This window comes from Sphingomonas sp. J315, assembly GCF_024666595.1.
GTDB lineage: Bacteria > Pseudomonadota > Alphaproteobacteria > Sphingomonadales > Sphingomonadaceae > Sphingomonas.
This window is the reverse complement of the sequence record NZ_CP088296.1, coordinates 2280172-2393637: the sequence shown is the minus strand read 5'-3', so window position 1 is coordinate 2393637 and position 113466 is coordinate 2280172. Positions and strand designations below refer to the sequence as shown.

Here is a 113466-nt window from a genome sequence, read left to right as displayed (position 1 = left end):
CAGATCAGCGCCGCGATCGACCGCCCGCTGTGGAGCACCGGCATGTTCTTCCCGCCTGCCTATTCGGCCCGCCCCTGGCGGTTGTGGCAGGCCAGCCGCATCCGCCGCATCGAGGGGGCCGAGCGCCCCGTGAACTGGAATGTGATCGCCCCATGAGTGACATCGACGCCCCCCCGCCTGATCGCTGCCGCGCGTGCGGCCGCGCGCAACGCGCACGCGCCCTATTCGAACTTCGCAGTCGGCGCCGCGCTGCTGATGACCGATGGCAGCATCGTGACGGGGTGCAATTTCGAGAACGCGAGCTACGGCCTGTCGCTCTGCGCCGAGACGGTGGCGACCGCGAAGGCGAACGCCGAAGGGCGGCTGCGCGATGTGGTCGCGGTGGGGATCATCGGCGGGATGATGACCGACGGCGTGGCGCATGGCAGCGACCCGATCCGCCCGTGCGGGCGGTGCCGTCAGGTGCTGAACGAGGCGGCGCAGTTGGGGGGCCGCGACCTCGCCGTCTATTGCGCGGGCGCGGAGGGTGAGGCGTATGAAGCGCATCGGCTGAGCGACCTGTTGCCGCATGCGTTCGGGCCGGGTGATTTGGGGATCGGATGATGCGTGCCGCGATCTTTGCTCTAGCCCTAACAGCGACCGGATGCAGTGATCGCGACCCTCATCGAAGCGGTACAATTGACGGACCATTGAGCGGTTCCCATGCGATCTCCGAACGCGCATCCGGGGGCGAAACGCTCGCGGGCGTGGGGCAGGAAGGATTGCGGGTGCTCATCGCCCCGTCATTCGGTCGATATGCCTATTATCTTTCGCTCCGCAGACTTCCCAAGGGCTGTGTGACCCCTGATGATCCGCCGAAAGAGAGCAGCGTCGGGCGCATTTGCGGGCCGAGCCGCATAGATGTTCGACGGTTCGATCAGTTCGACAGGACGGTGACAACGGCCCGGTTCTTCCTACCGCCTTGGGAAACCCACCATCTGCTGGAGGAACTCGACGCTAGACTGGACGGATGGAGCGGGAGAAATTCCGGCGGTACAGATGGCACTTGGGTGAAGCTCGAGCGCGTGCGAAACGGGCAGGTCACATCCATGTCCAGCAATGATTTGCCCGATCCGGGCAACCCGGCGGCGCAACTCAGCGGCGACCTTTTGCGTATTCTCCTATCCTACGGCCCCTCTGGTTTTGCACCGCGCTCGGGCTCGTGGGACGTCCGGGCACCGGGTGAGAGCGCGGGTCCCTGCGATGTGACTGACCTCGCCACGCCGCTCGACCGCGGCTTCGGGTCCGGGAACAGCGACTGCGACGCAACGAAGCGCTGGCCCTAGCCAAGCCCCCTTGCCCCACGCGCGCATTCCGGCGATGCCGGGCGCGCACATCAGGAGCGCCCATGTCCATTCTTTCCGACATCTGGATTCGCGAACAGGCCACGCAGCACGGCATGATCGAGCCGTTCGTCGAGGCGCAGCGGCGGGAGGGGTGCATCTCCTACGGCCTGTCTTCTTATGGCTATGACGCGCGGGTGGCAGACGAGTTCAAGATCTTCACCAATATCGACAGCGCGGTGGTGGACCCGAAGGACTTTTCGTCGACCAGCTTCGTCGATCGCCAGACCGATGTCTGCATCATCCCGCCCAACAGCTTCGCGCTGGCGCGGACGGTGGAGTATTTCCGAGTGCCGCGCGACGTACTGGTCATCTGCCTCGGCAAATCGACCTATGCGCGGTGCGGGATCATCGTGAACGTGACGCCGCTGGAGCCCGAATGGGAGGGGCATGTCACGCTGGAGTTTTCCAACACCACGCCGCTGCCCGCGAAGATCTATGCGAACGAGGGTGCGTGCCAGTTCCTGTTCCTCAAGGGGAACGAGCCGTGCGAGACCAGCTATGCCGACCGCGCGGGCAAATATATGGGCCAGCGCGGCGTGACGCTGCCGCGGTTGTAAGAGCGCGCGGACTCATCACTGGAAACAAAAGCGGCGGCCGAGGCATCGAGCCTCGTCCGCCGCTGCACCCAGCCCTGGCCCCTCCCATCAGAGAGGGGAATTGGGCTGCTTATTCCCCTTATCGACCCGCCATCTGCGCAGCGTCGAGCAGGCGCATGCCGCGCTGCGCCACGACGTGCGACGCCGCGACCTGGCCATCGGCGACGTCCATCGCGACGGGCTTCGTCGCCAGCACGCGATGATACATTGCGCGCGCCTCGGCGACGCGGCCGGTCTTTGCATAGACCGCAGCGAGGTTCAGCATGATCTCGGGACGCGCGGGAAAGATGCGCTGTTCGGCGAGCAGCTGGCGCTCCGCGCTCGCATAGTCGCCGGCCGCGATCGCGAGATGGGCGTTGGGCTGTTCTGCAGTCTGGGCCTGCGCCGCCGGGATGAGCGCCAGCGGCGCGGCGACGGCAATCGCGGCGAGGAACTTACGCATTTGCAGGCTCTCCTAATGTTACAATTCAATGACACAGATGTGTCACTAATGTTGCATCGGAGCAAATGCGTTGATTGCAATCGAAATACTGCGGAGCAAGGTGCTGAGAACGAACAAAAAAAGGGCGACCCGAAGGCCGCCCCTTGATGTTTGCACTGGTCGCCGGAGCGATCAGAAGTCGTTGCGATACTGCTCGTTGCCGACGAAGCCGAGCTTCGTGACGGCCGACCGCTTGATCACCGCGAGCACCTCGTCGACGCGCTCATAGCGGGCCAGCGGGTTGGGCTGGAAGTGCAGCTCGGGCTCGGGGACAATCGTCACGCTCTGGTCGAGATACTGGCGCAGCGTGACGAGGTCGATCTCGCTGCCGTTCCAGTAGATCTTGCCATCGGGCTCGATCGTGATCTTGTTCTTTTGCGGCTCCACCGGAGGCGGAGTCTGCGGCCCCTGATTCTGGGGAAGGTCAACCTTCACCGCGTGGGTCTGGGGCGGGATGGTGACGATCAGCATAATGAGGAGCACGAGCATGACGTCGATCAACGGCGTCGTGTTCATCTCCATCATCGGCTCGCCATCATCTGTGCCGGCGCTCATTGCCATGATGTGTACTCCTGAACTTCGGGCTTACTGGGCGACGCCCAGCTGCGGCTGCGAGATGAAGCCGACCTTGACGAAGCCCGCATTCTGCATCGTGTAAACGACGCCACCGATGCACTTGTACGGCGTGTTCACGTCGCCGCGAATGTGCACTTCGGGAATGTCGTCCGGCTTGATGTTGTCCTGGCCGACGCGATCGACCACCGCCTGCAAATTGTCGCTCGCGCGCTTGAGCAGTTCGGTGCTGGTGATCGGCGTCATCTGCCAGAACACCTGACAGGTGCCGGCCTCGTCCGCGCGAACGGCGAGCAACACGTTCTCCGGCTTGGTTTCGGTCGGTTCGAACGCCACCTTGGGCAATTCGAGTTCGACCGACTGAATCGCGACGGGAATCGCGATCAGGAAGATGATGAGCAGAACCAGCATGACGTCCACGAGGGGCGTCGTGTTGATGTCCGACATCGGTTTTTCTTCGGCGGAGTCGCCGCCTACACTCATCGCCATTGGCGCAATCCTATCTTTCGCATCCTGTCCCCGGACCAATCTGGCCCGGCGGGTGACCGTGCGGCGCGGCGAGCCGCCACCGCACGGTCGTCAGCCGAAGCTTCAGGCCTTGGCAGTGGTCGCGACCGGCGGCGCCTTCGGGGCCGGCTTGACACCCTTCACGGCCGGACGGACGCGGCCGTCCGAAGCCAGGTAACCGAGCACATCGTTCGAGAAGCCGCTGAGCTGCTCGGCGATCGTCTTGTTGCGACGCTGCAGCCAGTTATAGGCAAGCACGGCCGGAACCGCGACAACCAGGCCGAGCGCGGTCATGATGAGCGCTTCACCGACCGGACCGGCGACGGTGCCGATCGACGCGTCACCCGCCGCACCGATCTTGATCAGCGCGCGGAAGATGCCGACGACGGTACCGAACAGACCGATGAACGGCGCGGTCGAACCGACGGTCGCGAGGAAGGCGAGGCCGGTGCCGAGCTGCGAATTGATCGAATCTTCCGAACGCTTGAGCGAGCCATGCAGCCAGTCATGCGCTTCGATCGGATCGGTCAGTTCCTTGTACTGGTCCTGGGCGAGCAGCGCGTCGTCGACGATCTGGCGATAGGCCGAGTTCTTCTCAAGCTTCGCGGCGCCTTCACGCAGGCTGCCGGACTGCCAGAAGGCGGCACGGACGCGCTTGTACTGGTTCAGGACCTTCTGCTGCTCGAATACCTTGGTGAACAGGATGTAGAGCGAGAAGAAGAGCATGACGGTCAGGATGATCGCGGTACCCCATGCGATCACGCCGCCTTCGTTCATGGCGTGCAGGATGTCGAAGTTCGCGGGCGGTGCGCCTGCTGCGGCTCCGGCGAGGATGGTGGTGAACATGTGCGGTTCTTTCCCTTGAGATAAAGATTGTGATGTCAGTATCGGGGTACGGCGCGCCAGGCGCGCCCGCCCATCAGTCTTCGAGACGCCAGGTGAACCTCAGCGACTTGTTTCCGCCCGAGACAGGGTTTCCGGCGGCGTCGAGTGCCGGTGAGTAGCGCGCACGGCGCGTCACCAGGCTGCACGTCGCGGCGTCAAGCGAGGACGAACCCGACGAGGAGGTTACCCGACAATTCTCGATGCGCCCCTGGGCGTTGATCGTGAACGTGATACCAACCGACCCTTCGTCACCAGCGCGGCGCGCGGCGGGAGGATAGTCGTCGGAGGTCACCCACGAGGCCGGGTTGCCGCGTGCTGCCGCAGCCTTGCTGATCGCAGGCGGAGGCGGAGGCGGCGGTGGCGCTGGCGGGGCCGGCGGCGCGGGCGGCGTCGGCGGCTGGCTCGGCGGGATCACGGCCGACACGCTCACCGGCGGCGGCGGCGCAGGCACCTGAACCAGCGGCTTCTGCACAACGACGGTGGTGGGCGGCGGCGGGACCGGCGAGTCCGGCGGCGGCGGCGGCGGAGGCACTTCCTCGGGTGGAGGCGGCGGTTCCTGGACGTCAAAGACATCCATCTCCTCGGCCTTTTCCTTGATATATTTGTAGGCGAGCCCGGTCACGAACACGTAACCGAGAACGGCGAGGATGATTGAGACGACTGCGATCGCCACAACCCGACTGCCTCCTACCTCACGATCTGCGTAGGCCATTCAGCAACTAAACTCCTTCATTCGCCGCGCCGTTGCCCGGCACCCTGGCATCATTATCGGCGTGGCTCATCCGGTCGGGCAATCGGAAGACCGACCGGTGGCGGCGCGAGTCCTATCGCGGCGGTTTGCGCGACGCAAACGCTTTGTCGGACGCAATAAACGTATAATCCCGACGTGGCAGAAATATTTCTGTATGCGTGTGGGACATTCCCGTAGAATGAACTGCATGTTTCGTATCCGTATCGTTTCGCTTTTCGCCGCATTTTGTGCGGCTTCCCCGGCGCTGTTGCCGCACGCCTCGGCACAGGTGGTCGCCGAATCAGGTGTGGTGCTTCCACCCTATGCTGCGGTCGCCGACCTGATCGTCGGTGCCCCCGCGATCGTCGATGCGCGCATCCGAAGCGCGACGCGAATCAAGGGACCGGAGGCGGCGAACGTCGCGGCGGGGCGGATGCGATTCTATGTCGAGGCCGATGTGCTGGCGCTGATTCGCGCCGACGCGCCGATGCCCGCCCGGGTCGGTTATGTCGTCGACGTTCCGCTCGATGCACGCGGTCGCGCACCCAAGCTCAACAAGCGGCGCGTGCTGCTGTTCGCCCGCCCCGTCGCGGGGCAGGCGTCGATGATCCAGCTGACCACGCTCGACGCCCAGCGCGACTGGAGTGCCGAGCTGGACACGCTGATTCGCCGGATCGCCCGCGAGGTGGCTGCCCCCGACGCGCCGCCTGCGGTCACCGGGCTCGGCAATGCCTTCCACGTCCCGGGAAGCCTGCCCGGCGAGGGCGAGACCCAGATCTTTGTGCAGACCGCGACCGGCGCGCCGATCTCGCTGTCGATCCTGCGGCGACCGGGCGAGCAGAAACGCTGGGCGGTGGCGCTGGGCGAGATCGTCGACGATGCTGCGGCCGCCCCGGCGCGCGACACATTGCTGTGGTATCGCCTTGCCTGTGGGCTCCCGCGCAGCCTTCCCGCGACCAGCCTGGCCGACGAGGATCCGGCGAACGTCGCGGCGGCGCGTGAGGATTACCGTTTCGTGCTGGACCAGCTGGGGCCGTGCAAGCGGTAGGGACCGGCTGGGCGAAACCGCAATTCGGCCTACTTCCGGTACCGCACCAGCGTGATCCCGATCCGCTCGTCAGCCTCGGCGATGGCGAGCTTGACGATCTCGACCTCAACCCGCCGGATGCGGGCGTCGCCGGTCATCAGCGTTTCAACGATATGGTCGGCGACGCCTTCGATCAGGGTGAAATGGACGCCCGGTGGCAATGCCCCGGTCGCGGCGTGCTTGAGGTCGAGATAGGATTTCGAGGCGCTGAGCGGCGTATCGGGCGCGAACGGGTCGCCCGGCAGCAAGTCGACCGTGATCGAGATGCGCAGCGGCTGGGGCAAATGCGTCTCTTCGGAATAGACGCCGGTAAGGACCTGGACCTCGAGATCGCGGACCTGAAGCTGAAGAAGATCGTGCAACGCAGCTGCCTCTGGGGAAAATGATCGCGCGCCAATAGGCCGCGCCCCCGGAAACGGCAATGGTGGTCAGGCCGCCGCGCTGGGCCGCGCGCTCGCCGTTTCATGCCAGCGACGCAGATTCGCGAGCTGCTCGGGCACTGCCAGCTTCGCCGCACGCGCGAAATCGATCGTCACCAATGCGGTGATGTCGGCGAAACTATACGCGTCCCCCGCGATCCACGGCCGGTCGGCGAGCCGCGCGTCGATCGCCTCGACGAACCCCTCCCACATGATCGCGCCGCGTGCCGCGAGTTCGGGAATTTGCGCGACGCTGAGCCCGGCATCGGGGATCGCGCGGTCCTTGAACGCGGGGGCCGTGTTGCGCAGCACATAGACCACGGCGGCATAGCCATCGCCCTCGATTCGCCGGGTCCAGCTCTCGATGCGCCCGATCTGGATGGGGGTGCGCCCGAACAGCGCCGGCTCGGGGTGCAGTGCCTCGAAATAGCGACAGATCGCTGCCGATTCGCACAGCACTTCGCCGTCATCCAGCTTGAGCGCCGGCACCGCGCCGCGCGGGTTGATACGCAGATAGGCGTCGGCGAGATGCTCGCCGGTGCGCAGGTCGATCGCCTCGCACGGCACCTCGATGCCCTTTTCGGCGAGGAAGATGCGTACCCGGCGCGGGCTGGGTGCCCAGGGCGCGTCATAGAGCTTCATCGCCGGTCTCCCATATTCCGCTATGCCGGGTTTCGTTTCGGGGCTAAAGGCGCGCGCCCCCGGCGTCCATCCCCCGGGCCGCTGGAGATTGCCCTGTTCGAGCTGGTGCCCCTGTGCGACGTCTATTCCGACGCGGTCGAACATCTGCTCGACCGGGTGTTCGGTGCCGACCGCCATGGCCGCACCGCCTATCGCCTGCGCGAAGGGGTGAGCGCCGTTCCCGACCTCAGTTTCGCGGCGGTCGAAGCGGGGACGCTGGTCGGCTCCATCCAGTGCTGGCCGGTCGAGCTGGCCGGCGACGATGGCGGCGTCACGCCCATGATCCTGGTCGGCCCGGTCGCGGTGTCGCCCGAACGACAGAATGTCGGCATCGGTCGCGGGCTGATGTGGCGCGCCATCGAGCAGGCAGGCGACGCCGTGCTGATGCTGATCGGCGACCTCGATTATTATGCGCAGTTCGGATTCGACGCGGCGCATACCGGGGCATGGCGACTGCCCGGCCCGTTCGAGCGCGACCGCCTGCTCGCGCGCGGACCCGCGCCGGATCGTGCCGGAATGATCGGGCCGCGCCGCTGACCCTTTACCGGGGCCGTCGAAAGCGCCTACGGGATTTCCAATGCCGATGACGCCTCCTCCCGACCTCGCCAGCCTGTCGCTCGCCGAGATCGCGCGGCTCGCCGACGAACAGAAGCTGCCCCCGGTGGACAGCTGGAACCCCGCGCATTGCGGGCATAGCGACATGCGCATCGCGCGCGACGGGACATGGTATCATCAGGGGTCGCAGATCGGACGGGCGGCGATGGTGCGGCTGTTCGCGTCGATCCTGCGGCGCGAGCCGGATGGCCGCCATGTGCTGGTCACCCCGGTCGAAAAGCTCGACATCGATGTCGAGGATGCCCCGTTTGTCGCGGTCGAGATGAAGGTCGAGGGCGCGGGCGAGACCGCACGAATCGCGTTCCGGCTCAATACGGGCGATCTGATCCCCGCCGGACCGGACCATCGGTTGCGGTTCGAGCAGCGTGACGACGGCCCCCACCCCTATCTCCATGTCCGGCGCGGGCTGGAGGCGCTGGTTGCACGGTCGGTCTATTATGAGCTGGCCGCACTGGCGCTGGACAATGGCTCGAACCCGCCGGGCATCTGGAGCGACGGCGAGTTCTTCGCGATGGCCCAGGCATGACGCTGGCTGAACGGTTGCGCGTGGCGCTCGACGCCGAGCATGACCATCGGCCCGAGCTGATCGTCGGCGATGTGCTCGACGAACCTGCGGCGGCGGGCGGCGTACCGGTGCCTGCTGCGGTGCTGGTCGCGGTGACCGACCGGCCCCGCCCGGGCCTGATCCTCACCCAGCGCACCGACACGCTGCGGCGGCATGCCGGGCAGGTCGCCTTTCCCGGCGGGCGGATCGACGCCGACGATGCCGATGCGACCGCTGCCGCGCTGCGCGAAGCGCGCGAGGAGATCGGGCTCGATCCACATTCGGTCGAACTGGTCGGGCTGGCCGACCGCTATCGCACCGTCACCGGGTTCGAGGTCCAGCCGATCGTCGCGGTGATCCCGCCCGATCTGGTACTGACGCCCCAGCCGGGCGAGGTCGCGGCGATCTTCGAAGCGCCACTCGACTATGTGCTCGACCCCGCCAACCAGCTGCAGTCGAGCGTCGAGTGGCAAGGGCGCGACCGGCATTTCTACGAGATTCTATGGCAGGATTTCCGGATCTGGGGGGCGACGGCGGCGATGCTGGTCAATCTGTCGCGGCGGCTGAAATGGCTAACATGAAACCGGATGGTCTGACCCTGCCCGATGCGCCGTGGCGGCACTGGCCGGGGCTCGACCGGCTGACCGCCGCGCTCGGGACCGGCAACGCCCGCGTGGTCGGCGGCGCGGTGCGCGATACGCTGCTCGGCATCCCCGTCTCCGACCTCGACATCGCGACGCCGCTCGATCCGCAAGAGGTGATGCGGCGGCTGGAACGCGCGGGGATCAAGGTGATACCCACCGGCATCGTGCATGGCACGATTACCGCAGTCAGCAGCGGGACGGTGGTCGAGGTGACGACGCTGCGTCGCGACGTGACCACCGATGGCCGCCGCGCCACCGTCGCCTTTACCGATGACTGGAAGGAAGACGCCGCGCGGCGCGACTTCACGATCAATGCGCTGTACGCCGACCCGGATACGGGCGAAGTCTTCGATTATTTCGGCGGGCGCGCCGATCTCGCGGCGCGGCACGTCCGCTTCATCGGCGATCCGCTGCGCCGCATCGCCGAGGATCATCTGCGTATCCTGCGCTTCTTCCGATTCCTCGCACGGTTCGGGGACAGCCCCGACGCGGCGTCGCTCGATGCCTGCACCGCGCGCGCCAACGACCTGATGGCCCTGTCGCGCGAACGAATCGCCGACGAGTTGCTCAAGCTGATGGTCGCGAAGGACGCGGTGCGGGTGATCGCGCTGATGCTGGAGCGCGGCATTTTTCGACCGGTGCTACCCGAAATCGCGTCGGTTGAGCGGTTCGCACGAGTGGAAGCGCTCGAATCTGAAGCGGGAATTGAGGCGGACCCGATCCGCCGCCTCGCCGCCTTGCTCCCCGCCGACGCAAGCATCGCCGAATCGGTCGGCGGGCGGCTCAAGCTCTCGAATGCCCAGCGCAAAAGGCTGATCGCTGCGACCGACGCGGACCTGTTCGGTGCTCCCCGCGCCGCCGCCTATCGCCTCGGCCGCGACGAGGCGATCGACCGACTGTTCCTGTTCGACGCCGAGGACGCGGTGGCGGCCGCGCGCGACCTGATCGACTGGGAAATTCCGCGACTCCCGCTTGCCGGCGGTGCGCTGATCCAGCGCGGGCTGACCAAGGGGCCGGACGTCGCGCGCGCGCTGCGCGCGGTCGAGAGCCAGTGGATCGAGGAAGGCTTTCCGGATGCGGCGCGCGTCGAGCAGATCGCCGACGCGGTGACGGATCAGGCGTTGCGCTCGACCAGCAGCGAATAGGCCGCGTCGATGCAGAGCGGGCGCGAATAGAGGAAGCCCTGCCCATAGTTGCATCCCAGCGCGGCGAGCGTCTGGGCAAGTTCGTTGGTCTCGATCCCCTCGGCGGTCGTCTGCATGCCGAGCGCCTGGGCGAGGCTGAGGATCGCGCGGACGATCGCCACCTTGTCGCGGTCGGCAAGCATCCCCGACACGAAGCTGCGGTCGATCTTGAGCACGTCGATCGGCAGTTTCTGGAGATAGGCGAGGTTGGAATAGCCGGTGCCGAAATCGTCCATCGCCAGCGTGGTGCCGAGATCCTTCAGCGCCTGCATCGTCTGGGCGATCCGATCGGGATCGGTGACCAGCGCGCTTTCGGTGAGTTCGAGCGTGATCTTGCTGCCATCGACGCCATTGGCCTCGAGCGCGGCCTGCACCATCGGCGCGATCTGGTCGCGCTGGAGCTGGATCGCCGAGAGATTGACCGCGACCTTGACTCCGCAGTCGCCGCCGGCGCGCGCATCCCACACCGCCATGGCGCGGGCGGCCTCATGCATCGCCCAGCGGCCGAGCGGAACGATCAGGCCCGATTCCTCGGCAACCGGGATGAATTCGACCGGGGACAGGGCGATGCCGCTCTCGGTCGTCCAGCGCGCCAGCGCCTCGAACGACACGATCTTGCCCGACGCGAGGTCGCAAATCGGCTGGAAATTGAGGGCCAGCGCGCCGTTGTCGATCGCGCGGCGCAGCTCGGTCTCGATGCTGAATTCCTGGCGAACCACGTCAAACGCCCGGGTCTGATAGATTTCGGTGCGACCCGATTTCTTGGCGCGCTTCATCGCGAACTGGGCGTGGCGGATCAGTTCTTCGGCATCGCCGCGCTCGACCTCTCCGATCGCAATGCCGATCGCACAATCGACGCGGATCTCGAAATCCGACAGGCGGAACGGGGTGGTCAGCGCGTTCTGAATGCGCTTGGCGACATGCAGCGCGTCCTGAATCCCCTCGTCCAGCTCCAGGCGAATCGCGAATTCGTCGCCGCCGGTGCGCGCCAGCACGTCATGGCCGCGCAGCGCGCCCTTTACCCGGCGCGCGACCGAGATCAGCAGTTCGTCGCCGGCAAGGCCGCCCATGCACGCATTGATCCGGCTGAACCGGTCGAGATTGATGACGAGGATGGCGAATCGATCGATCCCGCTCTGCTCGATCTCCGACTCCAGATCCTCGCCAAATCCTGCGCGGTTGGGCAGGCCGGTGAGGCTGTCGGTCAGCATTTCTCGCCGAAGACTGCGCTGGGTGCGCAGTTCGGACGTGTGATCGATCAGCGTGACCAGGCAACGGCCGTTCTGCCGCTCGGTGCTGCGGCGCGCGAACCGCACGCGGAAGAAGCGCGCATCGACCGTGTCGCCCAGCTCCCAGTCAAACTCGCAATCATTCGTGTCCGAATCGAGGAAGTTCGCGATTCGCGCGCCAAGCTGGCGAATCACCGGGGAATGGTCGGCGGTGGTGCCCAGCCCGGCGAGGCGGAAGGGGCGATTGACCGATTCTGAAGACGAGGCCGCTTGAGTTCCGCTCCACCACTGCAGCGGGAATCGGAAGCAAATTCAACGTCTGAGCGGTGCCCGATGGGCCGAGCGCGCGCGCATCCTCACCCGTCACAGGGACGGGCGCGGGGACTGGCTTGTCCTTCCGGCGGCGCGACAACAGCATCATTCAAGGGGTTAGGCGCATTTGGTTAAGCGGTGCTGAAGGGCCAGCCCCGATTCCGCGTATAGAGCGCCAATCTATTCCCGAAATTAGAAGCGGTTATCGCGCGGGAACCCGACCGGCGGCATCCGCCCGGCCGCCCCGCGCGCGGCGCGCCATGGGGCAAGGTCCGATTCGGTCCGCGTCCGCCCCTGGTCACCGCCCATCCGCCAGCTCAGGCCGTCGGCAAAGCGGAACGTGATCGCGTCCGACAGCCCGCCATCGCGATAACGTTGCAGCTGAACCCCCTGCCCGCGCGCCAGTTCGGCGAGTTCGGTCATCGGGAACACCAGCAATTTGCGATTGTCGCCGATCACCGCGACATAATCATCCTCGGCCCCGACCTGTTTGACCAGCTTGAGCATCGCACCACTGCGCGGGGTCACCACCTGCTTGCCCTTGCGCGTTTCGGCAATCACGTCCTCGGTCTTGACCAGGAAACCGCGACCGTCGGTTGCGGCGACGAGCAGCTTCGGCGCCGCGTTCGCCGGGAACAGCCCGACGATGCCGGTTCCGCCATCCAGATCGATCATCAGGCGCACGGGCTCACCGAACCCGCGCCCGCCGGGCAGCTTGTCGGCCGCCAGCGTGTAGAAGCGCCCATTCTCGGCGGCGAGCAGCAGCTTGTCCGTCGTCTGGGCGTGGAAGGCGATGAGCGGGCCGTCGCCTTCCTTGAACTTCGCAGTATCGGCGCTCGCCAGCTCGGCATGGCCCTTCATCGCGCGGATCCAGCCGCGCTGGGACAGGATCACGGTGATCGGCTCGCGCTCGATCATCGCTTCCAGCGGAATTTCGCGCGCGGGTGCCGCTTCGGCCACCAGCGTGCGCCGCGCGCCGAGCGCGGTTTCGGGACCATAGCGGTCGCGCACCCTGGTCAGGTCGCGCTTCATCCGGGTGCGCTGGCGCGCGTCGCTCGACAACAGCGCCTCAAGCTCGGCCTGTTCCTTGGCCAGCGCCTCGCGCTCCTTGCGCAGCTCCATTTCCTCCAGCTTGCGCAGCGCGCGCAGCCGCATGTTGAGGATCGCCTCGGCCTGGCGGTCGGTCAGCTCGAACTCGGCCATCATCACCGGCTTGGGCTCATCCTCGGTGCGGATGATCGCGATCACCCGGTCGAGGTTGAGGAAGGCGATGATGTACCCGTCGAGCAGCTCCATCCGGTCGGCAATCTTCTGCAGCCGGTGTTCGCTGCGGCGGCGCAGGACGATAAACTGGTGGTCGACCCAGGCGGCGATCGCCTGACGCAGGCTCATCACCCGTGGCGTGCGCGTATGGTCGAGGACGTTGAGGTTGAGCGACACGCGCACCTCAAGGTCGGACAGCCGGAACAGGCTTTCGATCAGCGTGTCGGGATCGACGGTGCGCGCGCGCGGCTCCAGCACGATGCGAATTTCGGCGTCGGATTCGTCACGGACATCGGCGAGGATCGGCAGCTTCTTGTCATTGATCAGCGCTGCGATCTGCTCGATCAGCTTGCCCTTCTGCACCCCGTACGGGATTTCGGTGACGACGATCTGCCAGGTGCCGCGCCCCTGATCTTCAAGTCCCCATTTGGCGCGCACCCGGAAGCTGCCGCGTCCGGTGGCATAGGATTCGGCGATCGCTGCCGGGGTGTCGACGACGATGCCGCCGGTCGGGAAATCGGGGCCGCGCACATGTTCCAGCACCTGCGCGTCACTCGCATTGGGCTGGTCGATCAGCAGGATCGCGGCGTCGATCAGCTCGGCGGCATTGTGCGGCGGGATGCTGGTCGCCATGCCGACCGCGATTCCGCTGGCGCCATTGGCGAGCAGGTTCGGGAACAGGCCGGGAAACAGCTCCGGCTCGTGATCCTCGCCATTATAGGTCGGGCGGAACTCGACAGCGTCCTCGTCCAGCCCGTCCATCAGGTCGATCGCGACCTGGGTCAGCCGCGCCTCGGTATAGCGGTACGCGGCGGCATTATCGCCATCGATATTGCCGAAATTCCCCTGCCCGTCGACCAGCGGATAGCGCAATGCAAAGGTCTGGGCGAGGCGGACCATCGCGTCATAGACCGACTGGTCGCCATGCGGGTGATATTTACCGATCACGTCGCCGACGACGCGCGCGCATTTCTTGTATGCTTCGTTCGGGTTGAGCCGCAGCCCGCGCATCGCCCAGAGCAGGCGACGGTGCACCGGCTTCAGCCCGTCGCGCACATCGGGCAGCGAGCGCGCGGTGATGGTCGACATCGCATAGACGAGGTAGCGTTCGGACAGAGCCGAATCGAAGGGGGCGTCGACGATGGCGTCAAAGGGATCGGGGTCGCTACGGGTGTCGCTCATGGCTGGACTTACTAGGTCACTGTGCCGGGGAAACAATAGCGGAACCATTGCAGCGCTGTTGATCGCGATACCGCCGATTTCCGGCACCGCGCTCGCGGCCCCGGTTCAGCGCTGGCCGCTCCCCGAAAATCTCGAATACGCCTATGGCAAGAGCGATCTCCAGGGTGCGCTTGCAATGGCCGCGGCAGAGATTGCGCGGTGCGAAGCCACTCGACCGACAGACGATCGCTGCTTCGACCTGCTTCGCGCCGGCGGCAAGATCGCCAACGATATTGCCGATTTCGCACGCGGCGAGGCGTTTTCACGCCGTGCGGTCCAGATCGCCGACCGCACCCCGCACCTGTCCGCAGAAGAGCGCGCCTCGGCCTATCGCAACCTCGCCGCAGCGCTGGACGGGCTGGGACGCTGGGACGAGGCCGAGCGTCTGCACGCGAGGATCCTGCCCCTGTACGTCCAGGTTTACGGCGCGGGATCGAACGAGCATCTCGTCGCGACGGTGCGATACGCCAATAATCTGCTGTTTCAGGATAAGGCGGTTGCTGCGCAGCAAGTGCTGATCCCGATGGAGCGGTTCCGCGCGAGCATTGCGCGATCGAACTTCTTCCTGGTCCGGCGGTTCGATCTGCTCTTGGGCGAAACGCTGCAGGCAACGGGCGATTTCGAGCGCGCGGACGCCGCCTTTCGCCGGTTTCTCGCGCGGCTGGAGCACGACCGGGAGGCACCGCGAACCGAGTTCGTCATCGCCTATTCCAGGATCGCCGGCGCGCAGTTCGGCATGGACGAGGTGAACGAGGCAATCCGCTTTCTCAACGCCGCCATCGCAGCGGAACGCGACCTGCACGCCCGCGATCAGATCGTTCTAGCCGAATTTCCGGACATCACCGATTCGGACATCATCCTCGCCCGTCTGGCGACGCGCATCGGCGACCATGCGCGCGCCGAACGCGTGCTGGTCCAACTGGCGCAGCGCCGCAGCCGTCGATTGGGGGCCACCCACCCCCGCACGCTGGCCGTGCATGGTGATCTTGCCGCCGCGCTGCTGGGCGCCGGACGCCGGGCCGATGCGCTGCGCGAAGGGCAACGCTGCATCAGCGGTCTCGAAAGCGGCGGTCGGATCGGCATCGCGAGCGCGCGGTGCCGCGCAATCGCCGCCGAAGCGGCACTGGTCGATGGCCGGGCAGGCCAGGCGCTCGAACTCGCCATGCCGATGCTCAAACCGCTCGACCTGCTGGAGGCCGCTGATCCCGCCCGGATCGATGGCCATGCGCTGATGACGCGAATCGTGAACGCCCAGCGCCCGCCACGGCTGGCGCAGTTGCGCTATCATTACCGGATCGCCGCGCGCGGGACCGTTGCGCGCATGGCGCGATACCGCGACTTCAGCCCGCTCGCACAGAATGAGCTGCGTCGCCGCAGGCCGGTGTTTACCGGTCAAGTCGGCGCGAACTGGGCATTGGGTGCGGGTCGGTAAGGCTCGGTGCGCGTGACAAGCGCCGCCCACTGTATTATATGAACAATACAGGAGGGTAAGCATGAGCTGGATCATGGCGGTCGCGCTGGCCGGACAAGGCGGGGCGGCAGCGGCGGGACCCGCACCCGACGAAACCGGACGCACCTTTCACTATCAGCGATCGAACATCGCGGGTGGCGAAGAGGAACAGATCTATGTCCACCGCGCCGCGCCCGACCGGATCGAGGTGTACAAGATGCGCGCGCGCTGCACCGGCGCGGCGTTCGTCACCGCCCATGTCGACCCGGTGACCGGCGAGGCGTCGAAGCTGATCGCCGGGCGCCTCGCGCCGGGCGCGACCAGCCGGACGATCGGGGTGATGACGCATGACGGCGCGGCAAAGCGGATCGCGATCAGCCTCGATCTCGGCGACCGGAAGCTCGAGCTGGGCATCGACGCGCCCGACCGGCCCTGGCACCTCTACGACTATGACCTGGCGACATTGGGCGCGGCGCTGGTCGCGCGCGGGCCGCAGCGGGCACCCTTTTCATTCGGCATGGCGCTGGTCTGGACCGATCCATCCAGGCCTGACGAATTCCTGCGCTGGCTGGGCAAGGCCGAAGCGACGTTCGTCAGCGCCGAACGCCATCTGGACCGCAACACGCTGCGTTTTGACGTCGCCGGCCCGGCATTCGGCGACAAGGGCGGCGGGCCGATCTGGATCGACGCGCGCGAAGGCCACATCGTCGATGTGCAATGGGGCCGCCCCAACCATGACGGCTATGCCGATTTTCGGCTCCAGCTAAAGGCCGAATTGCCGCGGGGCGATGCGGCGTGGAAGGCGCTGCTCACCCGGCATTTCGCGGGGTGTCCGAAGGAGTGACCCGACAGCTTCCCGATTCGGGACCACGCAGGATGCGCGCCCTTCCGGCCGTTTACCAAAAGCCCTATCGTCGGCGGAACGATTTCGCAGGGGGGATTCGAATGCGATTCGGTGCACTGATTGTCGCCGCGCTGGTGCTGGCCGGGTGCGAGGCCGCGCCCAAAAAGGATTCGGACAAGATCAGCAGCGAAGCCGTGGCCGCGCTGACCGCGACCGGCGGGGCGTTCGATTATCGCTATGCGTACAAGGTACCGGGCAACCATGTGAAGGCAGTGGTCGAATCGCACGCGGCCGGCTGCGACAAGCTCGGCCCGGCACGCTGCCGCATCCTGTCGCTGCGCTATCGCGTCGATGAGGCGAACCGGATCGCCGCGACGCTCACCTTCCGCATCGATCCCGCCGTCGCGCGCAATTTCGGCGAGGCCGCGACCAAGGTGGTGGTCGGTGCCAGCGGCGCGCTGGTCGAAACCGAGATCGCGGGGGCAGACGCAACCGCGACCGCGCGCTCCAACGCGCTGGTCGGGCGGCTGCGCGAACAGCTCGCCAATGCGCAGGCGAGCAACGATCCGGTCCAGCAGGAGCGTGCGCGGCGGCTGCAGACCGCGCTCGACGTGATCGCCAGAATCGGAAGCCGATAGCGGCGAGACGATGGCGACCGCGCCGGTGCTGATCACCTATGCCTCGGGCACCCCCGCCCCCGGCCTGAACGGATCGGCGGACGCCAGCTTCCGTGACGCGGGCGACAAGCTGGTTAATTCCGCCGCAGGGATTGCCCAGGTGCTGGCGTCGGTCGGCCCCTGGCTGTTGCTGATGGTGGTCGCGGTGCTGCTGCTGCGCCTGCTGATCCACGGCACCAGTGGCGCGCCCGCCCCCCGCGACCAACGAGGATGACGACCCCTATCGCGAGCAGGGCGAACCCGAGCGGCGCAACGCGATCCAGCGCTGGTTCAATCGGGACGACAATCCGGGCTGAATCGACGGCGTCAGATTGTGGCAGAAATGGGGCATTGCTCAATTCCCTCCTTCATGGTGTGATATCGCCAGCGCCGGAGTGAGGCGCCGACGTCGCTGGAGGGATGCCGATGAGCCGGATGTGGACGCGATCGCCGATGCTGCTGGGACTGGCGCTGCTCGCAGCCTGCGGACAGGCCAGTCAATCGGGTGTGGCGGAGGAGCGGATGGTTACCGCCGATGCCGCCGCCGAGCCGATGGAGGCGAAGCCGGACGCCGCCGCCTCACCCGGGGCGGCGACCGATCCGATCGCCGTCACCCTGCCCCGCATCGCCTATATCTACCGGGTCGGGTACCGCCTTCCGGGCGACGCGATCCCGGCGTTGCAACAGGCGCATGTCACGCTGTGCGACAAGATGGGGGCGGCGCGCTGTCAGGTCGGCGGGCTGCAGCGATCCGGCGGCGAGGCCGAGCGCGGCGAGGGCACGCTGAAGCTGCGCGTCGAGAGCAAGAGTGCGCGCGCCTTCCTCGATTCGCTCAACAAGGCCGCGTCGGACAAGGGCGGCCGCCCGGTCGACACCGCGATCGAGGCGGAGGACGTGTCCAAGCAAATGGTCGACGCGGAGGCGCGCATCCGCCAACGCGAATTGCTGGTCAGCCGCCTCACCGAAATCCTGCGCACACGGCAGGGCAGCGTTGCCGACCTCGTCGCCGCCGAGCGCGCGGTGGCCGAAGCGCAGGAGGAGCTGGATCAGGGCAAGGCGTGGCTCGCCGAGCTGAAAGGTCGGGTCGCCTTCTCCACTATCGAGATCGGCTACAACGCACAGGCGGCCGAAGCGGGCGGGTTCGGCGCGCAGCTTGGCGACACATTTGCGGATTCGGGAAGCCTGTTCCTGATCGGGCTACGCGGGTTGCTGACTATCGTCATCGTTCTGGCTCCATGGGTGCTGGTGTTCGGTCCGCTGATCTGGCTGGGAATGCGCTGGCGCCGACGCCGCAAACCGGTCATTCCGCCGACCAGCGATTGATTGCACGCAGGGCTGGCTTCCGATATAGGCCCGCCCCTACAGCCCCGGCGACGCGCGACCGTGCCGCCGGGGCACCGCGTTTCTGAAGGACTCCGCATGGCACGCCGCCGCCAGATCTATGAGGGCAAGGCCAAGATCCTCTATGAAGGCCCCGAACCCGGCACGCTGATCCAGTATTTCAAGGACGACGCGACCGCGTTCAACGCCCAGAAAAAGGGCACGATCAACGGCAAGGGCGTGCTCAACAACCGGATTTCCGAGCATATCTTCACGTTGCTCGGCAATATCGGCATCCCGACGCACTTCATCCGCCGCCTGAACATGCGCGAGCAGCTGATTCGGCAGGTCGAGATCGTCCCGATCGAAGTCGTGGTCCGCAACGTCGTGGCCGGATCGCTGGCCAAGAAGCTGGGGATCGAGGAGGGCACGCCGCTGCCCCGCACGATCATCGAATATTATTTCAAGGACGACGCGCTCGGCGACCCGCTGGTCACCGACGAACATATCCTGTGCTTTGGCTGGGCCGCTCAGGAAGAGCTGCACGACATGGCCGACATGGCGATCCGCGTGAACGATTTCATGTCGGGCCTGTTCGCGGGGATCGGTATCCGGCTGGTCGACTTCAAGCTCGAATTCGGGCGGATCTTCGACGAAAACGGCTATGCCCGCATCATCCTGGCCGACGAAATCAGCCCCGATGGCTGTCGTCTTTGGGACATGGCCAGCGGCGAGAAGCTCGACAAGGACCGGTTCCGCCGCGATCTGGGCGGGGAAGTCGAAGCCTATCAGGAAGTCGCGCGCCGCCTGGGACTGCTGCCCGAAGGCGCGGATTCGGCGGTGCTGGACCTCGAGACGCACCGCAAGAAGCGCGGGAAGTAAGCCTTTGCTTTGTGTTCAGCTGCGCTGAACCGGTACCGGCCCGCTCCCCCACCCGGCCACCCATTCCAGAATATCCTGCCGATGGGTGGCCGGGTGGGGGAGCGGGCCGGTACCGCCTACCAAAAAAAGGTCGCCTTACCCCTTCGCCTTCAGCCCGGCGATGATGCCGAAGATGAACGAACAGATCAGCGCGATCTGAATCTGTCCGCTCGGATCGCTCCACCCGAAATAGTCCCTGCCGAATGCCGCCAGCGCGACGAACAGGGTGATCGCCAGAAATGCCATTACGCCCTTACTCCACGCCAAGGCCCGCCCCCGCGGCGGCGACTCGGCGAGGCCGAGTGTCGCACAACGCGGTAAATGGCCGATGAAATCTTGCGGAGCCGCGCGCATCGGCCCATAGGGCGCGGCAAATCCCCCGGAGGAACACCCATGAAGCTGCGCATCGTCGTCACCCTCAAGAACGGCGTGCTGGACCCACAGGGCAAGGCGATCGAGCATGCGCTCGGCTCGCTCGGCTTTTCGGGCGTGGGCGAGGCGCGGGTCGGCAAGCTGATCGAACTCGACGTTGCCGACGATACCAGCGACGCGGACATCGACGCGATGTGCAGCAAGCTGCTCGCGAACACCGTCATCGAAAACTACCGGATCGAAAAGGCATGAAGACCGCCGTCATCGTCTTTCCCGGATCGAACTGCGACCGTGACCTGGCGGTGGCGATCGAGAGCGTGACCGGGACCAAGCCCCACATGGTGTGGCACGGCGAGAGCGACCTGCCCGACGGCCTTGGCCTGATCGCGCTGCCCGGCGGCTTTTCCTATGGCGATTACCTGCGCTGCGGCGCGATTGCGGCGCGCTCGCCAGTGGTGCGCGCGGTGGTTGATGCGGCGAATCGCGGCGTGCCGGTGATCGGTATCTGCAACGGGTTTCAGGTGCTGACCGAAACCGGTCTGCTGCCCGGCGCGCTGATGCGCAACTCCGGCCTCAACTTCGTGTGCCGCGACGTCGCGCTGACGGTCGAGAACAGCCAGTCGATCTTCACCAGCCGCTATGATGCGGGCGAGACGATCTCTATCCCCGTCGCGCATCATGACGGCAATTACTTCGCCGATGCCGAGACCCTCGACCGGATCGAAGGCGAGGGCCGCGTCGCGTTCCGCTACGCCAGCGACGTCAATGGCAGCGCACGGCAAATCGCGGGCATCGTCAACGGCGGCGGCAATGTGCTGGGCATGATGCCGCACCCCGAACGCAAGGTCGAAGCGGCGCATGGCGGCACCGACGGCCGCCGCCTGTTCGAAGGGCTGCTCGAAGCGGTGATGTAAGGGGATGAGCGGCCCGGCCCCGATCGTCTGCGACACCTGTCCGGTCGCCGATCGCGCCGTCTGCTCTGCGCTGTCGCCCGAGGATCGCGGCGAGCTTGCCCGGATCGGACACCACCGCCGTTATGCGCGCGGCGAGACGATCGTTGCGGCGGGCGACAGCGCCACGGTCTGCGCGACGCTGACCCGCGGCGCGGCGAAGATGTCGACCATCGACCGCGACGGGACCGAACGGATCGTCGCTTTGGTCCACCCCGCCGGGATGCTGGGCCAGCTGTTCGCACCGACCGCGACATTGCACGTCACCGCGCTCACCGAATGCGAGGCGTGCCTGTTCCCTGCGTCGCGGGTCGAGGCGCTAAGCGACACCCGCCCCGCGCTGGCCCGCCGCCTGCTCGCCGAAGTCAGCCGCGAGCTGAACGAGAGCCGCGCGCTGATCGACCTGATCTCCAAGCGTCAGGCCAAGGGGCGGGTCGCGGCGCTGATCCTCGCCTTTGCCCGCGCGGCCAGCCCCGCACCGTGCCATAATGCCGAGAGCTTCGACCTGCCGCTGACGCGGGGCGAGATGGCGCAGTTGCTGGGCGTGACGATCGAGACGGTGAGCCGGACGCTGACCGGACTGGAAGCTGCTGGCGTCATCATGCGACAGGGCAGCCACGGCATCGTGATCCGCGACCGCGCCGCGCTCGACGCGCTCGCTGAGGGCTGAACCGAAAAAAGCGCGGGCGAACCATCGGTTCGCCCGCTGTGAGGTGAGGGTTCGAGGTTCAGACTGCAAAGCGGAATGCAGCGACGATCAGGCCCCAGACCATCAGCATCACCGGCATGATCATGACCTGGACGATCGCGCCGCCTGCGCTGAGATGGCCGGTCCCCGTCTGCAGACCCTGCGCCATGAAATCGGCAAAGCTCGGTGCGCGCCCCTCACCCGGTGCGACGCGCGCCCACCAGGCCGGGACAATGAATGCGCCAGCAAGGAACACGGCGAAGATCGCAAAGGGGATCACCAGCCCCTTCTCCCCGAACGCCGCCCACATGATGCCGAGATAGGCGAAGAAGCCGGCGAACACCCCGATATGCAGCGCGGGATGCAGGTCGAACACATGCGCGCCCCGGGCACGGGGCAGCGCGGTCGCATCGGCGAAAGCGGTCTGGTGAAGCGGCATGTTCATCGTCGGTCTCCTTGTTGAGAGCGACGATGCGTCGGTTATCCCGCGCGCGCTTTGCGATCCGTCAAACCTTGGTGCGGAAAGGGGTAAAGTCGGTGCCCTCGTCGAACACATCCACCCCTTCGCGCTTCTTGAGGAAGCCGACTACGGCATAGGTGACCGGGGTCAGCACGACCTCCCACAACACCTTCAGCCCCCAGTTGGTGACCATCACGACCAGCACCTGTTCGGTCGTCCACACGCCCAGGAATGCGAGCGGGTAGAAGATCAGGCTGTCGACACCCTGACCGAACACGGTCGACCCGATCGTGCGCAGCCACAAATGCCGACCTTGAGTGCGCAGCTTCAGCCGTGCCAGCACATAGGAGTTGACGAATTCGCCCGCCCAGAAGGCGATCATCGATGCGCCGACGATCCGCCATACCTGGCCGAACGCGGCCTCATAGACCTCCTGCCCCTCCCAGCCGGGGGCTGGCGGCATCGCGACGATCACCCAGCACATCAGGGCGGCAAAGAAGGTCGCGGCGAATCCGGCCCAGATCACCCGGCGCGCGCGCGCATAGCCATAGATTTCGGTGAGCACGTCGCCGATCACATAGGACAAGGGGAAGAACAGGATGCCCGCGCCGAAGGTCAGGCCACCGAGCGTCGCGACCTTTGCCGCGCCCACCACGTTGGACAGGACGAGGATGACGCAGAACGCCGCCATCACATAGTCGTAGTAACGGAAATGCCCGCCCGCGACCTGACCCGCATTGATCCGTACCGGCGCCGCCCCGTCGCTCATGCCTGCCCCCCCTGATTGACCGCGCGGACTATGATGCCAGTTCCCCGCCCACGCAATCCGCGCTAACGGCAGCAACACGCGCGCCCGTAGCTCAGTTGGATAGAGCACGAGCCTTCTAAGCTTGGGGCCGCAGGTTCAGATCCTGCCGGGCGCGCCATTTCGGTTCAAAGGCACGAACGCCTAGCACCGCCGCCTCTACGCCAGAGGCGGCGGTTAGCGTTCGGAGCAGCTCGCTGCGCAGGCCGCGAATACGGACCTCTTTCCGGCTGACCACCTCGACCCGCTGGGCGACCGCCCGCACCTGATCGCGGGCGAAAGTGCCGTCGCCGTTCCGCAGCTTCTTTTTCAGGGCGGCTGCAAAGGCGCGCAGGCTCTCCGGCGTGATCGCCGGGCCGATCTTCACGATATGGGCAAGTGCGCGCTCAGAATCTCCCTTGGCCTGGTCGCGCGTCGCGGTCAGCTCGGCGATGCGATCCTTGAGCGACGGATCGCTTACGTCGATGACGCCATTCTCGATCGCGTCGTAAAGCCGCTTAAGCTTGGCTTCCGCCTCGGTCGCGCGTCGCTCAAGATCGACGACATGCTCGCGGCGCTGATTCACCCACTCGTCGCGGCGTTCGAGGATCTGATTCATCAGAGCTTCGAGCCGCGCCGGGTCGAGTAGCCGCGCTTCGAGATGATCGACCACGGCCTCATTAAGCCGATCCATAGGAACGGTGATGCCGGGACAGCCGGTGGCGCCCTGCCGCGCCTTCGTCGAACAGGTATAATAGCGATACTCGCGCCCGACGCTGCTGGTGCCGGTGCGCAGCGTCATCGCGCCGCCGCAGCACGCACAGAAGCAGATGCCGGTGAGCAGCGTCGGGCCGCCCACCGCCATCGGCGCCATCATCTTTGGGCTGCGCGCCTTGAGCGAGCGCTGGACCGCCTCAAACTCGGCTTCCGAGACGATCGCCGGCACTTCCATGACGGCGTGCTCGCTTTCCGGTTTCGGCGTCCTCGTCTTGTGATCGCGAGTGTTGAAGCGATGCTGGCCGATATAGGTCGTGCGGGTGAGCACCTGATGGACCGCGCCCAAACCCCAGCGCCCGCCGTCGCGGGTGCGGATGTTGTTCTCGTTGAGCCAGCTCGCGATGGCCTTGAGGCCCATCGGTCCCCGATTATCGACGCCGTTCAGCGCCATCCGGTAGATGCGCCGCACCGTCTCGGCCTGGATCGGGTCGATCTCCAGCTTCTTCTTGATCTTCGCGCCGCGCTCGCCGGCCGCAACCACGCGATAGCCGATCGGCGCCCGCGCGCCATTCCAGAAGCCTTGCCGGGCGTTCTCCTTCATCGCCCGCAACGTGTGCTTGCCGTTCTCCTTCGACTGATACTCGTCGAACAGCGTCATGATCTGGCGCATCATGATGCTCATCGGATCGTCGCCCAGGTCTTGCGTGATCGAGACGAGCTTCACCCCGTTCTTCGCGAGCTTGCGGACGTAGAACTCGAACTGAAACTGGTCGCGGAAGAACCGTGAGAAGCTGTGAACCACGATGACGGTGAACGTCGGCGGCTTGGTTATCGCCGCGTCGATCATGGCTTGAAAGGCAGGTCGGCGATCGTCGGTCGCGGTATTGCCCGGCTCGACGAACTCGGCCGCGACTTCCCAACCTCGCGCCAAGCAATAGCCTTCAATCTGGCGGCGTTGATCGGGAATCGACAGGTCGCTCTCGGCCTGCCGGCCGGTCGAAACGCGCAGGTAGAGCGCGGCACGGGCGGTCGCCACGACCGGCGCCTCATCCTCATCTCGTCGCGGGGCGGCGCCGGTCATCACGCTTCACTCCTCCCTTCACGGCAGCGGGCCGAACAGCTTATCCAGCTCTTGCCGCATATGGCCTTCGATCGCGCGCAGCTCGGCGTCGCCGATCGGAATCTGCTCCGGCCAGTCGTCGGTGACGACGATCGGCCCGTCATCCTCGCGCGGCCGACGCGAAGCCCGGCGCGGTGCAACGCAGTTGGTGTAGTCGTGCAGGTCATCCGGGCTTTCGGCCCAGCGACGAGGCGTGCGGCGACGGACTTTGCGAGGAAGGGCCATCTCGACACGCTGCCGCGTGTCCGCACCTCGCACAAAGGTTTCATCGCGGCGTAGCGCAGATAGGGACGTGCGGCGACGGGTGTCATGCTTCGCCCCACGGATCGACGACCGTTATCCCGCACTCGGCGAAGTCGCGCACATTGCGAGTCGCCAGTCGCGCGCCGCGTGAGCGCACGATAGCGGCGATTTGCGCGTCGATCTGACTGATCGGCTTGCCGCCCTGTTTCCGCCCGGCGGCAATCTCTGGATAGGCGCTGGCCGCGTCGGTATCAAACGGCAGCACGCGCCCGGCAAGATCGACGTCAAACATGGGGCGCGCGGCGGCTAGCAGGTCCTCGCGGCGGCGTCCCTCGGGAAGCAATGCCAGGCCGTAGAAGATTTCCGCTTGCGTCAGCGTTGTCGTGAATACGCCCGCCATCGGCTGCTCGGCGATCCACGCCATGACCCTCGGGTTAGGCTCGCGCCGCATAAGCTCGGAAATGACGTTTGTGTCGAGAACGATCATTGGCCGAAGTCCACCGCCCGGATAGGCTCGCGGGACAGTTCAGGCAGATCGACGCCGCCCAGCGCGCCGAACCTTTCATGGATGGCCTGCCCCAAATTGCGAGGCCGCGGGATTTCGGTCGAGAGCGCTGAACGCAGGATGTCCCGGGCCTCATCTTCCATCGACCGGCCGTGCATCGCAGCGCGCAGGCGCAGACGATTTTTGATCGCATCGTCGATGTTTCGGATCGTCATAACTGCCATACGCATCTCCATAAGTCATTGACTGCATATTAGGCGATGAAGCGAGAAATTGCAAGATTCAGGGGTGGCGCCTCCCTGCGGGACCGCCGCTCTATCTCCGCTGCGCTCCGACCGAGCCCCTAACGGGTCTCGTCCCTGCCGGGTGACGATCAACATGGCGGAATGGCGCTCGCGCGCCGTTCGGGCAATCCGCCGCGCGGATTGTAGTCGTTCCCGTCTGCGGAGATCGGGCCAGGGCTGCGCCGGCCCGATCGCCGTTGGTCGTTTCTCTCCCCGTCGATGGGGTGGGCGACGCTTCCCTCTAGGCCCGCCGCGCCGGGCCGCAACGCGCTGTTGGCGCGTCCTCCACTGCGTTGCGGTCCTGCGGATGCTGCCCGGCTCCGCCGGCGGGCCTGCCGGTCGCTTCTTCGCCGCCCACCCCATTCCGGGGTGAGTGTGGTTTTTAGGAGAAGTGTGATGAACGCTGTTACCGAAACCGTAGCCGCCGAGCCTGTGTCGGGCGTCGAAATCTTCGTGCCGCTCGCCAAGCTCAAGAAGTCCCCGCGCAATGCCCGCAAGGTGCCGCATGGGGAGGCCGCTATCGAGGCGCTGGCCGCTTCGATCCAGCATAAGGGGCTGATCCAGAATCTCGTCGTGGAGCCGGAAACCAAGGACGACGGGACGCCGACCGGCAATTATTTCGTTACCGCTGGCGAGGGCCGCAGGCTGGCGATGCTGCTGCGCGCCAAGCGCAAGCAGTGCAAGAAATCCGAACCGGTGCGCTGCTGGCTGGACACGCAGAACGACCCGTCGGAAATCAGCCTCGACGAAAACGTGACCCGGACCCCGATGCACCCCGCCGACCAGTTCGAGCGATTCCGCGAGCTTGCGGACGGCAAGGGCTGGGGCGCGGAAGAGATCGGCGCGCGGTTCGGCGTGTCGGCTGGCGTGGTAAAGCAGCGGCTTCGCCTTGGCGCTGTTAGCCCGAAGCTGTTGCAGGTCTATCGCGAAGATGGCCTGACCTTGGACCAGTTGATGGCCTTCGCCATTGCCGAGGACCATGCCCGGCAGGAGCAGGTGTTCGAGGGGCTGCATCACAACCGCGAGCCTTGGATCATCCGCCGCGAGATGACCGCCGCCAACGTGCCCGCCGATGATCGCCGCGCGGTGTTCGTCGGGGCCGACGCCTATGTCGAGGCGGGCGGCAACATCATCCGCGATTTGTTCAGCGAGGACCGGGGCGGGTTCTTCGAGGATGCGGGCTTGCTCGACATGCTCGCCATCGAGAAGCTGCGCGAGATCGCCGGGATCGTGCTGTCCGAGGGCTGGAAATGGGCCGAGGCGCATATCGACTATCCCCACGCCCACGGGATGCGGCGCTTTTATCCGCAGACCATCGCCCTGTCCGACGAGGACGAGGCGCGGTTGGAGGCGCTGTCCACCGAGCATGACGAGCTTGCCGAAGGCTATTCGTCCTATGACGAGATGCCCGAGGACGTGGCGGCGAAGCTGGAGGCGGTGTCCGACGAGATCGATGCTATTTCGGCCAAGCGTCATGCCTACGACGCCAACGTGATCGCGCATGGCGGCGTGTTCGTGGTGCTGAACCATGACGGCGTTCCTCGTCTCGAGCGCGGTTTCGCCCGGCCCGAAGACGAGGCGCTGGCCGATCCGCAGCCCGAGGGTGTGGGTGAAGCCATCGACCCGGAGGCCGTGGAGGACGAACAGGCCGAGGATGGCGACGAGGACGAACGGGAAATCGAGGAAGAGGACGAGGAACCGGGCAAGCCGATTTCCGACAGCCTCACCCGCGACCTGTCCGCCCACCGGACGCTGGCCTTGCGCGTTGCCCTTGGCGAGCGGCCCGATCTGGCTTTGATCGCCTTGACCCACACGCTCACGGCGCAACTTTTCTACAGCTACGCCGAGGCCGGTTGCCTTGAGGTTCGTCCGACCGTGACGCCGCTTAGCAGCCATGCGGATGGGATCGAGGATACCCCGCTTGCCGCAAAGGCGAACGAGGCCCGCGAGGTTTGGGCCGAGCGGATGCCGCGTGATGTGGCCGACCTGTGGGCCTTCATCGTCGGGCTGGACGACGAGAAGCGGCTGGCGCTGCTGGCGCATTGCGCGTCGCGCACCGTCAACGCCCTGCGTCTGCCGTGGGACCGCAAGCCCCGCTCGCTACAAACCGCGGATCGGCTGGCGACCGCGCTGGCGCTGGATGTGGCGAAGGATTGGACGCCGACCGTGGACAGCTACCTTGGCCGCGTCACCAAGGCGCATATCGTGGAGGCCGTAGCCGAAGGCGTGTCGGAGGACGCCGCCCGACGCATCGCGGACATGAAGAAGCCGGACATGGCGCAAGCCGCCGAGCAGCTTCTGGCTGGGAGCGGCTGGCTTCCCGCCATACTGCGGACGACCGAGCCGGAAGCGGAGGCCGCCGATGCCGGAGCGGAGGATGGCGAAGCGTCCTATGCCGTCGCTGCCGAATAGCGGCATTGGGCCGGGGCTGCGCAAGCGGTCCCGGCCTTTTCCTTCGACCGAAAATCGCGGCGGCGCGCTGGTTGCGCGCCGCCGCTTTTCCCATGGCGAAGCGGTCGATCAGGTAGCGGCCTGAAGTTCCAGCAGGGTGCGTGCGGCCGCCTCCAGACGGTTGGGCTGTCGGCCTTCCTTCATCATCACTTCGAAATAGCGGGTGGATCGAAGCATCGCATCGAGTGCGAAGGACAGCGCCTTGGGGATCTCCAATTCGAACGGACCCAGAATATTGGTCACGCCACCCTTGCCGTTTCTCTTCTTTAGGCCATCGAGGCTGTTGCTGGACAGATGGCCGTAGAAGGCGCTGACCAGCCGATATTCGAGATAGCCCGACCGCTTCGGCATGGTCTGGGCAATCTTCTTGACGCTGAGACTCTTCCTTTTGGCGAGCTTTGCGGCGTGATGCTCCTGACGCTTCAGCGACGCCGCGATGAGGGCGGCGTCCGTGGGATGCTCCTCGCGCAAGAGCAGCTCCCGCTGGATCGCGTTGTCGTGCTCGTCGATCTCCAGCGCTTCGAGCGCTTTAAGCGGATCGGTGGCGAGCAGGCTCAGCCAGAATCCCACTTCATAGATCGCTCGCACAGCGCCCGCCGCTTCAATGGCCATGCCGCGCTCGGCCAGCATGACAGAAGCCGCGAACGCGTTCATCGCACGCCCGTACATGCGCACCGCCGTTGGAGCCTGTGCGTTGGCCGGCCCGCCATTGCCGGCATCCTGATGTTCCTGGAAAAGCCAGGTGGCGTAACGATTGACGTCCCGCGCCAGCGCGAACCACGGCGCATAGTTCTCGATGTAGATCGTCCGCCAGTCCTCGATCAGGGGCGAGAGCAATCCTTCTTCTGCCAAGCCCTCGCGAGGGTCCCGGTCTTCCTGCTGGCTGCCGTGATTCGTCATCGCACCGGCGTAGCATCTTCGCGGGAATGATGAGCGTTGATCGCCTTTGCGCTCCGCGCCGTGTGCGACGGTCGTCGCGCCTGTCCTGCTATTCGTAGCCCGGCTGCCCAACGGCCTCTCCAATGGCTGGTCTGCCGGAGCCGCTCGCCTTCCCGCAAGGGCGGAGCGCCGCTTTTTTCCGCCGCCTGCGGCTTTGCATCGCGAAGCAAAAAAGCGGCGCTCCGCCTTCCTCCGCTTCGCTGTGGCCCTTCGGGTGCGCGGACGATCGTCCCCGGCCGACGAAACGCCATCGAGGCCGCGATGGGCGCGGTCCGAGCAAGCAGGAGATTACGAAATGGCTACCATCGGCACCTTTACCGCCAACGCCAAGGGCGAGTTCACCGGCGTCATCAAGACGCTCACCCTCAGCACCAAAGCCACCCTTCGCCCGGTTGAAAAGGACGGCGAGAAGTCCCCGGACTTCCGTATCAGCGCCGGAGCGATGGACATCGGCGCCGCCTGGAAGAAGACCAGCCGCGAAGGTCGCGACTACATCTCCGTCAAGCTGGATGATCCGAGCTTCCCGGCTCCCGTCTATGCCACTCTCTCGGAGTCCGAGACTTCCGGCGAATACGCGCTGATCTGGTCCCGTTGACGCGACGTAGCGCCCCGCTCGAACGGAGCGGGGCGCTTCTCTTGTCGCCATACCGTCACTAGCCGGGCAACGAATCGAACAGCGGCAGCGGCATCCGGCGTGGCTCGTGCAGCGCTCCAGCGTCATAAGGTGCGATCGTCACCCATTCGACCGCCCAATCCAGCGTCAGCTCGCTTGGACCGATCCGCGAGATGCCGGCTCCGTCCACCACGACCCGGAAATCGACGCGCTCTTCCTCGACTTCGAGGCGGCCTTCGATCAGCGAACCGTCACTCGCCGCTAGAAGGAAGCGCCCCTCCGCCTCGTCATATGGAACTCGCAGCGTCTTGGTGATGTCGCCAGCGACCGCGATGCGCTGGCCGGGCTGTCCTGTGATCGTGATGCTCATACCGACTCCTTGCGGCTCGTTTGGATCAAAACAAGAACAAATGGCAAGAACTGTTTGCTGGCGCCTTGGCCGGCGCGGTGCTTGGGGCGCTGCCCCCAGCGCCCTTCGGAGCGCTTCCGCCCAGCTTCCTCCACGCGCGAGCGCGTTCCGTGCAGCCGGTTCCCCGCGAAGCCGCCCACTCCGGTTGCACCCCCGGTCTCGCCGACGGGCAGGGTTTCAGCGCGGCGCTCCGCTGCGCGGAAACCCAAGCCCAAGGAGGTCAGAATGCACTATCAGCTTGCCACCCGGTTCGGCCGTAATGCCCATCAGATCAGCGGGCGGGAGCCGCTCGACAATGAGGCGCTCTATCGGCACGTCCCGTCGATCTTCGCCCGCGAGGCGCACGACAGCCGTTCGGACCGCTACGTCTATGTGCCGACCATCGACATCGTCGAGGGGCTGCGCCGGGAAGGATGGTTCCCGTTCTTCGCCGTTCAGTCGGTGCCGCGCGACGGCAGCCGCCACGGCCACGCCAAGCACATGCTGCGTCTGCGCCGGGACGAGGGCATCGGCAAGCCCGAGGCCGCCGAGGTCATCGTCGTCAACAGCCACGACGGGACCAGCGCCTATCAGATGTTCGCTGGCATGCTGCGCTTCGTCTGCACCAACAGCATGATCGCAGGCGAGCGCTTCGAGGAAGTCCGCGTGCCGCACAAGGGCAACATTCAGGACGACATCATCGAGGGCGTTTATACCGTTGCCGAGGATTTCCCCCGGCTGATCGACGCCAGCGAAGCGATGAAGGCTGTTCGGCTGTCCGAGGACGAGCGCCGGTTGCTCGGCGAGGTGAGCTTGGTTGCCCGCTATGGCGAGGACGAAAGCCCGTTGCGGCCCGAACAGATCATCGAGCCGCGCCGCCGCGAGGACGTTGGCGACAGCCTGTGGACCACGTTCAACGTCATTCAGGAGAATGTCGTTCGGGGCGGTTTGCAGGGTCGCAAGCGCAACGCCGAGGGTCGCATACGCCGCGCACAGACTCGCGCCATCAACGGCATCGACCAGAACGTGACGCTCAACCGCGCGCTCTGGACGCTGGCCGAGGGGATGCAGCGCCTCAAGGCCGCCTGACCATCCGCCACCGCAGGGCCGGAGCTCCGGCCCTGCGGCTTCGCCGTTCTGCGCCGATCTGCTGCGCCAGATCGGCAGCGGCCGCGCGTCCCAAGGTTCGCGCGGCCGCAATCGCGCTCGCCGGGCTGGCGCCCGGCTCGCGCTCGAGTTCGGCGAAGCTAGTCAGTCTCGGACGGGTCGACTTCGGCCACCAGATCGGCGGGCGTGACGCCAAGCGCCGAGGCCAGGTGAAACAAGGTGACAACAGTCGGGTTACGTCGGCCCCGCTCCAGATCGCTGACATATTGCTGCGTAAAGCCCGACGTCTCCGCAAAGCGCTCCTGGGTAAAGCCCTTATCCTTTCTCAGCCTGGCAAAGTTCAATCCCACGAGGCGGCGCATGTCCATGCGCGGCAAACTGGACGATACACCCTATGCGGTTTATCTCATATAAGGTGTATCGTCTTACGGGCGCTCACCATCGCGGCGATAGGTGCACTGAACGATGCGGGACTTGCGCATAACCGAAGGACGGATTTGGTCTAGGTTGGTTAACCGGGGGACATGACGGGGCACGCCATGAGCAGATGTCAATTCGAGGACCGCGTGCCGGAGGCGGCGCAACTCACACCATACGACGAAAGCCACCTTGCCGACTATCTGCGCCTCCTCGATGCCGATGCCGAAGGGGCGGATTGGCGTCAGGCGGCTGCGTCGGTGTTCGGCATCGACGTGACTGCCGAACCCGATCGGGCGAAGGCGATGCATGAGAGCCATCTTGCGCGCGCAAGGTGGATGACGGAGATCGGCTACGCGCATCTGCTCGGCTGCGAACAGCCGTTAAAAGGTTAGGATTTCAGCAGATTCGGCAGCAATTCATTGCTGACTCAGCCGCGCAGCCGACATGGCTGCGCGCAATGTTCGCGCTATCGCGGCGAAGCGACGCCGCTGATGCTCCATCCACCGAAATCCGCGCGGAGCGCGGTTGGGAGGATGAAATGCCGACGCCGCCTGGGCGTCGCCAGCGACGCGCCGGCGGTCTGTCCGACGCGCTCGGGCGCGCCGACATAGCCGCCGAGTTTCTTCGACGAAACCGCACCTATCGCGCCGAATATACGCAGATGCAGCAGCGCATCGCGAGCGGCGCCGTCGCGAAGAACGCCGCCGAGTCGGCGTTCGCGCGGCGCTGGGGGTTATCCTTTCGCCACGGCGCCCGATGACCTGACCGACCCCATCATCTGGCGTCCGGAACTGTCCGCCGTGACGGTCATTCTCGACGCGGCCCCGGACGGATTTGCGAGCGCTCAGCCGGTCGATCCGCACTCGCTCGGCGCGCTTCTCGCGGACCTGGCGGGGATCGACGGGCGCCACGTCATCGTCGCCGACGCAGCCGGCGAGCATCGGTTATGGCTGCGTGACCCGACCCCCGGCCGACCGCTCGCCGCTATCGTCCCGCTCGACCGGGACTTCGTTACCCGCATCGCCAGCCTGTTGCGCTTCCATCGCCGGTTGCTCGGCCGGGAGGCCGGACCGTTGCCGCGCGGCTGGCCGCTCACACCCTATCGCTTAGCCCGCCTAAACCTGATCCTCCGCGCCCTTGATTTGCGTGATGGTGGTGCAACCTATCGCCAGATCGCGGTCGAGCTGGGGCGCGAGGACGCGACCAAGCTCTCCGCGAGCGACTGGAAAATGTCAGCGTCCCGGTCGTTTGTGGTTCGGCTGGTCCGTGATGGCATCGCCATGATGAAAGGCGACTACCGCAAGCTGCTCCGCATCCGCTGAAACGCCCACCCGGGCACCCAGTTGCGGGGGTGGTCACATCCGCGCAGCCGCACATCTTCATACCCCACCCGGCCGCTTCCATTCTGACAATTACGCCTCCTGCCGCCAACGTCCGCAGGAGCCGTCACTTGTCCGATACGCCCACCAACTTACCGCCCCGCTTCCTGCGCACGCCGGAAGCCGCACGCTTCCTTGGCCTTTCTGGCCGCACGCTGGAGAAGCACCGCTACTTCGGCACCGGCCCCGCCTACCGCCGGATCGGCGGTCGCGTCGTCTATTCGGTCGATGACCTGCGGGCCTGGGCCGACATCGGCATCAAGCACTCGACCTCCGATCCGGGTCAGGACGACCTCATGCCGCGCGCGGATTCGGCCATCGCCCGGAGCCGGCGATGACCGTCCCGCCGTCACCCATGCGTCACCGCCAGCCGTCCGACGACGGCATGACTCGCGTTGAACTGACCTGGATCGAGAAGCGGATCGAGCACTGGATCAGATTCGGCCGCGTCGCCGCCGACGAGATCGTCGATCGCCGCCGCCGCATCGTCCGCTTCCGGCCTGGCGCGATCTTCGCCTTCGTCCGCTGGGCGGCGAACGACTACGGCACGGTCAGCTCGCGCATCGACATCGTGCGCGCGGTCGACGCGGACGAGCCGTTCACGACGCTTCCGTTCGTGCGACCGGGCGGAGAAATCCTGCTCAAGATCGAGGGCTGGCCCAAAGTCAGTCAGGTTCTCGCCGCGATCGACGCGGCGGAGGCCGCGGGCGTCGATCCGTGCGACGCCGCACCGGATCACTGGCGACACGTCGCCAACCGCATCGCCGCCGGACATCAGCCGCGCCCCTATACGCTGGAGCGTCATCGCGCCTGGCTCAAACGCCGGGAGATCGAAGGATGACGCGCCGTGGATGGACCATCGCGACGACAGCCGCCGCGTCGCTGTTCGCCGTGTCGTTCACCGCCGTTGCGGTGCTTGACCCGCTGCCGCGCCTCATCTGGAACGCCAGCGCCAGCGCACCGCTCGGCCTCTACCGGATAGAGCCGGAACGCGATCCACCAGTCGGCGCGCTGGTCGCCGTCACGCCGCCCGAGCGGCTCGGCCAATGGCTGGCCGAGCGCGGCTATCTCGGCGAGGACGTACCGCTCTTGAAGCACGTCTCCGCCAAGGCCGGGCAGCGCGTGTGTCGGATCGGCGTGACGGTCAGCGTTGATGGACGGGCGGTTGCCGTCGCCGTGATCCGTGACCGGATCGGCCGTCCGCTGCCCGCGTGGCAAGGTTGCCGCACGCTCGCAGCAGGCGAGCTGCTGCTGCTCAATCCCGATCATCCCGACAGCCTGGACGGGCGCTACTTCGGGCCGCTGCCGGCCTCGACCGTGCTCGGCCGCGCGATCCCGATCCTCACCCGCGACGACCCCGAAGCGCCGCTGACGTGGCGTGCCGCCCGGTCCTGACCCGCATCCAACCCGCCAAACGAAAGGACATTCCCATGCAGATCGGCAGCTTTTTCCGCACCGCCAACGGCTATGAAGGCATCATCGAGACAGCGACGCTCGACATCCGCATCTCGATCGTTCCCGCCGACCCGACCGACGCCGAAAGGGCGCCGGACTGGCGCGTCCACCGCGGCGACGGGGGTGAAGGCCCCGAGATCGGCGCCGGATGGAACGAGACCGGCGAGCGCGCTGGCGATTACGTCTCGCTGCGCATCGACGACCCCGCGTTCGCGCAACCGATCCGCGCCGCGCTGTTCCAGAGCGCGAACGACAAATCGGCCTGGTCGCTGCGCTGGAACCGCCAGCCGAAGTCGCGCGAGCAGGACTGATCCGGTGCGCTTCCCCATCATCCCTTTGTTCGCGGGAAAGCCGTCTCATCCCTCCGTCCCGCTCGGTCGCAGGCCGGCCGGAGCGCGCAGCGAAGGTCAAGGGCGGCCGAAGGCCGGCGCTTCGCGCGCACCCTTTACCGCAGCGAGCACGCTGGCAGGCTGGCGGCGAAGCGGAGTCGGATCGGCCATATTGCTTACCGCCGTCCTGCTGTCCGGGGGCGCTGCGCCGGGAGCTGGTTGGGCGCAAGAAGCGCCCGTTGCCGCCCCGGCCGCTGCACATCCCTATGCCGGTCATGTCGCCGACGCCGCGCGGCGGTTCGGGATTCCCGAAGCGTGGATATGGGCGGTCATGCGCGTCGAAAGCCGGGGCAATTCGCGCGCCGTCTCGCGGGCTGGCGCGATGGGACTGATGCAGATCATGCCCGCGACCTGGGCGGGGCTGCGCGCCCGTTACGGTCTCGGCCCGGACCCGTTTGACGTGCGTGACAACATCATGGCGGGTGCGGCTTATCTGCGCGAGATGCACGACCGCTACGGCAACGCGAGCGCGATGTTGGCGGCCTATAATGCCGGACCGGGGCGTTACGACGACTATGTATCGCGAGGCCGTCCGCTGCCCGCCGAGACGGTCAGCTACCTCGCCCAGCTTACAGCCGTAGTCCGCGCGCGGGGAGCGGCCGAAACAGCGGTGAGTGCGCCGCCGGACCGCTTCGCGTGGCGTCGTGCGGCGCTATTCGTCCGCATTACCGGCAGCGGGTCCGCGCCGTCCGCCGCGCAATCGGACGACACATCCGATGCGCCGGGATCGGTCGTGGCGCGCGCCACCGAAGCGCAAGAGAGTGCGGCTTCTTCGTCACCGGACACGCAGGCGGATACGTTGTTCGTCCCCCGCGCCCGCGCGGGCCGACAGCAATGATCGGCGCTCGCTCCCGATCGGCCGCCGGATTCGAGAAGGGAACCGGGAGGGCAGGAAACAGGGGGAAGTGCGAGGGCAAGATATAAGCCGCACCCCGTTTCGCGGAAAAGCCGGGGCTTTTCCGTGGCTTCACATGGGGGCGTCGGTCGGCGCGCGTGCCGCGCGGAAGGGAAAAGTCAGTAAAAACAGCGCGTCGAATGGCACCATAGGCCAATTTCGGCCGAAAGCGGTCTGGCCGTGAGCAAGGACAGCGATTTCCGCGTCCGGCCCGGCAAGGCCAAGCGCAGCAAGGCGCAGGGCCGCAATGCGCGCGGCCTGGTGGCCGAGGTGCTACGGGTTGCCGCGATCCATAGCGGCGGGCGGCGCAGCGGCGGCGCGTCGCGCCGGGGTGGTCAGTCCAGTTTCGGCCGGGGGCGCACGGCGTTCGCGCGCAACCGCCTGTTCGGTTCTGGCCGGCGCGTCATCGTCAAGATGCTGCCCGTCGCCACCCGAGGCCGTGGCGGGCGACGTATGGCGCCGCTGTCCGCGCACATCGCCTATCTGAAGCGCGAAGGCGTCACTCGCGACGGCTCGTCCACGCGCATGTTCGATGAACATGGCGACCGTGCCGACGATCGCGGTTTCGCCGAGCGGTGCAAGGATGACCGGCATCACTTCCGGGTCATCGTGTCGCCCGAGGACGCAGCCGAGTTGACCGACCTTCGCGAATATACCCGCGACCTCGTTCGCCAGATGGAGTCGGACCTGGGGACGCGGCTGGATTGGGTCGCGGTCGATCATTGGAACACCGACAATCCGCACGTCCATCTGCTCGTGCGCGGCGTCAACGACCAGGGCGGCGACCTCGTCATCTCCCGCGACTACATCAGCCACAACCTGCGCTCGCGCGCCGAGGAGCTGGCGTTCGCCGAGCTGGGGCCGAAGCCTGAACATGAGGTGCAACGTGCGCTGGACCGCGAGGTGACGGCCGAGCGCTGGACGCGGCTCGACGGCGAGATCGGACGCGCCGCCGACGAGCTGGGCGTGATCGACCTGCGCGCCGAGCGGCCCGGCCCGGACGACCCGCGTCTTCGCCGGCTGATGGTCGGGCGGTTGCAGCATCTGGAAACGATGGGACTCGCGGCCGAAGGGGAGCCGGGACGATGGGCGGTCGCCGAAGGCGCGGCGGCGAAGCTGCGCGACCTGGGGACGCGCGGCGACATCATCCGCACGATCGGCGCGGCGCTTAAAGAGCGCGGGCAGGATCGGCCGCTCGACAGCTATGCCGTCGTCAGCGGCGCTCCCGAGAAGCCGATCGCCGGCCGGCTCATCGACAAGGGATTGCACGACGAGCTGGCCGGCACCGCCTATGCCGTGATCGACGGCACGGATGGCCGCACCCACCATGTCCGCCTGCCCGGCATCGAGGCGCTCGAGCATAGCCCGAAGCTCGGTGGCATCGTCGAGCTTCGGGCGATCGGACGACCCGGCGAGGATAAGCCGACGCTGGTGCTCGCCACCCGCTCGGACCTCGACCTTGCCGCGCAGGTCAAGGCGCCTGGCGCGACCTGGCTGGACCATCGCTTGATCGAGCGCGGCGCCGGCGTGGTGGACGGCGGGTTCGGCGCCGAGGTGCGCCGCGCGATGGACGCGCGCACCGATCATCTCGTCAAGGAAGGGCTGGCGCGTCGCTACGGCGAACGCACCGTGTTCGAACGCGGGCTGCTCGACACGCTGCGCAAGCGCGAGCTGGATTCGGTCGGCGCGAAGATCGCCGGCGAGACCGGGCTTGCCTACCGCCCCGCCGCAGGCGGCGAGAAGATCATCGGCGTCGTCCGCCAGCGGCTTGCGCTCGCGTCCGGCCGTTTCGCCATGCTCGACGACGGCCTTGGTTTCCGGCTCGTGCCTTGGGCCAGCACCCTCGAACAGCAGCTCGGCCGGCAGGTATCCGGCGTCGTGCACGCCGGTGGCGGCATCGACTGGACGCTGGGCCGCAAGCGCGACCTCGGCCTGTAACCCCGAAAGGAAAATCCATGTCCGCGACCAAGATATTGTGGGGTCAGGTCATCACCGTGTTCCTGATCGTCCTCGCCGCCGTGTGGGGTGCAACCCAATGGACGGCCGCCGCGCTCGCATACCAGCCGGAGCTTGGCCCGCCGTGGTTCATGGCCTTCGGCTACCGCATCTATCCGCCGCCCGCTTTCTTCTGGTGGTGGTTCAGCTTCGATGCCTATGCGCCCGACATCTTCAAGACCGGCGCGTTCATCGCCGCCTCGGGCGGATTCGTGTCGATCGCCGTCGCCATTGGTATGTCGGTGTGGCGCGCGCGCGAACTGAAGAACGCCGAGACCTATGGCTCGGCGCGCTGGGCAACCGAGCGGGAGGTTCGCAGCGCTGGGCTGCTGGGGCCGAACGGCGTCGTCCTCGGCAAGCTCGCGCGCGACTATCTGCGCCATGATGGGCCTGAGCATGTGCTGTGCTTCGCCCCGACACGGAGCGGCAAGGGCGTCGGCTTGGTTGTGCCGTCGCTTTTGACCTGGCCCGCGTCGGCAATCGTCCACGACATCAAGGGCGAGAACTGGACGCTGACCGCGGGCTTTCGCGCCCGGCACGGCCGCGTGCTGCTGTTCGATCCGACCAACGCGGCGTCGGCCGCCTACAATCCGTTGCTCGAAGTGCGGCGCGGACAGTGGGAGGTGCGCGACGTGCAGAATGTCGCCGATGTGCTGGTCGATCCCGAAGGCTCGCTGGAGCGCCGAAACCATTGGGAGAAGACCTCCCATTCGCTGCTGGTCGGTGCGATCCTTCATGTCCTCTATGCCGAGCCGGATAAGACGCTGGCGGGCGTTGCGGGATTCCTGTCGGACCCATCGCGCACGATCGAGCAGACGCTGGCCGCGATGATGGCGACGCCGCACCTCGGCGAAGCCGGCGTCCATCCCGTTGTCGCCAGCGCCGCGCGCGAGCTGCTGAACAAGTCGGACAACGAACGATCCGGCGTGCTCAGCACCGCGATGTCGTTCCTCGGCCTCTATCGTGATCCCGTCGTGGCGCAGGTCACGCGCGCCTGTCATTGGCGCATATCGGATCTGGTCGAGGGCGATCGGCCGGCGACGCTCTATCTGGTCGTGCCGCCCAGCGACATATCGCGCACCAAGCCGCTCATTCGGCTCATCCTCAACCAGATCGGTCGCCGCTTGACCGAGGAGCTGACGCCGAACGGCAACCGCCATCGCGTGCTCTTGATGCTCGACGAGTTTCCGGCGCTCGGCCGCCTCGACTTCTTCGAGTCCGCTTTGGCCTTCATGGCTGGCTATGGTCTCAAGGCATTCCTGATCGCGCAGTCTCTCAACCAGATCGAGAAGGCTTACGGCCCGAACAACGCGATCCTCGACAATTGCCATGTGCGCGTGAGCTTCGCCACCAACGACGAGCGCACCGCCAAGCGCGTGTCGGATGCGCTCGGCACCGCGACCGAAATGCGGGCGATGAAGAACTACGCGGGCCACAGGCTTTCGCCCTGGCTCGGGCATCTGATGGTGTCGCGGTCAGAGACCGCGCGCCAGCTCCTCACGCCGGGCGAGGTGATGCAGCTCCCGCCCGATGACGAGATCGTCATGGTGGCGGGCGTCCATCCGATCCGGGCGAAGAAGGTCCGCTACTACCGCGACGCCCGGTTCGCCGAGCGGATCATGTCCGCACCCACCCCGGACGCCGGCCAGGTGCGGCCCGATGACTGGACGGGCCGCGCCGTCGTCGCCGATCCCGCCGCCGTGGCGCGGATCGTCCGTTCGGCAGAGGACGCGGCCAACAGTGGATTGCGCCGCGAACCCGAACTGCCGGAGCATGTCGCCATCGCGTCGGAGACTCCGCCGCCGCCCGCGCAGGAGTTTGCGATCGTGGACGACGAACCCGAAGATGCTGCGCGGCAGGCGGCCGCCGTGCGGCGCCGGATGCAGGGGCTCGCGCGGCAGGCGTCGCTCGACCCCGGCGACGGTATCGAGCTGTAGGCGGCGATCATGCGTGTCCGGCTCAATGTCTATTTTCCGCCCGCGCTCGCCAAACAAGTCGACGAGCTGGCGATACGGCGTCGAATCTCACGCTCCGCAATCGTGGAGGCGGCGGTGGCGTCCTACCTGTCGCCCGATGGTGCCGATCGTATGGAGGCGGCGTTCGCTCGCCGGCTCGACCGGCTGTCGCGCCAAGTGCAACGGTTGGAGCGGAACACCGGGCTCTCGACCGAGGCGCTGGCGCTGTTCGTCCGCTTCTGGCTGTCCGTGACGCCGCCGCTGCCCGATGAGGATCAGGCCGCAGCGCAGGTGAAGGGACGCAAGCGCTACGAAGGGTTCATCGAAACGCTCGGCCGGCGCTATGCGAGCGGTAAGAGCCTGATGGACGAAATTCCCGAGGATATATGGCCGCAGAATCAAACTGATTCGGAATAGTCGGCTCCATGCACGGCGTGGTGACAATCGGCTGATCCGCCCCACGCAAGTATATACCGCCGCCTCTACTACGCCCTCAACTAACTGTTGCAGCGGCTGAATTTCTGGCTCTCTTGATGTGCTCCTGACACCGGGCGGCGGTTCGCCCGGTCCATTGCAGGGGCCATGTCTTGACCGTCCACCCGATCCGATCCGAGGCGAGATCACGCGGCGCGCGGATGCTGCGCACGGCGCTCGGGCCGTCAATCGCGGCCTGGCTCGACGATCCCGCCGTCATCGAAGTGATGCTAAACCCGGACGGCCGATTGTGGCTCGATCGGCTCGGCGAAGGAATCAGCGACACGGGTGAGCTGCTGAGCGCCGCCGATGGCGAGCGCATCGTCCGCCTGGTCGCACACCATGTCGGCGTCGAGGTTCATGCCCGTAGCCCGCGCGTGTCGGCCGAGCTGCCGGAAGGAGGCGAGCGGTTCGAGGGGCTCTTGCCCCCGGTAGTAGCCGCGCCTGCCTTCGCGATCCGCAAACCCGCCGTCGCGGTGTTCACGCTCGATGACTATTCGGTGGCCGGCATCATGTCGGCGGCTCAATCTGAGACGCTGCGGCACGGTGTCGAAACTCGTGCCAACATTCTTGTCGCGGGAGGGACCGGGAGCGGCAAGACCACGCTGGTCAACGCGCTGTTGGCCGAAGTCGCCAAAACCGGCGACCGCATCGTCCTGATCGAAGACACGCGCGAGCTGCAATGCGCCGCGCCGAACCTCGTCGCCATGCGGACCAAGGATGGCGTCGTTTCGCTGTCCGATCTCGTCCGGTCCTCGCTGCGGCTGCGCCCCGATCGCATTCCCATCGGCGAGGTGCGCGGCGCCGAGGCGCTCGACCTCCTCAAAGCCTGGGGCACCGGACATCCCGGCGGGATCGGCACTATCCACGCCGGAACCGCGCTCGGCGCGCTGCGCCGCATGGAGCAGCTCATTCAGGAGGCCGTCGTGACGGTCCCCCGCGCGCTGCTGGCCGAGACCATCGACCTCATCGCTGTGCTGGTCCGCGACGGACACGGCCGCCGGCTCGCCGAACTGGCCCGTGTCGACGGGCTCGACCCTGCGACCGGCGACTACCGCCTCATCCCGCTTTCCCAATCCCAGCCAGGAGACCTGCCATGATCCATGCCTTCCGGCGTGGCGCACGCCGCGCCATGCTCGCCGCCACCGCCAGCGTCGTCGCGCTGACCTTCGCCGTCCCGGCCCATGCCGGCGGTTCGTCGATGCCGTGGGAAGCCCCGCTCCAGTCGATCCTCGAAAGCATCGAGGGGCCGGTGGCGAAGATCGTGGCGGTCATCATCATCATCGTGACCGGCCTAACGCTCGCGTTCGGCGACACGTCGGGCGGCTTCCGTCGGCTGATCCAGATCGTGTTCGGTCTGTCGATCGCCTTCGCCGCCAGCTCCTTCTTCCTGAGCTTCTTCAGCTTCGGCGGCGGGGCGCTGGTCTGATGCTGGACGCTGCCGAGCCGATCACGGGCTTTTACGCCCCCGTCCACCGGGCGCTGACCGAGCCGATATTGCTCGGCGGCGCACCGCGCTCGCTCGCCATCGTCAACGGGACGCTGGCGGGCGCGATCGGCCTCGGCCTGCGCCTCTGGATCGCTGGCCTGGTCATCTGGGCGATCGGCCATGCGCTGTCCGTCTGGGCCGCTCGCCGCGACCCGCAATTCGTGGACGTGGCCCGGCGCCACCTCCGTTACCCAAGCTGGATGCGGCCATGATGAACTTGCGCGAATACCGTGGGCAAGCGGCACACCTTGCCGACTTCCTGCCCTGGGCCGCGCTGGTCGGTGAAGGTGTCGTGCTCAACAAGGACGGTTCGTTCCAGCGCACCGCCCGGTTCCGCGGCCCCGATCTTGACAGCGCGACGCCGGCCGAACTGGTGGCAACGACCTCGCGGCTCAACAATTCGCTTCGCCGGCTCGGTTCGGGCTGGGCGATCTTCGTCGAAGCGCAGCGGACGCCCGCGCTCGACTATCCTGAGGACGATTTCCCCGATCCCGTGTCGGCGCTGGTCGATATGGAACGGCGGGAACAGTTCCGCGAGGAAGGCGCGCATTTCGAGAGCGCCTATTATCTGACGCTGCTGTGGATGCCGCCAGCCGCGGAAGCCGCGCGGGCTGAAGGCTGGCTCTACGAGGGCCGCTCCACCACCGGCGTCGATCCGTGGGAGCTGCTCAAAGGCTTCACCGATCGCAGCGACCGCGTGCTGAACCTGGTCGAAGGCTTCATGCCCGAGGTCCGCTGGCTCGATGACGCCGAAACGCTGACCTACCTGCACAGCACGATTTCAACACGGCTCCAGCGCGTGCGCGTGCCGGAAACCCCGATGCACCTGGATGCCTTGCTGGCGGACGAGCCGCTCACCGGCGGGCTGGAGCCGCGCCTGGGCGACCATCATCTCCGCACGCTGACGATCGTTGGATTTCCGAGCGTCACCTTTCCCGGCCTGCTCGACGAGCTGAACCGGCTCGCCTTCGAGTATCGCTGGTCCACCCGCGCGATCATGCTCGACAAGACCGACGCGACCAAGCTGCTCACGCGTATCCGCCGCCAATGGTTCGCGAAGCGCAAGTCGGTCGCGGCCATCTTGAAAGAAGTGATGACGAACGAGGCGAGCACGCTGCTCGACAGCGACGCCTCGAACAAGGCGGCCGACGCCGACACCGCCTTGCAGGAGCTGGGCGCCGACTATGCCGGCATGGCCTATGTCACCGCCAGCGTGACGGTGTGGGACCGCGATCCGGCCATCGCCGGCGAGAAGCTGCGGCTGGTCGAGAAGGTCATCCAGGGCCGCGACTTCACCGTCATTCCAGAGGGCATGAACGCGATCGAGGCATGGCTGGGGAGCCTGCCCGGCCACATCTACGCCAACGTCCGCCAGCCCCCGATTTCCACCATCAATCTCGCCCACCTGATCCCCCTGTCAGCGGTATGGGCGGGGCCGGAACGGGACGAGCATTTCGGCGCTCCCCCTTGCTTTACGGCAAGACCGAAGGCTCGACCCCGTTCCGGTTTTCCCTTCACGTCGGCGATGTCGGCCACACGCTGATCGTCGGCCCGACCGGCGCTGGCAAATCGGTGTTGCTCGCGCTGATGGCGATGCAGTTCCGCCGCTACGAGAATGCGCAGGTTTTCGCCTTCGACTTCGGCGGCAGCATCCGCGCCGCCGCGATCGGCATGGGCGGCGACTGGCAGGATCTCGGCGGGATGCTCGCCGACGAGACCGGCGACGGCGTGCAGCTCCAGCCGCTCGCACATATCGACGATCCGGCCGAGCGCGCCTGGGCGGCGGAATGGCTGGCGGCGATCCTTGGCAGCGAAGGCGTCGCGGTCGATCCGCAGGCGAAGGAGCATCTGTGGTCGGCGCTCGGGTCGCTGGCGTCGGCGCCAGTCGCGGAGCGGACCCTGACCGGGCTTGCCGTGCTGCTCCAGAGTCAGCAGCTCAAGCAGGCGCTCGCGCCATATTGCATCGGCGGGACGTGGGGCCGGCTGCTCGACGCCGAGGCCGAACGGATCGGCGAAGCCGACGTGCAGGCATTCGAGACCGAGGGCCTGGTCGGCGCAGGATCGGCGGCTGCGGTGCTGTCCTACCTGTTCCACCGTATCGGTGATCGGCTGGACGGCTCGCCGACTCTCCTCATCATCGACGAGGGCTGGCTGGTTCTGGACAGCCCGGACTTCGCGGCCCAACTCCGCGAGTGGTTGAAGACGCTGCGCAAGAAGAACGCCAGCGTTGTCTTCGCCACGCAGAGCCTCGCCGACATCGAGACGAGTGACATCGCGCCGGCCATCATCGAGAGCTGCCCGACGCGCATCTTCCTCCCCAACGAGCGCGCGGCCGAACCGCAGATCGCCGCGATCTACGAGCGGTTCGGTCTCAATGCGCGCCAGATCGAGATACTGAGCCGGGCGACGCCGAAGCGCGACTATTACTGCCAGTCGCGGCGCGGCAACCGCCTCTTCGAGCTGGGACTTGGGGAGGTCGCGCTGGCGTTCGCCGGCGCCTCCGCCAAGACCGATCAGCTCGCCATCGCCGACATCATCGAGGCGCGGGGCCAGTCCGGCTTTGCGGCCGAATGGCTGCGGCGCCGCGGCTGCGCCTGGGCGGTCGAGCTTCTTCCCGAACCCCAACCCTATCCGCTGGCCGGCCGCCGGGAAGATACCGGCCAGCTTCCCCTAGCCTTGAAGGACATCGAACCATGAAGCCCTCCATCCTGCGCCGCGCCGTGCTGGCCGGCGCCATCGCCACGTCGAGCACGATCGGCATCACCGCCGCGACACCGGCGCACGCCCAATTCGGCGGGATCGTCTATGACCCGACGAACTACGCGCAGAACGTGCTGACGGCGGCCCGGTCGCTCCAGCAGATCAACAACCAAATTCAGCAAATCCAGCAAGCAGCGACGAGCCTCACCAACGAGGCGCGCAATCTCGCCTCGCTGCCTTTCAGTTCGCTCCAGCAGCTCCAACAGCAGGTGCAGCGCACACAGCAGCTTCTCGGCGAGGCGCAGCGGATCGCTTACGACGTGCAGAACGTCCAGCAGGCGTTCAACGGCCGCTACAGGGGCGCCGCGCTCACCGGCACCCACGCGCAGATGGTCGCCAACGCCAATGCGCGCTGGAAGGATAGCGTCGGCGCGTTCGAGGACGCGCTGCGCGTTCAGGCCGGCGTCGTCGGCAATATCGACGGCACGCGCACGGCGATGAACGGCCTCGTTTCGTCGAGCCAGTCCGCGACCGGCGCCCTTCAGGCCGCGCAGGCCGGCAACCAGCTTCTCGCCCTGCAATCGCAGCAGATCGCCGATCTCACGGCCTTGGTCGCGGCGCAGGGCCGCGCGCAGGCGCTGAATGCGGCTCGCCATACGGCGGCGGAGGAGGAAGGGCGTGAGCGGCGTCGGCGCTTCCTGACGCCATCCACCGGCTATCAGCCGGGCAACGCCCGCATGTTCCGCGACTGACGCCCGTGGACAGCAAGCTCCTCGCTCGGATCGGTGCAATCGTGTTCGTCGCCATCGCAATCACGATGACGGCGATCGAAATGGCGCGCGCACCCGAGCCGATGCCCGAGGCGCCGGGGTCCGTCGCCGAAACCCCGGCGACGGACCCGCTGCTGATCGAACTGCGCCGTTGCCAGTCACTCGGACAGGCCGGCGCGAGCGATCCCGATTGCCTCCGCGCATGGGCGGAAAATCGCCGCCGCTTCCTCGCGCCTGGTGCGCGTCCCGCCGCCCGCATCGCCGATGGGGCGAACCCGCAGGAGAACTGACATGGGCGGCACCGGCGTCGTCGATCGCTTTCTGGATGTCTTCACCCGCTACATTGACAGCGGGTTCGGTCTGCTCGGCGGCGAGGTGGCGTTCATCGCCACGACGCTGATCGTCATCGACGTGACGCTTGCCGCGCTGTTTTGGACGTGGGGCGAGGGCGACGACATCCTTGCGAGGCTTATCAAAAAGACCCTGTTCGTCGGCGTCTTCGCCTACATCATCGGCAACTGGAACAGCCTGGCGCGGATCGTCTTCGAGAGCTTCGCCGGCCTTGGATTGAAAGCGTCCGGCACCGGCTTCACGGCCGCCGAGCTGCTCCAGCCGGGCCGCGTCGCTCAGGTCGGCCTTGAGGCGGGTCAGCCCATCCTCGAATCCATCTCCGACCTGATGGGTTGGATCGCCTTCTTCGAGAATTTCATCCAGATCGCGTGCCTGCTGTTCGCTTGGGTGCTGGTCATCCTCGCCTTCTTCATCCTGGCTATCCAGCTTTTCATCACGCTGATCGAGTTCAAGCTGGCGACGCTGGCCGGCTTCGTGCTGATCCCGTTCGGCCTATTCGGCAAGACCGCCTTCATGGCCGAGCGCGTGCTGGGGCTGGTCATCTCGTCGGGCGTCAAGGTGCTGGTGCTCGCCGTCATCGTCGGCATCGGCTCCACCCTGTTCGACGAGTTCCGCGCCGGCTTTGGCGGCGCGCAGCCGACCATCGAGGATGCGATGGCGGTCGCGCTTGCCTCGCTCTGTCTGCTCGGCCTTGGCATCTTCGGCCCGTCGATCGCCAACGGCATCGTCTCAGGCGGTCCCGCACTTGGCGCTGGCGCCGCGGCCGGGACCGCACTCGCCGCCGGGGGCGCGCTGGTCGGTGGCGCTGCCGCCGCTCGCCTCGGTGCCGGCGCAGTCGCCGGTGCGGTTGGCGGCGCGGCCCGTGGCGCGGCGTTCACCTCCGGCGCAGCAAACAGCGCCTACGCGCTCGGCTCTGCCGGAAAGACCGGCGCAGCCGCCGCAGCGGGTGGCGCGGCCGGCGTCGGGCGGGCGGCCGTAGGCGCCGCGCTTTCGCCGCTCAGAAAAGCCGCCGGGTCACTCAAGGACAGCTACCGCTCCGGCGGACGCGCCGCCGTCACCGCCACGGGCGGCACGATTTCTGGCGGCGGCGCAGCGCCCGCGCCGGAGGCGTCCGGTGGCCCGCCGACCTGGGCCACCGCCATGAAGCGCCGCCAAACCATGACCCACGGCGCGACGGTCGCCGCCCATACGCTGCGCTCCGGCGACGGCGGCGGCGGCGGCGCGTCGGTCGATGTCAGCCAGAAGGATTGATCCATGTTCAAACGCCCCACCCTCCGCTACGGCCAGACGCCGGAACCGACGACCCCTTACCAGCGCGCCGCGCAAGCCTGGGACGACCGGATCGGATCGTCCCGCGTGCAGGCGAAGAACTGGCGCGTCGCCTTCTTCGGCGCGTTGGCGCTTTCTGGCGGCCTGACCGCCGGCCTCATCTGGCAATCGGCGCGCGGCCATATCGTCCCCTGGGTCGTGCAGGTCGATCGGCTCGGTGAAGCGCAGGCGGTCGCGCCGGCCGAGGCCGGCTATCGCCCGACCGATCCACAAATCGCGTTCCACCTCGCGCGCTTCATCGAGCAGGTTCGCTCGATCCCGGCCGACCCCGTGATCGTCCGCCAGAACTGGCTCCGCGCTTATGACTTCACCACCGATCGCGGCGCGGCGGCGCTCAACGACTATGCGCGCGCCAACGATCCCTTCGCCAATGTCGGAAGGGTGCAGGTCGCGGTGGACGTGTCGAGCGTCATCCGGGCTTCGCCCGACAGCTTCCGCGTCGCCTGGACCGAACGCCGCTATCAAGACGGCAGCCTCGCCACGACCGAGCGCTGGTCCGCGATCCTTACCGTCGTCGTGCAGCCCCCGCGCACGCCCGACGCCCTGCGCAAGAATCCGCTCGGCGTCTTCGTCAATGCCCTCAACTGGTCAAAGGAGCTGTCGCAATGACCGTCAGTCCACATCGCCGTGCCGCATCGGCGGCGCTGCTCGTTTCCGCCACCGCGCTCGCCGGATGCGCCACCACATCGGCGCGGTCTCCAGCCATCACCTATGACGATCCCCCGGCCGAGATCGCTGCGACGCTCGCCCCGGAAGCGCCCCGCGCCGTCGAAGTGGTGACGATCCCCGAACCGCTGCCGCTTCCGGGCCAGTTGATGCCCCTGCCCGACACACGCCGCCCGCCGGAGCCGACCGATCCTCGCCAGCGCGTCGGCGCGGCGAACGCAGCCGCCCGCGTCCAGCCGGTGCGCGACGGCTTCCTTAACGCCATCCAGCAATATCCGTGGACCGACGGCGCGCTCTATCAGGTCTATACCGCGCCGGGTCAGGTGACGGACATCGCTTTGCAGGAAGGTGAGCAACTCGTAGGGCCAGGGCCGGTCGCGGCCGGTGATACCGTGCGCTGGATCATCGGCGACACCATCAGCGGCAGCGGTCTCACCGCGCGCGTCCACATCCTCGTCAAGCCAACTCGGCCTGATCTCACCACCAATCTCGTCATCAACACCGATCGGCGCACCTATCATCTGGAACTGCGCGCCACCTCCTCGACCTACATGGCGTCGGTGAGCTGGACCTATCCACAGGACGCACTGATCGCCTTGCAGGGCCGCAACGCAGCGGCCGCAGCCGCCGCGCCTGTGGCGAGCGGCATCGACCTGTCCACGCTCAATTTCCGCTATCGCATCGACGGCGATCGCGCGCCGTGGCGACCGGCGCGCGCGTTCGACGATGGACGGCAGGTGTTCATTGAATTTCCGGCCGGGATCTCGCAGGGCGAGATGCCGCCGCTGTTCGTAAGTGGCGCATCTGGCGAAGCCGAGCTGGTCAATTACCGGGTGCAGGGCCGCTACATGGTCGTGGACCGCCTGTTCGCCGCCGCCGAACTGCGGCTGGGCGACCGGCGCAGCGCGCAGCGTGTCCGGATCGTGCGCACCGATGGACGGCGGGGGCGGCCGTGAGCGAGCCCGTAGACACCCCGGCCGCCGCGCCCGCCGCGCCGCGCTCCGATCCGCAGGCCTTCCAGCTTCGCGGAGACCCACCGCGCGTCATGCGCCTGTCGCGCAAAGCGCTCGCCGTCGTTGGCGTCGCCGCCGGCCTCGGGATCGGCGGCTCGCTGATTTATGCGCTGCGGCCGCCCGGCGAGAAGACCGCGCAGGAACTCTACAACACCGACAGTAGGACCACGGCCGAGACTATCACCTCCGGGCCGAGCGACTATGCGCAGGCGCCCCGGCTCGGCCCGCCGCTCCCCGGCGACTTGGGCGGCCCTATTGTCTCCGCGCAGCAGCGCGGCGAGAATGTCCCCGTGCCGCCGGTCGGCGCGCAGCCAGGTCATCCCGATCCCCGCGCTCAGGCCGCCGAGGCCGCCCGCCAGCGCGCGCAACAAGAGCGCGACGCGGCGCGGACCAGTTCGGTCTTCCTCGGCAGCAGCGGCGGCGCGGCGTCATCAACGGCCCCGGCTTCCCTCGGCCTCGCAGCGCCGAACCCGGCACCTCCAGCGACAGCCGATGCAGCGGCGGAAAGCGACCAGGCCGCCAAGCGCGCCTTCATGGCGCAGGCACCCAACCAGCGCACGGTCAGCGTCGAGCGGCTGACGGCACCGGCATCGCCCAACATCGTGCAGGCCGGCAGCATCATCCCGGCTGCGCTCATCACCGGCATCCGCTCAGACCTGCCCGGCCAGATCACCGCCCAGGTGACGGCCAACGTCTATGACAGCCCGACCGGGCGCATCCTCGTCATTCCGCAGGGCGCACGGCTGATCGGCGAGTATGACAGCGAGATCGCCGCCGGGCAGACCCGCGTGCTGCTTGCATGGGACCGCCTTATCATGCCGGACGGGCGCTCGATCGTTCTCGAGCGCCAGCCCGGCGCCGACGGAGCTGGGTTCGCGGGGCTACAGGACCGCGTGAACCAGCATTGGGGTAATCTCCTCAAGGCGGCAGCCGTCTCGACGCTCCTCGGCGTCGGCGCCGAGCTGGGCGCGGACAGCGAGGACGACCTGACCCGCGCCCTCCGGCGCGGCTCGCAGGACACGATCAACCAGACCGGCCAGCAGATCGTGCGTCGCCAGCTCAATGTGCAGCCGACGCTGACAATCCGGCCAGGCCATCCGCTGCGCGTGGTCATCACCCGCGACCTCGTGCTCGAACCGATCGGAGCAACGCGATGACGAAGTTGAAGCTGGGGCCGCTCGCTGACGACCGGCCGGTGAAGCTGACCGTGGAGCTGCCCGCCGCCGTCCACCGCGATCTTGCAGCCTACGCGGCTGCGCTGGCAGCGGAGACCGGCGGCGACGCTGTGACGCCGGAGAAGCTGGTTGCGCCGATGCTCGCGCGGTTCATGGCGAGCGACCGTGGCTTTGCGCGCGGACGGCGTAGCGCGAACGGCTGAGCGCCGCGCGAGGATCAGTTGCCGAGGAAGTGCCTGCGGCGTTCAGCGGCATCGACCTTGATGATCGCTTCTTCGGCCGTGGCGCATTCGCCACCACGCACCGAACCATCACGGCATCCGGCCACGACCTGACGGGCCTCGTCGATATTCGCCATGAAATACTGCGTCCCACGCGCCTCGCTCGATACAGGGGCCGCGGGCGGAACGGCAGCGGCTAGGGCGGCTTGCTGCGCTGGCGCGATCACCGGCCGCAACAAAAATCCGCATGAGAACCCGATGACCAAGGTGACGAGCATGATAATGATTGTCTTGCCTTGACCCATGACAGTCACTCCAAGAACAGGCAGTTTAATTTACTGAAATATCTGGGCGAAATCAAAGGAGAGCGCGTAGCGTGCTTTGATGAATTCAAGGAAACGCCGCAGCGCCGGGTTGTCGTTGTCAGCGCGCCAGCAACCGGAATGGCCCGTTAAGGCCGGCCCCTGTTCGCCGTGTATCGCTCGATAGACGATATCGGGATAGCGCGCTCCGGTGGAGCCTTCGCAAACGATGCTGATGCCGGAGCTCCCACCGAGAACGCTCAGCACTGTCTCGCGGCTCGCCTGGAGCATTCGGATGTCAGGCTTTACGCTCGAAACCGCCAAACGGCCCAGCAACATATCCCGTATCTCCGGGCCGGGATCAGCGGCCGGAAGCAGAAACCGCTCGCCGCGAAGATCCGTCCAGTGAACCACGTCGCGTTCCGCGAGCGGATGCGAGAGTGGAAGCGCGGCCAACATCCGCTCGCTCCAAAGCGGCTCGCAGCGGAATCCGTTATGGCTGGCGGCACCCATGAGGATCGCAATGTCGATCTCCCCTGTATCAAGGCCGGCGAGCAGGATGCTGCGGTCCGCTTCGACGCATCCGACTTCGACGTCGGGGTGCGCGTCGCACCAACTCATCATTGTTGCACGTAAATTGCCGGCGGAAACCGAGCTGTTATGCCCCAGCACGAGACCACCCGCGCGGCCCTGGCCGGCTGCCCGCATCATCGCCACGAGCTTGTCGGCCGTTGCCACCATTGGTTTCGCGCCGCGAATGAAAGCGTTTCCGGCCAGCGTCGTCGTTACGCCGGCGCGCGAGCGCTCAAAGATCGGCATTCCGATCGAGCGCTCCAGCTTCAGGATAGCCCGACTGAGCGTCGATTGCTCGACATCGAGCGTACGCGCCGCTCGATAGAAGCTGCCGTGATCGGCGGCAGCGATTGCGTAGCGTAGTTGGCGGATGTCAAACGACATCATCCCGCTCGCTACTCTTGAATCGCGGCAACGGGGCGTCACGCGAGGCCTTGAACAGCACAATGCCCGCTTCGAGCCGGTCCAGAATGAAATGATCTTTGCTGGCTTTGGCGGATTTGATGTCCGCCTTGGAAAACACAGACAGGGACACCGCGCAGCGGTTTCCCAATTCACGAGCGATGATCGCCTTCGCACGGCACCACCGCGTTTCGTCAGCATAGAGCGTATGATTGACGACAACCCAGAATTCGTAATCCGAGAAATAGAGGGAGGCTTTGTCCTCGTACCAAGTGCGTCGGGCATAGGGACCAATAAGGACGATCTTCAGGATTTTGCCGGAGACCGGAGCCGCCACGCCCTCGAAGGAAGCGGCCGCGCGCAGGATGCGCGTGATACGTTCGATTTCTTGTTGCTTTCTCCGGATGAGGTGCCCGACGCGGGCCATGACCACCTCGCGCGCATAGACATCCTCGATAAACTGGTCCTCTCCGTGCACGTGCGCCCTCAATTGCCGGTTCACGATTTCCGGAAATAGACGGCACAAGGTGATTTCGGGCAATCCCGCTGAACAGAGGGGTGTTCTGATCAAGTCAGATAATTGAGGCTGACATAACCGTCCCGAGCGGCAGCAAGCACGAGCTGACTTCGGGTCTTCACGCCATAACGCCGGCGGGCGGCCTCAACGTATTCATGGATCGTGCTGGGGCTAAGACCGAGGATTTTACCCATTTCCCACTCAGTTTTTCCGGCGGCAATCAGCCGAAGACAGTCAATTTGGCGCGGGGTGAGGGGCGCGCCATGAGCTTTGACCGCGCGGCCTTTGACCAGTGCGCGTCCCGTCTCAAACGCTATTCCGCCAATCAGCTGTGCCGCAATTGCTTCGGAGTAGGTAAAAGGCCGATCTTTTGGGCGGGCTATGCTGAAGAAGGCGCCACGCTCACCAGGAATGCGAAAGGGTACCGTGTAACCCGTGGTCAGACCATGAGCTCGGCCGCGCTCAAGAACCGACAGCTGCGCCCGCGTAGGGGCGATCACCTCGGGAATGCGTTCCCAACAGAGGCCGGTGGGACTTCGGATGCTGGCGGCATGAACCGGATCATCCCTATACAGTCGCGCGCTGATGACCTCGTCTACCCAAGATGACGGGTAGTTGGTCAACATCATGCAGCCCGAACGGTGCTTGTACAGGTCGCCGTCATCGACGAGGGCAAACCAACGAAAACCAAATTGCTGGATTGCCTCGTCGATCACTTCAGAGAGTCGCGCACTATTCTCGGCCGCTTTACACGCCTTGTAGACTTCCTCGAAGTCTCTAAGCTGTGCCGAGTCCAAAGCGTTCGTCATAGATAATCTCACACGATAATGCGCTGTCCTTCAGCTGCAGCGCCTGTCTGATCGTGCCAGCCGGCTCTTGGCTACGCATCAGCCGTGCCTCAGCACGCGGTCAATATGGGCGATGGCTTTCGACATACGCTGCTCGACCGCTTTTACACTCAGACCAGTTTGGTTGGCGATATCCTTGTAAGTCATCCCGTCGCGACGATGGGCAAGAAAGATCGATCGGGTCTTTGGAGACAAACGGGCCAGCGAGGCTTGGAGCCGTTCGATTTGATCGCGCGCCTCAAGCGCGGCAATCGGATCGTGTCCTGCAAGCGGAATCTCGTCGATCGGAATATGCCGGGCCAGCGACCGACTTAGAGCGATCCTGGCCCTGTCCCGCAGCAGGTTGGAGGCGATCGTGCTGAGATAGGCTTCTGGCCGTTCGATCGCCGCGCACCGTTTGGCCCGTGCGCCGGCGAGCCGGGCGAAACTCTCCTGAACGAGATCAGCGGCGTCCTGCCGTGCGCCGTGGCGCGCGAAAAAGCGATGCAATCGCCCACAATGGATGCGATGAAGTTCTGCAAGCTCGATCGGCGGGGTCGTCGGCCTATTCCCACTCGAAAATGAGCGAGCGTCATCTCCGGGCGACGAAGCCGGCTGGCTGAGAGTGGGGACCATCATCATGCTCCAATCGCACCGCGGCGACGTCCGGCGGCAATTTGGCCGAATTAGAAGCGGTGGTAGTGGCGCGGGCAATCCCTCCGAAAGGAGGGATCGGCGCCAGGCTCGTGTATGGAGCTTCATACTGTGGCTTCGAAGTGGACGACCTGCCGATGTACGGCTGCTAGCGGTCGCACTTTCTCTCAATCCAACCGCCACGCCTGCAAATCGCGCTTGACCCTCTAGCGGGTAGAGGGTGCAAACCGCGAACGATTCTTAACAAGAGGCTCGTCGATGCGCCCCGGCTACCCTGCTGCCTCCATCACCGCACCCGTCGCCCGCCTGCCATTCCGGATGGCCTGGATTGTTTTTATGCTCGCGATCCTGCTCCTTTCGTTTCCCGCTCGGGCGCAGGGCAGCGCCGCTGAGGTGCAGACGACCTGGCGGCTGCTCGACTATATCGCGGTCGACTATTCGGGCGCGGTCTCGAACGGCAAAGTCATCAGCGACGCCGAATATGCCGAGATGATCGAGTTCGCCGGGCAAGTCGATGCGCGGATACAGGCCCTTGCGCCGACGTCCGCCAAGCCGGACCTGCTGCGCCGGACCGGGGCACTGCGCAGCGCGATCGGCGCCAAGGCGCCTCCCGCGGCGGTGGCCGAACAATCCCGGGCGCTCGCCTCGGCGCTGCTCGCGGCCTATCCGGTGCCGCTGGCGCCGACCGCACCGCCTGACCTGACCCGCGCCGCCGGGCTCTACGCGCAGAACTGCGCCAGCTGCCATGGTGCCAACGGCGACGGCCGCGGTCCCGATGCCGCCAAGCTCGATCCGCCGCCGATCGCCTTCACCGACAAGGCTCGCGCGGACCAGCGCAGTCTGTTCGGGCTTTATCAGGTAATCGATCAGGGCCTCGAAGGCACCGCGATGCAGAGCTTCGTAGCGCTGCCCGAAGCCGATCGTTGGGCATTGGCCTTCCATGTCGGCCAGCTCGCCTATCCCGAAGCGGCGGCGCGCGAGGGCGAACGGCTGTGGCGCGAGGATGCGGCAGTGCGTGCCAAATATCCCAACCTCGCGGCGCTGGTCGGCGCAACGCCTGCCGCGCTGGCGGCCGATCTCGGCGCCGAAAGGGCGACCGCGCTCACCGCCTTTCTGCGCCGCCATCCCGAGGCGGTGACCGCTCGCGTCGACGGCTCGCTCGCGCTGACCCGCGAGCGTCTCGACCAGAGCCTTGCCGCCTATCGCGCCGGCGATCGCAAAGGCGCGGCGGACCTTGCGCTCTCCGCCTATCTCGACGGCTTCGAGCCGGTCGAGCCGGTGCTCGCCGCGCGCGATGCCGCGCTGATGGGCAGGATCGAGCGCGCGATGGCCGAACTGCGCGCCGCGGTCGGCGAAGGCCGCCCGGTGGGCGAGGTCGAGGTCGCCAACCGGGCGCTCGCCAGCCTGTTCGCCGAGGCCGAAGCCGCGCTGGCGCCCGAGCGCGCGAGCGGCCTGTCGAGCTTCCTCGGCGCGTTCGGCGTGCTGCTTCGCGAAGGCCTAGAGGCGCTGCTGATCGTCATCGCGATGATCGCGTTCCTCAAGAAGACCGAGCGCGGCGAGGTGCTCGGCTTCGTCCATGGCGGCTGGATCGCGGCGCTTGTCGCCGGCGTCGCCACCTGGTTCGTCGCGACCTATTTCATCAGCGTGAGCGGCGCGTCGCGCGAGCTCACCGAAGGCTTCGGCTCGCTGTTCGCCGCGATCATCCTGCTCACCGTCGGCATCTGGATGCACGGTAAGAGCAACGCGGAGGCGTGGCAGCGCTATGTGAAGGAGAAGGTCAGCGCCGCGCTGTCGAGACGGTCGGGCTGGTTCCTGTTCCTCCTGTCCTTCATCGTGGTCTATCGCGAGGTGTTCGAGACGATCCTCTTCTATGCCGCGCTATGGGCGGAAGGGAACGGCGTCGCCATGCTGGCCGGAGCCGGCGTCGCCGCCGGTCTGCTCGCGCTGATCGCCTGGGTCATGCTGCGCTACAGTGCCCGGCTGCCGATCACCCAGTTCTTTTCGTGGAGCGCGATCCTGATCGCCATCCTCGCGGTCGTGCTCGCCGGCAAGGGCATCGCCGGCCTGCAGGAGGCGGGCATACTTGCTATCCGGCCGCTCGACAGCGTGCCGCGCGTCGAGATCCTCGGCCTGTTCCCGACCGTGCAGACCGTGCTCGCGCAGGTCGCGGCGATCGCCATCCTCGCGGCGGGCTTCTGGCTCAGCGGCCGCGGCGCGGCGGCCGCGCGCTCGCCGGCATCACCCTCCGACTAGGCGGCCGATCAGCAAAGCAAGCGCGGCGACATAGCAAGTGAGCGACGCCAGCGCAGTCGTCGCCATGCCGAAGGCGCGTGCCCCGGCACCGCCCGGATAGCCGCGGTAGAAGGCGAGCCGGCCGATCGCGAACAGGACGGCCGACGCGACGAGCAGCGCCAGCCAGCGTCCGCCGGCGGCCGAGGCCAGCGCCAGATGCGCGCCGACGCCGAGGAACGCCTGCTCGAGCGTGTTCTGCAGGAAGGCGGCCTTGACCGCGAGGGCTGGGCTCGGCGGTCCCTTGGCCGACCCGCCGATGTCGGCGGCCGAGCGGTAACGCCCGCTCGACACCAGGCGGACCGCCAGCAGGAGGATTACAAAATGGACGAGGCTGGTCTGGATCGCGAAGGCGAGCCGGGCGCCGATCTCCGACGGGAACGCGATCCAACGGGGAAGGAACAGGACGCATGCCGCAAACACGGCGGCGCACAGCAGAAAGGCCAGCGCGGACTGCTTCCGGATTTGGCTTTGCTCGGCCTTGAGGTCCATCGTGCCACCTCCCCCTGTCAGCCGGGCCGCTCCGCGACGATCAGCGCGATCGTACCCGTTATCGTGTGAATGCGCGCCGCTTCCCGCACGTTCCTGAACCCGGCCGCCGCGACGAGCCCGGGAAGCATGCCGTCGGCATTGGATTGGGTGTCGGCCACGCCGTCGAGTCGCTGGATAGTCAGGCGAAACAGCAGGCGCATCAGCCCGCGCTGGCGGCCATAGTCGGCGATCACGAGCCTGCCGCCGGGACGAAGCGCGGCATGCATCGCCGCCAGCCCTGTCTGCTTCTCGACCATCGGGACCTGGTGGAACATGAGGCTCGACACCACCGCGTCGGCGGATCGCGTGCCGACGTCACGCGCGAAGCCGCGTTCCCAGCGGATGGCGAGGCCGGCGGCGTCCGCCTTGGCCCGCGCAATCGCCAGCGCCTCCTCGTCGGGATCGATGCCGACCACCTCGACGCCCGGCTCGGCAGCCTTGAGCATCACGGCGAAGCTGCCGGTGCCGCACCCAACGTCGACGATGGTTTCGCCGGGCCGCGGCGCGAGCGCATCGACCATCGCGCGACGCCAGCGCATCTCGCGCGTCCAGCGCCGGATCGCGCGGTCGTAGTCCGCGGTATCGCCGGTTCCGAGCGGTGGGGTATAGGCCGCATCGTTCATGCCGCCGCACCACGACGATGCTCGGCCAGCTCCTTCCGCGCATCGCGGATGATGTCGTAGGCCGAATGCAGGAAAAGCAGGGCGATCACCGCGGCCACCACGAGATCCGGCCAGGCGCTCCCGGTCCAGGCGACAAGGCCGGCAGCCGCGATGACCGCGACGTTCGCCAGCGCGTCATTGCGCGAGAACAGCCAGATCGCCCGGGCATTGGCGTCGCCGCTGCCCCGGAACCGGGCGAGCACCAGTGCTGCGGTCACGTTGACGATCAGCGCGACCACGCCGATGCCGCCCATCAAATCGGCCTCCGGCGGAACGGCATTGAACGCCCGCCACCCCGCCGACGCGATCACGCCGATACCGAGTGCGGCCAGGAAACAGCCCTGCGTCAGGGCGGTGCGGCTGCGAGCGGTGGCCGACCAGGAGAGTGCCAGCAGGCCGACGAGCGTGATCGAGCCGTCGCCGAGGAAATCCAGCGAATCCGCCTTCAGCGCCTGCGATCCGGCGACGAACCCGCCGACGAGCTCGCAGACGCCGAATCCGAGGTTCAGCACCACGACGATCCAAAGGGCGCGGCGGTAGGCCGGATCGACGCCGGCCCGCTTGGTATCCGCCTCGCATCCGCAATCGCTCATCATCACCTCCACAGCGAGTCGCGCACACTTTTGCACCCTCTAGCCGCTATAGGGTCAACCCGGCTGTGAGGCGGCTGTGCTTCGGGCGATCGTGCCTGGCCCGAGCGCCTCGATGATCCGGCAATCGGAAATGGCTCCGTGGCGGCATTGCCCGATGATGTCGTCGAGCTCCCGCCGCAGCGCGTGCAGATCGGCGATCTTCTGGTCGATCTGCGCCAGATGCTCGCGAGCGACGACGTCGACCGCCTCGCATGACCGGTCCCTATCGTCCGCGAGTGCGAGCAGCTCGCGCACCTGATCAAGGGTGAATCCGAGGTCGCGGGCGCGACGGACGAAGGACAATCGCGCCAAGTGCGCAGGACCGTAGTCGCGATAATTCCCGCCGGTCCGGCTTGGCTCTGCAAGCAGCCCGATCTTCTCGTAGAAGCGGATCGTCTCGACCTTGGTGGACGTCGCCCTCGCCAACTCGCCAATCTTCATCCTCGCGTCCTTGACCCTAGAGCTACTAGAGGGTGCATATAGCGCCCGTACCGAGTCGGCCACGTCGGATCGGCAGGCGAGCGCACGCTCATTAAATCGCCCTCAGGAGCACCCGAATGCACCGCGTCGTCGCCGCTCTCCTGATGGTTCCGCTCTGCGCCCCTGCAGCAAGCGCCCAAACGCAGGCGGCGACGGAGCCGCTGACGCTCGAGCGGGCGCTGGAGCTGGGCGGCGCGAGCTCGCCGAACATGGCGGCTGCGTCGAGCGGCGTGCGTGCCGCCGAGGCGCAGCGCCGCGCCGCAGGACTGAGGCCCAACCCCGAGGTTTCGGTCGAGACCGAAAATGTAGTTGGTTCCGGACCCTATCGGAGCTTCGACGCGGCCGAGACCACCGCAATGATGTCGATGCCGCTCGAGCTCGGCGGAAAACGCTCGGCCAGGATCGCGGTCGCCGATGCGCAGACCGCTCGCGCCAATCTGGAGGTCGCGGTGGCGGGTGCCGATCTGAGGCTGCGCGTCACCCAGGCGTTCATCGAAGCCGTGGCGGCCGAACGGCGCGTCGGCGTTGCCCGCGACCAAGTAGGGATTTCGTCCGAAGCGCTGAGAGCCGCCCAGGTGCGCGTGCGGGCAGGCCGGGCCTCGCCGCTCGAGGAGCAGCGGGCCGAGGTCACCCGGATCAACGGGGCCGCGGCGGCGGAGCGTGCCGAGCGGGCAGCGGCGCTCGCACGCGCCAATCTCGGCCGGCTGATCGGCCGCGAGCCCGGAACGCTGGCGCTCGACTGGTTCGACCGGATCGGCGGCTTGGGGCCGAGGCTGCCGGCCCGGGCCGAAGGAACGCTTGCCCTCGCTGCGGCGCGGGCAGATGTCGCGACCGCCGACGCCCAGGTCCGGCTTGCGCGCAGCCAGAGAGTTCCCGACCTCACGATCTCGGCCGGCGCCCGCCGGCTCGAGGAGACCAACGACGTCGCCGCGGTGTTCGGGGTCAGCGTTCCCATTCAGCTCTTCAACAACGGGCGGGCTAACCTCGATGCGGCCCGCGCGCAGCGGGACCAGGCGGAGGCGCAGCGGCGCATCGCGCTCCTCGATGCCGACCAGGCCATCGCCACGGCCGAGACTGACTTGGCGAATGCGGAGACGAACGCCCGCACGGCGACGGGGCCGGCGCTGGCAGCGGCCCAGGAGGCGGCCCGCATTGCCCGGATCGGCTACCGCGAGGGCAAGTTCGGACAGCTCGACCTGCTCGAAGCGGAGCGGACCCTGGCCGAAACGCGCGCGACGGCGGTCGACGCAATTGCCGCCTATCACGACGCGCGGGCTCGGCTCGAGAGACTGGTCGCGCCCGCCCCCGACTTCGCGAAGGACTCACAATGAAGAACTTCCGGCGTCGGGCGCTCGCCTCCGCGCTCCTCCCGCTTGTCCTCGCCGCGTGCGGCGGCGCCCCCGAGAACAAGGCGGGCGAGGCGGCCGAGATGGAGGGGATGGAAAAGGGCGAGGCCGGCGAGAACGCCGAGAAGGACGTGGTCACGCTGACCCCACGTCAGATCGCCGATGCCGGCATCGAGGTGGCGAGCCCGACGGTTGGCGGGATTGCCGGCACGATCGAGGTGCCCGGCCTCATCGAGGGTGACCCCCAGGGCGTGCAAGTGGTCTCCGCCACGATCGGCGGGCGTGTCGTTTCGCTCACCCGAAATCTCGGGCAACCGGTCCGCCACGGGGACGCTCTGGCGATCATCGAAAGCCGGGAGGCCGCCTCGCTTCGGGCGGAGGTCGAGGCGGCCCGCGCACGCGCGGCGCTGGCGCAGTCGAATCTCAGGCGCGAGCAGCGCCTGTTCGCCGAGCGCGTTTCGCCGGAGCAGGATCTGATCGCCGCTCGCACGGCCGCCACGGAGGCGAACATCGCGCTGCGGCTTGCCCAGCAGCAACTTGCCGCAACTGGCGGCGGCGCCGGCGCGCTCAACCGGATCGCCATGCGATCGCCGATCTCAGGCCAGGTCATCGCCCGCCCTGCGGTGCTGGGACAGACCGTTGACGCCAACGCGGAGCTCTACCGGGTTGCCGACCTGTCGAGGATTACGGTCGCGATGTCGCTTCAACCTGCCGATGCGGGGCGCGTGCGTCCCGGCACCCGCGTGGAGATCACCGCAGCGGGGCGCCGACAGCAAGGAAGCGTGACGTTCGTCTCTCCGGTGCTCGACGAGACCACTCGCCTCGTGCGGGTCATCGCCACGCTCGACAACGCTCAGGGCGTCTGGCGCGTCGGAGAGCCGGTCACCGCGGCGATCATCCTGCCGTCGAACGGCGCAAGCGGCATCGCGGTGCCTTCGACGGCGATCCAGACGGTCGAGAACCGCACCGTCGTGTTCGTGCGAACGGCGAGCGGCTTCCGCGCCGTACCGGTCACGATCGGGCGCCCTGACGGCGACCAGGTCGTGGTGACGTCCGGCCTGACGGGGCGGGAGCGGATCGCCACGACGAACAGCTTCACGCTCAAGGCCGAGCTCGGCAAGGGCGGCGAAATGGACATGGACTGATGATCGGCCGCCTTGTCACCTTCTCGGTCGAGCGGCGCTGGCTCGTCCTGCTCTTCACGGCGATCGCGGCGCTGGCAGGGGTCTTCGCGCTCCAGCGGCTCCCGATCGACGCGGTTCCCGACATCACGAACAATCAGGTCCAGATCAACGTGATGGCGCCGTCGCTGTCGCCCGACCAGATCGAGCGGCAGGTGTCGTTCGCGATCGAGACGGCGCTGAAGGGCATTCCAGGCCTCGAACATACCCGCTCGCTCAACCGCAACGGCTTCGCCCAGATCACGGCGGTGTTCTCGGATTCGACCGACATCTATTTCGCGCGCCAGCAGGTCGCCGAACGGCTGCGCGCCGCCGAGGAGAGCCTGCCAGAAGGCGTCATGCCCGAGATGGGACCGATCGCCACGGGCCTCGGCGACATCTTCATGTGGACGGTGGAGTATCGGGAGCTCGACAGCGCCCGCCATCGCAACGGCGAGCCCGGGGTCCAGCGCGACGGCAGCTATATCACGCCGGAGGGGGAGCATCTCGTCTCCGAGCGCGACAAGGCAACCTATCTGCATACAGTGCAGGAATGGATCGTGGCCCCGCAGCTTCGCGGAACCGATGGCGTGGCCGGCATCGACTCGCTGGGCGGGTTCGACCGGCAATTTCTGGTGATCCCCGACGTGCAGCGGCTCGCTGCGCTCCGCCTGACGATCGACGATCTCGCCCGGGCGCTGGAACGCAGCAACACGAGCATCGGCGCCGGCACCGTCGATCGCAACGGCGCCGGGCTATTCGTGCGTTCCGATGCCCGTGTCCGGACCGCCGACGAGCTCGCCCGTTCGGTCGTCGCCACGCGCGAGGGCACCCCGGTTCTGCTGAGCCAGGTCGCGACGGTGCGCGCTGGGCAGGGCATTCGCACCGGATCGGCTTCGGAGAACGGCCAGGAGGTGGTCGTCGGAACCGCCGTGATGCGGATCGGGGAGAACAGCCGCACCGTGGCGATTGCCGTGCGCGGGCGACTGGAGGAGATCGGACGGTCGCTCCCGAGGGACATCGTGGTGAAGCCGGTTCTCGACCGCACCGACCTCGTCAACTCGACGATTTCGACGGTTGCGCGCAACCTTGCCGAGGGCGCGGTGCTGGTGATCGTCGTCCTGTTCCTGCTGCTCGGCAATTTCAGGGCGGCACTCATCGCCGCGCTGGTGATCCCGATCACCATGCTGCTGACCGCAACCGGCATGCTCCGCGCGGGCGTATCGGCCAACCTGATGAGCCTCGGCGCGCTCGACTTCGGTCTCATCGTCGACGGCGCTGTGATCATCGTCGAGAACGCGCTGCGGCGCCTCGGCGAGCGACAGCACGAGCTGGGAGGCCGCCTGTCTTTGCGCGAGCGGCTCGACATCGTCGCGGCGTCGGCCCGCGAGATGATCCGGCCATCGGTCTACGGCCAGGCGATCATCATCCTGGTCTATGTGCCGCTGCTCACCTTCTCCGGCGTCGAGGGCAAGATGTTCGAGCCGATGGCGCTCACGGTGATCATCGCGCTCGCCTTCGCCTTCGTGCTCTCGCTGACGTTCGTGCCGGCGGCGATCGCCGCCTGGCTCGGGGGTCGCGTCGAGGAGAAGGAAAGCCGGATCGTCGCCTGGCTGAAGCGGCGCTACGAGCCGGGTCTCGATGCCGCGATGCGCCGCCCGCGCCTCACGATCGGCGGCGCGGTCGCCGCAATCGCCGCATCCGCTCTCGCATTCACCGCGCTCGGGCAGGAGTTCCTGCCGCAGCTCGACGAGGGCAACATCCTCGTCCAGGCTTGGCGTCCGCCCGGCACGTCGGTCGAGCAGAGCCAGCAGATGCAGTTCGCGGTCGAGCGGATGATCTCACGCGAGCCCGAGGTGCGCTACGCCTTCTCGCGCACGGGCACGTCGGAGATCGCGTCCGATCCGATGCCGCCGAACGCCACCGACACGTTCGTGATCCTCAAGCCCCGCAGCGAATGGCCTGATCCCGATCTTTCCAAGGCGGAGCTCGTCGAGCGGATCGAGCGCAAGGTCTCGACCATCCCGGGCAATGCCTACGAGATCACGCAGCCGATCCAGATGCGCTTCAACGAGCTGATCGCCGGCGTGCGGGGCGATCTCGCCGTCAAGGTCTTCGGCGACGACTTCGCGCAGATGAACGCGACGGCCAACCGCATCGCCGCGGTCCTGCGCACGGTTGGCGGCGCAGCCGACGTTCGGGTCGAGCAGACCGAAGGGCTGCCGCTGCTCGACATCCGCCCCAACCGCGATGCGATGGCGCGCGTCGGCGTGACGGCGGGCGACGTGCAGGACGTCGTCGCGGCGACGGTCGGCGGCCGCGAGGCGGGGATGATCTTCGAGGGCGACCGGCGGTTCCCGGTCGTAATCCGGCTCGCCGAGAGCTCGCGCGCGGACCTGCAGGCGCTGGGGCAGATCCCGGTGCCGACCGCCGGCGGCTCGTTCGTGCCGCTCGCGAGCGTGGCCGAGATCGGCATCGGCGAAGGCCCCAACCAGATCAGCCGCGAGAACGGCAAGCGCCGCGTGGTGGTGCAAGCGAACGTGCGCGGCCGCGATGTCGCGAGCGTCGTCGAGGAGGCGCAGCAGGCGATCGCGGCGCAGGTCGAGCTGTCGCCCGGGACATATCTCGAATGGGGCGGCCAGTTCGAGAACCTGGCCTCTGCCCGGGCGCGGCTCGCCATCGTGGTGCCGGTCTGCTTCGCGGCCATCATGCTCCTCCTGTACGGCGCGCTGGGCAGCGTGCGCGACGCCGCGCTCGTCTTCACGGGCGTGCCCCTGGCGCTGGTGGGCGGCATCCTCGCCCTGCTGCTGCGAGGGATGCCGTTCTCGATCTCGGCCGCGGTCGGCTTCATCGCGCTGTCGGGCGTCGCGGTCCTAAACGGTCTGGTCATGCTCAGCTCGGTGCAGGAGCTGGTCCGGCAGGGGCGAACCAGGGCCGAGGCCGCGCGCGAGGGTGCGCTCCTGCGCTTCCGGCCGGTGGCGATGACCGCGCTGGTCGCATCGCTCGGCTTCGTCCCGATGGCGCTTGGACACGGCGCGGGCGCCGAGGTGCAAAAGCCGCTCGCGACGGTCGTTATCGGAGGGCTGATCTCCGCGACGCTGCTGACGCTGTTCGTACTGCCGACGCTGTATACCCGCTTTGGACAGCCGAGGACCAAAGCGGCGCACGATGAGGCTGTAAGCCAGTGATGCTCATAGAATCGAGATTCCCGCTCAAATCGCGCCTTTCCGGGCAGCTCCCGCCTATGCAGTAGCGATCATGGTTAGGCACGGCGGGGGAGGCGGCGTGCTACTGCCTCGGACGGTTCTAGAGTAGTGAAAACGGCGAAATGTATTCGTTATGTTTATCCTGCACGGGGCACCAAATACCGCCATAGTCCGCCGATTCTACGCTAAAGCCGCCAAGGCTACGATCATCGAAAACTGAGGATTGTCATAGTCGTAGGTACGGCGGTGCATGGCGGCGAAAAGTTCGAATCGTGTCGGGTAGAACAGCGGCTAAGCGCTTCCTTGTCGCTATCGACAGGCATCGTGTCGTCGCACGCTGGAGTTATGGATACTGGCAGGGCAGGTAATGGTCCGGGCATAGAGCTAGTGCGGACGAGTCCACTCGACGGACATCGCGTTAACGACTGCACCGACACCGGGGGATGGGGACGATGCACATCAAGTTCGTTGAGATTGCCAATTTTCGGAAGCTGTTGTCGATCCGAGTCGACCTTGCCGCAACGACGACGCTGTTTGTCGGCGCGAACAACAGCGGCAAGACCTCGGCGATGCTTGCCCTGCGACGCTTCCTATCGCCGCGGCGCTGCCCCTTCGAGATCCACGACTTTACCCTCTCCCACTGGCCGACGATCATCGGCATCGGGAAAAGCTGGGTCGAGGCGCGGGACAAGGAAGAGATTGTCGATCTCGTCGTCGAGCCGTGGGCGTCGGCCCTGCCAACGCTGGATCTTTGGCTCCATGTCGAACCCGGCGAGATGCACCATGTGCGCGACCTCATTCCGACGCTCGACTGGGAAGGCGGCAGTCTCGGCGTGCGACTCCGCTATGAGCCGAAGGACCTGAAGCTTCTCTACAAGGACTTCATGGGAGCGCTTAGCGATGCCGAGGCGATGCGGGCGGCGGCGATTGCCGCCGTAATGGCCGAGCACCCGGACGCCGATCCGCCGCCGGCGCCCCCAAGCTGACGATCTGGCCGGAAAGTCTCGTCGACTTCCTCAGTAAGCGCCTGTCGACCTACTTTACGGTTCAGGCTTACTCGCTCGATCCGGCCAAGCTCGTGGAACCGACCAAGTCCCAGGCCCAGCCCCAGGTTCTGCCGCCAACCTCCCTCCCCATCGGAAGCGATGTCTTGGCCGGGCTCATTCGCGTGCACGACATTCCGGCGCAGCGCGGTTTCGGCGAGGAGCAGCCTTCGCAGGAGGACGAAGACGCGCCAGCGGCCGCGGCGGGAAGCCGCCTTTCAGACCAGCTGAAGAGCTACTACGCCAAACACCTCGACCCGACGAAGGGACCGGACCCCAAGGACCTGGGCGCGCTGCAGGCGATCGAAGCCGCGCAGGATGCATTCGACAAGCGCCTCACCGAAAGCTTCAAGGCCGCCTTCACCGAGGTCGAGGGCATGGGCTATCCCGGCGTGACCGACCCCCGGCCGCGCGTGTCGACCCGTTTGAAGGCGATCGACGGCCTCAATCACGGCGCAGCAATCACCTTCGAGGTCGACGTGATCGCCGAGGACGGCGGAATGACGCCGATCCTACGCCTGCCCGAAGCGAACAACGGCTTGGGGTATCAGAATCTCATCTCGATGATCTTTCGCCTGATGAGCTTCCGCGATGCGTGGATGCGCGTCGGAAAGGCCTCGAAAACCATCTCAGCGGTTCATACCGAACCGCTCCACCTTGTGCTCATTGAGGAGCCGGAGGCGCACCTTCACGCGCAGGTGCAGCAGGTCTTCATCAAAAAGGCTTACGCCGTGCTGCGCGCCCATGAGGACCTTGGGGACAATTTGAAGCTGCGCACCCAGCTCGTGGTCAGCACCCACTCTAGCCACGTCGCCCACGAGACCTCGTTCTCGTGTCTCCGCTACTTTCGTCGCCTGCCGGCTGGGATGGCCGCCAAGGTGCCCGTGTCGACGGTGATCAACATGTCGGAGGTGTTCGGGGCCAATGGCGAGACGGAACGGTTCGTAACCCGATACCTTCGCGCGCAACACGCCGACCTATTCTTCGCCGACGCCGCCATTCTCGTGGAAGGGCCGGCAGAGCGTATGCTCGTCCCGAACTTCATCCGGGCGCACTATGACGAGCTGAACCAATGCTACATCACGTTGCTCGAAATCGGGGGAAGCCACGCTCACCGGCTGCGGCCCTTGATCGAGCACCTCGGCCTCCTGACGCTCGTCATCACGGACCTAGACACATTGACGGGAACCGGCGGCGCTTCGGCTCAGCCCGCGAAGGGGACCGGCCAGAAGACCAATAACGCCACACTGAAAACGTGGATTCCGGCAACGGATGACGTTGACGCGCTCATCGATGCTGATGATAAGGCGAAGACCCGGCGATCCGACGGCGATCCGCTCTTTGCAGTCCGCGTCGCTTATCAGGCGCCCGTGAAGGTAACGCCTCCCGGAACCGCAGGCGCGGACACCGCATTTCCGTACACCTTTGAAGATGCGTTTGCGTTCGAGAACATCGCGTTCTTCGCGGCGTTCGAGGGGACCGGGCTGGTGCGGAAGTTCAGGGCGGCGATCGAAGCTGGCGGTGGTGCCGCCGCGATTGGCGGCCGCATGTATCAGGCGTTGAAGGACGGCAAGAAGGCCGAGTTTGCCCTTGATGTGCTGGAGGCCGAGGGGTTCGATGACCTCGTCGTACCACGCTACATCGCCGAAGGCCTGGAATGGCTGTTGGCGCAACTGAAGAAGAAGCAGGTCGAAATCCTGCCCGAGATCGAGCTTGCCGAGCCGAACGCACCGCAGCCAGAGCAGGTCGCGTGATGAGCGGTGCGGACGATCTCCACGACGTCGCGGCCGATGAGACGATTATCGGCTGTCTAGATATCGCCAAGCCACGCAGCTTCTTCGTCTATGCGGGCGCAGGGTCAGGGAAGACGCGTTCGCTAGTCGAGGCCATTCGAACGGTTTGTGAACGGCAAGGTCGCGATCTGTCGCTGAGCGGCCAGAAGATCGGCGTGATCACCTACACCAATGCGGCCTGCGACGAGATCAAGCAGCGCTTGGAGTTCGATCCGCGCGTCGAAGTGTCGACTATCCATGCTTTCGCCTGGTCTCTGATCTCCGGCTACGACAACGACATCCGGGGATGGCTAGCCGGCCGGCTGCTCCAGGACATTGCGGAGTTGGAGGAAGCGCAGGCGAAAGGGCGCGCGGCCAGCAAGGCGGCCGCCGATCGAGCCCGTTCGATCGAGAGCAAGCGACACCGACACGAGAACCTGGGGTCGATCATCCGCTTTATCTACAGCCCGACCGGCGACAACCAAACGCGCGACTCTCTGAATCACGCCGAGGTGATCGCCATGACGGCCGATTTCCTCGCCTCCAAGCCGGGCTTGCGTCGTCTTCTCGTCACGCGGTTCCCCGTGCTGTTGATTGACGAAAGTCAGGACACCAGCCGCCAACTCATGGATGTGCTGCTCGACGTCGAGGCGGCGCATCGGGACACGTTCTGCCTCGGGCTCTTCGGCGACATGATGCAAAGGATCTACGCGGACGGGAAAGAGCGCTTGGCGGAAGCCATTCCGGAGGCCTGGGCTCGGCCGCGCAAGAGCATGAACCATCGCTGCCCGACAAGGGTGGTGGAGTTGATCAACCGCGTCCGGCAAGATGACGATGGCGAAAAGCAGCTGCCGCGGAGCGATGCCGCAGCCGGCACCGTGCGCTTGTTCATCGCGCCGCAGAGGGCGGACAAGTCGGCAACGGAAGCGGCGGTCGCCGCTCGAATGCAGGCGATCACCGGCGACGAAGGTTGGTCCGAAGGCTCCGACGCCATCAAGACGCTCGCGCTCGAGCACCTAATGTCCGCTAGGCGTTTCGGGTTCGAACGGTTCTTCGGCCCCCTTTACGCCGTCGAGCGGATTAGAACGAGCTTCCTACAGGGCACGGGGGCCGGGATCGGCTTTTTCACGCGCGAGGTTCTGCCGCTCGTCGAAGCATTACGAGCTGCCGACCGGTTCGCGGTCGCATCGATCGTTCGCAAGACGTCGCCGCTCCTCGACAGCAAGGCGCTTGAGGAGGCTGGCGAAGGCCAGGCCGAGGTACTCGCCGCCGCGAAGGCGGCATGCGATGGTCTGCTGGCCTTGGTTTCGGGCCATGCCATGCCAACGGCGCGAGAGGTGCTGCGCTACATCGCCGAGACGCGGCTTTTCACGATTCCCGACGTGCTGGCCCCCTTCACGGTGCCGGACGAACCCACGGACGACGAAGGAGCCTCGGGCACGGACGAGGAGGAGCTGAATCTAAAGACTGAACTTGGGGGATGGCGTCAGGCGCTCGAAGCGCCGCTTGACGAAATCGAGCGGTACGATCGCTATGTTAGCGGCACTTCCAGATTCGACACGCATCAGGGCGTCAAGGGCTTGGAGTTCCCTCGCGTGATGGTGATCGTCAGCGATGAGGAAGCGCGGGGCTTCATGTTCGCCTATGACAAACTGTTCGGTGCCAAGGGCAAAAGCGATACCGATCTCAAGAACGAGGCGGCCGGCAAGGAGACGACGATCGACCGTACCCGGCGGTTGTTCTACGTCACCTGCAGCCGCGCCGAGGACAGCTTGGCGGTCGTCTATTACGCCGAGACTGTCGACGCCGCGCGGGCTGCGATGGTGAAGCAGGGCTGGTTCGCCGAAGAGGAGATCGAGATCGTCGCCTAGTTCATGATGCGATAGCGTTTTACGCTTCCGGCATGCTCAACTGCGATTTGTCGGCCGGACGTCCGCAAAGTCGAAAGGGCGGCATGCACTGTGTTGGCCTTCCAGCCTGTTTCCTCGATAATTTCTCGGATGGTTGCACCGCTTTTCCGCGACAGCATGGCGACCAGCAGCGCCTGTTTTGTTCCCGTACGCGGCTGGCGTTCTTGGGCGCCGTCGCTGCCCTCCACAAGACGTACGCGAGCCACGCCGTCAGCCGCCCTCGATCTGCAGCGGCTTGCCGCTGAATACGATGAGGCTGTCGGGCTCGGATGCGAACCAAGCGTAACTGCCCCAGGCCAGGTTGCTGACCGTCTTGCGGAATGTCGGTGACGCGCGATCGAGATATGCTGTCACGAACGCCACATGCTGCGGTGCAAAGCCGGCCCCCTCCGTAATCTGCAGGAGCGCCGCTTTACGTGCGTCATTGACGGGGCCGTCTGTATGCACGACTTCGACGAAGATCAGTAGCGGATGCGCTGGGCCGAGATCGACCAGCACGATGTCAGGGAGGCTCTTGTCGGACGGGATCGTCAAGCCAATCGCCTTGGCCAGTTCGTCATCCCTTGCGACCACCTTATTGCCGCTCTCGCTCAACGTGATCACGCCCGGCTTTTGCAGGAACTTGGGCGCGAAAACCTCGATTACAGCCTTGGAAATGTCGGCGCTCGGCCCCGTCGTCATGCGGCGGGTTTCGCCGTTGGGAAACGTCACAAGTTCGTACGCGCCACCGCCGGCCGCGCCCCTGCGGACAATCGCAATCCGCGCTAGCGCACCCGCGTTGAGGTGCTTTTCCCGCCAAGCGGCTGCTTTCGCAATGAACGTGGCATTATCGAGACCTGGCGACAGCAGGCCCGCGAAATCGCCCTGCAGGGCATAGCGCCCCGCCGGCGACGTGGTGGAGAGGCCGGGACGCTCAATCACGGCGCCATTCTGGATAAGCGCATACCGGATCGTGTCGTCACGGATCGATTCCCGCGTGTTCACCGCATACCAGCGGCCGGGCACGTCAGCCTTGCTTGGCTTGATGGAGAACCTCGCCCAAGCGTCGCGTGCCTCATCATCCGTCTGCGCCGCCTGTTCATCGGTCATACGCGTGACCTGATCAGGGCGAATCCAGCGGTCTGCGCCTTCGATAGCGCCAGTGTAGAGCATCACGAAGATTGTCTTGGCCGAGATTTCCCAAATCGAGTGCTCGCGGTTTTGCAAACCCTCCGGGAATATTTCGGGTAGGCGGCCGTGGATCTCATTCCAGGGCAGGAGTGCTGGCAGCGTCATGCTTTGAGGCCATAGAGACCACGCAGGGCCTTTTCGATTGCCCCGCGCGGAGAGCCATTAGCGACAAGCCGCTCAATCGGCGCCATGGCCGACGCGGGCGGTAGCGGAATGGCCTCTAACTCAAACGCCGAGACGGCGACGCTACCGCTAATGCAACGAAATACTTGATCGACCACATCGCTGTTGAGGACGGCGGCGACGGCAGCGGGCGTCACGATCGGCTTTCCGAGCGCCCGCACCATGTTCAGGTGGTTTTCGACAATCACCCCGCCGTGCGTGTCGATGAAGGCCTGCGGCAGTTCGGCCGCGATGAGACGGCGCAGTTGCTCCTTGGCCGTGGTGCGCTGCACGAGGACGCACCGTTGGTTTACTACGAGCCACTCATCCCCCGCTTCCGTCTTGAAATAGGGTGCATGATTCTTCTTCTGCGCCCGGAAGACGAAGCGCCCGTCGGCCGTCACCGCTTCCGCCCAAATCAGTGGATGCAGCCCGCGCGCCGCGCGGGTGCGCATCTGAGACTTGAACCTGTTCCACACGAGCGGGCCGGTCGAAACGCCATATCCCCAATCCGACAGGCGCGCGGCCATGCCTTCGGCCGCCTTGATCAACCCCACATGGCCGGGCTCGCGGGGCGCAAGCCAAGGCGCGCCGGCGTTGATTGGAAGGCCGACCTTGCCATTCTTGGTTAGGCGCGCTTCGCGCTCGTTATCGACATTGAGATAGTGGACTTGGAAACGATCGCGCTTTCCGCCCTTGCGGTAGAGCGCGAGCAGGGTTTCCTGCAACACATCCTCGAAGACGCCACGGCGCGCATGGACGAAATCTATCGCGACGGGCGGAGCCTCGGCGGCGAGAAGCTGACGCAATGCAGTATAATACTGCCCGCCTAGAACGCTTGTAGGCGTCAGGTAGGCGATCACACCGCCTGGCCGCGTCCATCGCAGCGCAACATCGGTGAATACGCCATACAGGTTGGCATGACCGTACAGGCTGCGTGCATAGCGGGCGCGTTGCGCGGCCGAGAGGGTCACGCGCCCGTAAGGTGGATTGCCGATCACCAAGTCATATTGCGCCACGGGCGTCTCTTCGAGCGTGTCGCAGACCTTCACGAAGATCGGCGCGGCGCGGCCGCTCGCCGTACTGAGGTCAGATAGGAAGATTTCAAGCGCGGCCTGTGAGAGCGATGCCGCGTGCGGATCAAGTTCGAGGCCCGAAAGACGAGTGCCGAGCTGCGCAAGGATAAAAGCCGGTTCGCTGCCTTCGAGCGCCCGGCGCATGCGGGACGCGGCTTCCAGAAGAAAGGCGCCGCCGCCACTCGCCGGGTCAAGCACACGCGCGCTTGACCAATCGACGCCACCTTCGCCGGCGAGATCGAGAAGGCGCTGGGTCAGCGCCGGAGGCGTGTAAAATGCCCCGAGGGCGCTACGCTCCCCCGGCAGTAGCGTCGTGTAGAGGCTGGTCAGGAAGTGGCCACCTTCCACGATCGGCAGCATCGCAGCCTCGCGCCCGACGGATGTGGCGAGCTGGCGCGCGGTCGTGTCGAGCTTTCCGCGCACCGTCACAAAGGGCGGACTGAGGGTCAGCTGGGGCGCCACACAGGCGGCAAATGCCTCAATCGCTGCCCGTGCGAAAAGGGCTGCCTGGTCGGTGCGGCGTGTCTCCGCGATCGTTTCTGCCCAGGCCCGCGCCATGACGCGGGCGCGCGCCAGCTCGACGCGCTTGGAGTCGATGGCAACGGCCGGGTCGATCGGCGCTGGTTTTTTCAAGCGCGCGGATGATCTGGAATTTGTCATCTCTTCCTCCCCCGTCGGCGCCCTAGCCATTGTTGACTTAAAAGGCGCCACCTTGATTTCGTCGGCCCGCTTCCGGACTTCCGCGATGTCAAAGCTGGTCTGCATCTCCATCAGCTGCTCGATAGGCACGCCAAAGGCCTTCTCTATGCGGACAGCCATTTGTGGTGTCAGGTCCGCGCGGCCATTAAGCAGCGCCGAGAGCGCCGGCCGGGTCACACCGAGCACCTGTGCGGCATCCGTCACAGACAGGCCGTTGGCCTCGACTATCTCGCTTTTGACGAATCCACCAGGATGGCCGGGCTCTATCGCGCGGACTGCAGCTCGCATATGACCGCCTCCCTACTTCTGCGGCATTTCAGCGACTGTGCCCTGTAAAGAGTCGCTTTACAAGCCTGTTGTTCCTCATTCGTTCACATTGGTTGATAGTGTCACCTGCTAGGTGCGCAGAGCGGTGCACGTAGCCGGAGGCCCGCTATTCCTCGATAGCCGCCACAACTAGCCGGTCAGCTAACGGCCTGCGTTTGCCCCTCATAGTGTCAGCGGCACCGCAATGCGGTGTAAACCGGGAACCGGCGTAGAGCGGCGACTCTATAGTAGTGCAAGGGGCGATACATATTCGTTATGTTTATCCAGAGCGGGGCGCCAAATACCGTCGACTGCCGCCGCGCCGTGCCTGAGGACCGCCGCCTCTATGCCGGCATGTTGCAAGCGGCGATCATCGCGGAATGATACTTCAATAGCCAGTTTTGGCGGCCGCTTTGCGCCAGAGACGGGCAGTGGCGGAAGTCGCGGCGAGTGCCGATAGCGGACCTCGATGGGAGCTAATGACTTCATCGAGGGATGTTCTGCAGCTTACGACCTCAACGCCTTCAGGAGCATCTCACGCGCGAAAGAAACGCGAGGGTGCCGCAGAGCGGATCTTGCCCAGACAGAATGGGATTGTTCACGGGCGGAAATCCGGGACGGTGAGGCTTAAAAGATGGTTGTCGATGCCGAACGCCGCATTACCTCGCACTAGGTCGGGAACAGCGTGACCGACTATCCGGAATGTCACCTCACCCCGCGCAATTCCAATCAGCTCAGAAGCGCTTTAACATCGCCTCGGACTCATCGCCGCCGCCTCAGCCAGTCCGCAATGGCCAGGGCCACGGAAAGCAGCGCGAGCAGCGCCGCCAGCCGCGGCTCGGAGGTAAAGACGATGGCCGCGCATATCGCGAGTGCCGCCGGATAAAGCTGCGGATTGCCGCCGCTGCCCCGCCCCCCACCGCGCAACCGCTCGAGGTCTCGGGGGGCGATGCTGATCGGGATCGTACCGGTTCGGGCGACCTTCTCAATCTGCCCCACGAGGCTCGGCGTCGATAGCGCCGCTCTCCCCAGCGCGGCGAGCAGCTTGCCCGCTTCGCCGCGTAGCCGTGCCGGGCTGGTCCGCTCCCGCATCAACTCCCTGGCAAGGGGAGCGAGTTCGCGAGTCATGTCGAACGACGGATCGATGCGCCGGACGAAGCCCTCGGCCGTAAGCAGGGTACGGAGCACCAGGGCCAGATCGGGAGGGAGGGCGAGATGAAACTCGCGCAGGAGCGCAAAAACCCGCTGGAAGATGTCGCCAAGGTCGATCTGTTCGAGCAGGACGTTGCTGAAGCGGTCGATCAACTCGGCAAGGGCCTCTTCCAGCCTGATCCGGTCGACGTCCGGATCGCCCGCCCAAAGCATGAGAATGTCGACGACTCCGGCGGTGTCCTCCGACGCGATTGCCAGCCCGAGCCGGACCAGTTCCTCGCGCCGTTTCGGAAGCAGCGTTCCCACCGCCCCGAAGTCGATGAGCCCGAGCGCTCCGTCCTCTAGGAAGAACACGTTCCCCGGATGAGGGTCGGCATGGAAGTGACCGTTGATGATGATCATGCGCAGCACCACCTGGGCATAGGTGCTGGCCAGCGCGGTGAGATCGAGATTGGCGCGGCGCGCCGCCTCCAGGTCGCTCGCCGGGATGCCGCGAAACCGCTCCTGGATATTGACGCGCCTGCCAGACAGTTCCCAGTCGAAGCGGGCGGTTCGAACGCCCAGGTCCTTGAGGAAAGCGCCGATCGAATCGCTGGAGCGAGCTTCGGCGCTGAGGTCCATCTCGCGGTCGAGGCTTTCGGCGAAGTGGCGCAGCAGCTCATCCGGCTTCAGCCGCGCGATCTCGGGAATGCGGCGCTCGGCAATGCGCGCTAGGCGCCGTAAGAGCCGCAGGTCAGCATCGACGATCCGCTCGATCCCTGGGCGGCGAACCTTGACGATGACGTCCCGCCCGTCGAGCAGAGTCGCGGCGTGGACCTGGGCGATCGAGGCCGCTGCGATCGCCTTCTCGTCGAAATGGCTGAAGCAGTTCCCAATCGGCCCGCCGATCGCTTCCTCGATGAGCGGAAGCACGGTGGCGAACGGCAGTGGTGGAACCCGGTCCTGCAGCTTCGAGAGCGCCGCGATCCATTCCGGCTCCAGCAGGTCGCCGCGCATCGCGAGGATCTGGCCGAACTTGACCGCAACCGGGCCGATGTCGCGCAGTAGCGCGACCACGGCTTCCGGGCGGGCATATTCAATCGGCTCGTCGCGGGCGGACCCCAGGCCGAGGCGCGCGGCCAAGCCCTTGAGGCCGTGGCGCCCGAACAGAACCGCGATCTGAGCGAAACGCTCCCGCTCCTTCAGCGCAGCGCTGTCAGGCTCGTTCACCAGGTCTTGATTAGCCACGGCTCTCCACCGCGCGAGTGGCGCTCGGACCCTGTCGGAAGCCGGCCTCGTCTTCGAGCCCGTCCACGATCCGGCTGAGGTGCGCGATAGCGCCGTCCAATCCCGCAAGCTCTTCCACGGTCAGGCTGCCGAAGGTCTGGGCCACAATGCCGTCGTAGAGCGGCATGCCCTGTTCCAGCATCGCCCTGCCGGCATCCGTGATCTGCACGAGCTTGGCACGACGGTCGCCGGGGACCGGCAACCGCGTGACCAGGCCAGCCTGCTCAAGCGAGTCGATCGCCTGGGTCACAGTACGTGGCGCATGATCGAAAAAGCTGGCGATGTCGGTCGATCGGCGCGGCTGCTCCACAAGGAAAGCAAGAAGCTTCAGCCGGGCCATCGATGCGCCGTGAGCGGCGAGATGCGCGTCGATCAAACGCCGCATCCTGTACCACGTCCAGCCGAAAGTCGTGGCAATCGATCGTAAACGCTGTTCGTGAGGTTCCATATAATACGGTATTGCCTTAGTTTCAGTCGGTGTGGCAAGGGCGCGCGCCTCAATCCCGGAAGTGGACGAATCCTGGCATGGCCGATCAATCGACAGTCGCGGCGGCAGAAACTGAAAACACCGGAGAGCGCCGGAGTTCCCCGCTCAAGTCGCCACGGGTGCGGCTGGCGCTGCTCATTGGCGCAGTCGCGGTCCTCGTTGCCGGCCTCATCTGGTATTCCGATCGCCAGAGCCGCGGAATATACATGCAGGGCACCGATAACGCGTACATTGCCGCAGACTCGGTTGTCGTGGCGCCGAAGATCGCCGGCTATGTCGAGCGCGTCCTGGTTACCGAGAACCAAACGGTTCGGCAGGGCCAACCACTGGCCGAACTCGACCCGCGTGAGTATCGAGCGCAATCCGAGCAGATCACCAGCCAGATCGGCGCGGCCACAGCGACGGCCGACACCACGCGGTCCCAGATTGCGGAGCAGCAGGCCGCGATCGCACAGGCGCAGGCGCAACTCGACGCCGCACGCGCCGAAGCCGCGTTCGCGGCGCAGCAGGTCGCGCGCTACCAGCCTCTTGCCGAATCCGGCGCCGAGCCGCGCGAACGGCTCGCCCAACTCCAGACACAGGCCAGACAGGCACGCGAGCGGGCCGATGCTGCACGAGCAGGCCTGGTTGGCGCGCAGCGGCGGGTCGGCACGCTCGGCGCGCAGATCCGGCAGGCTCAATCGCAGGCCGACTCCGCGCGGGCGCAACTCGCCGCTGCTCGCCTTAACGTGGAGTCGACCCTGCTCAGGGCGGCCATCAGCGGCCGGGTCGGTGACCTCGCTGTTCGCGTCGGGCAGTTCGTCCAGCCCGGCACCCGACTGATGACCTTGGTGCCCGTCGACCGCTTGTTCATCGAGGCGAACTTCAAGGAGACCCAACTCGGCCTCATGCGGGTCGGCCAGCCGGTCAGCATCGAGGTGGATGCGCTTCCCGGCGTTGAGCTCACCGGGCGCGTGGCAAGCTTTGCTCCGGGTACCGGCGCGCAGTTCTCCGTCCTTCCGCCGCAGAACGCGACCGGCAACTTCACGAAAATCGTGCAGCGCGTGCCAGTTCGCATAGCGATCGACGCGCCTCCCGCAGTGCGGCGACTCCTCGTCCCGGGAATGTCGGTGGAAGTCACCGTCGACACACGGTCGGCCAAAGGAGAGCTGGACAGGATTCTGACGGGCCACGAGCCGGGAGCGTTAAGCGGTGGCGACAGCCGCAGCTCCCGCAGGTGCAGCGCGTCCTGAGAGAGCCGACGCGACGGCGTGGATTGCCGTGGCCGCGGGCGCGCTGGGGGCGCTGCTCGCGACCCTGGACATCTCTATCGTCAACTCGGCGCTGCCCACGATCCAGGGCGAGATCGGCGCAACCGGCACCGAGGGAACCTGGATCGCGACCTCTTTTCTCGTCGCCGAGATCGTCGTCATTCCATTGAGCGCCTGGCTCGAGCGTCTTCTCGGACTGAGGACCCTGCTTCTTATCGCCGTGACTGCCTTTACCGGCTTTTCGATCCTGTGCGGCGTCGCGACGGACCTGACGACGATGATCATAGGCCGCACTGGTCAGGGCCTGATGGGAGGGTTGTTGATCCCAACCGCGATGACGATCGTTGCCAAGCGCCTTCCGCCACACCAGCAGCCAATCGGGATGGCCCTGTTCGGGATGACCGTGATCCTGGGGCCGGTTCTGGGCCCGCTTCTGGGCGGATGGCTGACCGAGAATCTAAGCTGGCATTACGCCTTCTTCGTCAACGTACCCGTTTGCGCGCTGCTGCTGCTGCTCCTGCTGCTCGGCCTTCCGCACGAACGAACGAACTGGGTATATCTGCGCGAGGCGGACTGGCTCGGCATCATCGGCATGATCCTCGGCCTGGGAGGGCTGACCGTCGTGCTTGAAGAGGGCCATCGCGAGGAATGGTTCGAGTCGCCGCTCATCGTCCAGCTGACGATTGTGACGGTGGTCGGCTTTGTGCTGTTGGGAATCGGGCAGCTCTGGGCGGCAAGGCCTGTGTTGAAGCTTCGGCTGGTCCTCAGTCGTCAGTTCGGCAGCGTCGTCGTCATGGCGCTGGCGCTGGGAATGGTGATGTACGGCTCGATGTTCGTCATTCCGCAGTTCCTGGCGCTGATCGCTGACTATAATGCCCTCCAGACAGGGCAGGTCATCTTCCTCATGGGTGTTCCTGCCTTCCTGTTGATGCCGTTCATTCCTTTCATGATCCGGCTGATCGACATCAGGATCGCTGTCGGCGCTGGGTTGGCGATCATGGCCATCAGCTGTTTCGTAAGCACCAGCTTAACAGCAGAATCAGGCGGCGAAGCTTTCACGCAAGGACAGCTGATACGCGGAGTGGGCATGATCCTGACCATGCTCTTCTTGAATCAGGCGACGATCGCGTCGGTAAGCAAGGAGGACGCAGGCGACGCATCGGGCATCTTCAATGCCGCCCGGAACCTGGGAGGGTCATTCGCCCTGGCAGCGCTGGCTTCATTCCAGGACCAGCGCATGTGGCTCCACAGCCGCCGCATCGAAGAGACGCTGCCGGCCAACCAGTGGCAGGTCCAGGACTATCTTGGAGGGCTCGCGCATTCACTCGGAAGCATGGAGGCAGCCTTTCAGTCGCTCGCCGGAACCATCCAGCAGCAGGCCTTCGTGATGACCTACAACGACATCTTTTGGGGAATGGGCTTGCTGACGCTCCTGACCGTTCCGCTCGTATTGTTCCTTCGTCCGCTGCCCAAGGGGCTGTCGCTTTCCATGCACTGAGGCTCAAATGTCCAAGTTCCGATTTCTCATCCTTTCTCCACTGCTCCTCGCCGGATGCGTCGTCGGCCCGGATTATGCTGGACCGCCGGAGCTCGGCCGCGCCACCCCCAAAGCCACGTTTGCCCGTCAGGCACCAGGTGCGGTACCGAACGAGCCGGCCGTCGCCACCTGGTGGACGACGCTTCAGGACCCGGTGCTGGACGAGCTTGAGCGGCGCGTGCTTGCGGCCAACCCTTCTTTGGAGGCCGCGCAAGCGAGAATCCGCCAGACCCGAGCGTCGGTTCGTCAGGAGCGCGGCAACCTCTTTCCGACTGCGGGCGCTCAAGGGACAGCCGTGTTCGCCGATCTCCCCGGGATCGACCTCCAGTCAGGCCAGGGAGGCACCCCAACGCCGACGCCAACGCCAGCTCCGGCTCCGGCGCCGTCGGCACAGGACCAGGACACATCCCTGCGGTTCTACAATCTGGGGCTGAACGCCAACTGGGAGATCGACCTTGCCGGCGGGCAGGTGCGAACAATCGAGGCGGCCAATGCGCTGGCCGCCGCGGCCGCCTACAACGCGGCGGACGCGCAGGTCCAGCTGACCGCGGAAGTGGCGCAAACCTACACCAACCTTCGCGACCGGCAGCAGCGCGCCGCCGCCCTGCACCGCGCCCTCGAGCTCCAGCAGCAGCAGCTCGAGCTTGCGCAGCAGCGCTTCCGGCGGGGCACGGTTCCGGCCTTCACCGTCGGCCAGGCGGACCGCGCCGTGCAGGCAACGAGCAGTGATCTCGCCGCTGCCGAAGCCGAGATCGAGATCTACCTCAACGCGCTGGCCGCGCTTGCGGGTGAGGCGCCGGGATCGCTCGATCCGCTGTTGGCGCCTCCGCGGGACATTCCGCTGCCGCCGGACAGCGTCGCCATCGGCGATCCTGTCTCGCTCCTCCGCCGCCGGCCGGACATCCGCGCTGCCGAGCGCAACCTAGCGGCCGCGACGGCGCGCATCGGAGTGGCCGAAGCGGCCCGTTTTCCCAAGATCAGCTTCATGGGAATCCTCGGTATCGGTGGAACGACGATCGGAGACCTGGTCGACCTCGGCAACATCTCGAAGATTGCCGTCCCCCAGCTCCAGTGGGGCCTGCTCGACTTCGGGCGAACGTCGGCTGCGATCGCGCAGACCCGCGCCGGCCGCGACGAGGCCGAGGCGCAGTATCGGCAGGTCGTGCTCGGCGCGCTGCAGGACGCCGAGACGTCACTCTCCCGCTTCGCACAGCAAAGGCGCACCGTCGCCGCCCTCGCCGAGATCAGTCGGTCGGCAGAGCAGTCGGCCGCGCTCATGCGGCAGCGCTACGAGCGTGGCGTCATTTCGCTGGGCGACAGCCTCGACGCCGAGCGCCAGCGTCTGCTCGCAGAGGCCAACCTGCGCAGCGCCGTCGCAGCGCTCACTGCCAGCTACGTCGCGGTTCAGAAGTCGCTTGGGCTGGGATGGAGCGAAGCCAGCGGAGCAACTTGAGAAGCTGCCGCACGAGTAAGACATCAAGGATACACTCGACAGCGACAAGCAAAACCGTCCCCACGTTGGCTTCACTCGAGGGGCAAATTCGCATTTTATTAGAGTTGGCATGCCACCTGTTGCGGGGCGGGGGGCAGGTGCATGCAACTTGATTAGGGACGCCCGGGGCGCGCCCGGTCACAGCCAACGGGGTGGAAATATCCGTATAGAGGTCCGCTTCATTGCCTTGCCTTCGCAAAGCGGACGATCCGCTTGGGCCAACCTTTGCTTTTCACAGGGCCAGCGGCGCCGCAGTGCGGCGCATGTCGATAGCCGTCGCCAAGCAGCGGTTCTATGGTAGTGTAAACGGCGATTCGTATTCGTTATGTTTGTCCAGCGCGGGGCGCCAATCAGCCGGTCATCCCGTACACGCCCCCCGCCCGACGGACCCTGTTGTCGCGCCGGGCCATCACCGCTCAATCGTAGATGGGCCGCAACTCGTTATCGAGGTGGTAGCGGGTCAGCGCCATGGAGGCGAGGAGATCGGGCGAGCCGTCATACTCGATCGACATCCAGCCCTTGAACGCGTGCTGCTTGAGCAGCCGGTACAGTCCCTTGAGATCGAGTTCACCCAGACCCGGCTCCCAGAACCAGCGTGTGCCATCGTCGGTAATCTCGGGATCGCGTGCGTAGCGGACGCTGTCGGGCTGGCGCGCCGAGCCGGTGTCCTTGAGGTGGAAGGTGCTGATCCGGTCGTGATAGTCATTGTAGAAGGTCAGCAGGTCTTCGCCCATGATCGAAATCTGGGCCGTGTCGATGCAATAATGCACCAGCTTCGGGTCAGTCGATTCGATCAGCTCGCGGTGGTTCTCGATGTTGATCGCACAGAAAAACTCGTTGTGCAGGCCGATCTTGACGCCGTGATCGGTGGCATAGCGACCGATCTCGTTCATCACCTTTGCGCATTGCTGCACTTCGTCCCGGCTCAGCGGCCCGGTCCCGCAATAATTCTGCGTCGGACAGGTGTTCATGTAGGTGCCGCCGAACTTGACGATCGTGTCCACCGCCTCCCGGCCGGCCCGCACGGCTTCGTCGAAATGGCCGGCGTCGTGCGAGGCATGGGCGCCATGGAACATGCCGATCACCTCGACCCCGCGTTCCTTCGCGAAGGCTGTGAACTTCTCGGGCGATCCGAACAGCGGGAGGATATCCGCCAGATCCCAGGGTGCGATCTCGATCCCCTCGAACCCCAGCGCCGACTGGTATTTCAGGATGGTGTCCCAGTCCGAATAATAGGCGGTATTCGTCTTATCCTCATAATAAAATTCGCGAAAATTGTCGATCTGCCGATACGGAATGGTCTTCCAATGGCACATGTTGGCGTAGCGGATATTGGGCATGGCGGAGGCTCCGTCCGACTTAGTTCTGCAACTGGTTGAGAAGGGCGCGGGTGCGCAGCAGCGCGCGGAAGGGATCGCGGGTCTGACGCGCGCTGCACACGACCGGGCCGGTGTAGTTCAGGCGATCGAGCAGCCGAACCACGCCGGCCAGATCGACATTGCCGGTGCCCGGATCGCGGAATACCTGCGTCGCGCGCTGCGCCGGGAATTCAGGGTTCGCGCTTTTCCACACATCGCCCGGATCGACGAATTGGGTGTCGGTGAGGTGCACACAGCCGATGCGGCCCTGCTGCGCTTCGATGAACGCCGCTGGATCGACGCCGGCGATCGTCAGGCTCGCCACATCGACGTCGAGCTTCACGCTGTCGGGCAGCGCGTCGAGCAAGGGCCGGACATCCTCGCCACGGAACAGGCTCCAATATTCATTGCGCAGCACCAGGGTGACGCCCGCTGCGTCCGCCTTTTCCGCCAAACCGCCCAGCAACTGGAGGGTCCGCTCGGTAAAGGTCGCGCGCTTAGCCTCGATATCGGGGTGATAGTGCGCGACGCGCCCGTAACAGGGCGACGGGCTGATCGCGAAATAGTCGGCCCCCAGATCGGCGGCGTGCGCCAGCGCCTCGCCCGCGAAATGTCCGCTCGCGCCGAAGAAGAAATCGAGATTGTCGTTCCGCATGAACAAATTGGGGTCGAACGTCACGCCCGCGACCTGGTCGATGCCGCTGTCGGCCAGCACGGCCCGATAGTTGGCGGCCGACTCATATTTGGTGTTGATGCAATAGCGGTTCATCGGAACGCCGCTGCGCCCGCCAAACTGCCAGACCGGCTCATAGGGGATCTCGATCGATCGAAACCCGCTCGCGCGGATCAGCGGATAGAGTTCTTCCCAGAAATAGCGGCTCTCGAACCGGTTGCGGTTCGGCTCCTGATAGTGGCGGTTGATCAGGTCCAGGCTGATCGCAATCCGATCGAGGTTCATCGCGTCGTCCATCTGAATAATGCGCCGTCGGCGACGGCGGTAGGAGGCTCGGCCCGGCGGGCGTCAGTCGGCGAGCATCCGCTGCGACTGGGCCAGCGACCGGTCCATCGGCATGGTCGGGAAATATTCGAGGCCGATGGCGCCGGTGTAGCCAATGTCGCGCAGCGTGCGCGTGACCTTGGTCCAGTCGAGGTTGCCGGTGCCCGGCTCGTTGCGGTCGGGCATGTCGGCGACCTGCACATGCGCGACGAGGTGAATGCGGCCCGCCAGCACCTCCGCCATGTCCTCGCCCATCACGGCGCTGTGCCAGACATCGTACAGCAAGCGCAGGTTCGGACTGCCCACCGCTTCGACCAGATCGAGGCCGAGCTTGGTGCTGACGAGATACATGGTGGCAAACAATTGCGTGTTGAGCGGCTCGAGCAGCAGCATGACGCCCGCCTCCTCCGCCGCATCCGCCGCCGCGCGCAGGGCGGTGACGGCATTGGCGAAATGCTCTTCCTCGCTCATCCCCTCGACCCGGAAGCCCGAGGCGACGATCAGGTTCGGCTTGCCGAGAATCTCGGTCGCGGCGATCGTTTCGCGCACCGCTGTGACCATCTCATCGCGCTGCGCCGGGTCGACGATCGAGCGGCGCGGGTCGACGCACAGGCTGGTGAGCCGCACGCCGGTTTCGTCGAGCGCGGCGGCGAGCGCATCGATCGGCTTGTCGCGCCACAGGTGGAATTCGGCCAGCGCAAAGCCGGCCGCCTTGGCCGCCCGCACGCGCGCATCGAGCGCGCCGGCGTCGGCGAACTGCCATTCGATGCAGGAGGATAGTTGATAAGCCGCAGACATAGGATCCCTTCCCATTCCACGGCCCCGTGGTGCGTCACGCACTCGTATGCCTGGCGGGCTCAATCCCGCTATTTTGTCGCTCCCCCGATACGGATCTTCGCCAAAAGATCAAGGTCGGAATGGGTGTGACTTCTAAACGTCGAGGCTTGGCGTTAGCTTCGACCCCAGCCGGGCACCAGTCATTCCGCGCGAAGCGGAAGCCCCGGGGGAGGATTCGATGCCGCATTTCGGCGACTATCAGCATGCGATCTATGGCGCGGGGTTGCAGGGCGTGGTGCCGACGATCCCGGTCGATTTCGCGACCCTTGAGAAGCGCGCCGAGGCCGCAATGGCGCCGTCCTTGCTATCCTATGTCCAGGGCGGATGCGGTGACGAGCAGACGCAGCGCGCCAATGCCGACGCCTTTCGCCATTGGGGCATCGTGCCGCGGATGATGGTCGATTGTTCGACCCGCGACCTGTCGGTCGATCTGTTCGGATTGAAGCTCCCCTCCCCGCTGTTCATGGCCCCGGTAGGCGTGGCGGGCATGTGCACGCAGGACGGGCATGGCGACATCGCCGCGGCGCGCGCCGCCGCGCTGACCGGCGTGCCGCTCACCGTCTCCACGCTGACCAACGACCCGCTGGAGGATGTCGCCGCCGCGATGGGCGACACGCCGGGGATGTTCCAACTCTACACGCCCAAGGACCCAGAACTCGCCGCGAGTCTGGTCAGCCGCGCCGAGGCGGCGGGGTACAAGGCGATCGTCGTGACGCTCGACACCTGGGTGACCGGCTGGCGGCCGCGCGACCTCAACACCGCAAACTTTCCGCAGTTGCGCGGGCATGTCCTGTCGAATTACTGGTCCGATCCGCGTTTCCGGAAGATGCTTGCCAAGCCCGCGGCGGAGGACCCGCGCGCGGCGGTGATGACCTGGGCGGCGACGTTCGGGCGGGTGCTGACCTGGGCCGACATGAAGTGGCTGCGGTCGCTGACCAAGCTCCCGATCGTGCTCAAGGGCATTTGCCACCCCGACGATGCGCGCCGCGCGATCGACGAGGGGGCGGACGGCATCTATTGCTCCAATCATGGCGGGCGGCAGGCCAATGGCGGAATCGCGGCGATCGACCTGTTGCCCGATGTGGTCGCGGCGGCGGACACTGTGCCGGTGCTGTTCGATTCAGGCATCCGCTCCGGCAGCGACGTCGCCAAGGCGCTGGCGCTGGGCGCAACTGCGGTCGGCGTGGGTCGCCCCTATTGCTACGGCCTCGCGCTCGGCGGCGCCGAGGGGGCAGCGCATGTGCTGCGATCGATCCTGGCCGAGGCTGATCTGCTGATGGCGGTCGACGGTTTTCCGAGCATCGCGGCGCTGCGTGAGGCGGGTGCCGTGCGCCTTCCGTAATATCCAAACCGTCTCATAAAAGCCCGATTGACCAGCGTTGTCTGATAGCGCTACCAATCTATTCCAATACGGCCCGCTAGTGGCCGGATCGACGAGGAGAGATGCGCATGATGGGCCCGTTGGCGCTCGCCGCCCTGTTGACCGCCACACCGCAAGCGGTTCCCGCCCGCACCGACAAATTGCCGGTCGGCGTCTGCATCAACATCGGCAACACGTTCGAGCCGCCGGCCGAATCCGCCTGGGGTGGCAAGCCGCTGGCCGATGACGATATGGCGATCATCGCCAGGGCCGGGTTCAAGACGGTGCGCCTGCCCGTCCGCTGGGACACGCATGCCGGGTCGGGGCCGGACTTCAAGATCGACGAAGCCTATATGAAGCGCATCCGCACCGCCGTCGAACAAGCGCGCGCTGCGGGGCTCAACGTCATCCTCAACAGCCATCATTTCGGCGCGATCCACAAGGATCCGCTGGGCAGCGCGCCGCAGCTGGCGGCGATGTGGCGGCAGATCGCGGCGCGCTTTGCCGACATGCCGCGCGACCATGTGTGGTTCGAGATCGAGAACGAGCCGCACGAAAAGTTCGACCACAGCAATCTGCTGGCGGTGCTGACGCCGGCGCTGAAGGCGATCCGTGAAACCAACCCGGATCGGCCGGTCATCATCGGCGGCGAACTGTGGAGCGGGATCGACAGTCTGGCGACGCTGCCGCTGCCCGACGATCCCCATATCGTCCCGACCTTCCACTACTATGAGCCGTTCGACTTCACCCATCAGGGCGCGAGCTGGGTCAACCCCGCCCCGCCGGTCGGACGCACCTATGGCACCGCAGAGGATGCGATCCGGCTGAAGCGCGATGTCGAGAAGATCCGCGCCTATATCGCGCGCACGGGCAAGACGCCGTTCATGGGCGAAACCGGGGCGCACACAACCACCAGCCTGGATCAGCGCGTCGCGTACCACCGCGCGGTCACTGCAGCGTTCGGGCCAATGGACATCGGCATGTGCGCCTGGGCGTACAGCAACACCTTCCCATTCTATGACAAGGAGAAGAAGCAATGGCTTCCCGGTCTGCGCGGCGCGATGGGGCTGCCGGAATGAAGCGGGTTCTGATCGCTGCGGTCGCCCTGGCCGCACTGCTCCCCACCGCGGTCATGGCGCAGGACCAGCCAACGGCCGAGCTTCAGGCGCTCGACGATGCGCTGCCCGGCACGCTGATCAACGATCCGTCGCGCATGGACTGGGCCTTTTACGGCGCCGAGCAGAAGACGAAGAACGTGCAGGACCCGTCGATCCCGGGTGGCGGTGCCGCCGTGCGAGTCGATGTGCCGCGCGCCGGCGCCAATATCTATGACAGCGGCGCGAACGTGCCGATCCGGCGCGGGATCGCGGCCGGGCGCGACGTGACCGTCGCCTTCTACGCCCGGACACTGAAGTCCGAGGCTCCCGGCGGCAAGGGCAAGATCGGCGTGCGCTTCCAGCAGAATGCCGCGCCCTATGCCGGCTTTGGCGACACGGTGCTCGACATCGGCAGCGAATGGGCGCTGTACGAAGTCACCGCACGATCGGACAAGGCGCTGCCGACCGGACAGGCGGTGGTCGGCCTCCAACTCGCCGGGGCCAAGCAGACCATCGAGATCGGCCAGGTGATCATCGTCGAGGGCGCGACCAGCATCCGCACGGTGAAGCGCGTCGAGACCGCCGCCGCGCCCGATCCCGAGCTGCCGCCGCAGCTCAAGGACAAGGGCAGGATGCTCAACGATCCCGCCAATCGCGACTGGGGATTCCACGGCGCGGGCCAGACGACCAAGGCGACGGTGACCAATGTCTATGGCCGCGTCGGCACGCTGTTCACCGTCGCAACCGCCGGACCCGCGCCCTATGCCTCGGGCGCGAGCATCGCGCTGAACGAGGAGATCAAGGACGGCGACGTCCTGCTCGTCGCGGTGCTCGCGCGCGCGCTGTCGGCGGGCACGGCGGACGGTCAGGGACTGTTGTCGGTGCGCATCCAGAAGAACGCCGCGCCCTATGACGGTTTCCTCGACAAGCAGGTCCAGGTCGGGCCGAACTGGCGACTCTATCAGTTCCGCACACAGGCCCCGATGGACATCGCCAAGGGTGCCGGCCAGCTGTCGCTCCACACCGGCGGTGCACGGCAGGAGATCGAGGTCGGGCCGGTCTATGTCATCCGCGAAGAGGCGGTGCTGAACCCGTCGGGCAACTGAATGTCGCGGCGGTGGCGGGAAGCTGGTAGCGCAGCGCCATGACCGATCCGGTTTCCAGCATCGTCATCGTCGGCGGCGGCACCGCCGGATGGATGGCGGCCGCCGCCGCCGCGCGCTTCCTCAATGACGGCAAGCGCCAAATCACTTTGGTCGAATCCGATGCGATCGGAACGGTGGGGGTCGGCGAGGCGACGATCCCGCCGATCCGCGAGTTCAACCATCGGCTGGGCATCGACGAACGCGAGTTCGTGCGCGCAACCGGCGCGACGATCAAGCTGGGCATCGAATTCGTCAACTGGGCGCGCAAGGGCGACCGCTACCTGCACCCGTTCGGCGAACTGGGGCATGATTTCGAGGGCGTCGCCTTCCACCAATATTGGCTGAAGCACCGCATCGGGGACCTTGAGGACTATTGGATGGCGGCCCAGGCGGCGCGGCGCGACCGCTTCGCGCATCCCGCCCCCGACCCGCGTTCACCGCTGGGCGGGCTTGCCTATGCCTATCATTTCGATGCGGGTCTCTACGCCACGTTCCTGCGCCGCCGGGCCGAAGCGGGCGGCGTCGCGCGCGTCGAGGGAAAGATCGCGTCGGTCGAGCGCCACGGCGAGACCGGCCATGTCGCGGCGGTGCTGCTCGACGATGGCCGCCGGGTCGCGGGCGATTTCTTCATCGATTGTTCCGGGTTTCGCAGCCTGTTGCTCGGCGACGCTTTGGGGGTCGGCTATCGCGACTGGTCGAACTGGCTGCCGTGCGACCGCGCGATCGCGGTGCCGTGCGAGCGTGCCGATCCGCTGACCCCGCTGACCCGCGCCACCGCGCACGACTTTGGCTGGCAATGGCGCATCCCGCTGCAGCACCGCACCGGCAACGGCATCGTCTATGCGAGCGCGTTCGGCAGCGAGGAGGCGGCGCGCGAGACGCTGCTGGCAAACCTAGACGCCCCCGCGACCGACGCACCGCGCGGCCTGTCGTTCACGGCGGGCGTGCGCGAGCGGCAATGGGAGGGGAATGTCGTCGCGCTCGGCCTGTCCGCCGGGTTCGTCGAGCCGCTCGAATCGACCAGCATCCACCTGATCCAGACCGGCATATCGAAGCTGATGTGGCTGTTCCCGGACCGGAACATGGGTTCGGCGGGGCGCAACGAATATAACCGGCTGATGCATGAAGCGTATGAATATGTGCGCGATTTCATCGTGCTACATTACAAGGCGACGGAGCGGCGCGACACCGATTTCTGGCGGCATGTCGGCGAGATGACCGTCCCCGACAGCCTCGCCGCCAAGCTCGAGCTGTGGCGCGAGCGCGGGCGCATCCGCCGGTACGACCATGACCTGTTCGGCGTGCCGAGCTGGGTCGCGGTGCTGCTCGGCCAGCGCATCATCCCCGAGGGGCACGACCCGCTGGTCGATTCGATGGACGATGCGCGAGTGACCGCCGCGATGCGCCACATCGCCGCGACCTATGCCGATGTGGCAGGACAGTTGCCCGGCCACGCCGACCAGATCGCGGCGATGGTTCGGCAGGGTTAGAGTTTCGTCACCCCGGCCTTGAGCCGGGGTGACGAGAAGGAATGGTCAGGGGCAACCGACCACCCGGTCCGCCGCCGTCCCCAGCGCGACGCGCGACAGGCTGAACGTAAACGCGCCTTCGCTGCGCAGCACGAACGGAGCCTCGACCCGGCCCAGATTCGTCCCGCCCGCGGCGAAGCATTTGAGCGGGACGCCGTAGCTCACCCAGTCTCCCGGCTTCGCCCCTTCGATCGGGGTCGCGCGGACCGCAGCATTGCCGATGCGAAAGTGAAGCGGCCCAGCGGGCTTGGCATCGACGCGCATGGTCGCGACCAGCATGACGTCGCCATTGGTCTCGCGCGTCAAATCGAGCGGTGCCTGGGTCGCGAGCGCGACATCGGCATTGCCCGATGTGATGGCAAAGCGCCGTGCGCCTTCCTGCACGACATGGTCGACTGCGGTCACGCGGACCCGCCCGCTCGCCGCGACCGATGGCACGGTGGTGATCCGCGTCGAATCCGCCGGGTCGCCATAGACGAGCAGCGACCATGACGCGGCCGGAACGCCGCCCGCGAAATAGACATGGCCGGCATCCTCATCGGCGACCCCGCTATCCTCAGACAGCGGCTTCCACGCAGCGGGGCCACCGGCCAGAGTCAGGCCATAGCCGAACGGGAACAACGTCGGACCGTCGGCGCGCGCGGTGGCGGGCCAGGCGACGGGCAGCTTGCCGGTGAAGTCATATGGCGCGCGGCGATCCTTGCGCTGGACCAGCAGGTCGGCGATGCCGCCGCCTTCCGATCCCGGCAGCCAGGCGACGACGAAGGCGTCGGCGACGTTGAGTTCCGGGTTCATGAACAGCGGGCGGCCGGTGACCATTACCGCGACCACCGGAATCCCCTGCGCCTTGAGCGCCTTCATCGTCTCATAGGGCTTGCGCAGTTCGGGGCGCAGCTGGAGCGTTTTCAGGTCGCCCTGGAACTCGGCATAGGGCGTTTCGCCGAACACGACGATCGCCACATCGGGCTTCTTGGCGAACTTGCCGTCCGCCGCCAGCTCCGCGCTGCCGCCGGTCGCGGTCACCGCACTTTGCAGCCCCTTCCAGATCGAGGTCGCTCCGGGGAATTGCTCGTTCGTAACGCCCGTGCCCTGCCAGGTCAGCGTCCAGCCGCCCGACTGACGGCCGATGTCGTCGGCGGCATCGCCGGCGACCAGCACATGCGCGCCTGCCTTCACCGGCAACAGCGCGCCACTGTTCTTGAGCAGCACCAGCGACTTGCGCACTGCGTCGCGCGCCACCGCGCGGTGATCGGCGTGACCGAGCAGCGACCAGTCGCCGGCATATTTGCGCGTCGAGGGTTTGCCGGCCTCGAACAGACCGAGCCGCATCTTGACGCGCAGGATGCGCGCTACGGCGTCGTCGAGCCGCGCCATCGGCACCTCGCCCGACTTCACCTGGGCGACCAGCGAGTTCCACAGCGGCTTCCAGCTGTCGGGTGCCATATACATGTCGAGCCCGGCATTGACCGCCTTGGGGCACGAAGCGTTGGTGCAGCCTTCGACCTGGCCGTGCGCGTTCCAGTCGGAGACGAGGAAGCCTCCGAAATTCATGCGTTTCTTCAGCACATCGGTCAGCAGCCCCTTGTGCCCGGTCATCTTGGTGCCGTTCCAGCTGGAGAAGCTGACCATCACCGTCGCCACACCCTGCTCGATCGCGGGAATATAGGGGGCGCCGTGGATGTCGCGCAGTTCCTCTTCGCTGATCCGCGCATCGCCCTGATCGCGCCCCTCATGTGTGCCGCCATCGGCGAGGAAATGCTTGGTCGATGCGAGGACATAGGGACCGCTGAGCAGGTTGGTGCCGCTGCCCGGGCCCTGCAACCCGCGCACCATCCGCTCGACATAAGAGGCGACCAGATCGGGGTCGGACGAATAGCCCTCGTACGCGCGGCCCCAGCGGAAATCGCGCGGGACGGTGACGGTGGGGGCGAAGGTCCATTCCTGACCCGTGGCGCGGATCTCCAGCGCGGTCGCCTGCGCGATCTTCTCGATCAGGTCCGGATCGCGCATCGCGCCGAGGCCGATATTGTGGGGGAACAGCGTCGCGCCGATGATGTTGCTGTGGCCGTGCACCGCATCGGTGCCCCAGATGATCGGCACACCGACGCGCCCGCCGCTCTTGTCGACCGACGCTTCGTAGAATTCATCGGCAAGCTGGAGCCATTTGGGCGCAGCGGCGAAATCGTCGCCATAGGGGCCGCTGCTGCCACCGTTGAGGACCGAGCCGAGATGATAGGTGCGCACATCCGCCGGGGTGACGCTGGCGATGTCCGCCTGGACGATCTGGCCGACCTTCTCCTCGACGCTCATCTTGGCGATCAGCGCCTTGATCTTCGCCTCGACAGCGTTGTCTGTCCGCTGCGGCCAGGTCGGGCTGGGCCAGATTTCGGGGTTCACCGGGCTTTCTTGCGCGGCCAGCGGTGCGGCCAGCGCGGCGCCGAGCGCCAGGAGCATCAAACGCTTCATCTATTCCTCTCCATGATGCGGATCAGTTGGTCGTGTGGGACGGCGCGGGCCGTGGGATCGACGCGGGCGGGGCGAACCCCGCGCGCGAACCACCAGCCGACCCATTCGCCGGGGGTGACGGGATCCCAGTCGCGATAGGGGACGCGCCCGCGTGCGACAAAGCCCGCGCGGAAGGCGGTGAGTTCAACGGTCGGCACGCCGCCCCAACGCTCGATGGCCCAGTCGAGCAGGCGCTGATGGGCAATGGCGGTGCGACGATTATACTCGGCGGCCTCACGCGCGCTCGGGTCGGCGTGCGGCATGAATTCGATCGCGCGCAGGATATCGGCATGGGCTGCGGACAGCGCATGACCGTCGAAACTCTCGGCGACGAGCGCCGCTTCGCCGAGTGCGATGCGGTTGCCGGTGCGTGGCGTCGGGTGACTGCCCGGGGGCAGTCCCTCGCCCCGCTCCAGCCGCCAGCCCCAGGGCGGCGCCTGCCACGCGACGGCGGCACCGGTCGCCAGCGTCTCGCCCTCGGGGCCGCCCGGCGGGATCGCTTCGGCGATCAGGCGCGGTAGCGGGGCGTCGGTCCAGTCGCTCCCCGGAGCCGTGCAGTCGAGCAGCAATTCGGCCTCATCGGCCTCCCCCGTGCGATCCCCAGCGCCGCCGCCATTTCGGCAAGCAGCGCGACATAGGCCGGCATGTCGAAACGCACCCCGAACGGCTCAGCCCCCGGCGCGGTCAGCTCCGCCCAATCGGGCGCGGCATCGAGTCGATCGGCGATGCTGCGCAGCCAGAGCTGGTGCAGCGCGACCCCCTCGACATGCGGGATCGCGCCGGGTGCGCCCAGCGCGATGCCGTCCAGCGTCACGCGACGGATCGCGACCGCACCGGTGCGGCGAATGAACAGCTGCTGGTCCAGCCCGATCGCGCGGTGGAACCCGTCGATCGCGATGGTCGCCGCGCCGATCCGGTCAAGCAGCGACCGGGGATCGGCGGGACGATCGACGAGGGTGATCCGCGCCGTCGGCAATGCACGGCGAAAGGCGATGGCGGCGGACAGCGCGACCACGCCGCTGCCCAGCACCGCGACGCTGGCCGGGCCGCTCACGCCGTCCCCCCATGCGCCATGCGCACGGATCGCAGCTTCATGATCGGGCATCGCGTCGACCCGCTCGCGGATCGTGCGCGAGATATCGTCGAGCGCCTTCGCCAGTACGGGAGTCGACGGATTGTCGGCACGCGGATCGTGCCGCGCGGGCATCATACCCTGCCCCAGATAGACCGCGATCCAGCTGGGTTCGAGGAACAGCCCCTCGCCATATTGCTCGATCCGGCCGCTCTCGCGCCACAGCTCCAGCTTGCCCGCGAGACTGTCGGGCAGTTCCATCGTGCGGACATGGTTCCAGAAGTCCGAATCGTCGCGCGTCGTGGCGTGATAGTGCAGGATCAGGAAGTCGCGGACGCGGTCATATTCATAATCGACCGTCGCGTTGAACGCGGCGCGGTCGGCGGGGTCGATCTGCCGTTCGGGGAACAGCTCGATCAGCCGCATCACCGCCATTTGCGCGAGATGGATGCTGGTCGATTCGAGCGGTTCGAGGAACCCGCTGGCGAGCCCGATGCTGACGACATTGCCGACCCAGCTCTCGCGCCGCCGCCCGGCCCGGAAGCGCAGCACGCGCGGATCGACCAGCGGCGTGCCCTCGACCGCGCCCAGGATCGCGTCACACGCCGCATCCTCCGACAGGAAGCTGCTCGAAAAGACATAGCCGTTGCCGACGCGATGCTGCAGCGGGATGTGCCAGCGCCACCCCGCACCCATCGCGGTGGCGCGGGTATAGGGCTCGATCGCGCCGGGCATGCTCTGCGTCGGCAATGCGGCGGCGCGGTCGCAGGGCAGCCAGCGCGACCAATCCTCCCACGCCGCATCCATCGCCCCGCCGATCAGCAAGGCGCGGAAGCCCGAGCAGTCGATGAACAGGTCGCCCGCAACGCGCTTGCCGCTTTCCAGCACAAGTTGCGTGACGTCCCCGTTCTCTCCGTTGCGCTCGACTCCGGTCACCCGACCCTCGGTCCGCACGACACCGCGCGCCTCCGAATAGCCGCGCAGCATCGGCGCCAGCCTGGTCGCATCGAACTGATACGCCCAGCCATAGCTCGTGGCGAGAAAGTCCCCATCCGCCGGCGGAAAGGCGAAGCGATTGGCGCGCGCCGCCATGATCGGCAGCGAATAATCCTCGATGCTGTGGCGCAGGCCCTCCTCGCGCGCGCGAGCCAATAATGGTGGAATCCGACCCCGGCGAGGTCCACACCATAGGCACCGAACGGGTGGACATAGCGCTCGCCGATCTTGCCGAAATCGCGGAAATCGATCCCCAGCTTGAAGGTCGCGTTGGTGGCGCGCATCATCTCGGCCTCGTCGATGCCGAGCCGCTGGAGGAACGCGCGCAGGTGCGGCAGCGTCGCCTCCCCCACGCCGACGATCCCGATTTCCTCGGATTCGATCAGGCGCACGTCCGCCACGCCCGGCAGGAACCGCGCAAGGGCGGATGCGGTCATCCACCCTGCGGTTCCGCCCCCGACGATGACGACGCGCACCGGATCGGTCATGGTGTTCCCGACGCCGCGTGCGGACCGACGACCAGCCCCATGAACAGCCCGGCATGGATCGTTGCGAGCCGCGACACATCGATGTCGCGCGCGATGCTGCGCCACGCGGTATCGCCGACCGGCCGCCATTCCGCCTGGGCCACGCCCCTGTCGAAGCTCAGCTTCAGATCGACCTGCGTCGCGCCGCCACGCGGGACCGATGCGACCACCACGCCATTTTCAGGCTCATCCTTGGAAATTCGCCGCCGCACGACCAGCTTGTCGCCCTCAAGCCCCGCGAACATCAAGTGATTTTCGTCCGCCACGGCGAGCAGACCCGCGCGATCGGCAGCGCTTCTGGGATCGAACGTCACCCGCGTCGTCCAGCTCGCCTTCGCGTGCCGCATGCGCTTGCCGATATAACTCGGCTGAGCGAGCGCGCCGGCGGCGACCGGGCGCGCGTCGAGCGTCAACGACCCGCTGGCGATCCGCCACCACGGCGACCCCTTGGGCGTACGCAGCATCAGCCAGTCCTGCGTGAGCTTCGGCGTATCGAACTCCTCCACCCAGGACGCGGGTTCGCCCGAGGGGGAGACGGGCAGCTTGGGTCGCGCGGCGCTGGCGGGCAGCGGGGTGCGCGGCGGCAGGATCGATGGCCAGCCATCCTTCCACGTCACCGGCAACAGGAAGGTCTCGCGACCCAGCAGCGTTTCCTGCCCACGGAACGGGCGGGTGGCGAGGAACACCGCCCACCAGCTGCCATCGTCCAGCTTCACGAAATCGGCATGGCCGGTCGCCTGGACCGGGTTCGGGCGATCCTCGGGCAGGTCGCGTTGCGTGAGAATCGGGTTGACCGGGCCGGGGGTATAGGGACCGGTCAGGTTGCGCGAGCGATAGATAGTCTGCGCATGCTGGTCGGCGGTACCGCCCTCGGCGGCGGAGAGATAATACCAGCCATCGACCTTGTAGATGTGCGGCCCCTCTGCCCAGATCGGCTTGGTCGACGGGTCGACGCCCTTGTCGACCAGCAGGTGGCGCGGCCCCTTCATCTTGAAGGTGGTCAGGTCGATTTCCTGCATCCACAGCGCGCGGTGCCCGTCATATTCGGGCCTTCCGGGCGGCGCGTCGTTATTGACGATCCACGCCCGCCCGTCCTCGAAATAGATCGACGGGTCGATCCCGCCGAAGTCGAGCCAGTGCGGCCCGCTCCACGGCCCCGCCGGGTCCTTCGCGGTCAGCACGAAATTGTCGCGGCACCCCACACAGGTGTTGAGGATGTAATAGGTGCCGTCATGATAATCGATGGTCGGCGCGAACACGCCGCGATCCAGCGCGAGTCCGGTGAAATCGAGCATCTCCGGACGGTCGATCGCATTGCCGATCTGACGCCAGTTGATCAGGTCGCGGCTGTGATAGACCGGGATGCCCGGGAACCAGGCGAAGGTCGAAGTGACGAGGTAGAAATCCTGCCCCACTTTCACGATCGACGGGTCGGGGCGGAAGCCCGGCAGCACGGGATTGGCATAATGCCCGGCAGGCAAAGGCCGCGCATCGGAGTCGCCCGAATAGGCGACGAAATCGAATCGCGCGGTGCTCTGCTGCGCAACAGCGGGCGCAGCGATTACCAACGCCAACAAGGCGGCCAAACCCTTCATCTCGCTCCTCTTCTCCTTCTCTCTGCGGCTTTCCCCGCAGCTGCATCGACGTTTTTTCCGCGCGATGCTTGACACCTTCATAGGAGCATGATGTTAGCGCTATCAAGAACAATGATGGCGGAGGGGTGAAGCGCGATGGCCGTCTCGCTTGCGGGCATATTGCCGGACGATTGGCGGACGGGTCGCTTCCTCGGGCGGGTCGATCTGGGCGACGGCCCGGTGCCGGTGCTGATCGCAGATGGCGCGCTGTTCGACCTTACCCCGCATGTCGCAACCGTCGCTGGCGCAATCGACCGTGGCCTAACCAGCCCAGAATTCGGCAAGCGCATCGCCGACCTCGATGCCGCCGATCCGCAACTGCCCGACGGCGTCGCCCTGCTTGCCCCGATCGACCTGCAATGCATCAAGGCGGCCGGCGTCACCTTCGCGGTCTCGGCGATCGAACGCGTGATCGAGGAGCGCGCGCGCGGCGATGCGAGCAAGGCCGCCGAGATTCGCGGGCGACTGGAGGAGCGGATCGGTGGCGGCATCCGGTCGGTCGTGCCGGGTTCGGCCGAAGCAGCATCGCTCAAGGCCGCGTTGATCGAGGACGGCATGTGGTCGCAATATCTGGAGGTCGCGATCGGCCCGGATGCGGAGATCTTCACCAAGTCGCCGGTCCTGTCGGCGGTCGGCCATGACGCGCCGATCGGGGTGCGGTCGGATTCGAGCTGGAACAATCCCGAGCCCGAAATCGTGCTGGCGATATCGCGCCGGGGCGAGGCAGTCGGCGCGATGCTGGGCAACGACGTCAATTTGCGCGATTTCGAAGGGCGTTCGGCGCTGCTGCTGGGCAAGGCCAAGGACAATACAGCGTCCTGCGCGCTCGGGCCCTTCATCCGGCTGTTCGATGGCGGCTTCGCCATCGACGATGTGCGCAGCGCCGATGTCGCACTGACAATCGAGGGCACTGACGGCTTCCGTCTGGAAGGCGCGAGCCGGATGAGCGAGATCAGCCGCGACCCGCTGGAAATCGCGGCCCAGGCGATGAGCGAGCATCACTATCCCGACGGCTTCGTCCTGTTCCTCGGCACCCTTTTTGCGCCGACCCAGGACCGCGATGTGCCGGGCGGCGGTTTCACCCACAAGGTCGGCGATCGCGTGACAATCTCGTCATCGCGGCTTGGTACGCTCGCGAATACGGTGACGACGTCGAAAAATGCGCCCATATGGGAAATTGGAATCGGTGTTCTTGTTCGTGACCTTGCGCGTCGCGGGCTCGCCGACCGGATCTGAACTCTGAATTGCAGGAACTGCGCATCATGAAGCTGACCCACCTGATCAATGGCGAGCGCGTCGCGGTCGACACCCCGCTGGAGAGCCGCAATCCGTCGAACACGGACGAGGTCGTCGCGACCTTTGCTGCGGGCGATGCTGCGGTAGTCGATTCTGCGGTGCAGGCCGCCCGCGCCGCGCAGCCCGGCTGGGCCGCCGCGTCGCCCGAAGTGCGCGCCGACCTGCTCGACAAGGTCGCCGCGACGATCATGGCGCGCGCCGCCGAGCTGGGCGAACTGCTCGCGCGCGAAGAGGGAAAGACCCGCGCCGAGGGCATGGGCGAAGTAATGCGCGCCGCGCGCATCTTCCGCTATTTCGGGGGTGAGGCGCTGCGCCGTCACGGCCTGACGCTCGAATCGACGCGGCCGGGACTCGACGTCGCGACCTATCGCGAGGCGGTCGGCGTGGTCGGCCTGATCACGCCGTGGAACTTCCCGATCGCGATTCCGGCGTGGAAGGCTGCGCCCGCGCTCGCCTTCGGCAACACCGTCGTGATCAAGCCGGCCAACGTCACGCCGGCGGTCGCCAGCGCGCTCGCCGACATCATCCAGGAATGCGGCGCACCTCCCGGTGTGTTCAACATGGTATTGGGTCAGGGCGGCGTCGGGCAGGCGATCGTCGATCACCCGCATGTCGACGCGATCAGCTTTACCGGGTCGCAGGGCGTCGGCGCGAAGGTCGGCATGGCCGCAATGACGCGACAGGCGCGGGTGCAGCTCGAGATGGGCGGCAAGAACCCGCTGGTCGTGCTCGCCGACGCCGATCTCGACAAGGCGGTGGCGATCGCGCTCGACGGCGGCTTCTTCCAGACCGGGCAGCGCTGCACCGCGTCGAGCCGGGTGATCGTCGAGGATGCGATCCACGACCGCTTCGTCGCCGCGCTCGCCGAGCGTGCCAAGGCGCTCAAGGTCGGCCCGTCGCTGGCGGCCGACACCCAGGTCGGCCCGGCGTCGAGCGAGAGCCAGTTCGAGCAGAATCTGCGCTATGTCCGCAAGGCGATCGAAGAAGGCGGGCGCGTCGCCAGCGGCGGACCCGATCCGCTCAAGCTCGACACGCCTGGATACTTCATGGCCCCGACGCTGATCGCCGACACCGATCCCGACATGACGATCAACCGCGAGGAAGTGTTCGGCCCGGTCGTCTCGACCGTCCGCGCGAAGGACTACGAACATGCGCTGGAAATCGCCAATCAGGGCGAGTTCGGCCTGTCGTCGGGTATCGTCACCACCAGCCACAAGTACGCCCGCGATTTCCGCAAGCGGATCCGGGCGGGCATGGTGATGGTCAATCTGCCCACCGCCGGGGTCGACTATCATGTGCCGTTCGGCGGGACCCGCAAGTCGAGCTACGGCGCGCGCGAGCAGGGGTTCGCCGCAGTTGAATTCTACACCACCGTCAAGACGGTCTATTCGGGGGATTGACGTTGTTGCAGAAGTCCACCGGATCAGCCGCGATGCGCGCGATCTATCCCAGCCTGCGTGACCGGCATGTGCTGGTCACCGGCGGCGCGTCGGGGATCGGCGAAGGGCTGGTCGAGGCGTTCGTGGCGCAGGGCGCGCGGGTCAGCTTTGTCGACGTGCAACAGGATGCTGCCGCCGAATTGGTCGCGCGGCTCACGCCCGGCGCGAACCATGCGCCGCATTTCAGCACATGCGATGTCACGGATGTTGCAGCGCTGCAGGCTTGTCTCGCATCGACCATCGCCGAACGGGGTCCGGTGGATATCCTGTTGAACAATGCTGCGAGCGACGACCGCCACGGGATAGAAGAGGTCACGCCGGCCTATTGGGACGAACGGATGGCGGTGAACCTGCGCCATTTGTTCTTCGCGACGCAGGCGGTGGTTCCGGGGATGAAGGATGCCGGCCATGGCGTCATCATCAATTTCGGGTCGATCAGCTGGCATCTCGGTCTGCCCGACCTGACGCTGTACCAGACCGCCAAGGCAGCGATCGAGGGGCTGACCCGCAGCCTGGCGCGCGAGCTTGGCCCGCACGGCATCCGCGCCTGCACCATCGTCCCCGGCAACGTCCAGACGCCACGACAGGAGAAATGGTACACGCCCGAGGGCGAGGCCGAGATCGTGTCGGCACAGGCGCTGAAAGGGCGGATTCAGCCCGCCGATATCGCGGCGATGGCGACCTTCCTCGCCAGCGACGACGCACGCATGTGCACCGCGCATAATTATTGGGTGGATGCCGGATGGCGGTAAACGAACCACGAGTCGTCGCGCGACTGGGCGCGACATTGGGCGAAGGCCCGGTCTGGGATGCGCAGCGTGGCTGCCTGTGGTTCGTCGACATCAAGGGCAAGAAGCTCCACCGCTTCGACCCCCGTCCGGTGCGCTGAGCAGCGCCGATGCGCCCGGCGAGATCGGCTGGGCGCTGCCCGCCGATAATGGCCGATTGCTGTGCGGTCTGCAGAATGGGCTGCACTGGTTCGACACCGAGACGCGCGCCTTCACCTTCTGGCGCGTGGTCGAGCCGACCCTGCCCGGCAATCGCCTCAACGACGCCTGCACCGACGCGCAGGGCCGCGTGTGGTTCGGGTCGATGGACAATGCCGAAAGCGCTACGACCGGACATTTCTACCGCCTCGATGCCGGGCAGCTCGACCGGGTCGGGCCGGGGCCGGTGAGCATCACCAACGGCCCGGCGGTGTCGCCCGCCGGGGATCGCATTTATTTCACCGACACGATTGGGCGGCGCATCTGGGTCGCGCCGCTGCATGACGACGGATCGCTCGGCGCGGTTCAGCCCTTTCTGACCTTCACCGGCGATGAAGGCTATCCCGACGGGTCGATCACCGATGTTGAGGGAAATGTCTGGGTCGGCTTCTTCGCCGGGCATGGCGCGCGCCGCTTCGATGCCGCCGGGCGCGAGATCGAGTTCGTCCGCCTGCCGGTCGCTAATGTGACCAAGCTGGCGTTCGGGGGCGATGGGCTCAAGACGCTCTACGCCACCACCGCCGCCAAGGGTCTGAGTGCGCAGGAGCGCGCGGCCCAGCCGCATGCCGGCGACCTGTTCGCGTTCGAGGCGAGCGTTCCCGGACACAAGCTCGCGCGGGCGCACGTCGCATGAAGCGCGCGGCGGTCCTGCTCGCCGCGACAATGCTTGCCCCCCTGCCCGCCGCCGCGCAACTCACGTTCAGCCCCGCCATCGGCGATCAGGGCGTGCTCCAGCGCGACAAGCCGATCATCGTCGAGGGTGCGGCCGCGCCCGGCGCGCGCCTGACCGTTACGCTCGGCGACACGATCGCGCAGGCGAAAGCCGGCAAGGACGGCCAGTGGCGCGCGACCCTCCCCGCGATGAAGGCGGGCGGGCCGTATGTGTTGCGCGCCGCGACGCTCGACGCTGCGGTCGAGGCGAAGGGCGTGATGGTCGGCGATGTCTGGCTGTGCTCGGGCCAGTCGAACATGGAATTTCCGGTCCGCCGCGCGCTCGATTTCGACAATCAGATGAACAGCGCCGCCGATCCGATGCTGCGCATGCTGACCGTGCCCAAGGCGACGGCGACCCAGCCGCGCCGCACATTCGGCGAACCGGCCAGCTGGCAGGCATCGACGCGCGAGACGGCGCCCGAATTCTCCGCCGCCTGCTGGTATATGGCGCGCGAGCTGCGCAAGGCCGAGCCGGGGGTCGCGATCGGCCTGATCGATGCGACCTGGGGCGGCACCGCGATCCGCGCCTGGCTCGATCCGGTCGCGACGCGCGCGATCTATGGCGCGGAGGACGCGGCGTTGCTCGCGCTGTACGACCGCGACCAACTCGCCGCGAACGTGCAATTCGCGCCGCGCTGGATCGACTGGTGGCGGTCACGAGAGAAGGTTGAGCCCTGGATTATGCCCGATGCGGTCCAATGGTCGCCGGTGCCCGGAATAGGGCCGTGGGATGGCCTCGGCGAAGCACCGCTGCGCGGCTTTACCGGCTGGGTCTGGTTCCGCCGCACGGTTACGCTGACGGCGGAACAGGCGAAAAGCGGCGGCACATTGTCGCTCGGCATCATCGACGATGGCGATCAGGCGTTCGTCAACGGCAAGCCGGTCGGCAACAGCTTTGGCTGGTCTAACCCGCGCGACTACGAGGTGCCGGGCAGCTATTGGAAAGCCGGCGCCAACGAAGTGCTGGTTGCGGTTTGGAACAGCTATGGCACCGGCGGCTTCATGGGTCCGGGAGAGCGACTGAAGCTGGCCCTCGCCGACGGGTCGAGCATCCCGCTGGGCGACCAGTGGCGCTACTGGATTTCGGCGGCCAAAGGCACGCCGCCGCGCCCGCCATGGGATACCATCGCGGGCCTTGGCCTGATCGGCAACGCGATGGTCGCACCGCTGGGCGGGATCGGGCTGCGCGGCGTCGCCTGGTATCAGGGTGAGAGCGATTCAGGGCAGACCGGCTATGACGTGCGGCTGCGCGGATTGATCGACGGCTATCGTCGCCAGTCGGGTGATCCCGCGCTGCCGGTGCTGGTGGTGGGCCTTGCGGGCTATGGCGCGCCGGGGGCGACGCCGGTCGAGAGTGGCTGGGGCCGGCTGCGCGACGAACAGCGCCGCGCGGTCGCGACAACACCGGGAACGGCGCTGGTTTCGGCGATCGACCTGGGATCGCGCACCGATATCCATCCGGGGGACAAGAATGAGCTGGGCAAGCGCCTCGCCCGCGCGGCACTCGGCAAGCCGGGACCGCAGGCGGTGTCGGCACGGCGCGACGGCGGCGATGTGGTGGTGTCGTTCAGCGGGGTCGAGGGCGCGCTCACCAGCTGGAGCGGCGCGCCGATCGGATTCTGAATTGTGCGCGCAGAGCTGTCGCTTTGCGGCCGCGCGGGTCGAGGGCGGCACGGTCCGGGTGCTGCGCGATGGGCAGCCGGTGACGCGGGTGCGCTATGCCTGGGCCGATACGCCGGTGGTGAATCTGTACGACGTGGCGAACATGACGCCGACCTCGTTCGAATTGGTTGTGGAGTAGACTAAATCCTCCCCGGAACGGGGAGGTGGCAGCGCGCAGCGCTGACGGAGAGGGCCCTCCTCCAAGCGAGGCGCTTGCCTCGGGCCCCCTCCACCAGCTTCGCTGGTCCCCCTCCCCGTTCCGGGGAGGATTTTGACCCTCAATGATTATGCCGCGGCAGCGTCTTCGACGTTTGGCGATACTCCAGCGCGAACTCCAGCACGGCACCTTCGCCCAGCTGCCCGGTCTTTTCGCGCGCCAACTGTTCCCATGGTGTGTTGCTCGCCGGAACCTCCGGCAGCCCATCGCCCTTGCGCCGCTCGATCTCCTCGGGCGCGACCAGCATGTCGCAACGGCGGGTGTTGAGGTCGATGCGGATCGTGTCACCGGTGCGCAGCCACGCCAGCCCACCGCCCGCCGCGCTTTCGGGCGAGGCGTTGAGGATCGACGGGCTGTCGGACGTCCCGGACTGACGGCCATCGCCGAGCGTCGGCAGCCAGTTCACGCCAGCACGGATCAGCGCGTCGGGCGGCTGCATGTTGACCACCTCCGCCGAACCCGGCCAGCCGAGCACGCCGGATGAGCGCATCACCAATATGCAATCCGCGTCGATGTCGAGCGCGGGATCGTTGATGCGATGGTGATAATCGTCCGACCCGTCGAACACGATTGCCCGCGCCTCGAACACATTCTCCGCGCCCGGCCGCGAAAGATAGCGGCGTCGGAATTCCGGCGAGATCACCGACGTCTTCATGATCGCGAAGTCGAACAGGTTTCCGCTCAGCACGAGGAAGCCAGCATTCTCTTGCAACGGCTCCGCGAACCGGCGGATCACCTCGCGGTCGCTGGCTTCGTTATCCTTCAGGTTTTCCGCAATGCTGCGCCCGGTGACGGTCAGGCAATCGCCGTGCAGCTTCCCCCGCCTGCAGCAATTCCCACATGGCCGCGGGCACCCCGCCCGCGCGGTGGAAGCGCTCACCTAGATATTTGCCCGCTGGCTGCATGTTGACCAGCAGCGGCAGGTGATAGCCATGGTCGTACCAGACCTCCGGCTCCAGCTCGATCCCCGCATGGCGCGCCATCGCGACGATATGCGGCTGGGCATTGGACGATCCGCCGCAGACGGTGACCGTGGCGATGGCGTTGAGGAACGCCTCGCGCGTCAGGATCTTCGACGGGCGCAGGTCTTCGCGCACCATCTCGACGATGCGCTGGCCCGTGCGATAGGCGATCTGCCCGCGCTCACGATAGGGCGCCGGGATCGCCGCGCAGCCGGTGAGCGACAGGCCGAGCGCTTCGGCGACGGCGTTCATGGTCGATGCCGTGCCCATCGAATTGCAATGCCCGGCCGACGGCGCACTGCTGGTCGCGCGGCGCAGAAATTCCGCCTCGTCGATCTCGCCCGCAGCCAATGCGCGGCGGCTGCGCCATATAACGGTGCCCGACCCCACCAGCTCGCCCTCATGCCAGCCATCGAGCATCGGCCCACCCGACAGGACGATGGCGGGAATGTCGACGGTCGTCGCCGCCATCACCTGGCTCGGTGTGGTCTTGTCGCAGCCGGTGGTCAGCACCACCCCGTCGATCGGATAGCCATTGAGCAGTTCGACCAGACCGAGATAGGCAAGGTTGCGGTCGAGCGCCGCAGTCGGCCTGCGGCAATTTTCGAAGATCGGATGGACCGGAAATTCGATCGGGATGCCGCCCGCGTCGCGGATGCCATCGCGCACGCGCTTCGCAAGGTCGAGGTGGATGCGGTTGCAGGGGCTGAGGTCGCTGCCCGATTGCGCGATGCCGATGATCGGCTTGCCCGACTGGAGCTCCTCGGGGGTAACGCCATAATTCATGAATCGCTCGAGATAGAGCGCGGTCATGTCCCAGCGGTCGGGATTGTCGAACCAGTCGCGCGACCGCAGCCGCACGGGGAAATCGTCAGGCATCGGGACTCCGTTTGGGCGCGGCGCGGCGGGCCAGGGTTGGCGCCGAGTCCGAATCGCGGCGGACCAACGTATAGGGCAAGGTCTTCTGCTCGACCTCCAGCGGCTCTCCGTTGCGCTTGGCCTTGAGGATGCGCACCGCCGCAGACACCGCCCAGGCAGTCATGCCGCGGATCGGCTGGCGCACCGTGGTCAGCTCGGGCCAGATCGTGCTCGCCATCGCCGTATCGTCGAAGCCGCACACGGTGATGTCGTTGGGCACGTCGAGGTGCAGCCGGTGCGCGACTGCGACGGTCGCCGCCGCCATATCGTCGTTCGACGCGAAGATCGCGGTGGGGCGCGGATCGACCGAGATCAGCCGCTCCGACGCCTGCATGCCTGAGCGATAGGTGAAGCGGCCCTGCGCGATCAGCTCTTCGCGCACCGGGATGCCGGCAGCTTCGAGCGCGGCCTTGTAGCCGTTGAGACGGCGGCCGCTCGACACCTGTTCGGGGTTCCCGATGATGAAGCCGATGCGATTATGGCCAAGGTCGATGATGTGCCGCGTCATGTCATAGGCGGCCTGGAAATCGTCGATCAGCACTGCGGCATGCGAACCGCTCGCCTTGCCCGGCCCGACCGCGATGGCGACGGCCCCGGCGTCGGTGATCAGGTCGAGCACACTCTGGTCGTCGCACAAGGGCGGGGGCAGGATGAAGCCCTTGATCCCGCCGTCGATCAGGTGATGGACCAGCGACTTGGCCTCGGCGACATTCTCGCAATTCTGGACGACGAGGTGGATGTCGGCGCGGCTCGCCTCTTCCAGCGCGCCCATCAGGAATTCGCTGAGGTAGGACGCCGAGGGATTGTCGAACATCAGCGCGATGCGCAGCTGCTCGCCGCCCGCCAGGCTGCGCGCGGCGCGGTTGGGCGCGAAGTTCAATTTGGCGATCGCGGCCAGCACCTGTTCGCGCGTATTTTCGCGGACATTGCCCTCGCCGTTGATCACCCGGCTCACCGTCATCGGCGAGCATTGTGCCTCCGCCGCGACATCGGCGATGGTGGGAGCGCCACCACGGCGGCGCGACGAACGAGGCTTGGCGGATGCAGGTGGGGCCATGGTCACGGCACATACGCCCCGTTTGCCTCTCGCAGCAAGCGCAGCGTGACCTGATTTGGGAGCGCAATCATTCGCCCGGTGCCTCAGGGAAGCTCTGCGCCTGATACCAGCTCAGCGGATGCGGCGGCGCGGCATGGCCTGCCGGCAAGGCGCGGCCGGACGTGGCGGACCAGTAAGCGAGGCTGGCGTCGCGCCACCATTGCGCCTCCTCCACCTGGATCTTCAGGAAATCGGCGACTGGGCGATGACGTTCGGCGTCGACGTGAGGCGCGAGCGTTGCCCAGGTCGCGCGCATCCGCTCGACCGTCGCGACGCCACGGTCGTAGCGGCGTGGCAACTCCTCCCACAAGGTGCGTCCGGTGCTCAGCCGATGATCCCACGGCACCCGGCGAAACCACAGCAGCAGTTCCTCGTCCGCGAGCAGCCGCTTGGCGACATCCGGCGCATATTGGGCGAGCGCGTCGCTGCCCGTCTTCGTCCGGTCGAATCCGATCCCGTCGCGATCGGCGCGATGGAAATAGACCGGGTTCCATTCGGGCCGGGCGAGGTCGGAAACCCATGGCGCAGGGCCATAATGATGGCCGGTGCCCATGACATGCGCGAGTCCCAGCGGGGTCATGTAGTCGACCACGGCCTCACGGCTGCCCAGCATCATCGGCACCACGGCGTTCAGGAAGGCGGTATCGCGGCTGAAGGTCTGCGCCGCCCATTCGCGGGCGATGGTCTCGCTTGGCAATTGGGGGTTCCATGCCAGTCGTCCAAAGGCGTACCAGTTGGCCTGATCGAAATGGGAGCCCGTCCAGTTGCGATCGCTGCCGGTGTTGGCGACCCCGGCGATCACGCTGACCGTCTGAGCGACGCTGCCGCTGCGGCCGGTATCGGCGTCGAGCGCCTCCTCGAACAACGGCGCGAGGAAGGCGAGGTGCGAGGCGAAGCCGAGATATTCCTTTGTGATCTGCAGCTCCAGACTCAGCCGCGTCCTCGGCATCGCGCCGAACAGCGGATGGAACGGCTCGCGCGGCTGGAAGTCGATGGGGCCGTTCTTGACCTGCACCACGACATTCTGCGCGAACTTGCCGTCGAGCGGCTGGAACTCGGTGAACGCCTGTTTCGCCCGATCCTCCTTGTTCTCGGCGGCATAGACAAAGGCGCGCCAGATCACGACGCCGCGCTCGCCGATCGCCTCGGCCAGCATATTCGCGCCATCGGCATGGCTGCGGCCATAATCCTGCGGACCAGGCTGGCCTTCCGAATTGGCCTTCACCAGAAAGCCGCCGAAATCCGGGATTGCGGCGTAGATCTCGTCGGCCTTCGCCTTCCACCAGGCGCGCACCGCCGGATCGAGTGGGTCGGCGGTCTTGAGTCCACCGATGTCGCGCGGCGCGGAAAGCGCGCGGAAAGATAGATGCGGATGCCCCAGGGCCGGAACGTGTCGGCCAGCGCCTTGACCTTCGCGATGTAGCGCGGCTCCAGCATCATCGCGCGGGCGTTGACGTTGTTGATGACAGTGGCGTTGATCCCGATCGAGGCGTTGGCGCGCGCATAATCGGTCATCCGTGCATCGACATGGCCGGGCAGATGCCACCAGTCGAAGATCGATCGCCCGGCATAGCCGCGCTCGACATGCCCGTCGGGATTGTCCCAATGGTTGAGCATGCGCAGGTCATAGGCCGGGCTTTCGTCGCGCCGGATCGCGGTAAGCGGCTTGCCCTGCCCCAGCTCGCGCAGCAGCGCGAAGGCCCCGTAGAGCAGTCCGGTGTCGCTCGCGGCGGTAATCTGCGCGCCGTTGATGCTGAATGCGCCGGCGCGCTGACCCGGTGTCGCGACCTTGCGGAGGGTGATCGCGGGTGCAAGCCGCAACTCGCCAAGGCCGCGCTGCAACTCGTCGCGCGCCAGTCGCGCAGTCGGCGAATCGCTTCCGACCAGTGTGACGCTCGCGCGTCTTTGCTGCGCAACATCGGTAAGCGGTGCGTTGCGCAGCCAGAGGCGATATCCGTCTTCCGCGCGCGCAGCACCGCCCGTCCCGAACGACGCTGCGATCAGCAACAGGGCGCATAGTCGCGCGATCATCATCCTCACCCTTTCGCCGCGCGCCGATCCGATTGCTGGTCGGTCGCGGGTTGACAAGCTCAACCGCCTCATATCATGTTAGCGCTAACAATAAAGACCGTATTGCGGTCGCGACGGGAGAGTTCGGGATGCGAAAGGCTTGGGTCGCCCTGTTGCTGGCGAGCGCATTGGTGACGCCCGCAGTGCTGGCCAACCCACCCGCCTCCACCGCTCAAGCCGGTGCGCAACGCCCCCCGACCGATGCACCCTATCGCAATGCGAAGCTCCCGCTCGAAGCGCGCGTCGCCGACCTGCTGGCGCGGATGACGCTGGAGGAGAAGATCGCCCAGATCACCTCGGTCTGGGATACCAAGGTCGAGATCCAGGATTCGCAGGACCGGTTCGACCCCGCCAAGGCAAAGGCGAAACATCCGCACGGCATCGGCCAGCTCGCCCGCCCGTCCGACCGCAAGGGGCCTGCATCGCCGCGCGTCACCCCGCCACGCAGCATCGCCGACAGCATCGCGTACGTAAACGCGATCCAGAAATGGGCCGTCGAGGATACGCGGCTCGGCATCCCGGTGCTGTTCCATGAGGAAGCGCTGCACGGCCTCGCCGCGCAGGATGCGACCAGCTACCCGCAGGCGATCGGGCTTGCCTCGACCTGGGATCCCGACCTGATCCGCGACATCAACGCCGCCATCGCGCGCGAGGTGCGGGCGCGCGGCGTGCATCTCGTGCTTTCCCCGGTCGTCGATGTCGCGCGCGACCCGCGCTGGGGGCGGATCGAGGAGACGTTCGGCGAGGACCCGCACCTCGTGTCCGAAATGGGTGTCGCGGCGGTCGAGGGGCTGCAGGGCACCAACCGCGCGCGCATACTCGGCCCGGGCAAGGTATTCGCGACGCTCAAGCACATGACGGGACACGGCCAGCCGGAGAGCGGCACCAATATCGGCCCCGCCCCGATCGCTGAACGCACGCTGCGCGAGATTTTCTTCCCGCCATTCGAAGCGGTCGTCACCCGCACCGGGGTCGAAGCGGTGATGGCGAGCTATAACGAGATCGACGGCGTGCCGAGCCATGCGAGCAAATGGCTGCTGGGCGATGTGCTGCGCGGCGAGTGGAAATTTCCCGGCGCGGTGGTCAGCGATTACTACGCGATCGAACAGATGGTCGGCATCCACCGCATCGCGGGGTCGAACGCCGAAGCGGCCAATCGTGCACTCGCCGCCGGGGTCGATAGCGAGCTGCCCAACGCGACCGCCTATTCGACGCTGATCGACGCAGTGCGCAAGGGCGAGGTCAGCCAGTCGGCGATCGACACCGCCGCCGCGCGGATGCTGAGCATCAAATTCCGTGCAGGGCTGTTCGAAAATCCCTACGCGAAGCTGGCGGATACGAAGATCAACCACAGCCCGGAATCAGTGGCACTCGCACGCAAGGCCGCGGCGAAGTCGTTCGTGCTGCTCAAGAACGAAGGCGCCGCGCTTCCGCTGTCGCTCGACGCGCCACAGACGATCGCGGTGATCGGACCCAATGCCGATGTCGCTCGCCTCGGCGGCTATTACGGCATCCCGCCCGAGACGGTCTCGCCACTCGCGGGGATCCGCGCATTGGTCGGTGACAGGGCCAGAATCGTCCATGCCGAGGGTGTGAAGATCACCGAAAATGACGATTGGTGGGCGGACGAGGTCAAGCTCGCCGACCCCGCCGCGAACCGCCAGCGCATCGCGCAGGCGGTGGAGGCGGCGCGCGGCGCGGACACGATCCTGTTGTTCATCGGCGATACCGAACAGACCAGCCGCGAGGCCTGGGCCGATGCGCATCTGGGCGACCGGGCCAGCCTCGATCTGGTCGGCGAGCAGATCGAACTGTTCGACGCGATGAAGGCGCTGGGCAAGAAGCTGGTCGTCGTGCTCGTCAACGGCCGCCCGCCTTCCTATCCGAAGATCGCCGAGCAGGCCGATGCGATCCTCGAAACCTGGTATGGCGGCGAGCAGCAGGGTCATGCCATCGCCGATACGCTGTTCGGCCGGGCCAACCCCGGCGGCAAGCTGCCGGTGACCGTCGCGCGCCATGTCGGGCAGCTGCCGATGACCTACAACGTCAAGCCGAGTGCACAGCGCGGCTATCTGTTCGACACGACCCAGCCGCTCTACCCGTTCGGCTATGGGCTCAGCTACACGCGCTTCAGCTTGTCCGCCCCGCGCCTGTCGGCCCCGTCGATCAAGGCAGGCGACAGCGTCGATGTGCTGGTCGACGTCACCAACAGCGGCGCGCGCGAGGGCGACGAGGTGGTGCAAGTCTATCTGCGCGACAAGGTCGCCAGCGTCACCCGCCCGGTCAAGGAGCTCAAGGCGTTTCGCCGCGTGACGCTCAAGCCCGGCGAGACGCGGACGGTGAAGCTGACGCTCGCTCCCGACGCCTTCCGGATCTGGAATATCGACATGAAGCGGGTGATCGAACCCGGGGAGTTCGACATCATGACCGGCGGTGATTCCGCGACGCTGCAAACCGTGACGCTGAAGGTGACCCCATGAACCGCCGCGCCGCGCTCCGCCTGCTGGGCCAAGCCTCCGCCGCCACCGTCGCGGTCAGCTTCGCCCCCGCCGCGCACGCACTCGCCGCGCCGCTCTACAAGGATGCGCGCGCGCCGGTCCCCCGCGCGCGTCGCCGACCTGCTCGGACGGATGACGCTGGAGGAGAAGGTCGGCCAGATGATCGCCATCTGGGCGCGCAAGGCCGAGGTGATCGACGATCTCGCCTTCAATCCGGCCAAGGCGAGCGCCGCCTATCCCAACGGCATCGGCCATGTCACCCGCCCGTCGGACAAGCGCGGCGTGCCCGGCATCACCGGGGCGTCGGGCGGCACCGCCGCGCGCTGGCGCACCCCGCGCCAGACGGTCGAGTTCATCAACGCGGTGCAGCGCTGGGCGCTTCACGACACGCGGCTCGGCATCCCGGTGCTGTTCCATGAGGAATCGCTGCACGGCTACATGGCGACCGACGCGACGATGTTCCCGCAGGCGATCGGCCTCGCCGGTGCATTCGACCGCGATCTGATGCGGCGCGTACAATCGGTGATCGCGCGCGAGACGCGGGCGCGCGGCGTGCCTTACGTCCTCTCCCCTGTGGTCGATATCGTCCGCGACCCGCGCTGGGGGCGGATCGAGGAGACGTTCGGCGAATGCCCCTATCTGGTCGGCGAGTTGGGTGTTGCGGCGGTCGAGGGGCTGCAAGGGCCGGGCAAGTTCGACAAGCTCGCCGATGGCAAGGTCTATGCGACGCTCAAGCACATGACCGGCCATGGCCAGCCCGAGAGCGGCAACAATGTCGCCCCCGCGCAGCTGTCCGAGCGTGAGCTGCGCGAATATTTCTTCCCGCCGTTTCGCGAGATCGTGAAGCGCACGTCGATCGGCGCGGTGATGCCGAGCTATAACGAGATCGACGGGGTGCCGAGCCACGCCAACACCTGGCTGCTCGGCGATGTGCTGCGCGGCGAATGGGGCTTCGACGGGCTGATTGCGAGCGATTATGGCGCGGTCAACGAACTCGACAGCATCCATCATGTCGCGGCCGACCTCGCCGAAACCGCACGGCTGGCGCTAGCCGCGGGCGTGGACAGCGAATTGCCCGACGGCATGGCGTACCGCACGCTGGTGGACCAGGTGCGCGCGGGCAAGGTCGAGGTCAGCGCAATCGACCGCGCCGTCGCGCGCATGCTGACGCTCAAGTTCCGCGCCGGATTGTTCGAAAACCCCTATGGCGACGTTGCGCTGGCCGAACGCATCACCGGCAACGCCGAGGCCCGCGCGCTGGCACTGGAGGCCGCGCGCAAATCGCTGTGCCTGCTCACCAATGACGGCACGCTTCCGCTGGCCGAGGACAAGGTGCGCAAGTTGGCGGTGATCGGCCCCAACCACGCCATCGCGCGGCTCGGCGGCTATTCGAGCGTGCCGAAGCAGACGGTCAGCCTGATCCAGGGGCTGCGCGCATTGGTCGGCGACAAGGTCGAATTGCTCACTGCGCAGGGCGTGTTCATCACCCGCAGCGAGGATCGCTCCGAAAGCAATGTCCAGCTCGCCGATCCGGCGAAGAACCGCGAACTGATCGCGCAGGCGGTCGAGGTGGCGAAGGGCGCGGACGCGATTGTCCTCGCCATTGGCGACACCGAACAGACCAGCCGCGAGGGGTTCGCGAAAACCCATCTCGGCGACCGCACCAGCGTCGATATCGTCGGCGAGCAGAATGAACTGGTCGCGGCGATGGCGGCGCTCGGCAAGCCGCTGGTGATCGCCGCGATCAACGGTCGCCCGCCAAGCTGGCCGGCGGTGATCGGCAAGGCCAACGCCGTGCTCGAATGCTGGTATCCCGGGCAGGAGGGCGGCACCGCGATGGCCGAGGCGCTGTTCGGCCGGGTCAATCCGGGTGCCAAGCTGCCGGTCACCGTGATCCGCGACGCGGGGCAGGTTCCGTCCTTCTACAACCACAAGCCATCGGCGCGGCGCGGGTACCTGTTCGCCGACAAGTCCCCCCTGTTCCCGTTCGGTCATGGGCTGAGCTACACGACATTCGCGATCGGCGCGCCGATCCTGTCCGCCGCGACGATGAAGCGCGATGGCCAAGTCAGCGTATCGGTCGAGGTCCGCAACACCGGCGCGCGCGCGGGCGACGAGGTAGTGCAGCTCTATATCAGCCGCCGCACCGCATCGGTCACCCAGCCGGTGTTGCAGCTCAAGGGGTTTGAGCGGGTGACATTGGCCCCCGGCGAGGCGCGGACCGTGCGGTTCGACCTGCCCGCCGAAACCTTTGTCCTGTGGGACGCGAACATGCGCGAGATCGTCGAGGTTGGCGAGGTTGACATCGGTGTCGGAAACAGCTCCGCATCGCTTCAGTCGACCCTGCTCACCATCGTCTGAGGATCATCGCAACATGCCCAGAATCGTTTCCGCGCGCGTCATCGTCACCTGCCCCGGTCGCAACTTCGTCACGCTCAAGATCGAATGCGACGATGGGACCACGGGTCTGGGCGACGCGACGCTCAACGGACGCGAGCTGTCGGTGGCGAGCTATCTGACCGATCACGTCATCCCCTGCCTGATCGGCCGCGACGCGCACCGGATCGAGGATATCTGGGAGTATCTCTACAAGGGCGCGTACTGGCGGCGCGGCCCGGTGACGATGAGCGCGATCGCTGCGGTCGATACTGCGCTCTGGGACATCAAGGGCAAGATCGCTGGCCTGCCGCTCTATCAGCTGCTCGGTGGCGCGGTTCGGGAGGGGTGCATGGTCTATGGCCATGCCAATGGCGCGACGATCGAGGAGACGGTCGAGGCAGCGCTCGACTATCAGCGTCAGGGGTACAAGGCCATCCGGCTGCAATCAGGCGTCCCTGGCCTTGCCTCGACCTATGGCGTCAGCAAGGACCGCTATTTCTACGAACCCGCCGACGCCGATCTGCCGACCGAGAATGTCTGGTCGAGCGAGAAATATCTCCGCTCGGTCCCGCCGTTATTCGCTGCGGCGCGCGAGGCGCTGGGGTGGGACGTGCATTTGCTGCACGACGTCCATCACCGGCTGACCCCGATCGAGGCGGGGCGGCTCGGCAAGGATCTGGAGCCCTATCGCCCCTTCTGGATCGAGGATTCGACCCCGGCGGAGAACCAGGCCAATTTTCGCCTGATCCGCCAGCACACCACCACCCCGCTCGCGGTGGGTGAGATCTTCAATTCGATCTGGGACTGCAAGACCCTGATCGAGGAACAGCTGATCGACTATATCCGCGCGACCGTGGTCCATGCCGGCGGCATCACCCATCTGCGCCGGATCGCTGCGTTCGCCGACCTGCACAATGTCCGCACCGGATGCCATGGCGCGACAGATTTGTCGCCGGTGTGCATGGCCGCCGCCCTGCATTTCGGCCTGTCGGTGCCCAATTTCGGGGTGCAGGAATATATGCGCCACACCGACGAGACCGATGCGGTGTTCCCGCATGCCTACAGCTTCGCCGATGGCCTGATGCACCCCGGCGATGCGCCGGGTCTGGGCGTCGAACTCGACGAGAGCCTGGCCGCCACCTTCCCCTACAAGCGTGCCTATCTGCCGGTGAACCGGCGCGAGGATGGCACGATGCACGACTGGTAACCACAAGGAGCCCCGATGACCCCGAACCGCCGCCAGACGCTCGCCGGCCTCGCCGCGCTCCCGCTCGTCGCCACGACCTCTGCGGGCGCGAGCATCCCGCCGCCGGGTATCGACGCGGTGGCACAGCGCAAGGGACGGCGGTTCGGTACTGCCGTCGCCTGGGCACCGCCGGGTGCTGACCGGGGGTCGTTCAACAATCCCGAATATGCCGCGATCGTTGAGCGCGAATGCGGTGTGATCGTCGCCGAGAATGAAATGAAATGGCAGGCGCTCCGCCCCTCGCCCAGCGAATATCGCTTCGACCGGTTCGACGCGATGGTCGCCTGGGCACGCAGCAAGAACCTGGATGTGCGCGGGCACACCTTGCTCTGGGCGCGCCCAAAATGGTTTCCGAACTGGCTCAACGACCATGACTTCGGGTCGTCGCCCAGGGCTGCGGCAGAGAAGATCCTGACCGATCACGTCCAGACGGTGATGCGCCGCTACAAGGACTCGATTTCCAGCTGGGACGTGGTCAATGAGGCGGTCGATCCCGAGACTTCAGGCCTTGTCGAAACCTCGCTGTCCAGGGCAATGGGCGGCGTCGAACCATTGCTCGATCTCGCCTTCCACACCGCGCGCGCGGAAATGCCGAACGCGGAGCTGGTCTATAACGACTATATGAGCTGGGAGCCCGGCAACGAGAAGCACCGTGCCGGCGTGCTCAAGTTGCTCGAAGGCTTCCGCAAACGGAACGTTCCGGTCGATGCGCTGGGCATCCAGAGCCATATCGAGATGTTCAAGCTCGACCCCGCCACCGGCCTCGGCCCGCGTCAGGAAACCGAATGGCGCAAGTTCGTCGATGAGGCGGTGGGCATGGGCTATCGCCTCGTGATCACCGAACTCGACGTCAAGGACAACGCGCTGCCCGGCGATCCGGCGCAGCGCGACGCGGGCGTCGTCGCGTATTTGCGTGCCTATATGGAGCTGATGCTGTCCTACCCTCAGCTGCGCGACGTGCTCGCCTGGGGCATGGTCGACAAATATAGCTGGCTGCAGGGTTTTGCGCCGCGCAAGGACGGGCTGCCGCAGCGCTGCTGCCCCTATGACAGCAGCTTCCGCGCCAAGCCAATGCGGCACGAGCTTGCGCGCCTTTACGCCGAGGCCAAGCCGATCGCGTAACGACACGAGGCGGCTCCGTTGCGGCGGGGCGCATCGCTCACCCAACCAAGAAACTGACGGCTGCGCAGCCATCGTGCTGCGCAGCATTTTTTGTCGCGCCGCACCGCCATTCCCCACCTCCGCCAGAAAAAAAAAGCCGCCGCCCTGGGAGGGGCGACGGCGGGGAGGTTGGGAAGTCTGACCCGTTAGAAGTTGAAGCGGATCATGCCGGTGACACGGCGATCGTTCATGTACCAGCCGCGCGGAACCAGTCGCACTGCGCCATTCTGGTCGGTCACCGCCGCACTCGTCTTGGTCACCGAGTTGGTCAGGTTCACGCCCTGGATGCCCAGCTTCAGCTGCGGCGTGATCGACACGGTGATCGATGCGTCGAGCTGGCCGTAATCCTCCTGGAAGATCGGATCGAACGGCGTGATCACGTCGCGCAGCGTCAGCAGATACTGCGAACGCCAGCTGTACGATGCACGCGCCGACACCGGCCCGATATCGATGAACGGGGTGATGTTGAACTGATGTTCCGACAGCCCCTGGAGCGGGAAGTTCGCGCCGGTGATCGTCGGCTGACGGCCAGCCGCGACGTCCGGATCGGTCTCCGACAGCGTGCTCTGCGGCACACCCTCGCTCGCCACATAGGTGTAGTTGGCTTGCAGACCGAGACCCTTGAGCGGTCCGGGCAGGAAGTCGAACACCTGCTGATAGGAGATTTCGAAGCCCTTGATCTTGCCCACATCCCGCGAATTGACCGGGGTGGTCACAACCGCTTCGAAGGTCTGGCCGTTGTTGGAGAAGCTCCGCCGCACCGTATCGTTGGTCAGGACGTTGTGCAGTTCCTTGTAGAACAGCGACGCCGTCAACTGCCCGACCCGCGAGAAATACCATTCTGCGGTGACGTCGAAACTGTCCGCCTCGGTCGGCAGCAATTCCGGGTTACCGGCGTTGAACGAGCCCTGGATCAGCACCTGGCCCGGCGCGATGTTACCATCTGAACCAAAGGCCCCCGTACCAGGTGCCGTCGGGGTAACCACAACCGGAATCTGGTTGCCGGTGGCGTCGACCC

Annotated in this window: 104 protein-coding genes, 1 tRNA gene and 7 pseudogenes (2 of these 112 cut by a window edge); 69 read left to right on the top strand and 43 right to left on the bottom strand. The window is 66.4% G+C overall.

Going from position 1 to position 113466, the window contains the following annotated elements; translation table 11 throughout:
- From LRS08_RS12240 to dcd, 4 genes are all read left to right on the top strand, one after another.
- Positions 1-156 carry the end of a GH25 family lysozyme gene (locus tag LRS08_RS12240; protein WP_257843428.1) on the top strand. 519 nt of this gene lie to the left of the window's left edge, so only the last 156 of its 675 coding nucleotides appear in the window; its start codon lies off the left edge, out of view; its stop codon occupies positions 154-156.
- Positions 157-603 carry a cytidine deaminase gene (locus LRS08_RS12235; RefSeq protein ID WP_260480772.1) on the top strand — a complete coding sequence of 149 codons (447 nt, stop codon included), beginning with the start codon at positions 157-159 and terminating at the stop codon, positions 601-603.
- On the top strand, positions 600-1325 hold the full coding sequence (locus LRS08_RS12230; protein ID WP_260480771.1) for a hypothetical protein: 726 nt from the start codon (positions 600-602) through the stop codon (positions 1323-1325). The genes LRS08_RS12235 and LRS08_RS12230 overlap by 4 nt, the downstream gene beginning before the upstream one ends.
- Positions 1326-1387: 62 nt before the next feature.
- Positions 1388-1942, top strand: coding sequence for a dCTP deaminase (gene dcd / locus LRS08_RS12225; RefSeq protein ID WP_260480770.1), 555 nt, complete (start codon positions 1388-1390; stop codon positions 1940-1942).
- Between the two features lie 118 nt (positions 1943-2060).
- On the opposite strand, the gene LRS08_RS12220 is transcribed toward dcd, so the two are convergent.
- From LRS08_RS12220 to LRS08_RS12200, 5 genes are all read right to left on the bottom strand, one after another.
- Entirely contained in the window at positions 2061-2423 is a 363-nt protein-coding gene (locus LRS08_RS12220) for a tetratricopeptide repeat protein (protein WP_257843432.1), read from the bottom strand.
- 171 nt (positions 2424-2594) lie between these two features.
- Complete coding sequence (locus tag LRS08_RS12215) at positions 2595-3023, bottom strand: ExbD/TolR family protein (protein WP_257843433.1); 429 nt, start codon at positions 3021-3023, stop codon at positions 2595-2597.
- 24 nt (positions 3024-3047) lie between these two features.
- Entirely contained in the window at positions 3048-3524 is a 477-nt protein-coding gene (locus LRS08_RS12210; protein WP_257843434.1) for a biopolymer transporter ExbD, read from the bottom strand.
- 102 nt (positions 3525-3626) lie between these two features.
- Entirely contained in the window at positions 3627-4388 is a 762-nt protein-coding gene (locus LRS08_RS12205; protein ID WP_257843435.1) for a MotA/TolQ/ExbB proton channel family protein, read from the bottom strand.
- A gap of 73 nt (positions 4389-4461) precedes the next feature.
- Positions 4462-5139: an energy transducer TonB gene (locus tag LRS08_RS12200; RefSeq protein WP_257843436.1), complete on the bottom strand. Its 678-nt coding sequence runs from the start codon at positions 5137-5139 to the stop codon at positions 4462-4464.
- 286 nt (positions 5140-5425) lie between these two features.
- On the opposite strand from LRS08_RS12200, the gene LRS08_RS12195 reads away from it, so the two are divergent.
- Positions 5426-6205, top strand: a complete 780-nt coding sequence (locus LRS08_RS12195; protein WP_260480769.1) for a hypothetical protein — start codon at positions 5426-5428, stop codon at positions 6203-6205.
- A 29-nt stretch (positions 6206-6234) separates the two neighbouring features.
- On the opposite strand, the gene LRS08_RS12190 is transcribed toward LRS08_RS12195, so the two are convergent.
- The gene (locus LRS08_RS12190; RefSeq protein ID WP_257843438.1) at positions 6235-6606 is read right to left on the bottom strand and encodes a dihydroneopterin aldolase; all 372 of its coding nucleotides are present in this window, start codon (positions 6604-6606) and stop codon (positions 6235-6237) included.
- Positions 6607-6672: 66 nt separating this feature from the next.
- Positions 6673-7305 carry a glutathione S-transferase family protein gene (locus tag LRS08_RS12185; RefSeq protein WP_257843439.1) on the bottom strand — a complete coding sequence of 211 codons (633 nt, stop codon included), beginning with the start codon at positions 7303-7305 and terminating at the stop codon, positions 6673-6675.
- A gap of 93 nt (positions 7306-7398) precedes the next feature.
- Here LRS08_RS12185 and LRS08_RS12180 point away from each other — a divergent pair, with 93 nt between their 5' ends.
- Genes LRS08_RS12180 through LRS08_RS12165 form a run of 4 tightly spaced genes read left to right on the top strand, consistent with a single transcriptional unit; the run spans position 7399 to position 10292 of the window.
- The gene (locus tag LRS08_RS12180) at positions 7399-7881 is read left to right on the top strand and encodes a GNAT family N-acetyltransferase (RefSeq protein ID WP_257845422.1); all 483 of its coding nucleotides are present in this window, start codon (positions 7399-7401) and stop codon (positions 7879-7881) included.
- 40 nt (positions 7882-7921) lie between these two features.
- The gene (locus tag LRS08_RS12175; RefSeq protein ID WP_257843440.1) at positions 7922-8485 is read left to right on the top strand and encodes a DUF1285 domain-containing protein; all 564 of its coding nucleotides are present in this window, start codon (positions 7922-7924) and stop codon (positions 8483-8485) included.
- Entirely contained in the window at positions 8482-9084 is a 603-nt protein-coding gene (locus tag LRS08_RS12170) for a CoA pyrophosphatase (RefSeq protein WP_260480768.1), read from the top strand. The genes LRS08_RS12175 and LRS08_RS12170 overlap by 4 nt, the downstream gene beginning before the upstream one ends.
- On the top strand, positions 9072-10292 hold the full coding sequence (locus LRS08_RS12165; RefSeq protein WP_260480767.1) for a CCA tRNA nucleotidyltransferase: 1221 nt from the start codon (positions 9072-9074) through the stop codon (positions 10290-10292). Before LRS08_RS12170 ends, LRS08_RS12165 begins: the two co-directional genes overlap by 13 nt.
- Here the strand turns inward: LRS08_RS12165 and LRS08_RS12160 are convergent.
- Together LRS08_RS12160 and parC are read right to left on the bottom strand one after the other, a co-directional pair.
- Positions 10262-11755, bottom strand: coding sequence for a bifunctional diguanylate cyclase/phosphodiesterase (locus tag LRS08_RS12160; RefSeq protein WP_260480766.1), 1494 nt, complete (start codon positions 11753-11755; stop codon positions 10262-10264). The two genes, LRS08_RS12165 and LRS08_RS12160, sit on opposite strands and share 31 nt — an antisense overlap.
- Before the next feature lie 309 nt (positions 11756-12064).
- On the bottom strand, positions 12065-14317 hold the full coding sequence (gene parC / locus LRS08_RS12155) for a DNA topoisomerase IV subunit A (protein WP_257843443.1): 2253 nt from the start codon (positions 14315-14317) through the stop codon (positions 12065-12067).
- Between the two features lie 58 nt (positions 14318-14375).
- On the opposite strand from parC, the gene LRS08_RS12150 reads away from it, so the two are divergent.
- The 6 genes from LRS08_RS12150 to purC all read left to right on the top strand — a co-directional run bounded on the left by LRS08_RS12150 (position 14376) and on the right by purC (position 19508).
- Positions 14376-15788, top strand: coding sequence for a tetratricopeptide repeat-containing protein (locus tag LRS08_RS12150; RefSeq protein WP_257843444.1), 1413 nt, complete (start codon positions 14376-14378; stop codon positions 15786-15788).
- Between the two features lie 61 nt (positions 15789-15849).
- Entirely contained in the window at positions 15850-16650 is an 801-nt protein-coding gene (locus LRS08_RS12145; RefSeq protein ID WP_257843446.1) for a hypothetical protein, read from the top strand.
- A 101-nt stretch (positions 16651-16751) separates the two neighbouring features.
- A complete protein-coding gene (locus LRS08_RS12140) occupies positions 16752-17288 on the top strand; it encodes a hypothetical protein (protein WP_260480765.1) in 537 nt (178 codons plus the stop codon).
- Positions 17289-17298: 10 nt separating this feature from the next.
- A complete protein-coding gene (locus tag LRS08_RS12135) occupies positions 17299-17541 on the top strand; it encodes a hypothetical protein (RefSeq protein ID WP_260480764.1) in 243 nt (80 codons plus the stop codon).
- A gap of 191 nt (positions 17542-17732) precedes the next feature.
- Positions 17733-18629 (top strand): DUF4349 domain-containing protein, encoded by an 897-nt coding sequence (locus LRS08_RS12130; protein WP_257843449.1) that lies wholly within the window; start codon positions 17733-17735, stop codon positions 18627-18629.
- A 96-nt stretch (positions 18630-18725) separates the two neighbouring features.
- Entirely contained in the window at positions 18726-19508 is a 783-nt protein-coding gene (purC, locus tag LRS08_RS12125; protein WP_257843451.1) for a phosphoribosylaminoimidazolesuccinocarboxamide synthase, read from the top strand.
- A gap of 135 nt (positions 19509-19643) precedes the next feature.
- Here purC and LRS08_RS12120 read toward each other — a convergent pair whose 3' ends face one another.
- Positions 19644-19793: a hypothetical protein gene (locus LRS08_RS12120; protein WP_257843452.1), complete on the bottom strand. Its 150-nt coding sequence runs from the start codon at positions 19791-19793 to the stop codon at positions 19644-19646.
- A gap of 147 nt (positions 19794-19940) precedes the next feature.
- Between LRS08_RS12120 and purS the strand changes: the two genes are divergently transcribed.
- From purS to LRS08_RS12105, 3 genes are read left to right on the top strand one after another with little or no spacing between them, the layout of a single operon-like run.
- Positions 19941-20171 (top strand): phosphoribosylformylglycinamidine synthase subunit PurS, encoded by a 231-nt coding sequence (gene purS, locus LRS08_RS12115; protein ID WP_257843453.1) that lies wholly within the window; start codon positions 19941-19943, stop codon positions 20169-20171.
- Positions 20168-20833 (top strand): phosphoribosylformylglycinamidine synthase subunit PurQ, encoded by a 666-nt coding sequence (gene purQ / locus LRS08_RS12110; protein ID WP_257843454.1) that lies wholly within the window; start codon positions 20168-20170, stop codon positions 20831-20833. Before purS ends, purQ begins: the two co-directional genes overlap by 4 nt.
- 4 nt (positions 20834-20837) lie before the next feature.
- Positions 20838-21539, top strand: a complete 702-nt coding sequence (locus LRS08_RS12105; protein ID WP_257843455.1) for a Crp/Fnr family transcriptional regulator — start codon at positions 20838-20840, stop codon at positions 21537-21539.
- 58 nt (positions 21540-21597) lie between these two features.
- Here LRS08_RS12105 and LRS08_RS12100 read toward each other — a convergent pair whose 3' ends face one another.
- Both LRS08_RS12100 and LRS08_RS12095 read right to left on the bottom strand, forming a co-directional pair.
- The gene (locus tag LRS08_RS12100) at positions 21598-22002 is read right to left on the bottom strand and encodes a hypothetical protein (protein ID WP_257843457.1); all 405 of its coding nucleotides are present in this window, start codon (positions 22000-22002) and stop codon (positions 21598-21600) included.
- Positions 22003-22063: 61 nt separating this feature from the next.
- Positions 22064-22786 carry a queuosine precursor transporter gene (locus tag LRS08_RS12095; protein WP_257843458.1) on the bottom strand — a complete coding sequence of 241 codons (723 nt, stop codon included), beginning with the start codon at positions 22784-22786 and terminating at the stop codon, positions 22064-22066.
- An 80-nt stretch (positions 22787-22866) separates the two neighbouring features.
- On the opposite strand from LRS08_RS12095, the gene LRS08_RS12090 reads away from it, so the two are divergent.
- Both LRS08_RS12090 and LRS08_RS12085 read left to right on the top strand, forming a co-directional pair.
- Positions 22867-22943, top strand: a tRNA-Arg gene (locus tag LRS08_RS12090).
- 249 nt (positions 22944-23192) lie between these two features.
- Positions 23193-23450: a hypothetical protein gene (locus LRS08_RS12085; protein WP_257843459.1), complete on the top strand. Its 258-nt coding sequence runs from the start codon at positions 23193-23195 to the stop codon at positions 23448-23450.
- A 69-nt stretch (positions 23451-23519) separates the two neighbouring features.
- Here LRS08_RS12085 and LRS08_RS12080 read toward each other — a convergent pair.
- The 3 genes and pseudogenes from LRS08_RS12080 to LRS08_RS12070 all read right to left on the bottom strand — a co-directional run.
- Positions 23520-24599, bottom strand: a pseudogene (locus LRS08_RS12080) (recombinase family protein); the annotation flags it as partial.
- Between the two features lie 346 nt (positions 24600-24945).
- Entirely contained in the window at positions 24946-25368 is a 423-nt protein-coding gene (locus LRS08_RS12075) for a type II toxin-antitoxin system VapC family toxin (RefSeq protein ID WP_257843461.1), read from the bottom strand.
- A complete protein-coding gene (locus LRS08_RS12070) occupies positions 25365-25610 on the bottom strand; it encodes a FitA-like ribbon-helix-helix domain-containing protein (RefSeq protein ID WP_257843462.1) in 246 nt (81 codons plus the stop codon). Before LRS08_RS12070 ends, LRS08_RS12075 begins: the two co-directional genes overlap by 4 nt.
- A 456-nt stretch (positions 25611-26066) precedes the next feature.
- Between LRS08_RS12070 and LRS08_RS12065 the strand changes: the two genes are divergently transcribed.
- Positions 26067-28082 (top strand): ParB/RepB/Spo0J family partition protein, encoded by a 2016-nt coding sequence (locus tag LRS08_RS12065; protein WP_257843464.1) that lies wholly within the window; start codon positions 26067-26069, stop codon positions 28080-28082.
- Positions 28083-28190: 108 nt separating this feature from the next.
- Here the strand turns inward: LRS08_RS12065 and LRS08_RS12060 are convergent, their stop codons facing one another.
- Complete coding sequence (locus LRS08_RS12060; protein ID WP_257843465.1) at positions 28191-29021, bottom strand: DUF5677 domain-containing protein; 831 nt, start codon at positions 29019-29021, stop codon at positions 28191-28193.
- Between the two features lie 334 nt (positions 29022-29355).
- On the opposite strand from LRS08_RS12060, the gene LRS08_RS12055 reads away from it, so the two are divergent.
- On the top strand, positions 29356-29655 hold the full coding sequence (locus tag LRS08_RS12055) for a DUF736 domain-containing protein (RefSeq protein ID WP_257843466.1): 300 nt from the start codon (positions 29356-29358) through the stop codon (positions 29653-29655).
- A gap of 58 nt (positions 29656-29713) precedes the next feature.
- Here LRS08_RS12055 and LRS08_RS12050 read toward each other — a convergent pair whose 3' ends face one another.
- Positions 29714-30043 (bottom strand): hypothetical protein, encoded by a 330-nt coding sequence (locus LRS08_RS12050; protein ID WP_257843467.1) that lies wholly within the window; start codon positions 30041-30043, stop codon positions 29714-29716.
- A 264-nt stretch (positions 30044-30307) separates the two neighbouring features.
- On the opposite strand from LRS08_RS12050, the gene LRS08_RS12045 reads away from it, so the two are divergent.
- A complete protein-coding gene (locus LRS08_RS12045) occupies positions 30308-31150 on the top strand; it encodes a DUF932 domain-containing protein (RefSeq protein ID WP_260480763.1) in 843 nt (280 codons plus the stop codon).
- Positions 31151-31308: 158 nt separating this feature from the next.
- Here LRS08_RS12045 and LRS08_RS12040 read toward each other — a convergent pair whose 3' ends face one another.
- Positions 31309-31536: a helix-turn-helix domain-containing protein gene (locus LRS08_RS12040; protein WP_053555789.1), complete on the bottom strand. Its 228-nt coding sequence runs from the start codon at positions 31534-31536 to the stop codon at positions 31309-31311.
- Positions 31537-31707: 171 nt separating this feature from the next.
- Between LRS08_RS12040 and LRS08_RS12035 the strand changes: the two genes are divergently transcribed.
- From LRS08_RS12035 to LRS08_RS11930, 22 genes and pseudogenes are all read left to right on the top strand, one after another.
- Positions 31708-31980 (top strand): DNA -binding domain-containing protein, encoded by a 273-nt coding sequence (locus tag LRS08_RS12035; protein WP_053555788.1) that lies wholly within the window; start codon positions 31708-31710, stop codon positions 31978-31980.
- A 146-nt stretch (positions 31981-32126) separates the two neighbouring features.
- A complete protein-coding gene (locus tag LRS08_RS12030) occupies positions 32127-32348 on the top strand; it encodes a transcriptional regulator domain-containing protein (protein WP_141383962.1) in 222 nt (73 codons plus the stop codon).
- A 40-nt stretch (positions 32349-32388) separates the two neighbouring features.
- Positions 32389-32910, top strand: coding sequence for a DUF2285 domain-containing protein (locus LRS08_RS12025; protein WP_257843468.1), 522 nt, complete (start codon positions 32389-32391; stop codon positions 32908-32910).
- Between the two features lie 128 nt (positions 32911-33038).
- The gene (locus LRS08_RS12020) at positions 33039-33305 is read left to right on the top strand and encodes a helix-turn-helix transcriptional regulator (protein WP_015459426.1); all 267 of its coding nucleotides are present in this window, start codon (positions 33039-33041) and stop codon (positions 33303-33305) included.
- The gene (locus LRS08_RS12015; protein ID WP_141383961.1) at positions 33302-33808 is read left to right on the top strand and encodes a DUF2840 domain-containing protein; all 507 of its coding nucleotides are present in this window, start codon (positions 33302-33304) and stop codon (positions 33806-33808) included. Before LRS08_RS12020 ends, LRS08_RS12015 begins: the two co-directional genes overlap by 4 nt.
- Positions 33805-34362: a S26 family signal peptidase gene (locus LRS08_RS12010; RefSeq protein ID WP_257843472.1), complete on the top strand. Its 558-nt coding sequence runs from the start codon at positions 33805-33807 to the stop codon at positions 34360-34362. The genes LRS08_RS12015 and LRS08_RS12010 overlap by 4 nt, the downstream gene beginning before the upstream one ends.
- A gap of 35 nt (positions 34363-34397) precedes the next feature.
- Positions 34398-34733 (top strand): DUF736 domain-containing protein, encoded by a 336-nt coding sequence (locus LRS08_RS12005; protein ID WP_257843474.1) that lies wholly within the window; start codon positions 34398-34400, stop codon positions 34731-34733.
- Positions 34734-34737: 4 nt separating this feature from the next.
- A complete protein-coding gene (locus tag LRS08_RS12000; RefSeq protein WP_374580286.1) occupies positions 34738-35649 on the top strand; it encodes a lytic transglycosylase domain-containing protein in 912 nt (303 codons plus the stop codon).
- A 237-nt stretch (positions 35650-35886) separates the two neighbouring features.
- Positions 35887-37644, top strand: a complete 1758-nt coding sequence (locus LRS08_RS11995; protein ID WP_257843476.1) for a relaxase/mobilization nuclease domain-containing protein — start codon at positions 35887-35889, stop codon at positions 37642-37644.
- 17 nt (positions 37645-37661) lie between these two features.
- Positions 37662-39638 carry a conjugal transfer protein TraG gene (locus tag LRS08_RS11990; RefSeq protein WP_257843479.1) on the top strand — a complete coding sequence of 659 codons (1977 nt, stop codon included), beginning with the start codon at positions 37662-37664 and terminating at the stop codon, positions 39636-39638.
- A 9-nt stretch (positions 39639-39647) separates the two neighbouring features.
- Positions 39648-40073 (top strand): CopG family transcriptional regulator, encoded by a 426-nt coding sequence (locus LRS08_RS11985; protein ID WP_257843480.1) that lies wholly within the window; start codon positions 39648-39650, stop codon positions 40071-40073.
- A 170-nt stretch (positions 40074-40243) separates the two neighbouring features.
- On the top strand, positions 40244-41230 hold the full coding sequence (trbB, locus tag LRS08_RS11980) for a P-type conjugative transfer ATPase TrbB (RefSeq protein WP_257843482.1): 987 nt from the start codon (positions 40244-40246) through the stop codon (positions 41228-41230).
- Positions 41227-41559 (top strand): TrbC/VirB2 family protein, encoded by a 333-nt coding sequence (locus LRS08_RS11975; RefSeq protein WP_141383954.1) that lies wholly within the window; start codon positions 41227-41229, stop codon positions 41557-41559. The genes trbB and LRS08_RS11975 overlap by 4 nt, the downstream gene beginning before the upstream one ends.
- A complete protein-coding gene (locus LRS08_RS11970) occupies positions 41559-41831 on the top strand; it encodes a VirB3 family type IV secretion system protein (protein WP_257843484.1) in 273 nt (90 codons plus the stop codon). Before LRS08_RS11975 ends, LRS08_RS11970 begins: the two co-directional genes overlap by 1 nt.
- Positions 41828-44316: pseudogene (trbE, locus tag LRS08_RS11965) on the top strand (conjugal transfer protein TrbE). Before LRS08_RS11970 ends, trbE begins: the two are co-directional and overlap by 4 nt.
- Positions 44313-45071: a P-type conjugative transfer protein TrbJ gene (gene trbJ, locus LRS08_RS11960; RefSeq protein ID WP_257843486.1), complete on the top strand. Its 759-nt coding sequence runs from the start codon at positions 44313-44315 to the stop codon at positions 45069-45071. Before trbE ends, trbJ begins: the two are co-directional and overlap by 4 nt.
- A 5-nt stretch (positions 45072-45076) precedes the next feature.
- The gene (trbK-alt, locus tag LRS08_RS11955) at positions 45077-45379 is read left to right on the top strand and encodes a putative entry exclusion protein TrbK-alt (protein WP_141383950.1); all 303 of its coding nucleotides are present in this window, start codon (positions 45077-45079) and stop codon (positions 45377-45379) included.
- Position 45380: 1 nt separating this feature from the next.
- Positions 45381-46691, top strand: coding sequence for a P-type conjugative transfer protein TrbL (gene trbL / locus LRS08_RS11950; protein WP_257843487.1), 1311 nt, complete (start codon positions 45381-45383; stop codon positions 46689-46691).
- 3 nt (positions 46692-46694) lie between these two features.
- A complete protein-coding gene (gene trbF / locus LRS08_RS11945) occupies positions 46695-47378 on the top strand; it encodes a conjugal transfer protein TrbF (protein ID WP_257843488.1) in 684 nt (227 codons plus the stop codon).
- Positions 47375-48391 (top strand): P-type conjugative transfer protein TrbG, encoded by a 1017-nt coding sequence (gene trbG, locus LRS08_RS11940; RefSeq protein ID WP_260480762.1) that lies wholly within the window; start codon positions 47375-47377, stop codon positions 48389-48391. The genes trbF and trbG overlap by 4 nt, the downstream gene beginning before the upstream one ends.
- Positions 48388-49605 carry a TrbI/VirB10 family protein gene (locus LRS08_RS11935; protein WP_257845424.1) on the top strand — a complete coding sequence of 406 codons (1218 nt, stop codon included), beginning with the start codon at positions 48388-48390 and terminating at the stop codon, positions 49603-49605. Before trbG ends, LRS08_RS11935 begins: the two co-directional genes overlap by 4 nt.
- Positions 49602-49826 carry a DUF2274 domain-containing protein gene (locus LRS08_RS11930; protein ID WP_141383945.1) on the top strand — a complete coding sequence of 75 codons (225 nt, stop codon included), beginning with the start codon at positions 49602-49604 and terminating at the stop codon, positions 49824-49826. The genes LRS08_RS11935 and LRS08_RS11930 overlap by 4 nt, the downstream gene beginning before the upstream one ends.
- Before the next feature lie 14 nt (positions 49827-49840).
- On the opposite strand, the gene LRS08_RS11925 is transcribed toward LRS08_RS11930, so the two are convergent.
- The 5 genes from LRS08_RS11925 to LRS08_RS11905 all read right to left on the bottom strand — a co-directional run bounded on the left by LRS08_RS11925 (position 49841) and on the right by LRS08_RS11905 (position 52975).
- Positions 49841-50149, bottom strand: a complete 309-nt coding sequence (locus LRS08_RS11925) for a hypothetical protein (RefSeq protein WP_257843489.1) — start codon at positions 50147-50149, stop codon at positions 49841-49843.
- Positions 50150-50179: 30 nt separating this feature from the next.
- Complete coding sequence (locus tag LRS08_RS11920) at positions 50180-51106, bottom strand: LysR family transcriptional regulator (RefSeq protein ID WP_260480761.1); 927 nt, start codon at positions 51104-51106, stop codon at positions 50180-50182.
- Positions 51093-51662 (bottom strand): hypothetical protein, encoded by a 570-nt coding sequence (locus tag LRS08_RS11915; protein ID WP_257843491.1) that lies wholly within the window; start codon positions 51660-51662, stop codon positions 51093-51095. Before LRS08_RS11915 ends, LRS08_RS11920 begins: the two co-directional genes overlap by 14 nt.
- 26 nt (positions 51663-51688) lie before the next feature.
- On the bottom strand, positions 51689-52447 hold the full coding sequence (locus tag LRS08_RS11910; RefSeq protein WP_257843492.1) for a helix-turn-helix transcriptional regulator: 759 nt from the start codon (positions 52445-52447) through the stop codon (positions 51689-51691).
- Between the two features lie 78 nt (positions 52448-52525).
- The gene (locus LRS08_RS11905) at positions 52526-52975 is read right to left on the bottom strand and encodes an RNA polymerase sigma factor (RefSeq protein ID WP_374580295.1); all 450 of its coding nucleotides are present in this window, start codon (positions 52973-52975) and stop codon (positions 52526-52528) included.
- Positions 52976-53455: 480 nt separating this feature from the next.
- Between LRS08_RS11905 and LRS08_RS11900 the strand changes: the two genes are divergently transcribed.
- The gene (locus tag LRS08_RS11900) at positions 53456-55372 is read left to right on the top strand and encodes a cytochrome c/FTR1 family iron permease (protein WP_257843493.1); all 1917 of its coding nucleotides are present in this window, start codon (positions 53456-53458) and stop codon (positions 55370-55372) included.
- Here the strand turns inward: LRS08_RS11900 and LRS08_RS11895 are convergent.
- Genes LRS08_RS11895 through LRS08_RS11880 form a run of 4 tightly spaced genes read right to left on the bottom strand, consistent with a single transcriptional unit; the run spans position 55358 to position 57674 of the window.
- Positions 55358-55900 carry an MAPEG family protein gene (locus tag LRS08_RS11895; protein WP_257843494.1) on the bottom strand — a complete coding sequence of 181 codons (543 nt, stop codon included), beginning with the start codon at positions 55898-55900 and terminating at the stop codon, positions 55358-55360. The genes LRS08_RS11900 and LRS08_RS11895 overlap by 15 nt on opposite strands.
- Before the next feature lie 17 nt (positions 55901-55917).
- The gene (locus LRS08_RS11890) at positions 55918-56562 is read right to left on the bottom strand and encodes a class I SAM-dependent methyltransferase (protein WP_257843495.1); all 645 of its coding nucleotides are present in this window, start codon (positions 56560-56562) and stop codon (positions 55918-55920) included.
- On the bottom strand, positions 56559-57194 hold the full coding sequence (locus LRS08_RS11885) for a cation diffusion facilitator family transporter (protein WP_257843496.1): 636 nt from the start codon (positions 57192-57194) through the stop codon (positions 56559-56561). Before LRS08_RS11885 ends, LRS08_RS11890 begins: the two co-directional genes overlap by 4 nt.
- Positions 57195-57248: 54 nt before the next feature.
- A complete protein-coding gene (locus LRS08_RS11880; RefSeq protein ID WP_257843497.1) occupies positions 57249-57674 on the bottom strand; it encodes a helix-turn-helix domain-containing protein in 426 nt (141 codons plus the stop codon).
- A 116-nt stretch (positions 57675-57790) separates the two neighbouring features.
- Between LRS08_RS11880 and LRS08_RS11875 the strand changes: the two genes are divergently transcribed.
- From LRS08_RS11875 to LRS08_RS11850, 6 genes are all read left to right on the top strand, one after another.
- Positions 57791-59044: a TolC family protein gene (locus LRS08_RS11875; protein ID WP_257843498.1), complete on the top strand. Its 1254-nt coding sequence runs from the start codon at positions 57791-57793 to the stop codon at positions 59042-59044.
- A complete protein-coding gene (locus tag LRS08_RS11870; RefSeq protein ID WP_257843499.1) occupies positions 59041-60204 on the top strand; it encodes an efflux RND transporter periplasmic adaptor subunit in 1164 nt (387 codons plus the stop codon). Before LRS08_RS11875 ends, LRS08_RS11870 begins: the two co-directional genes overlap by 4 nt.
- Complete coding sequence (locus LRS08_RS11865) at positions 60204-63407, top strand: efflux RND transporter permease subunit (protein WP_257843500.1); 3204 nt, start codon at positions 60204-60206, stop codon at positions 63405-63407. The genes LRS08_RS11870 and LRS08_RS11865 overlap by 1 nt, the downstream gene beginning before the upstream one ends.
- Positions 63408-63877: 470 nt before the next feature.
- Positions 63878-64411 (top strand): ATP-binding protein, encoded by a 534-nt coding sequence (locus LRS08_RS11860; protein WP_257843501.1) that lies wholly within the window; start codon positions 63878-63880, stop codon positions 64409-64411.
- 164 nt (positions 64412-64575) lie between these two features.
- Positions 64576-66222, top strand: a complete 1647-nt coding sequence (locus LRS08_RS11855; RefSeq protein WP_374580301.1) for an ATP-dependent endonuclease — start codon at positions 64576-64578, stop codon at positions 66220-66222.
- Positions 66222-68111: a UvrD-helicase domain-containing protein gene (locus LRS08_RS11850; protein ID WP_260481677.1), complete on the top strand. Its 1890-nt coding sequence runs from the start codon at positions 66222-66224 to the stop codon at positions 68109-68111. Before LRS08_RS11855 ends, LRS08_RS11850 begins: the two co-directional genes overlap by 1 nt.
- Here LRS08_RS11850 and LRS08_RS11845 read toward each other — a convergent pair.
- The 5 genes from LRS08_RS11845 to LRS08_RS11825 all read right to left on the bottom strand — a co-directional run bounded on the left by LRS08_RS11845 (position 68108) and on the right by LRS08_RS11825 (position 74366).
- Positions 68108-68356: a DUF3489 domain-containing protein gene (locus LRS08_RS11845; RefSeq protein ID WP_257843504.1), complete on the bottom strand. Its 249-nt coding sequence runs from the start codon at positions 68354-68356 to the stop codon at positions 68108-68110. The genes LRS08_RS11850 and LRS08_RS11845 overlap by 4 nt on opposite strands.
- Before the next feature lie 4 nt (positions 68357-68360).
- A complete protein-coding gene (locus LRS08_RS11840) occupies positions 68361-69425 on the bottom strand; it encodes a BsuBI/PstI family type II restriction endonuclease (RefSeq protein WP_257843505.1) in 1065 nt (354 codons plus the stop codon).
- Entirely contained in the window at positions 69422-71545 is a 2124-nt protein-coding gene (locus LRS08_RS11835) for a HigA family addiction module antitoxin (RefSeq protein ID WP_260480760.1), read from the bottom strand. The genes LRS08_RS11840 and LRS08_RS11835 overlap by 4 nt, the downstream gene beginning before the upstream one ends.
- A 780-nt stretch (positions 71546-72325) precedes the next feature.
- Positions 72326-73924, bottom strand: a complete 1599-nt coding sequence (locus LRS08_RS11830) for an ABC1 kinase family protein (protein WP_257843507.1) — start codon at positions 73922-73924, stop codon at positions 72326-72328.
- 10 nt (positions 73925-73934) lie between these two features.
- Complete coding sequence (locus LRS08_RS11825) at positions 73935-74366, bottom strand: MarR family winged helix-turn-helix transcriptional regulator (protein WP_257843508.1); 432 nt, start codon at positions 74364-74366, stop codon at positions 73935-73937.
- A gap of 140 nt (positions 74367-74506) precedes the next feature.
- Here LRS08_RS11825 and LRS08_RS11820 point away from each other — a divergent pair, with 140 nt between their 5' ends.
- The 3 genes from LRS08_RS11820 to LRS08_RS11810 are packed head-to-tail and all read left to right on the top strand — an operon-like array spanning position 74507 to position 78708.
- Complete coding sequence (locus LRS08_RS11820; protein WP_260480759.1) at positions 74507-75700, top strand: HlyD family secretion protein; 1194 nt, start codon at positions 74507-74509, stop codon at positions 75698-75700.
- Positions 75660-77216, top strand: a complete 1557-nt coding sequence (locus LRS08_RS11815; protein WP_374580306.1) for a DHA2 family efflux MFS transporter permease subunit — start codon at positions 75660-75662, stop codon at positions 77214-77216. Before LRS08_RS11820 ends, LRS08_RS11815 begins: the two co-directional genes overlap by 41 nt.
- Before the next feature lie 7 nt (positions 77217-77223).
- On the top strand, positions 77224-78708 hold the full coding sequence (locus tag LRS08_RS11810) for an efflux transporter outer membrane subunit (protein WP_257843511.1): 1485 nt from the start codon (positions 77224-77226) through the stop codon (positions 78706-78708).
- A gap of 455 nt (positions 78709-79163) precedes the next feature.
- On the opposite strand, the gene LRS08_RS11805 is transcribed toward LRS08_RS11810, so the two are convergent.
- Genes LRS08_RS11805 through LRS08_RS11795 form a run of 3 tightly spaced genes read right to left on the bottom strand, consistent with a single transcriptional unit; the run spans position 79164 to position 81900 of the window.
- The gene (locus tag LRS08_RS11805; RefSeq protein WP_260480758.1) at positions 79164-80087 is read right to left on the bottom strand and encodes a sugar phosphate isomerase/epimerase; all 924 of its coding nucleotides are present in this window, start codon (positions 80085-80087) and stop codon (positions 79164-79166) included.
- A 19-nt stretch (positions 80088-80106) separates the two neighbouring features.
- Positions 80107-81075, bottom strand: coding sequence for a sugar phosphate isomerase/epimerase family protein (locus tag LRS08_RS11800; protein WP_260480757.1), 969 nt, complete (start codon positions 81073-81075; stop codon positions 80107-80109).
- A gap of 51 nt (positions 81076-81126) precedes the next feature.
- Positions 81127-81900, bottom strand: coding sequence for a sugar phosphate isomerase/epimerase family protein (locus LRS08_RS11795; RefSeq protein WP_257843515.1), 774 nt, complete (start codon positions 81898-81900; stop codon positions 81127-81129).
- A 217-nt stretch (positions 81901-82117) separates the two neighbouring features.
- Between LRS08_RS11795 and LRS08_RS11790 the strand changes: the two genes are divergently transcribed.
- The 4 genes from LRS08_RS11790 to LRS08_RS11775 all read left to right on the top strand — a co-directional run bounded on the left by LRS08_RS11790 (position 82118) and on the right by LRS08_RS11775 (position 87031).
- A complete protein-coding gene (locus LRS08_RS11790; RefSeq protein WP_257843516.1) occupies positions 82118-83281 on the top strand; it encodes an alpha-hydroxy-acid oxidizing protein in 1164 nt (387 codons plus the stop codon).
- 107 nt (positions 83282-83388) lie between these two features.
- Complete coding sequence (locus LRS08_RS11785) at positions 83389-84378, top strand: glycoside hydrolase family 5 protein (protein ID WP_257843517.1); 990 nt, start codon at positions 83389-83391, stop codon at positions 84376-84378.
- The gene (locus tag LRS08_RS11780) at positions 84375-85502 is read left to right on the top strand and encodes a hypothetical protein (RefSeq protein WP_257843518.1); all 1128 of its coding nucleotides are present in this window, start codon (positions 84375-84377) and stop codon (positions 85500-85502) included. Before LRS08_RS11785 ends, LRS08_RS11780 begins: the two co-directional genes overlap by 4 nt.
- Before the next feature lie 38 nt (positions 85503-85540).
- Complete coding sequence (locus LRS08_RS11775) at positions 85541-87031, top strand: tryptophan halogenase family protein (RefSeq protein WP_257843519.1); 1491 nt, start codon at positions 85541-85543, stop codon at positions 87029-87031.
- A 45-nt stretch (positions 87032-87076) separates the two neighbouring features.
- Here the strand turns inward: LRS08_RS11775 and LRS08_RS11770 are convergent, their stop codons facing one another.
- From LRS08_RS11770 to LRS08_RS11750, 4 genes and pseudogenes are all read right to left on the bottom strand, one after another.
- Entirely contained in the window at positions 87077-89536 is a 2460-nt protein-coding gene (locus tag LRS08_RS11770; protein ID WP_257843520.1) for a glycoside hydrolase family 3 protein, read from the bottom strand.
- On the bottom strand, positions 89533-90144 hold the full coding sequence (locus LRS08_RS11765; RefSeq protein ID WP_260480756.1) for a tryptophan 7-halogenase: 612 nt from the start codon (positions 90142-90144) through the stop codon (positions 89533-89535). The genes LRS08_RS11770 and LRS08_RS11765 overlap by 4 nt, the downstream gene beginning before the upstream one ends.
- Positions 90084-92080, bottom strand: a pseudogene (locus LRS08_RS20085) (tryptophan 7-halogenase). The gene LRS08_RS11765 and the pseudogene LRS08_RS20085 overlap by 61 nt, the downstream one beginning before the upstream one ends.
- Before the next feature lie 47 nt (positions 92081-92127).
- Complete coding sequence (locus LRS08_RS11750; protein WP_260480755.1) at positions 92128-93765, bottom strand: glycoside hydrolase family 43 protein; 1638 nt, start codon at positions 93763-93765, stop codon at positions 92128-92130.
- Positions 93766-93900: 135 nt separating this feature from the next.
- On the opposite strand from LRS08_RS11750, the gene LRS08_RS11745 reads away from it, so the two are divergent.
- From LRS08_RS11745 to LRS08_RS11720, 6 genes and pseudogenes are all read left to right on the top strand, one after another.
- Entirely contained in the window at positions 93901-95040 is a 1140-nt protein-coding gene (locus LRS08_RS11745) for a fumarylacetoacetate hydrolase family protein (RefSeq protein WP_257843525.1), read from the top strand.
- A gap of 26 nt (positions 95041-95066) precedes the next feature.
- Entirely contained in the window at positions 95067-96500 is a 1434-nt protein-coding gene (locus tag LRS08_RS11740) for an aldehyde dehydrogenase family protein (RefSeq protein ID WP_257843526.1), read from the top strand.
- Positions 96501-96532: 32 nt separating this feature from the next.
- Positions 96533-97291, top strand: a complete 759-nt coding sequence (locus LRS08_RS11735) for an SDR family NAD(P)-dependent oxidoreductase (protein ID WP_257843527.1) — start codon at positions 96533-96535, stop codon at positions 97289-97291.
- Positions 97282-98159, top strand: a pseudogene (locus tag LRS08_RS11730) (SMP-30/gluconolactonase/LRE family protein). Before LRS08_RS11735 ends, LRS08_RS11730 begins: the two are co-directional and overlap by 10 nt.
- Positions 98156-99862 (top strand): sialate O-acetylesterase, encoded by a 1707-nt coding sequence (locus LRS08_RS11725; RefSeq protein WP_260480754.1) that lies wholly within the window; start codon positions 98156-98158, stop codon positions 99860-99862. The pseudogene LRS08_RS11730 and the gene LRS08_RS11725 overlap by 4 nt, the downstream one beginning before the upstream one ends.
- A 1-nt stretch (position 99863) precedes the next feature.
- Positions 99864-100040: a hypothetical protein gene (locus tag LRS08_RS11720; RefSeq protein WP_260480753.1), complete on the top strand. Its 177-nt coding sequence runs from the start codon at positions 99864-99866 to the stop codon at positions 100038-100040.
- A 139-nt stretch (positions 100041-100179) separates the two neighbouring features.
- On the opposite strand, the pseudogene LRS08_RS11715 reads toward LRS08_RS11720, so the two are convergent.
- The 3 genes and pseudogenes from LRS08_RS11715 to LRS08_RS11705 form a co-directional block, all read right to left on the bottom strand.
- Positions 100180-101959 (bottom strand): annotated as a pseudogene (locus LRS08_RS11715) (IlvD/Edd family dehydratase).
- Positions 101952-103055 carry a LacI family DNA-binding transcriptional regulator gene (locus tag LRS08_RS11710; protein ID WP_257843531.1) on the bottom strand — a complete coding sequence of 368 codons (1104 nt, stop codon included), beginning with the start codon at positions 103053-103055 and terminating at the stop codon, positions 101952-101954. The pseudogene LRS08_RS11715 and the gene LRS08_RS11710 overlap by 8 nt, the downstream one beginning before the upstream one ends.
- A 67-nt stretch (positions 103056-103122) precedes the next feature.
- Positions 103123-105125 (bottom strand): annotated as a pseudogene (locus tag LRS08_RS11705) (alpha-glucuronidase).
- Positions 105126-105253: 128 nt separating this feature from the next.
- Between LRS08_RS11705 and LRS08_RS11700 the strand changes: the two are divergent.
- From LRS08_RS11700 to LRS08_RS11685, 4 genes and pseudogenes are all read left to right on the top strand, one after another.
- Positions 105254-107644 (top strand): glycoside hydrolase family 3 N-terminal domain-containing protein, encoded by a 2391-nt coding sequence (locus LRS08_RS11700; protein ID WP_257843532.1) that lies wholly within the window; start codon positions 105254-105256, stop codon positions 107642-107644.
- Positions 107641-110023: pseudogene (locus LRS08_RS11695) on the top strand (glycoside hydrolase family 3 N-terminal domain-containing protein). Before LRS08_RS11700 ends, LRS08_RS11695 begins: the two are co-directional and overlap by 4 nt.
- A gap of 13 nt (positions 110024-110036) precedes the next feature.
- On the top strand, positions 110037-111248 hold the full coding sequence (manD, locus tag LRS08_RS11690) for a D-mannonate dehydratase ManD (RefSeq protein WP_257843533.1): 1212 nt from the start codon (positions 110037-110039) through the stop codon (positions 111246-111248).
- A 15-nt stretch (positions 111249-111263) separates the two neighbouring features.
- Complete coding sequence (locus tag LRS08_RS11685; protein WP_257843534.1) at positions 111264-112409, top strand: endo-1,4-beta-xylanase; 1146 nt, start codon at positions 111264-111266, stop codon at positions 112407-112409.
- Positions 112410-112594: 185 nt separating this feature from the next.
- Here the strand turns inward: LRS08_RS11685 and LRS08_RS11680 are convergent, their stop codons facing one another.
- Positions 112595-113466, bottom strand: the final stretch of a protein-coding gene (locus tag LRS08_RS11680) for a TonB-dependent receptor (protein ID WP_260481675.1). Its footprint extends 2359 nt past the window's final position; only the last 872 of its 3231 coding nucleotides appear in the window; its start codon lies beyond the right edge, outside the window; the stop codon is at positions 112595-112597.

Bases quoted from the DNA above. Each gene is read 5' to 3' on its own strand.
- LRS08_RS12075 (WP_257843461.1), bottom strand. From the start codon at position 25,368: ATGATCGTTCTCGACACAAACGTCATTTCCGAGCTTATGCGGCGCGAG.
- LRS08_RS12035 (WP_053555788.1), top strand. From the start codon at position 31,708: ATGAGCAGATGTCAATTCGAGGACCGCGTGCCGGAGGCGGCGCAACTC.
- LRS08_RS12105 (WP_257843455.1), top strand. From the start codon at position 20,838: ATGAGCGGCCCGGCCCCGATCGTCTGCGACACCTGTCCGGTCGCCGAT.
- LRS08_RS11985 (WP_257843480.1), top strand. From the start codon at position 39,648: ATGCGTGTCCGGCTCAATGTCTATTTTCCGCCCGCGCTCGCCAAACAA.
- LRS08_RS12175 (WP_257843440.1), top strand. From the start codon at position 7,922: ATGCCGATGACGCCTCCTCCCGACCTCGCCAGCCTGTCGCTCGCCGAG.
- LRS08_RS11865 (WP_257843500.1), top strand. From the start codon at position 60,204: ATGATCGGCCGCCTTGTCACCTTCTCGGTCGAGCGGCGCTGGCTCGTC.
- LRS08_RS12030 (WP_141383962.1), top strand. From the start codon at position 32,127: ATGCCGACGCCGCCTGGGCGTCGCCAGCGACGCGCCGGCGGTCTGTCC.
- LRS08_RS12100 (WP_257843457.1), bottom strand. From the start codon at position 22,002: ATGAACATGCCGCTTCACCAGACCGCTTTCGCCGATGCGACCGCGCTG.
- LRS08_RS11885 (WP_257843496.1), bottom strand. From the start codon at position 57,194: ATGAGCGATTGCGGATGCGAGGCGGATACCAAGCGGGCCGGCGTCGAT.
- LRS08_RS11700 (WP_257843532.1), top strand. From the start codon at position 105,254: ATGCGAAAGGCTTGGGTCGCCCTGTTGCTGGCGAGCGCATTGGTGACG.
- LRS08_RS12205 (WP_257843435.1), bottom strand. From the start codon at position 4,388: ATGTTCACCACCATCCTCGCCGGAGCCGCAGCAGGCGCACCGCCCGCG.
- LRS08_RS11740 (WP_257843526.1), top strand. From the start codon at position 95,067: ATGAAGCTGACCCACCTGATCAATGGCGAGCGCGTCGCGGTCGACACC.
- LRS08_RS12130 (WP_257843449.1), top strand. From the start codon at position 17,733: ATGAGCCGGATGTGGACGCGATCGCCGATGCTGCTGGGACTGGCGCTG.
- LRS08_RS11835 (WP_260480760.1), bottom strand. From the start codon at position 71,545: ATGCGAGCTGCAGTCCGCGCGATAGAGCCCGGCCATCCTGGTGGATTC.
- LRS08_RS11850 (WP_260481677.1), top strand. From the start codon at position 66,222: ATGAGCGGTGCGGACGATCTCCACGACGTCGCGGCCGATGAGACGATT.
- LRS08_RS12185 (WP_257843439.1), bottom strand. From the start codon at position 7,305: ATGAAGCTCTATGACGCGCCCTGGGCACCCAGCCCGCGCCGGGTACGC.
- LRS08_RS11750 (WP_260480755.1), bottom strand. From the start codon at position 93,765: ATGAAGGGTTTGGCCGCCTTGTTGGCGTTGGTAATCGCTGCGCCCGCT.
- trbG (WP_260480762.1), top strand. From the start codon at position 47,375: ATGACCGTCAGTCCACATCGCCGTGCCGCATCGGCGGCGCTGCTCGTT.
- LRS08_RS11875 (WP_257843498.1), top strand. From the start codon at position 57,791: ATGCACCGCGTCGTCGCCGCTCTCCTGATGGTTCCGCTCTGCGCCCCT.
- LRS08_RS11790 (WP_257843516.1), top strand. From the start codon at position 82,118: ATGCCGCATTTCGGCGACTATCAGCATGCGATCTATGGCGCGGGGTTG.
- LRS08_RS12165 (WP_260480767.1), top strand. From the start codon at position 9,072: ATGGCTAACATGAAACCGGATGGTCTGACCCTGCCCGATGCGCCGTGG.
- purQ (WP_257843454.1), top strand. From the start codon at position 20,168: ATGAAGACCGCCGTCATCGTCTTTCCCGGATCGAACTGCGACCGTGAC.
- LRS08_RS11800 (WP_260480757.1), bottom strand. From the start codon at position 81,075: ATGGACGACGCGATGAACCTCGATCGGATTGCGATCAGCCTGGACCTG.
- LRS08_RS11970 (WP_257843484.1), top strand. From the start codon at position 41,559: ATGCTGGACGCTGCCGAGCCGATCACGGGCTTTTACGCCCCCGTCCAC.
- LRS08_RS11860 (WP_257843501.1), top strand. From the start codon at position 63,878: ATGCACATCAAGTTCGTTGAGATTGCCAATTTTCGGAAGCTGTTGTCG.
- LRS08_RS11775 (WP_257843519.1), top strand. From the start codon at position 85,541: ATGACCGATCCGGTTTCCAGCATCGTCATCGTCGGCGGCGGCACCGCC.
- LRS08_RS11910 (WP_257843492.1), bottom strand. From the start codon at position 52,447: ATGACGAACGCTTTGGACTCGGCACAGCTTAGAGACTTCGAGGAAGTC.
- LRS08_RS12065 (WP_257843464.1), top strand. From the start codon at position 26,067: ATGAACGCTGTTACCGAAACCGTAGCCGCCGAGCCTGTGTCGGGCGTC.
- LRS08_RS11685 (WP_257843534.1), top strand. From the start codon at position 111,264: ATGACCCCGAACCGCCGCCAGACGCTCGCCGGCCTCGCCGCGCTCCCG.
- LRS08_RS12005 (WP_257843474.1), top strand. From the start codon at position 34,398: ATGCAGATCGGCAGCTTTTTCCGCACCGCCAACGGCTATGAAGGCATC.
- LRS08_RS11920 (WP_260480761.1), bottom strand. From the start codon at position 51,106: ATGATGTCGTTTGACATCCGCCAACTACGCTACGCAATCGCTGCCGCC.
- trbJ (WP_257843486.1), top strand. From the start codon at position 44,313: ATGAAGCCCTCCATCCTGCGCCGCGCCGTGCTGGCCGGCGCCATCGCC.
- LRS08_RS12215 (WP_257843433.1), bottom strand. From the start codon at position 3,023: ATGGCAATGAGCGCCGGCACAGATGATGGCGAGCCGATGATGGAGATG.
- LRS08_RS12200 (WP_257843436.1), bottom strand. From the start codon at position 5,139: ATGGCCTACGCAGATCGTGAGGTAGGAGGCAGTCGGGTTGTGGCGATC.
- LRS08_RS12135 (WP_260480764.1), top strand. From the start codon at position 17,299: ATGGCGACCGCGCCGGTGCTGATCACCTATGCCTCGGGCACCCCCGCC.
- LRS08_RS11975 (WP_141383954.1), top strand. From the start codon at position 41,227: ATGATCCATGCCTTCCGGCGTGGCGCACGCCGCGCCATGCTCGCCGCC.
- LRS08_RS12230 (WP_260480771.1), top strand. From the start codon at position 600: ATGATGCGTGCCGCGATCTTTGCTCTAGCCCTAACAGCGACCGGATGC.
- LRS08_RS11820 (WP_260480759.1), top strand. From the start codon at position 74,507: ATGGCCGATCAATCGACAGTCGCGGCGGCAGAAACTGAAAACACCGGA.
- LRS08_RS11925 (WP_257843489.1), bottom strand. From the start codon at position 50,149: ATGGGTCAAGGCAAGACAATCATTATCATGCTCGTCACCTTGGTCATC.
- LRS08_RS11825 (WP_257843508.1), bottom strand. From the start codon at position 74,366: ATGCGGCGTTTGATCGACGCGCATCTCGCCGCTCACGGCGCATCGATG.
- LRS08_RS12045 (WP_260480763.1), top strand. From the start codon at position 30,308: ATGCACTATCAGCTTGCCACCCGGTTCGGCCGTAATGCCCATCAGATC.
- LRS08_RS11785 (WP_257843517.1), top strand. From the start codon at position 83,389: ATGATGGGCCCGTTGGCGCTCGCCGCCCTGTTGACCGCCACACCGCAA.
- LRS08_RS11840 (WP_257843505.1), bottom strand. From the start codon at position 69,425: ATGACGCTGCCAGCACTCCTGCCCTGGAATGAGATCCACGGCCGCCTA.
- LRS08_RS12050 (WP_257843467.1), bottom strand. From the start codon at position 30,043: ATGAGCATCACGATCACAGGACAGCCCGGCCAGCGCATCGCGGTCGCT.
- manD (WP_257843533.1), top strand. From the start codon at position 110,037: ATGCCCAGAATCGTTTCCGCGCGCGTCATCGTCACCTGCCCCGGTCGC.
- LRS08_RS11880 (WP_257843497.1), bottom strand. From the start codon at position 57,674: ATGAAGATTGGCGAGTTGGCGAGGGCGACGTCCACCAAGGTCGAGACG.
- LRS08_RS12210 (WP_257843434.1), bottom strand. From the start codon at position 3,524: ATGGCGATGAGTGTAGGCGGCGACTCCGCCGAAGAAAAACCGATGTCG.
- LRS08_RS11770 (WP_257843520.1), bottom strand. From the start codon at position 89,536: ATGAAGCGTTTGATGCTCCTGGCGCTCGGCGCCGCGCTGGCCGCACCG.
- LRS08_RS12120 (WP_257843452.1), bottom strand. From the start codon at position 19,793: ATGGCATTTCTGGCGATCACCCTGTTCGTCGCGCTGGCGGCATTCGGC.
- purS (WP_257843453.1), top strand. From the start codon at position 19,941: ATGAAGCTGCGCATCGTCGTCACCCTCAAGAACGGCGTGCTGGACCCA.
- LRS08_RS11795 (WP_257843515.1), bottom strand. From the start codon at position 81,900: ATGTCTGCGGCTTATCAACTATCCTCCTGCATCGAATGGCAGTTCGCC.
- LRS08_RS11780 (WP_257843518.1), top strand. From the start codon at position 84,375: ATGAAGCGGGTTCTGATCGCTGCGGTCGCCCTGGCCGCACTGCTCCCC.
- LRS08_RS11895 (WP_257843494.1), bottom strand. From the start codon at position 55,900: ATGGACCTCAAGGCCGAGCAAAGCCAAATCCGGAAGCAGTCCGCGCTG.
- LRS08_RS12140 (WP_260480765.1), top strand. From the start codon at position 16,752: ATGCGATTCGGTGCACTGATTGTCGCCGCGCTGGTGCTGGCCGGGTGC.
- LRS08_RS11870 (WP_257843499.1), top strand. From the start codon at position 59,041: ATGAAGAACTTCCGGCGTCGGGCGCTCGCCTCCGCGCTCCTCCCGCTT.
- LRS08_RS11805 (WP_260480758.1), bottom strand. From the start codon at position 80,087: ATGCCCAATATCCGCTACGCCAACATGTGCCATTGGAAGACCATTCCG.
- LRS08_RS12095 (WP_257843458.1), bottom strand. From the start codon at position 22,786: ATGAGCGACGGGGCGGCGCCGGTACGGATCAATGCGGGTCAGGTCGCG.
- parC (WP_257843443.1), bottom strand. From the start codon at position 14,317: ATGAGCGACACCCGTAGCGACCCCGATCCCTTTGACGCCATCGTCGAC.
- LRS08_RS11990 (WP_257843479.1), top strand. From the start codon at position 37,662: ATGTCCGCGACCAAGATATTGTGGGGTCAGGTCATCACCGTGTTCCTG.
- LRS08_RS12055 (WP_257843466.1), top strand. From the start codon at position 29,356: ATGGCTACCATCGGCACCTTTACCGCCAACGCCAAGGGCGAGTTCACC.
- LRS08_RS11735 (WP_257843527.1), top strand. From the start codon at position 96,533: ATGCGCGCGATCTATCCCAGCCTGCGTGACCGGCATGTGCTGGTCACC.
- LRS08_RS12060 (WP_257843465.1), bottom strand. From the start codon at position 29,021: ATGACGAATCACGGCAGCCAGCAGGAAGACCGGGACCCTCGCGAGGGC.
- LRS08_RS12070 (WP_257843462.1), bottom strand. From the start codon at position 25,610: ATGGCAGTTATGACGATCCGAAACATCGACGATGCGATCAAAAATCGT.
- dcd (WP_260480770.1), top strand. From the start codon at position 1,388: ATGTCCATTCTTTCCGACATCTGGATTCGCGAACAGGCCACGCAGCAC.
- LRS08_RS11725 (WP_260480754.1), top strand. From the start codon at position 98,156: ATGAAGCGCGCGGCGGTCCTGCTCGCCGCGACAATGCTTGCCCCCCTG.
- LRS08_RS11745 (WP_257843525.1), top strand. From the start codon at position 93,901: ATGGCCGTCTCGCTTGCGGGCATATTGCCGGACGATTGGCGGACGGGT.
- LRS08_RS12015 (WP_141383961.1), top strand. From the start codon at position 33,302: ATGACCGTCCCGCCGTCACCCATGCGTCACCGCCAGCCGTCCGACGAC.
- LRS08_RS12145 (WP_257843446.1), top strand. From the start codon at position 15,850: ATGAGCTGGATCATGGCGGTCGCGCTGGCCGGACAAGGCGGGGCGGCA.
- LRS08_RS12170 (WP_260480768.1), top strand. From the start codon at position 8,482: ATGACGCTGGCTGAACGGTTGCGCGTGGCGCTCGACGCCGAGCATGAC.
- LRS08_RS12085 (WP_257843459.1), top strand. From the start codon at position 23,193: ATGGGCAAGTGCGCGCTCAGAATCTCCCTTGGCCTGGTCGCGCGTCGC.
- LRS08_RS12010 (WP_257843472.1), top strand. From the start codon at position 33,805: ATGACGCGCCGTGGATGGACCATCGCGACGACAGCCGCCGCGTCGCTG.
- LRS08_RS12040 (WP_053555789.1), bottom strand. From the start codon at position 31,536: ATGGACATGCGCCGCCTCGTGGGATTGAACTTTGCCAGGCTGAGAAAG.
- trbF (WP_257843488.1), top strand. From the start codon at position 46,695: ATGTTCAAACGCCCCACCCTCCGCTACGGCCAGACGCCGGAACCGACG.
- purC (WP_257843451.1), top strand. From the start codon at position 18,726: ATGGCACGCCGCCGCCAGATCTATGAGGGCAAGGCCAAGATCCTCTAT.
- LRS08_RS11900 (WP_257843493.1), top strand. From the start codon at position 53,456: ATGCTCGCGATCCTGCTCCTTTCGTTTCCCGCTCGGGCGCAGGGCAGC.
- LRS08_RS12220 (WP_257843432.1), bottom strand. From the start codon at position 2,423: ATGCGTAAGTTCCTCGCCGCGATTGCCGTCGCCGCGCCGCTGGCGCTC.
- trbL (WP_257843487.1), top strand. From the start codon at position 45,381: ATGGGCGGCACCGGCGTCGTCGATCGCTTTCTGGATGTCTTCACCCGC.
- LRS08_RS11890 (WP_257843495.1), bottom strand. From the start codon at position 56,562: ATGAACGATGCGGCCTATACCCCACCGCTCGGAACCGGCGATACCGCG.
- LRS08_RS11930 (WP_141383945.1), top strand. From the start codon at position 49,602: ATGACGAAGTTGAAGCTGGGGCCGCTCGCTGACGACCGGCCGGTGAAG.
- LRS08_RS11710 (WP_257843531.1), bottom strand. From the start codon at position 103,055: ATGGCCCCACCTGCATCCGCCAAGCCTCGTTCGTCGCGCCGCCGTGGT.
- LRS08_RS11810 (WP_257843511.1), top strand. From the start codon at position 77,224: ATGTCCAAGTTCCGATTTCTCATCCTTTCTCCACTGCTCCTCGCCGGA.